This window comes from Paenibacillus sp. P4_E11, from assembly GCF_056401635.1.
In genome coordinates this window covers 115,344-218,414 of record NZ_JBFUIX010000002.1, presented here as the reverse complement: position 1 = coordinate 218,414, position 103,071 = coordinate 115,344, and the positions used below count along the sequence as shown (strand labels likewise).

Sequence of the window (103,071 nt, the reverse complement as noted above, 5' to 3'; positions counted from 1 at the left end):
GGATAATTACGCCGCGATCATGGCCGCTTACCAACAAGCGGTCGCAACAACCGGGGTGCTATTAATTCCACCTAAGAAATATTACATATCCCGTGGTCTGATATTTAATGGAAGCGTTTCCATCATGGGTACTGCAGGAAGATCCGTTATTTTTTCCGGTGACTTCACGACATCCGTTCTCATCTTGAAGAATAATATAGACTCTATCATACATGGTATTACTCTCAAAAGTAATGCTGCAACACGAGGTTGGCAATATGGTCTAGTTACGGAGAGTTGCGAAAATATAACAATCGATAACAACACGATCATAGGTATAGCCGGGGCCGCCTTTATGAACTATGGCTTAAGGAAATCTCGGATTGTAAACTGTACGGTAAAAAATAACTTGGCAGACGGTATTCATATAACCAACGTTAGCGAAGATGTCCTTGTTTCGGGAAACGTTCTKGATAACACCGGTGATGATGGGATTGCGGTGGTTTCTTATACCAAAAATGCAGCCCCGTGTAAACGTGTGCTCATTTTGAATAATATCGTTCGAAATTCAAAAGCGAGAGGCATTACCAATGTCGGGAGTACGTCCGTTACGATTCAGTCGAACTTGATTGACGGTACCGCATCGAGCGGCGTTCTTGTCGTGAGAGATAACAATGCCACATACCAAACATATGCTCCGTCCCAAACTATAATTGCTTCCAACCATGTGATCAATGTCGGTACGGTAATTCCGGTCATAGGGAATCAATTCGGCATCGAAATCCATGCTGACTCCGACGGTTGCTTGATCGAGGGAAACGCAGTCATGGACGGGACAAACCGCGGTCTATCCGTTTCCGGAAAAAACAATATCGTCAAACATAATCGGGTTATTAACAATCAAGGATCCAATGAATTCTCCCCTCAAGAAAACATTATCGTCGAGGGCAATACATTCGAATTGAACAAGACATACGGTATATATGCTCGAGGAATCACAGGCGGGATCTTCTGCAATAATATCTTCAAAAATAACAACACCGGAAATATTGCAGGGGTCGATAACGCACATTTCACGGCTTGTTCGAAATGTATCATTGCCTCGAATCTCTCCGTTGACAACAGAAGCACCCCTCTTATCGAGAGAACTTATCAGCTCGATAATTGCTCGGAAATCAAATTTTCAGCGAATATGGAAAATGCAATAGGAAAATCGATCGGTTACAGCGGAGCAAACGCAAATATTGTATATTCGGACGGATTAACCGGATCGATAGTTCCCGCCTATACGCAATTTAAAGCAGGCCAGCAGTATTTAAAGACTGATACCGGTGAATTGTACGTATATTGTGGAGCCCCTAGCAGCTATGCGTGGAAGAAGATAAGCGTTTGATTTGAAATGGCCGGTCGTCAACTCTCTTACATCGGGGCTTATCTAATAAGCCCCTCGTATTGAATGGAACAGCAATAGCGAATACATCCGTTCAACCGGATATGGAGACAACGAAGCGCATTTTGGACGCGGCCATAGAAGGTGCGTTAAGAGCTTTGACACCGCCTGTGCCTATGTGAACTCGGAAGAGGTGCTCAGGCGATAAACCGATTTATTAACAATAGGGGGGACAATATGGCGGCCATAGACGCCGAACATATGAAAGTTAGAGTGAATTGGAGGAGGACGACAATGTTTTTCTTTAGGGGAAGAGGGTCAATTGCAACGCTGCTTCTGATCGGGGTACTGACGGCTTGCTCAGGTGGGGGGACTCCATCCGAACATTCCAAAGCCGCTGCGGTCGAATCGACACTTAAGCCGGTCGGCAAGCCCGGAGAACCGGTCGAGCTGCTGTTCCTCGGTTCTACCGATAAGGAGCGTTTTTTCCGCGAGCACGGAAATGATTTACTGGCGAAGTTTCCAAACCTGAAAATCAATTATTATTTGCTTGGCAGTACCGATGACGAGGCCAAAGGCCAGATGTCGATTCAGGGGGCCCTCACCAAAGGCTTGGACATCGATATCATGCACGTCGGGACGGTCAATATCAATCCTTACCTGATGGAAACGAAATTGGCCTACGATATCGGGGATCTGATCAAAAAATATAAATACGACCTGAATATTAATTATCCGGAAGCGATCGATGTCCTTAGACTGATATCGGGAGGGCCGCTTTATGGGCTGCCGGTCAATTTCAGCAGCTATAAAGTGTATTACAACAAAGATATATTCGAAAAATTTGGCGTCGCGTATCCGAAAGACGGAATGACTTATGACGATTTTTATGAGCTGTCCAAAAAAATGACTCGCACCGACGGCAATGTGCAGTACCAGGGAGCGGTAATCAACATCAGCGGCATGATGCTGTTTAACCAATTGTCCGTGCCTTTCATCGATCTGACAACGAATAAGTCTGTTTTTTTGACCGACCCGAGATGGCAAAAATATGTGAACAACTTCGTTCGCTTCCTACAAATTCCCGGAAACGAGAAGCCTGCCGACACAAATCTGTTCATCACGCAAGGGACGGCAGCCATGATGCTAGCGGCCAACGACTTGAACTCGACCTGGAAAGTCAATTGGGATATCGCAAGGGCTCCGACATTTGCCGATCTTCCCGGAGTAGGCGGCGGCATTCAGGGAAGTATATATTCGCTCACCAGCACGAGCAAGTATAAGGAAGAAGCTTTCCAGGTTATCGCCTATTTGGCCTCCAAGGAGCATATGCTCGATTTGTCGAAGATGGGTGCGCTCACGGTACTGAACGATCCGGAAGCGAAAAAAATATACGGCAAAGAAATCCCGTGGCTGCAAGGCAAGTCGCTGAACTTGCAGGCGATGTTTCCAGATAAGTACGCCCCGCCTTATAAGGTGACCGCTTTTGACGTCTTGGCTCAGAGGGCGATTACGAAACAGCTGACTCTGGTCGCTCAGGGTAAAGGCTCCGATGTGAACACGATGCTCCGCGATGCAGCGGAAGAGACCGACAAGGCGATTGCCGAACAATTGGCCGCAAAGGGCAAATAGAAAGTCGGATTGACTTGCTCTCGGACTACTCCGGGAGCTTTTTGCCGTCGGAAACGGAGGCGGCTGTCGTTTTGCCCGGAACGAAAAGATCGGCGGCAGCGCCTTCATTTTGAGTCCGAATGAGGTAGAAGCGGCGATGAAGAAGCGGATTTGAAAGCTGATTTCAAAAAAAGCTATGTAAAATGAGAAGCGTTAAGCTGCCGCCGCAATCTCATTTAGCTACTCAACAAAATACATCTGCTGGTTCCGCTTCTTTTCTTCCAACAAGAGATCAATGATTTATGTAAATGATCATTGGGAGCATTATAGAATGCCCTACGCAACAGCTGCGGTGGGTGGCCACCTTGAAAGATTTCATACTTCGATCTGCACATATAGAAGGTATACTCTTGTCGTGAATTCACTTTTTTTCAGAGATTGTTAGTATTTTCTTGTCGCTATCCAGGGTATTTTCATGTCGTTGTACTCTGTTGCTGAAAAAACTCAAGCGACTCGAATATGCTCGCTTGTCTCGGCTGGAGACCAATAGGGATCGGATTGTCGAGGTAGAGCTTCGAATGCGAATGCACCTTATGGAAGTGATCAAGAGCCATCCGATCTATAAAGCGGCGATACATGGCCATGATGCTTATGAACGAGTCAAACTGTGCCGAATCACCTATCCGGTTGATTTTTTGGCCGGCGAGGTCGCTCCAGAGAGCAATTCGTTCGATCATAATGTGATATTAGGACTTGAGGATCAGTTCTTCTCTGAAGCACACGTATAACGTTCCTTTGGTCGGGGATATGCGTATTGAGATGAGCGGAGAGGAAGCTTTCGATTTCATCCACCGCAAAACGAAGGTGTTCGAGGCTTTTGTTCATTGGAAGGTGGCTGCCACTCTTCCTCATTCCGCCCTTCTTGTGATTTATAAGGTATGACGACCGCATGGAACTACGAGCGGCTTGAATCGATGCGCTGCATGATACTTTTGATGTTTTGGCTATGATGATGGTATACTCATCGTTACAGATAATTTATTAGTAGCAGTGGAAAAATAATGTACTGGGATTGTGATGAGGATATGGTTAAAACAGTCAAGATGACCTCCTAGAACGAAGAACGTAATAATTTTAGGAGGTTATAAAAATGATTTTCAATCCGATTGTCATGGATAACTGGAGTAGAAAACCCTATTTTGAACATTATTTAAACAATGTCAGATGCACCTACAGCATGACGGCAAACATTGACATTACCCAGTTGCTGGAAGGACTTAAGAATAAGGGGATTAAGCTGTACCCGGCATTGATCCACATGATAACTACAGTGGTAAACCGCCACAGTGAATTTCGCACATGTCTTGATTCTGAGGGTAGGTTAGGTTATTGGGATAGCATGTCTCCTAGCTTTACCATTTTCCATACTGAGGATAAGACTTTTTCAACCATCTGGACTTTGTACAGTGAAGATTTTAATGAGTTCTACATTCGTTATTTGGACGATATGGAAAAGTACGGAAGTGTTAAGCGATTTGCCGCTAAAACAAACGAGCCACCAAACACCTTTCCCATTTCTAGCATTCCGTGGGTCAGCTTCACGGGCTTTAACCTGAATGTCTATAATGAGGGAACTTATTTACTGCCCATCTTTACAATGGGGAAATATTTTCAGCAAGACGAAAAAATACTGCTGCCCTTATCGGCACAATTCCACCACGCCGTTTGCGACGGCTACCATGCTGGCGTGCTGTATAATGAGTTACAATTACGGGCTGATACCTGTAAGAAATGGTTGCCAAACAAATAATAGATACCACAAAAGGGCTGCCGAGAGGCAGCTCTTTGTTCCGCTAACAGGCAGAATAGCGTGGTGGAATGTACCTTTTTCGTACTCATTTGGGGGGCCGTGCATTCCGGTGGGCTTATTGTCAGCCAAGCATGGTTAACTACTGAGGCAAAAGAAGCTCCCGAATTCGGCAACAGCTTGTTTGTCTCATTTTCCAATCTTGGCATTACTGTAGGGACTTCTGTCGGGGGTTGGTTTATTTCTCACTTGGGCATGCATCAACTCATCTGGATCGGAATTCTGTTTAAACTGCTTGCTTTTTTATTGATCATGATAAAAATAAAAACTTCTCGTTCACGGTTGAGGGTGCGTGTGGATCCAAAGCTTAGGGGAGCAAATCGCTAACAATTATAAGGATGAATGATGAAGTACACGAAAAATTTCAGAAAGGCAAGGGCGATCACCTTATCAGCAGCTGGAATCGCGGCATATCCTGTTTCCAAGGCCTTATAATGCTCAATGAGGAGACTGGAAGCTGATGACCCGATACCATGTTGTGTGGAAAGGACCGATCCATCTCGCTAGCGGCCTTGGAATCGCAAGCAGGGAATATGTTCGGGCATTAAGAAGGCAAGGCGTACGAACGACGGCCGGAAGCGGGAAGAACTCGCGGCAGTCAGGCAAAGGAAAGAGCAGCTCCGTCTTGATTTATCATTATCCCCCCCACACGCTGAACGTCAGTAGAGAGAAGAAGCGGCACAAGCGCGTCATTCTGAACTCCGTATGGGAGACGACAAGAATTCCCGACCGTTGGGCGAGGGCAATCAACCGGTTCGATGCAGTGTTCGTGCCTTCTCGGCAAAATATACAAGCGATGCGCAACAGCGGTGTCAGGGTACCCATGTACATCGTTCCCCATGGGGTGAACGCTGCGACATTCAATCCGCGCAATCGTAAGCTGCAAATACCGAATACGAAGGGGAAATTCGTGTTCGTATCCGTATTCGGTTTCCAGCACCGCAAAAATCCAGAGGCATTGTTCAGAGCCTATTGGGAAGCCTTCTCCGCCTCGGACAATGTGCACCTAGTCGTCAAGACGAATGGCTACTCTTCCCGCGAGAACCAGCAGTGGATCCGAAACCGAGTCGCTGCTTATAAGAAGAAGTTAGGCATTCACAAGCGTACGGCCCCGGTTACGATTCTGGCACGGCATCTAACACAACGACAATTAAGAGGGATCTATACGCTTGGAAATGCGTTTGTTCTCCCCACTAGGGGCGAAGGCGTTGGCTTGCCTTTCCTGGAATCGATGGCGAGCGGCACACCTGTTATCGCTACCGGCTGGGGCGGTCACATGGACTTCTTGACGAGTCGGAACTCATTCTTCGTCAAATATAAGCTAACTCACCCCTTCACAGGCAAGAATCACGTCATCTCGCGGTCGTTCCGTTCCCTGTTCTCAGGTCGAGCACAGTTATGGGCGGAAGCGGATCTGGGCAGCTTGAAGCAACAGATGAGGTTAGCTTATCAGAACCGTGCCTTGTGCAGAAGGAAAGGGCAACAAGGCAGAAGGGATGCGCGGAGACTATCCTGGAACCGTGTCGGCATCATTATGAAGAATGCGGTAGATAAGGTCAGCAGGCGATAGGCTCCGGCCCCATACGGAAAAGCCCCCAGAATCGGGGGCTAACGATTGAGGCACACTCTTCAACGGGTCTGCCTCTTTCTTCGCATGCAATGAGTTTGTCTCAATCTGCGTTAGCATCCTGCTTATTGCGGTTGTCCGGAATGACGAATGACACGGTTGTTCCTTCATTGGGCCTACTGTGAATAGACAAGCCTTGGCCGTACAATTGGGTCAATCGTCGATTCGTATTGAAAAGTCCAATACCGCCCTTGCCCTTCATGGTTGGACTCAACAATTGAATCACCTTTTCTTGTTCCATACCCTTGCCATTATCTTTGACTTCAATAAGCGTGAAGCTGGTCTGGCGAGCAATTCGAATATGAACCGTACCGCCTTTGCTTTGACTAAGGATGCCGTGCTTGACCGCATTTTCAATCAACGGTTGTATCGTAAGCGGAGGAAGAAGCAAATTGATGTTGGGTTCCACTTCCCATACGACAGACAATCGTTTCTCAAACCGTACTTTTTCAATATACAAGTAGGCTTCGGCAAGCTCCAGTTCATGAGAAAGCTCGATCAGTTCTCCCGTATTGAGAAAATCATAGCTGATCCGCAAATATGACGCAAAAGCATGGCCCAGATATCGCATCTTTTCCGTATCGATCTTACTAAGTGCCATTATTGAATTAAGCGTATTGAGTAGAAAATGAGGATGAATTTGGGCCTGAAGGTAGGCGGCCTCCATACGTAAACGTTCATTGATGGATTGATTCAGCGTGATCAACGACCGGATTCGGTACTTCAGTTCAAGAGCGTCTACAGGCTTGGTCACGTAATCGTTAGCTCCCGATGAAAATCCGGTGTAGATGTCAGCTGGTTGACTGCGCGCTGTCAGTAGCAGAATAGGCAGCTCTGATACGGAGTAATGCTGCCTTACTATCTGGGTCAATTCGTAGCCGGACATGTGTGGCATCATGACATCGGCAATCAACAGATCCCATCGCCCGGTGCCTAGCAATTCCAATACTTCACGGGCCGAATTGGCTGTTGTGATGGTATACGGCTCCGTCGAAAGGATCCCCACAAGCACATTCAGGTTGACGGGGTCGTCATCAACGGCAAGAATATTCACCTTCCCGTCATTCAATAGCGGCGGGATAAGGACGGTAGCAGCCAATTCACCGATTCCGGTGTCCGGCATAATCAAACCAACTGGCCTATCTTTAGTTCCATCTGTGATCTGGCGAAGATGAATAGGGTCTTGGGGCAAGGAGACATTCGACACGTTCGCTAACGGTAGACTGAAACTGAAAACGGAGCCCTTACCCAACTCGGAGCGAACAGTCAGAGCACCACCGTGCAATTCTACCAACTGCTTGCAAATGCTTAAACCAAGTCCGATTCCTCGTCCATCACTTACTCCATAAGACCCTTGTACATAAGGGAGAAACACTTGCGCTTGTGTTTCCTCATTCATGCCGAACCCGGTGTCGGAGACATGGATGACGGCCTGCCCGTCCCGAATCTCAGCGGAAACGGAGATGGTTCCCTTTTCCGTGTATTTGAGGGCGTTATGCAACAGGTTATACAAAATTTGCACAAGTCTTTTCTCGTCGGCCATCACCAGCGGCATCGATTCCGCGATATCCATATTCAGTCGGATAGGCTTACCTTCTATCATAAATTTCAGCATACTGACTACGCCGGGAACGATGGATTGAATCTGCAGGGGTTCCTGCTGCAGCACAATGCGATGCTCCTTAAGACGCGCGACATCGAGAAGATCGCCAAGCATATGAGACATGCGGCGACTTATCGTTATAAGCAGCTCCATATCCTTCAGGCTGCTCTCATTCAGATTCTCTTTCTCTTTGGTGACGACGGTCTCTGCGATATTCATAATGCCATGCAGCGGCGTTCTCAGTTCGTGCGACGTGTTGGCGAGAAATTGGTCTTTCAGCTTGTCGGCCCTTTGCAACTGCTCGTTTAGCTTGGCGTTTTCCCTGGAATTACGGAAAAATTTCTTGAACCAATAAGCGGAAAATGCGATAATGGCCGCTATTATATCGATTGGATAGTATACGGTGGTAATTTCTATATCAGACTCGACTATGCTCCATATTATGTTGGATATTATGCCCGTAGCGGTTAGCAGCAAGAAGACGATGTCTTTGTCGTCCTGCTTCCTGAAAATCATGGTTCCTACGATATAAATAAACCAAACGAATGGAAATAAATAGAAGGCGAGAAAGATCTTTAAATCGATAATTCCATTAGCCCATGAAGCGGGTGCGGCGAGCAGGAGTCCTGTAAGGGAAACGAGTGCCGTGGTGTATATTCGCAGCCATACGCATCGTGGAGGAGCCGAAGCAATTCTTTTGAAAAGAAGAAGAATAAAAAAGTTTTGCCATAGGAGGGAGAGCAGTCTGATCTTGATCGCCCATGTATAATTGATCGGAAGCCATAACATGAGCACGTTATCATGACCGCTCAAAACGGCAATTCCGACCGTTAAGGTTAGTAGACCCGTAATGAACAAAGCCCGTTCTTGAGGATTGAATAAGTAAAGGATCCCCGTATACGAACCGTGAAGCAGCAAAATAAGAAACATACCTAGTTGAAATCCGATAGAGTACCAACGTACGTAGTCTACCGCGGCCTGAGAGCCGAAGCGAATGGAACGGACAATCCCACCGTAATAAGGCTCGTCGAAGTTGGCTGCGCGAATAAGCAATTCTATCTCCGTTGTCCCTTCGACCGAGTAGGAAGCGGTGTAAGAGACATTCTTGGGCGTGTATTCATTAGCATCCGCGGCAGGTTGGCCGAACCTGCCCGAGACAATCCCGTTTATTTCTACTTCCGATGAAGCTTGAATACTTGACAGCCAGAATGCGATAGGCTGTTTCAGCGGATCGATTAGAATGCGCAGCCGATACGTTCCATATCCATATGAGGAACCAGAATCCTTATTCAGCACGCTTCCCCAGTCTCCCGGAACCTGAATATTACGGAATTGGTTTTCCCCCGATTGTATGTCCTGACGTGAAATGAATTTATTAGGATAAAACTGCCATTCGCCGTCCAAATAAAAGGAGGAGGATTTCTCCAGATCCATACCGCGCATGTCGAGTACGCCATTAACGGGACGGGGGGGCTCCGATGTATAAAACAGTTCGGACCACGCCCATCGCAGGCAGAAGAGAGCGCTAAGAAATACTATTATTATGGCTATATATCTCAAGGGAGTTTTATTTATTATTCGCATCATACCAAGGGAGTTCGACATAATAGTGCATATCCCTTTATTTAATTGCTTTCCGAGAGAAGTCCCCTTCCTCTTCAGGAGTTTTCACATCAGGAGAGTACTTGCTTTTTATATTGACTGGGAGAGAGGCCGTAGCGGGATCGAAATAAACGATTAAAATGGATATAACTAGAAAATCCTGACAAATAGGCGATTTCCTCCAACGTAGTTCCTCCGATCAGAATAAACTCCTTGGCCATCATAAGCCTCATTTCAATCACATAATCCATAATCGATTGATTATAAGCGGATTTGAACAGCTGAGAGGCCCTCGATACGCTCATTCCTACGTGGGAAGAGATGTCCCGCAGCGTCAATTTGCTTGTTGCGCGCTTCTCGATAAAATCTTTGATTCGATTGGAGACAGAGCGGTCGTGGACCAAGGGGCCTTTGCCCTCAATAATCAAACGTCCCAAATGAAGAAAAAACGCACGGACCAGACAATTTACAATGTCTGCATTCGCGTTCTTCAAACGTCTTTTCTCGTAACGAATCAATTTCCACATAGAAATCAATTCATCGTCTAGGCCCAAATGGACTTTGTCGGCGGAATGAAACTGGTCCCACCATTCGCTCAACCACGACTCTCCCGGCAAGATCAATAAAAAATAATCGGAGCTTAGAAAGGCTCGATTGCTGTCTTGACCGATGATCAACTCATAGGAGTCGCCAGGCTTGCAAAGCAGCAGATCCCCAGGGCGGATCACATGCGTAACGTTGTTTACGATGGCATTACAGGAGCCGTCCGTTTGCAACCGAACGACATAATGCCTCAATCCGTCACGTTTATCGGTATACAGAGGCCTAGTGTGAATTGAATGTCCGATCGCAACGATTTCCATAAACAGTCCTCCGCTTGGAATGAAATAAAGGAGATTGGCCGACACCACTATTCTAAATACGATGCGCAGATACGTAAAGCGATATTTGCTTTTAAATTCATGTAGATTGACGAAACTGTCCGGATAAATCGTAAGATCCGTTAATAATTTGCTTCGATTGGATATGTTCTTTACCAGAGCACCCGCATTATAATAAAGCTAAATCTAAGTGGAAGCGATTACAGACGACTCATTGGGGGATGGACAAAAGATGGCTAATGTTGAAATCCATTATAATCGAAAGTGTAAACGCTTCCAGTTACAGATTTTCATTCATCGTGGGATCCTCCATGACATGGAATCCGAACCTGGTCTACATTCATTCTTTTGGAAGGGGATAACAATATGAAACGAAAAGGATCGGCCATTATGACCGCAATACTGGTCGGCACGTTATTGACAGGTTGCGCTTCCGGCGCATCCGGGGGAAAAGAGGCTCCGTCTAAAGGGGAGGAAGCCATCCAAGTCGATTTGAAAACGCCTGTGGAGCTGATCTTTTACGATGAGCACAATATGTCCGAGGACATGTTTAACGAACGATTTGCCAAACCGGTCAAAGACAAATTCCCGAACGTCACCTTTAAAGTCATCAAACCGGCAAAAGGAACCTACATCAGCGAGATCGCGGCCAGCGGCACACTGCCGGATATGTACTACACAACGTCCTGGAGCTTCCCACTGCAGATCGACGGGGGTTTGATTGCGAAATTGGATGATTGGGTCAAAAAAGACCGGATCGATTTGAACGGATATCAGCCGACGCTTATCGATACGATCAAAACCTTCAGCTCAAAGGGTGAACTGTACGCCCTTCCTTATTCTAACTACGCTTCGGTCCTTTATTATAACAAAGATATATTCGACAGGTTTGCCGTACCTTATCCGAAAGACGGCATGAGCTACGAAGAAGCCATCGCGCTCGGCAAAAAAATAACGAGGACGGAAGGCGGCGTCCAGTATGCCGGATTTTTCCCGGGAAATTACAGTTTCACGTACGCACTCTTCAAATCGGGTTTCGTCGATGTGGAAAATAAAAAAGTGAGCTTCAATAATCAGGAAATGAGACAGGCCTTCGAACTACTAAAGAATGGCTACAGCACGCAGGGTATCGAATATATGGATTATACCAAAGCACTCAATATGTTCTATAAAGACAAGACGCTGGCGATGATTCCCTATCATTTCGAACTGGTCCGGCTGGAAGGGGCGGTTAAATCGGGAGATTCATTCAACTGGGATTTCGCCCAAGCCCCAACCTTTAACGGATATAACCGTAACGGCGCCCCTACTCTGCTGTCGGTTTCATCGCAAACGAAGCATTCGGCGCTTGTCTTCAAGATCATTTCGTATTTGTCCGCTTCGACCGAGTATCAAACGTTTTTGGCTCAAAAAGGCGTGCTGCCTGTCATTAAAAACGACGAAATCATGAAATCGTTCGGAAGCAGTCTGGACTATTTGAAAGGAAAACATATCGGAGCGATCTTAAAAACGAAGCCGCAATCGATTGTGAAACCGACGCAATTCGACCGGGTGCCGGATAAATACCTTACGCAAGCGCTCAAAGATGTTATAACCGGGACAATCGATGTGAATACGGCGTTAAATAAGGTGGAGGAGCAGGCAAACAAAGATCTGGTTTCGCAATTCAAATAGAAAAGATGATTTTATTTAATAAGTCCAACATTTCTTATGGACGCAGGCCATAGCACCCTTCCGAATAAAATGCCAAGCAGACCGATCATTGCAATCACAATACCTAAATTCAGGAAGGTACGCGCGGGGCCGGCAACTTGTACCAGAAGTCCCCCAAGCAGTGGCGCTTCAATCATAACCATTCCTAGTACTGTGCTCTGAATCCCGAACACACGGCCGGTCATATGCGGAGGCGTTTCTTTTTGCAGACAATAGTTGAATGTAACCATGAACATGCCGTTGCCGATGCCCAGCACGAACCCCAGTACCAATATGGGAAGCACGGAAACCCCGGCAGGGAGCAAGCCCAGCCCTCCAACGGATACGCCGATCAGCGCATAACCGCTTCCAAACTTCCAGCCATAACCTGTTGTACGGTTCATTCGGTTCATCGTTACAATGCTGAGTATGGCACCTGCACCCGATGCCGCTACTAACCAGCCAAGCAAAGACTCCTGATCCGGTGCAACTACCCGGAAGAGACTGGTGAACTGAAAGTCGATCATCTGGATGGCGAGTGTCCCGGTTAACCCGAACAGCATGGTAGTCAGCAGCAGTCGGCTGTGCAGGATGAAGCCCCAGCCTTCTTTCCACATCGTAAGCAGCGGAACTCGTTCCTCCGGTGCAGGCACGGAGGGACGCTCGCTTACAACAGGATTCTTGACGGTGAGCAGCAGCAGATAAGAACCCAGCCTGAAGCAGGCACACAGCAAAATGCACCACTGCGGCGACAGGAGGGACAAGGCGAATCCGCCTAATAAAGGACCGGCGATTTTGGATCCCTGGTTCACAATTCCATTGAGTGAGGTAGCCTGAAGCAGCTGATCCTCTCTGACTATGCTGCGTGTCAACGACTGCTGCGCGGGCACATTCAACGTAGAGATAGCTGCACGCAGCATAAGCAGAGGGAGCAGCCATAACATATTCGGAGCCCATAGCACCAGCAAGGTCAGGACGGCGGTAAGCAGATCGCAAATACGCATCAGCCTCAGCTTGTTCAGCCGATCGGCCGCGACTCCTGCAACCGAACCGAGCAGGATACTGGGCAGAGCGTTGGCGACCGGAATCAGGGCAAGCATCAGCGGACCGGCCTGCCAGCGATACCCCACAAGCACCTGGATAGCCAACGTGTCGAACCAGTCGCCCAAGGTTGCTGCGGCAAAGGCGCTATATACGCGCATGTATACTTGGTTACGAAGCAGGCTTGCACCTGCTTGTTGTAAAGCTGTCATTACTCATTCCCCCAAATCACAGTAAGATCGTATCAGATACGATCTTACTGTAACGGAGAAATGTCAGAGCATGATCAGAAACGATTCAGCTCGTTCAGTATCGTGGCTTCCAGCGATCCTAACCACTTATTGAGGCCAATCCGCTCCTGTTCTTCTTCAAACCGTTCTGCGTATTTCTGCTGCAATTGTGTCTTCGGAGGAAACATGCCAGAGAAATGAATAATTCGGTGCAGGGCATACAGCCGCATCGGCACAAAACCAGACCTGTCCAGCACCTGAAGCCCCTCGTCCAGCAAATTCTCCGCTTCCCGCCATGCCTGACGCCGCAACATCCACATTCCCTTGACCACCTTGTAACTACCGATCTCACGTAGAAAAGGCTTGGTGGACAAAATCCCGACTTCAATAGATTCCGCCATCTTCTCTAGCTCGTGCTCCTCCGCCCCTGCAACCAGGTACACAAACATCTCCGTAATGGCCGTTTGCGGGATGAAATACTCATAGTCCGGTTCGGCGATCACGGTGTGACTCAGCTTTAAGCGTTCCAGCGCTTGATCAGGCTCTCCTGCCAGCGTATACAAATCAAGAATGTTGAGAATCTCCATTTCCCTGTGCTGCGCGGGAGACAACAATTTCTTCACAAGCACTTGCTCACAGACTGCCAGCTTCTGCTTCGGGTCCCCCGTGAACATATAAAACACCAGCAGCGAATAGAAGCGTTCATTCAGTGGAACCTCGTCCGTATTGAGCAGCCATTCCAGATCACCTTGTACAAACCGGACATAGATGGAATAGAACGGGTCCAGCTCATATCCAAGCACATCCTGTTGGCGTGCAAGGGTCAGCATGGAGCGGCCCTGGCCGTATTGGTGGTATTTCCCGAATATATCCCGCATCGTCTCATGCAGCTCTGGATCCCGGGTGGTGGGGTTCGCTTCCCCTATATTCTTTGAATTGTGCATAGCCAGGCTATAGCCGAATCCCCGGACCGTCTTAATCTCCAGCTCTGCAAAAGGGTCCAGCTTCTTACGCAACCTGTATATATGGTCATCCACCGTTCGCTCAACCGGGTATTCCAGCGGCCACACTTTATCCAGCAGCTGTTCCCGGCTGAATGTACGACCTCTGTTGCTATAGAGAAATTGCAACAGAGCGAACTCCTTGGGCAGCAGCTCAATCGTTATGCCTTCGGCCGTCACTTTATATTCACTTGCGTGTAATTCCAGATACATTCAGGTAACCCTTCTTTCCCATGGACCAGCTTCATGACCTTAGTATATCAGACGTTGAACGATTTACGGTTGCCACATTAAAGCTTCGGGCTGTAAGATAGATGAAATGCAAGCGGGAACAGGATCCGTTCTAGAAAATGACTAAGATCGTAGGGGGCTACGGTTTTCATGATAATGGTTAAAAAAGTTTCTTTCAAAAAGAAAGTAATTGCTTTTGCGCTCTTAATGAGCCTGGTTCCCGTCGTATTGCTAGGCTTTATATGCTCGTACCTGTTCTCCGAATCGCTTCAGGAAGAAGTCGATCTGCATCAGCAAAGCATTCTCAAGCACTTCGAAGCCCAGTTAAACACATATATGGCCAGGATCGACCAAATTTCCGTATCGCTTGCGTCGAACGCCATTGTGGAGAAGACGGTGGATGTGGGATTATCCATGAATACGCTGGAAAGTTCCCTTCAATTCATGGAGACACTCAAGAACCTCGTTGGGAATTCCGATCTTCCCATTGATATTTCCCTAATCCTTCCCAATCAGGACACGGTATACACCCAAACGTCGGGGATCATCCGACAAATTTACTACCCCTTCAGTGAAATTAATAAAATTGTCTGGTCCGGTGCGAATACTTCTTACAAAATCCCGCCCAATACGTATACGAATCAGAAGGATTTGCTCATTGTCCGTCCTATTCCGCTCAATTCGCCTGCGCCAAAAGGCATTCTGATCGTTCATTTGAAGACGAATTTGTTGATCAAGATGATGGAACAGATGGCTGCACCCTTTCAACGGATTTTATTAGTTTTTGATGATCAGAATCGCTTGGTTGTAAGCGGACAGACATGGCGGACTACAGAAAGCTCCGATCCAACCGAGCCGATATTGGGTATTATTGCCTCAACTAAAGTGCTTCCGGATCACATTCAGCTCAACGGAGAAACATATATCCTTACATCAACCCAATCCTCATCCAACGGGTGGAAATATGTAGCGGTAGCTTCCATCCATGATCTATCCCAGAAATCCAAAAATGTTCAATTGATTGCCTGGGGATTAGCAGGCTTGATTGCCTTGATCTGGGGAGCGGTAGCGGTCATCGGCTCCAACAGGTTGTACAGTCCTTTGCAGCGGCTGGTCACTAAATTCTCGGTAAAGGATGACAAGCATTCGGATGCTTACTCCATTCACTCCGATATCATTACAAATCTGGATCTTACTATGCAGAACCTGAAGGAAAAGAATGATCGCTTGATGGTTCGGCTGAACGATCAAATGCCGATTATGAAAGAATACGCCCTGCTTAATCTCCTTCACGGAAAGCTCGCTGACCCCAATGTGCCTGATCAAGCTTGGCAATCGGAGTTGGCCGTTCTGAAGGGCAACGTGTACTATGTAGGAATTGCTGAGATCGATCAATGGCTGGAGATGAAACAAACATACAGCGAAACTGATCGCTCCTTAATGATGTATGCTTTGAGGAAATGGATCGAGGAATTAGGAGAAGCTTACTACCCGATTCTCGGCATATCCCCCAAACAGGGCCAGCTTGTGTTTTTGATGGGTGTCGATGAACCAGGAACTCTTTCGGAAGACCGAATCAAGCAATTCGGTCAACAACTGTGCAACCAGATCGATCGTGTGTTTCCATTCACTCTTTCCGTCGCGATCGCGGGGCCTAGGGCAGGATATGACCAAATTCATATGTCGTTTGACGAAGCTCAATCCCTTATGGCCTATCGGATGGCCATGGGTCCCCAGGCTTTGATTCTGCGTGAGTCGGTTGGGGGGACGATGAACGCGTCGATCCGAAGACTCATTGTGTTTGAGCATGCGGTAGTGTCCAGCATGGCTCAGGGCCAGTACGACCAAGCCGATAGCAACCTGAACGCGTTGGTTCAGGAGGCCAGCCAATCCCTGCACAGTTCCGAGGCCATTCTAGGATTATTCACTCACCTGGTGGGAGAGCTCGATCATTTCCTTCAGACCTCCGAAGTGGAATTGTCCGATGTCATTGGTGGGGATGCGATGAAGGCTTTGTCCGAGATGAGCAGCCTTGCTCAACTTCATTCCTGGATCCGTGATACCGTCTTGCTAGCGATTAGGGAGCATCTGGAAAGTCTCCAAACTCCGAGACGCAAAAAGCTTGTGCAACAAGCTATTGCAGTATTGCTGGATCAACTGGAGCAGGATGTGTCACTGCAGCTCATGGCTTCCCAACTGCAGATATCCAGAGCGACGCTCAGCAAATGGTTCAAAGAGGAGACTGGCGACAACTTTGGCGACTATTTGATTCGAGCGAGGATGGACAAGGCCAAGGAGTGGCTTTCCACTTCGGACATGCCTATCAAAACCATTGCAGAACGATTGAGGTATACGTCGGTTACTAATTTCACGAGAATATTCAAACAGTCCACAGGCGCGACACCGGGCGCTTACCGAACTAATTTCAGAGCCTCGGATGAATGAGTTCATCTGCGATCTTCGAGGAAGATAAAGGCCTCTTCCCTTGCAGAAGAAGGCCTTATCTTTAAGTTGCATCTTCTTATCTATTCGTCGCCTGCCGGGAAGACCAAGTGACAATTGTATGGTCATTCCAACCGTGACAAGATGAATCTACCGGTAGGACTTCGCCGGAATCATACAAGTGGAGGATTTAGATGAAGACGCTACAACTATGGAAATACGGGGTCGCAGTATCGTTAGTCGGTTCATTGGTGTTGAGCGGGTGTTCGCAAAAAGACGGGGGTGCAGCAGGTAGTCCTACATCGTCTAGCCCGCAAGTAACCACAGCAGCAAGCGCAACGAAAAAAGAAAAGATGGTTCTAAATTGGTTCATTTCAGCTCCAGCGAACACTACRCTGCCTGATCCGAGCAAGGATGTCGTACTAAAGACGATTCAAGAGAAATTCAATGTCGATCTGAAAGTCGAATACATGACACCTGGAGCGGATTACAACACGAAGATCAATGCATTGCTAGCTTCTACTCCTCCTGACATGTGGAGAGATGCTAATGCCGATGGTGGCAACAAGCTTGCCATGGATGGGTTGCTTGCTACTTTAACTGATTTCGTCACGCCGCAGACGATGCCGAACTACTTCAAATACTGGGTTACCGAAACGGCATTGAAGCGTTATCAGGTTCAAGGCGGATTTTACCGGGCGCCGCTTCCTTATAACAAAAAGTTATTTCGCGCGTACTATATCCGCAAAGACTGGCTGGATGCGTTAAATCTTAAGATGCCGACAAATTACGACGAATATGTCAATATATTGAAAGCGTTCACATTCAATGATCCTGACGGCAATGGCAAGGCAGACACATATGGATTCTCGACTTCCGGCGGTGGTGCAAATGTGGGATATGACTGGCCAGAGCTGTTTAAAAACAAACTGTTATATCCGGCGTTTGTCGAGAATGGGAAATATGTTGGCAGCTTGCAATCTCCTAAGATGGAGTTTGTGTTGAATGACATCGCTAAAGTGATTGATATGAAGGTTGTCGATCCAGACTGGTATTTGAATAAAAACCCGCAGCATGTCGAGAAGGCGATTCAGGGCAGAATCGGTGTGGTTGTCGGCAATGTGAAAGACTTCGCTTTGGATAACAATGAACAAGGTATCCAATACCGGTCCAAGCAAATTAATCCGAAAGCCGACTGGCAACCATTCACCATATTTGGCGAGACTCCGATAATGGCTAACCTTAGTCCAAGCGGTCCATTCTTATTCGCGAAATCCGTTGCTGAGAAAAATCCTGRGAAGATACGCCGTTCTATTGAAATTCTGGATTGGTTGGCAAGCGAGGAAGGTTACCTGCTCACTCACTTCGGACAAGAAGGCAAGCACTACAGCAAAGATGGCAAGACGATTAAGCCGAATTTCGAAGCATACACGAATGATATAGTCAAGCAAGGCGACTATCTTCGAATTTGGTCCTTCTTTACACTAGAAACGATTCAACCCGAAGTGTTCGGGCTGACCCTTATTGACTCAAGACAAACTGATCACGACCGCGCTATTCTCAAATTCCTGAATGAACAGCCTACGCATATTTGGGCGGGTGGAGCATCCTTGATTGCACCAGCCGGTTTCGATCTGGCGGGAGCGGATAAAAGACTTAACGAGTTGTTGTCCAGGGCTTTATTCGATGATAAATCCGGGAAAAATTGGCCTACCTATTTGGATGAGTTGATGACCAAGTATAAGGTGAAGGAATTGCTAGAAAAGTACACACAGGATTTGAAGAATGCAGGGGTTATTCAGTAAGTAGGAGGGAAATCAAATGAGGTTCAAACCTTTTAAGCTGGCTATACTGTCACTCATCGTGATTGTGATTGCCATGAGCGGGTTCCCATACGAGGCTGTTGGCCAAGATGCACATATTGACCGATTTCGTGTCATGGATCAGAACTATAATTTTGGAAGGGGCTCATCGGATTCTGATCTAGGGAGCTCAATCGGCTGGAATGAATCCGTCTATATGGAAGGTTATATGAATATGTATGATTCGACCGGCAGCCCCTTCTGGCTTGATAAAATGGTCGATCAGACGGATCGGGTGATCTCGAATGCACGGGATACGAATGGAGATGGGTATAAAGGTTGGCCGGATTCCCGATATTCTCACATGCAGATCAAGAATGGAGCTTTCGCGTTCGAAGGAGCGCCTGCTGCATCTGTCGAGAAGGCCGTCTACGGCTCATTCGAATTAGATTCTGATTCGGATGGCGTGCCGGACGGTTGGAGCCGGCAAGGGAACGCCAGCGCAGTTTATCGTTCAACCACACTTGGGGATGCATTCGCAGGCTCGACTGGCATAGTAATTGAGAGTGATGGGACGAATGAAAACAGACTGGTCCAACCCCTGACTTATACTCCGGGCAGGTCGTATCAAGTCGAAGCCTATGCTAGTGTCGACACGGAACAGACCGAGGCCAGGGTAGAAATATTCAATGCCACAACGAATACGGTCCTTGCTTTTGAACGAGTGTACCATGTCGGCTTCGAGCGATACGTATTCACGTTCAAAGCGCCGAATATCGGCAATCTACAGATCAGGCTTGGCTTGGAAAATTATGCGCAGGCCGGGTATAAGGCCCGGTTCGACGCCATATCGGTGAAGGAGCTTGATCAAGCGGGCTCGGTTGAACATAATCCCCTGCAGAACGGAGGAATGGAGACACTAAATACCCTGGACGCCACGCTGCCCGATAAGTGGGTTCGCTTCAACTCCAATTCGTCCAATGCGTACGTGAGTAACGACTCGCACAGCGGAGCGCATTCCTTGGCGATCACAACAGACAACACATTATGGAGAATAGTAGAGCAAACGATTGATTATATACCTTCCCAACCGTATACCGTTACGTATTGGGGAAAAGTGTCCAGTACAGCAGCGTYGGCTCGCATTCTTGTCTCCAACGCTACCGATAACGTTACGATTGGAGACGGATATATAAGTACGACCTCGTGGAGCCAAGGTAGCTTAACCTTCACGGCACCTGCCGTGGCAGGCAAAACAGTGAAAATTCGTCTGTACCAGTCTGATTGGCGGCCGATAGGATTTACTAGCTACTTTGACGATGTGAGCATAACTCCTGCGCTGCCGCCGACGGAATTAATAGCCAACCGCGGGTTTGATGCCGTCAACAGCTCAGATCCTACACTTCCGCTTAACTGGACTCGAACGGCAGGAACGACCTCGTCAGATGCCTATCTAGTTGATGGAATCAACTATAATTATTCAGGGGCGAAGGGGCTTGCAGTCCGGGCAGCTGTCTATGGGGACAAATCTATAGAACAAGCGGTATCTTATACGCCGGGAGAGTCCTATATCCTCACATATTGGGGGCGTACCACCAACGCTTTGTTTCCTGGAGAGGTGAGTGTGTATAACGAGACAGACGGTGTCGAGCTGGGATCCAGCAGCTTCGCGGCAACGACTTGGTCGAAGCAAGCCATCCGTTTCACCGCACCGCCGATTGCCGGCAAAACGATTAAAGTCCGCGTCTCTCAGCCTGCCTCAGCCGGAGGTACGATCGGTTATACAGATTTGTTGTCTATGTCCAGGCTCAGGTTGACGGAGGCCGCTGGCTGGACGCGGGAAAGTACGCCCTTATCCGCAGCACACAGGACCAACGACTCTACGATCTTTGTCGATGACGATGCCGGACTCGAGCTAGTACATGATGGCGTGTCGACTCCCAGAATATCTCAGAACTTATGGAACTATAAGCCAAATGCAGAGTACGGGATGACGTTTTCAGGTCTCGTATCTGCAGGCGCCTCGGGAGAAGTCCGTGTGTACGACAGGACAACAAGCCAAGTACTCGGTAGTTGGAACTTCAACCATACAGATAAGCAACAGATCGTCTATTGCAGATTTCTGACTCCATCAGCCGGTCATAATATCGTTGTAGAAGTATCCGTGTCCTCTGGCTCTCCCGGGGATTCCATATGGGTCGATACATTTGCCGTAGGTGTGTTCTGGGAAGAACAGGTTCATGAAGCTGTCCTTGCCGCTCCTGTCMTCCGGTTTGTCAATGCGGTCTATGCCAACCCTTTGCTTCATTCCCGTTATAAGGCGAAAGCGGACATATACAGGGATTTCATAGCAGACGAATTGGACCACAAATGGGATAGCTGGTGGAGACAAATTAGCGGAACAGACGGATCGAACAATGGCACTGGAGTGTATCTTCACCCAACCGGAATCACTACAGAGGTGGCTCCTGGACGAAGCTTACCGCACAATCAGTACCTGGTTTTTGCGCGAATGTTGTATCTGCTGCACGATGCCACGGAAGGCGTATCCAAATATGCGGCCGATCGGCCGATGTACTGGAGTCGGGCGAATGACATGGAGAGAGCTTTTCAAAGCGTATTACGTGCTCACCCATTGAACGCATCACTCGGCACGGACGCCTACTTGTGGAATTATTGGGACAGGATGGTGCCAGGGGATATGGGCCATTATGCGTATTATGAGAATGAGGATATATCCCATGCAGCGAATACCACGATCGGACCCCTGGAAGCATTCAATCATGGGCAAATATATACGCAAGCGGATATGCAGAAAATCGCCAATACGTTCTCAGGCGTCATGTGGAATCAAAGTCTTATTGACCCTGTTGTGTCCGCCCAAAACTCTCGCGCTCCGAGAGTAACAGCTGACAAGCTCAACACGATGTTTATTCACTACTGGACAGATTTAGCCCAGATCGATCCGCTAGTCTGGGATATAGCCAACGCTGTGTGCGAGAGGGACACATGTAAATTGAATGTTGCTGCATCTCTTGCTAAATGGAACAGGAACAAGACGATCCATACCGGGTTCGAGATGGCCGATCCATTGGATGCAACGCTTCCGAAGAGCTGGAACCGCTGGCAATCCAACTCTACAACCGCTTATCTCAGCCAAGTTGATACCTATTCGAATTCATATTCGGCACGTGTGAAGACCAATGGAACCACATGGCAAGTGCTAGAGCAGAAGTTAGAGAACTACGAACCTAACACGCCGTATACGATCTCATTCATGGCTAAGAAATATGGTTCTGTAGATGGACGCGTGCAATTGTTCGATTATACAACGTCGACTGTCCTTGGCCAGATTTTTATAACGGAAACCAATTGGACCAGAAAGGTGTTTACCGCGGTAACTCCGGACTCCGGCCACGATGTGCGTATCCGGCTCTATCACACGAACTACCAACCGGCTGGACAGGAAATCGGCTTCGACAATGTGCTTGTCTTTCCAGAATTGGCCGCAGGAGAGCTGCCTAATGCGAGCTTTGAGAATTTTGACAGTCTGGATTCGACATTGCCGCTTTATTGGCAGCGGGGCGATCTGACTGTGGCAGGCAATGTGCTAATCGATGCAACCGATCGCACAGCTGGGCATAATTCCTTGAAGCTTGTTTCGACAGGGACTGGCGTCAACCAAGAGCTCTTGTATATGTGGAAAGGATATAAGCCAAGCGGCAGCTACAACATTTCCTTGAAAGGGAAAGCAACCGGAATTGCCGGAGGGAAGGTTCAAATTATCGATACCTCGACGAACACGGTTTTGGCCGCTACTACCATAAGCGCGTCAACCTGGACCGCGTCAACTGTGTCATTCACCGCCCCGGCAGCGCATGACCATACCCTGAAGGTGGTCATTACCCATAATAACCCTGGGGCTCCCGGAACGCTGTGGGTGGATGAAATAATGGTATCTTCGGATTGATTCTCTAACGGCGCAAAGTACGAGGAGGTTCACGAATGAAACGTATTATGGTTCCAACCAACTACTATCAACATTTTGATGCTGATCTTACACTGGATGTTCCCGGTGAAGGGTACGGCGGATGGAACAAGACCGATTTGCCGCTTAGTATGGAGCACACCGCTGTTGTGGTCATGCACGCTTGGGACATCGGTACGCCGGAACAGTACCCAGGCTGGCACCGAGCTGTTGAATACGTGCCTAGATCGTATGCTATTAGCAGAGATATCTTTCCGAATTTGTTGGGAGCCGTCCGTCAATCTGGACTCAAGCTCTTTCATGTTGTAGGCGGCCATGACTACTACACCCACTATCCTGGTTACATTGCCGCTGCTCAACTTGCAGGCGATGAACCCCCTTTACCTGAGCGGATAGAGGAAGATGCGGTGCATAAACAATTAAGGAGCTTCAGATCAGCGAACGTGTTCCCGGGTGCCCATAATCAAGCGGATATTGCCAAAGGTGCCCCTCATGTTCGTTTCCTGAAGGAATCTGAGCCGCAAAGCGATGAAGGAATAGCTGCCACTTCGAACCAACTCTTTGCCTTATGCAAGGAGCACTGCATCAACCATCTGATCTATACTGGCTTCGCGATCAATTGGTGTCTGCTGCTATCTCCTGGCGGAATGGCGGATATGACCAAATACGGGATCATCTGCTCCGCGATCCGTCAGGCGGTGACGGCCGTGGAGAACAAAGAAACCGCACGGCTGGAGCTTAACAAAGAGCTGGCTTTATGGCGAGTAGCGCTTGCTTTTGGGTTTGTGTATGATGTGGATGACTTGATCCATTCTATAAGCACYGAGTAACGATTGTATCTCGATTTGCGGCAGACAATCCCGATTTATCTGGTTATAAATAATAACAGATTGTTTACCAATCGCTCCATCTATCTGTATGATAGGGATGAATGTTAGACCGATACAGTTGAGAGGAGCGATGGACATGCACAGAACGATACTCACGTGGCCGGAGTTTCAGGAATCATGGGATGGCGTACTGAATTTCCTGATGGAGGGAGAGGTGGTTCCGTTCCGCTACAGCATGCCTGCGATTGAGCGAATCGTAGAGACGCTGCGTTTCGACCCGGACACACGGATTACCCCGGGTGTGAAAGGGAGCGCGCTGGAGCTGACGGATATCACAGCCTCCTTCCGCCAATTACCGCTAGAACAAGCGATTCAGGCCCCGTTTTCGTTGGCGCATTTCAAGCTGTCGAAGTTTTACGGGGAGGGTGGACTGCTGGAAGGCTTCGAAGAAGGAATAATGCAGCCATGGATGGAAGCGCTTCAAGCGGCAGGGTTTACTTGGACGCGATGTTATCCGATTATGTTCATCAGCGGCCCTAATTGTGCCACGAACTACCATCTGGACTACTCGCAGGTGATCGCTTGGCAGACCCATGGGACGAAGATTTTCTCCGGGTTGAAGGATCCGGATCGCTGGGCACCATTCGAGACCCGGCTACACTGTAAGGGGGTGCATCGTCCCGAAGGTATCCTGCCGGAGGATGAGCTTACTTACAGAATGACGCCTGGCACCGTGCTGTGGAACACGTTTTTGACTCCGCATTGGGTAGAGGCGTCCGAACGCATCGCGTGCAGCATCAACATCTCTCATGGGGGCTTGCGATATAAAGGGCAGCTGTGCCGCAACGAGCAAGAGTTGGTGCAGTGGCAGCTCGATCATCCGGACGAGGCGAAGGTACTGTTCTAAGGGTTTACTTCCTCCTACTTATGTAGGAGTATTTTTTTTGTGCCTAACTTTAAAGCGATTCCACGTGTTCATTTAGAGGCAACAATCTTGCTTTTTGTGATTTGTGTGGCAGTTGAGGAAGGATTTCCTTTTTTGTCCTAACGAGTGGCGTCTTTATCAGACAGAGGGATATTTAACGATATTGTAAATGGCATAATGTGACTGTCGCGTGCGACGATCTGGCTTATGGACCGATTCCACATGATCTACAATAACAGTGTCGACAGATCGCTACCAACCACATAGGCCAGATCAGAAACAACGCAACAACGTAACGACGCAATGATGCAATGTGGGGGAACGTTCAAGGCAGACCCACTTAATGACGAGGAGGAATGGAGCGTGTTTCAATCGAAAAAAACAGGGTTTACCTGCAGTGCCGTAATAGCGCTAGTCTTGATCTTGTCAGCGTGTTCAGGAAATGGTACGGGGAAACCGGATGAGGGGACAGCCGAGAAGACGGTCTCGAATCTGAACGAGAAGGGTTTTCCGATCGTCAAGCAGCCGATTCAATTGACGTTTTTCACCGGCAAAGCGGCAACCACTGCCAACAATTGGAATGAAACGGCCTTATGGAAAGAATATGCCAAAATGACGAACGTGAATGTGAATTTCCAGCTTGTTTCATTTGAAACGATGGCGGAAAAACGGAATTTGGCGCTGGCGAGCGGGGAATACCCGGATGCCTTCCATACGACCCGGCTTTCGACCGTCGATTTGATGAAATACGGCAGCCAGGGCACATTCGTCAAGCTCAACGATTTGATCGACAAGTATGCCCCCAATTTGAAGCAGCTGATGAACAAATATCCGTACGTCAAGCAGGGCATTACGATGCCCGACGGCAACATTTACTCATTTCCGCTTGTATACGAACCGGGTTTTGACGCGATTCTGATCAGCAACAAGCTGTGGATCCAGAAAGAATGGCTCAACAAGCTGAACATGCCTGAACCGCAGACTTTGGACGAATTTTACAACTTCCTCAAAGCGGTGAAGGGCAAAGACATGAACGGCAACGGGAAAAACGACGAAATCCCCTTCGGCGGGCTTGGGTACACAGGTCTCTTGGACAACTTGAAGGGTTCGTTTGGCCTCATGAATCGGGGCGTCAACCATAAAAACGTGGATGTCGATCCGAAGACGAACAAGCTTCGGTTTACGCCGGCCGACGACAACTACAAGCAGCTGCTGCAGTTTGTGAACAAGCTGCACAACGAAGGCTTGATCGACAAAGAGATCGTGACGATAAAGTCGAACCAATTTTATGCCAAGGGAGCCGAAGGAATCTATGGGGCGACCTCGCTGACCTGGCCTTCTACCTTGATGAACCAGAACGGCTATGTGGTCTCTCCCGCTTTGAAGGGGCCGAACGGAGACCGAATTTACAGCAACATCCAGTCCTCTCTCGTACAGGTCGGCTCCTTCGTCCTTACGGATAAAAACAAATATCCGGAAGCGACGGTTCGCTGGATCGATCATTTTTATGGTGAAGAGGGCAGCAAATTATTTTTTATGGGCATCAAAGATGTCAGCTACACGGAATCGGCGGACGGTAAAATCGACTATGTGGACGAAATCAAGAAAAATCCGCAAGGCCTTACGCTCGAGCAGGCTGCCGTTAAATATGTCACTTGGCCGGGAGGCAGCTATCCGGGAATCGTGACGCCGAAATATTTCAAAGCCGTCACCGAGGAGATGAACAAAGCGACCGACAAGCTGAAGCCCTACATGATCAAGGACATTTGGCCCGCCTTTACGTTTACGAACGAGGAGGCCGAGCAGCTGAATGTGCTGAATACGGATCTCAACACGTATGTCGATCAGATGACTTCCAAGTTCATTACGGGAGCAGTGCCTTTTTCGGAATGGGAAACCTACGTGAATACGTTGAAAAAAATGAAAATCGATGACTATTTGAAGGTTTATCAAGCCGCTTACGATAGGTACCAGAAAGCAAGCAAGTAGGCTTGACCCCAAAGAACGATGTCGGAGAAGAAATTGAGGGGGCATAATTCGTTGACAAAATCCATCCTGAGAACCGCAAAAAATAATTGGAGGCTGTACGTCCTCGTTTCTCCGGTAATCGCGTACTTTATCGTGTTCGAATACATGCCCATGTACGGCCTGCAAATCGCCTTCAAAAATTTTATCGCCACCAAAGGGATTTGGGGAAGCCCGTGGGTCGGGTTCAAGCACTTCGAGCGTTTTTTCGAGAGCTATTACTTTTGGGCGCTGATCAAAAACACACTTGGAATTAGCTTGCTATCGCTTATTTTCGGCTTTCCCGCTCCCATCATACTGGCATTGCTCATCAACGAGACTCGACACCGCCTGTTCAAAAGGTTCGTGCAGACGGTCACCTATGCGCCCCACTTCTTATCGACCGTCGTGCTCGTGGGCATGGTCATGATGTTTTTGTCGCCCAAGAACGGTCTGATCAATCAGATGATCGTATGGTTTGGCGGGGAGCCGATCTCGTTCATGACCGAGCCGTCTTGGTTCAAATCGATTTATGTAAGCTCTGGCATATGGCAGCAGATGGGGTGGAGTTCGATCATTTATTTGGCCGCATTGACCGGCATCGACCCCCAGCTCCATGATGCGGCCCGCGTGGACGGGGCTGGCCGTTTACAACGCATCTGGCACATAAACTTGCCGGGCATTATGCCGACCGTCGTCATCTTGCTAATCCTGAATGTAGGGTCGGTTATGAGTGTAGGCTTCGAGAAGGTGTTCCTGATGCAAAATTCGCTCAACATCGAGAGCTCCGACGTCATCTCGACCTACGTGTACCGAACTGGAATTATTGGCGCCCAGTATAGCTTCTCAGCGGCTGTCGGCCTGTTCAATTCCTTAATTAACTTCATGCTGCTCGTCCTGGTCAACTCCATCGCCAGGCGGATGAAGCAAACGAGCTTGTGGTAAGGAGGAAACGCCATGGTTGACCGCAGTCCCGGTGATCGTTTGTTCGATGCGCTCGTGTATGCCCTTCTGACTCTCGTTGTCCTTGTCGTGCTATATCCCCTCGTGTTCGTGCTGTCCGCATCGGTGAGCGATCCGGCCGCCGTCATGAAGGGGCAGGTGTGGCTGCTTCCAAAAGATTGGACGTGGGTCGGGTACAGCCGCATCTTTCAAAGCGGGGAAATTCTGACCGGCTATCGGAATACGATCGTATACACGGTCGTCGGCACGGCCATCAATCTGGCCATGACGATCTGCGCAGCCTATCCGCTGTCGCGCAAAGATTTTCACGGTCGCAACGCCATCATGGCGTTCGCCGTCTTCACGATGTTTTTTAGCGGCGGCTTGATCCCCAATTATTTGCTCGTCAAAAATTTGGGCATGCTCGACACGATATGGGCCCTTGTCATTCCGAATGCGGTGGCGGTTTGGAACATCGTGATTATGCGGACGTTTTTCCAGACGAGCATTCCTCACGAGGTTCAGGAGTCGGCTTCCATCGATGGATGCACGGACTTCCAGATCTTGTTCCGCATCGTCCTGCCGCTGTCGCTTCCGATTATCGCCGTTATGGTGTTGTTCTATAGCGTGTCCCACTGGAACGCCTTTTTCAACGCGCTCATTTATTTGAACGACCGGGATAACTACCCTCTGCAGTTGCTGCTCCGGGAAATATTGATCTTGGGTGAAATGCAGGAAATGGTCGATATGTCAGACGCATCTCTGGCCCAAAAGCTGTTGGAGGTCGAGGCGATCAAGTACGCGATGGTCGTCGTTGCGAACTTGCCGGTCTTGCTGCTTTATCCGTTTTTGCAAAAATATTTCGTGAAAGGCGTCATGATCGGTGCTATTAAGGGCTGATCCATACCGGCTGCTGGATGACGACAAGAGGTGAACGCATTGCTCGAAGACAGCATCACACTGAACATTATGACCTATAACATCCGTCATGGCCGGGGAATAGACGACCGGGTAGACCTGGATCGGATTGCCGGCGTCATAGCCCGATCCGGGGCCGATATTATCGGCATTCAGGAGGCGGATGACCATTGGAGTGAACGAAGCTTCTATGAGGACCAAACCCGATGGCTCGGGGAAAAGCTCGGCATGCATTACGTGTTCGGAGGCAGCATCGACTGGGACCCAACACCGGAATCGGGAGGCCGCAGGCGCAAGCACGGAACAGCGGTGCTGAGCAAATATTCGATTGCGGGAAGCAGGCAAAGGCTGTTCTCGACCTGCGTCGGCAACCATCGCGAACTGCTGGAGGCGAAGATCGATATCGGCGGACAGTTCGTGTCCTTCTACTCGACCCATTGGGGGTTGGACGACGAGGAACGGATGGTGCAAGCGAAGGAAACGATCCAGTGGATGAATGAGAGCCCTGGGGCGAGAATCGTCGTCGGCGACTTCAATGCGACCCCCGACTCACCGGAAATTCGCTATTTCGGTGCCCATTATCGGGATGCCGTCTCGAACGGCCATACAATGAACACGTTTCCGGCCGATCAACCGATCAAGCGGATCGACTATATTTTCGGAAGCGAGGAAGTCCGTTTAAGCGGTGGGGCCGTGATCCACACACTGGCTTCTGATCATTTGCCCTTCGTTTGCGAAGCGGCCATCCGTAGACGGGTTCCCGAATAAAACCAACCTTTAGGAGGCTCTATGATGAAACGCAAATGGCTGTTAATCGCCCTTATAATGACCCTTATGTGCACGGTTGTCCTGCAGAGTGCTGGAACTGTATCAGCATCCGGCAAGATCAAGCTGCGCATTATGGACTACAACATTCATTACGGTTTGGGGAGCGACGGTGTCGTCAATCTGGAGCGGATTGCTCAAGTCATTCAAGCTTCCGGGGCGGAAGTCATCGGATTGAACGAGGTAGACCGGTATTTTGATCCACGCAGCAACTACGAGGACCAAATCGGTTGGCTGGCTGAACGTCTAGGGATGTATTACGCGTACGGCCCCTCCACTTATAAAAAACCGATTCCCGCATCCGGAAACAATCGTAGGGAGCACGGCGCTGCCGTCTTGAGCAAGTATCCGATCGTTTCGGTAAGCAACCGGGTGCACACGGAATACGATACGCACTTTAGGGCGCTGCTGGAAACGAAGATCGATGCGAACGGCAAGTCGATTTATTTTTACGTCACCCATTGGGGCGTCGAAGCGGCGGACCGGCTTTCCCAGGCGGAAGAGGCGCTGAAGTGGACCGGAGAACGGCAGGGCCCCAAGCTGCTTGTTGGAGATTTGAACGCAGAGCCGAATGCGCCGGAGATCGAGACGATATTGACGGGATTTTCGGATGCCTTCGTCGATCTGCCGGATGCTTACACGTTCAAAACGACCAATCCAACCAAGCGGATCGATTATATTCTCGGAAATGATTACATCACATTTGACAACAGCAACGTGATCCAGTCTCAGGCATCGGACCATTTTCCGATCGTAAGTGACGTGACCATCGATACGAACTTTACGCCCGCCATGAAGGTCATGTCGTACCAGATCAACTACGGCATCGGAACCGACGGACTGCTCGACCTAGACCGGATTGCCGATGTAATCGAACAATCGGGTGCGGAAGTGATCGCACTACAGGGAGTTGACCGCCATTATTCGGAGCGGAGCGGTTATGAGGATCAGGCCAGCCGGATTGCCGCCCGACTCGGCATGTACTTCGCCTTCGGGGCATTCGAACAGCAGCCGGGCAATGCCGAATCCGGCAATAGACTGAGAGAAAGAGGAGCCGCCGTTATCAGCAAGTACCCGATCGCTCAGTCGAGCGTACATCTGCTGGACGGTGACGAAACGGAGCGAACCGGAGTAATGGAAGCCCAAATCGATATGAACGGCGAACGGGTAACCGTATTCAGTACAGAACTCAGCGCCGGACAATCCGACCGGCTGCAGCAGGTCAATCAAATCTCAGCTATTGCGGACGCGACGGAAGGCCGCAAGCTGCTCGCCATTGCCGCCCGCACAGAGCCGTCCAGTCCGGAAATGAAGGTCATCGGGAAGCAGTTCCGGGACGCGCTGTTCCCGGGTAAGGGGCCGGATACGTTTCCTGCCAACGCTCCAATCGAACGAACGGATCATATCTGGATCGACACAAGCCTTCTCGCAAGCGAAGGCGTCACGGTTGCATCTCAAGCCTCCACCCATTTGCCGGTTGCAGGACTGATCCAGCTAAAGCCCGGAGAAGGTCGAGGCCGCTGAGCGGGACGCTAATTCTCTAATTAGACGGGACTTCGGCTTTACCCTGCGTCTGCCGAGACGCTAACCGGAATCCGCTTGGCGTCATGTCAGTAAGTTCCTTGAACACGCGGGAAAAGGTCCGGAACGATTCGAATCCGACCTCGACGCATATTTGCTGAACCGTCATATCCGTAGCGACCAACAGACCGGTAGCGCGGCGAACGCGAAGGGCTAGCAAGTAGTTCCAGAAGCTCTGGCCTAGGCTTAGCTTGAACGTCCGGTGAACGGACGAGACGCTGACGTTGAACCGCTCGGCCAACGATTCGGCCGTCAACCGTCCGGCGTAATTCGAGTGGACGTACTGAATCATTTCCCAGTTTTTCTGCCGCGCCTCGGCATCCTTGCTTTTCCTGCGGTCCGTTTCCGTATTCGGGTGTGAGCGTATAAATAACAGCAGCGCCTCCGTCAGCTTGGATCGCAAATAGCTGTCTTTCCCGGGAAGATTGTCGTTGTACTCTTTGAGCATTTGCGCGCAGATGATCTTCATCTCCGAAGTTTTTTCCATGGGAAGGTCGGTATAGGAAGGGAGGCCTTCGCCCGTTTTAAGCAGCAGGTAGCCGATCTCAGCATCGATCTGTGGGCCGAGAAGCATGCTGATGTCGAACATGCAGCAATACAATTGGATCGGACTAGCCGGATCGCTGCACTGAATTTGATGGATATGGTGCGGGAGGAGGAATGTAACAGTACCAGGCTGCAAGAGGTGCGGCTTGCCGTTTATGATTTCCGTACCGTTACCTTCATAGACGAAAGCAAGCTCGACAAAATCGTGATGATGCAGCCGGACTTTGGTCATTATGGTAACCGTGCGAATAAAGAAAGGCAGCTTACCTTTGACCAAGTTGGCTATGGCCAGCGTATCTTGGTAGACGGGGAAAATGGTCATGATACCCTCCTTCGACAAACTTTATGGATCGATCATTATTTATAATTGTATGAGCCCCTACCGAAGCAGTCAATGGTCGCCAGCTTCAGCTTTTGCCGGTGGCGAGCCACGTTCTCGTAAGTGGAAACAAAAAAGCGTTTCATAAGGAGGCTCGCCATGCAATTCGCAACCTATACAAAAATGAGTCCGTTAAAGGAGGAGTGCGAGGACGCGCTTCTAGTCAATGAGCAAGCTTGCTTGTTCGGCGTATTCGACGGTGTGACGCCATTAACGGACTACAGGGATCATCAGGGACACAACGGGGCATATAGGGCCGCCAACTTGTTCCGGGAACATTTCGAACAACTTGAGCCGGGGGCGGATATTTATGTCCAACTGATCGAAGCGAATAGGCAGTTGCGCTGCAGAATGGAATCGTCGGGCATCGATCTGATCGCCCTTCATGAGCGCTGGTCCACCTGTGGGGCGGTCATCAGCGTGGGTCCGCGGGAAATTCGCTTTGTCCAGGTAGGCGACTGCATGATCGTAAGTGCGGATAAGGAGGTGAACGTCACCGTTCATACCCGCGATTACGTAGAGGGCGTTGCGGATCGAGCGGCACGGAAGAGGGCGGAGGACCGGCAACGCGGTATTTTCGTACCAGGCGAATCGTACTTTTCCGATCCTCGGAATAATGAGGAGTACTGCCGGTGGATGGCCAATACGCCGGAAGGCTATGCGGTTGCCAACGGGATGGAGGAAATGCGCGATTATGTGCAGTCCGGGACGATCAACCCAGACTCACTCCGATATTTGATGCTGTTGACCGACGGACTGCTTCTGCCTTCCAGGAGTCCCATAGATGTGCTGCCTCTCGCCATAGATAATGGAATCGCCGCCTATGCGGAGCTCGTAGAGCGTTCGGAACGGGAAGCCGGACTCAGGCCGGATGATAAGACTTGCGTACTGCTACGGTTTGACGGCTGAATGGGTTGCATAGAATCATCCTCCCCAATTCGCTGTTGATAATCGCTTGGCGGCATGCCCCGAGTAGCGAACGAACAACCGGGTCAAGATTTCCGTATTGCCGCCGACCAGTTCTGCGATCTCCTTGATTTTCCTCCTCGGCTGCTCTGGCCGTCGGGTTGGTGAACAATTTGTATTCTATTCGAGTCCATACAGAGGAATCAAGAATTAGGTATTTCAGACGCTTTCCTGTTATTATGGTGAAACGAGCCTACCAGGAATGATGCATACTGAAACCTAGGAGGAATTCCCTTGAAGAAGATCGTCACAACGCTAGTCCTGATTACTACAGCCACTACCCTAATGACAGGATGCGGCTCCAAATCGGCGCCCACACCAACGCCAACAGCTACACCCACAACAGCTCCAACTCTATCGCCAACACCTGCAGCGGCAACTCCAACACCAGTGGCAACCGCAACCGCTCCACCTGCAGTGTCTGCCTCGCCCACTCCGACTAAACCTCCGACAGGCTCATCCGGCAGTAAACCGGGGGATGCGGTGCAGGTCGTGGCCTCGCCGGAAAGTATAACCGCGTTGGTCAATAAGCAGTTCAAGCTACCCGATCAATACGAACCCAAGGATCTGGTATACCCGGACGTTGCTTTTATTTTTAGTGAGAAGACCGAGAAACGCAAAATGCGCAAGGAAGCCGCAACTGCACTCGAACAGATGTTCGCTGGAGCGATGAAGGATAAGATCGAGCTAGCCGGGGTTTCGGCCTATCGTTCTTATGCTACGCAAAAAAATCTTTTCGACAGTTATGTCAAACGGGATGGCGAAGCCAAAGCCCGGACCTATAGTGCGGTACCCGGCCATAGCGAGCATGAGACGGGGTTAGCGATTGACGTATCCGGAAGCGATGGTAAGTGCGCAGCACAAGACTGCTTTGCAGGGACCCCTGAAGCCAAGTGGCTGGCATCACATTCGGCCGAATACGGGTTCATCATTCGGTACCCGAAGGGTAAGGAAGCCATCACAGGCTACCAATATGAGCCTTGGCACATTCGCTATGTGGGCAGCAAGGTGGCCAAGGAGATATCATCACGAGGCATTACAATGGAAGAGTACTACAATGCTGTTCCGGTGAGCCAGTAATACCTTTTATGCTACAAAAAAACCTGCCCGGTATAATTACACTGGTCAGGTTTTTTCAGGTTAATGGTTGAAAAAGATAGCTTTGTCCTGGCCGCATTCGTACGAATCCTGCAAAAATACATCATTTATGATCCGTTTGCATCCGAAAGTTCAATAATGTTGCGAAAGTGCAGCTTTTTAGCTGTAATTCGGTCGAAATCAAGATCTTGTCAATAAAATCCTGCACATTTGCAGCAATCCATTTGCCATCTGTTACCAAATTCATGCAACCTTTCGTGAACAACGTGCGTCTGAGGCAGTGTCAAGAGTAATGGACAACACATCCTCGGATAATACGGAAGGAGCAAGACAACCATGCTCAAGAAGAAATTAGTTGTACTGGCCACGGTAGTGGGACTACTCGGCACGACAGCTGCAGTCGGAGCGAGCGAGATTCTGGAAAAAGTAACGGGTATCGTCCATAAAGATGTGAAAGTGGTGGTAAACGGAGCAAACACATCTCTCACGCCGGTATACATCGATGGAAAAGCGTACATCCCGGTCCGCGACGCTTCGGCCGATCTGGGCTACGAAGTGACATATGACGAAGCCAAGAAGGAAATTGGGCTGAATAAGATCAAAGAGGAAGCGGCGAACTATATGCGCGGCACCGGAGTAATCGTGGGTATCCAGCCGACGAAGGACGGACAGTACCGGATCGAGCTGCTCGGCAAAGGCTCTAATGCCTGGGTCATTCTGTACGCCGACGCCAAGACCGTAATCAAGGACAGATCCGGCAATGTCGTGTCTGCCGATACTCTGAAGGCCGGCACCCAAATCACCGCAGAATACGGTCCGGTCATGGCGATGAGTTTCCCAGGACAATCCCACGCCGCGAGCATCACCGTTGAGGCGGATCGCCTGGTGAAGGAAGACGTCATCCAAACCGTGAAGCAAACGAACGATGGCTGGCAAGTCCAGTTCGGCGAAACGAAGGACGGCACAGCTGTACCTAGCTTGACACTCAACGCAGGCAAGGAGACGAGTGTCATGACCGCTCAAGGCGAATCGGTCAAGTGGGAGGATCTGAAGGCTGGCACCCGAGTCCGCGCTTACTACGGACCGATCATGACCAGGAGCATTCCGCCGCAGAGCCCGCTGTACTACCTCGTGGTACTCGGTGATGCTCAAGCTCCGGCCGGCAAAATGTCGGCGGAAGCCGCGCAGGAATACCGCGACCTGGCATGGGCCAAAGTGACTGACGACGTGTCGCATATTAAGACCAAGCCGGACGAGGCTGTCGTTAAGATCGTCTCGGCCCAAGGTTCGGGTATCATGGCTTCCACAGACGAGGAAAAGAAACTGCTGGGTGAGCTCCAAGCTACGAACGGTGCTCTCGTGACGGTCACATACAACACCGATCTGGATGAGCTGCTCGGACCGTTGACCGTGGCCTTCGACCTCAAGACGAAAGCGTTCGTCGGCTTCATCCCTAGAGAGTAAAGGGCCTCAGGGTACTTGGGAGCATCGAAATAATTAGACTTTGTATGGATTGGCATACATGGGACTGTCCTGGAGGGGGTTTAACCCTTCGGGGCAGTCCTCTTTATTTTCCCCTTCTTCCTCCTACTCCTTCCGATATTGTCTCGGCGACTGCTGAGTGACCTTTTTGAATACTTTCCCGAAATGCGAGAAGTTCTCGAATCCCACCTGAATGGAGATATCCAAAATGGACATGTTCGTTTCCTTCAACAACCGCTGAGCCTGCCGAATTCGAACCGTCTGCACATATTCCGTTAATGTGAAGGCAGTGAGCTCTTTGAATGTATGGCTAAGGTAATAGGGACTCATATAGAACTTCTCCGCAAGCGAAGACAGACTCAGGTCTTCCGTGACATTCATGCGGATATATCGCGAGATTTCCGTTATTTTCTCATGAAGGAGCGATTGGAGCGGCAATAGGGTCGTTTCCAGTTTCGTAGTATGTCGAGCGGCTAGCAGCAGGAGGTCGATGAGGGTCATCTTCATCCGGATTTCGTAGCCTGCGGGTCGCGTTTGCAGTTCCACGAGCATGTTGTGGAGGAGACTTTCTACTTGGAGGAAATCCTTCCCCTTGAATCGATAAACCGGGTTATCTTCATGAAACGGTCTCAGCAGCAGAGGAACATGCTCCCTGTAGTGTTCGTGGATAAAAGACTCGAAAAAGTAGAAAACGACGCGCTCATGTTTAGGAATAGTGGCCTCGGACGTTCGATGCACCTCTTGGGATTTGATAAACACCAGGTCACCGCTCTGGATATGGTACGTATGGTCCCCTATGAAATAATAGCGTTCCCCGGAGAGCAAGTAGTAGATTTCATATTGGGGATGAAAATGCTCCAGCGGCATTGTGTAAGGCTCTGTCTTTCTCGCAAACTCAATGGAAAAGGGCGACGTTTCATGGGCATACCACAATACAGGGTCTTTGATGTGCAATCTCATTCACCTCACTCTCAATATAACAAGAAAAGCGGGGTATTGTGAAATAAAAGCAAAAAGGAAGGAGAAATATGACCAATATTGCGTTAGTATAAAACCCAGATGACGATTCTGAGGAGTGATGCTATATGACCAAAAAGAAATATGTCCTTGTTGGGACTGGAGGAAGGGCAGAGTTTTTTTACTCGGCTATTGCTAAGGATTATCGGGAAACTTCGGAGCTTGCTGCGTTTTGCGATGTCAATCAAACCAGGATGAATTATGCGAACCAGCTGCTGGAGCAGAAGTATGGATACCGTCCAGTAAATACATATCGGGCCGATCAATTCGATGAAATGATTAAGCTCGAGAAGCCGGATGCCGTAATCGTCACAAGTGTAGATCGGACCCATCATACGTATATCATTCGAGCGCTGGAGCTGGGCTGCGATGTCATTACGGAGAAACCTATGACCGTGGATGAGAACAAGTGTCAGGAAATACTTGATGCGGTTAAACGAACCGGGAAAAATGTGAGAGTCACATTTAATTATCGATATGCGCCCCACCATACGAAAGCTCGCGAGTTAATCATGAACGGCGTGATCGGGCAAGTCCATTCCGTTCACTTCGAATGGCTGCTGAATACGATGCACGGGGCCGATTACTTCCGTCGATGGCATAGGGACAAGCGCAACAGCGGCGGACTGCTCGTGCACAAATCAACGCATCACTTCGATCTGGTCAACTTCTGGATCGGCTCTCAACCAGAGGAAGTATTTGCTTTCGGGGACTTGTTGTTTTATGGCCGGGAAAACGCGGAGAAGCGCGATGAAACCAAGTTTTACGAACGCGCAACGGGGAATCCGCTCGCTAAGGACGATCCGTTCGCCCTGCACCTCGATAGCAATGTTCATCTGAAGGCGATGTATCTTGATGCCGAACACGAGGATGGCTATCGCCGCGATCAAAGTGTATTTGGTGACGGGATCAGTATCGAAGATACGATGGGCGTTCTAGTGAGGTATAAGAATAATGCGATTCTAACGTACTCCTTGAATGCCTATATGCCATGGGAAGGGTATCGCATCGCATTCAACGGCAGCAAGGGGCGGTTGGAGATGAACATTGTAGAGCAATCCTATGTGAACTCGGGTGGCGACAAAGCATTGGAAGGGGCCTTGAAAGATAAGACCATCACTGTCTATCCGATGTGGAAGCCGCCTTATGAAGTGGAAGTAGAAGAGGGTCAAGGCGGGCATGGCGGTGGCGATCCGGTCTTGTTGAACGACATCTTCGGGACGCCAGTGTCCGATAAGTTCAACCGTGCGGCGAACCACATTGACGGTGCTCGGTCCATTCTCACCGGCATTGCGGCGAACAAGGCGATCCGGACTGGACAGCCGGTGAAAGTGGATTCGTTATTGAATTTTTAAATAGGTATGTATGTAGGTCTCCCAATCTTCATATTGGATGTCCTGTGATTACGTGGGATCATCTAGGGACCGGTATCAGAAGATTCCACTCGGAAAAACCGGACGCGGAGCGTACGGAAAACGTAACTTGTTGAAGGAAAGAAGGACAAGAGAGGGCAGGCAGAGGGAGTGGAGAAGCGTCAGCGTTCGCCTTTGTACTTGAATGCTCACCACTACATCTAAGATCAAGGCATTCAAGTACAATAGCGGTCGTGACCCCTCTGCCTGCCTCCCCACGCGCCAAACTGAATGCAACGACCAAGGACCGTCCGGTGCGCTTCCGGACGGTTTTTCTTACTCTGCTACAACATTCTAACAGGCCAATCCCTGCAGATACTCGGATATGATTATGCACTCGCTCTGGATTGTCAGCCCCGGATCGTCAATCCCTTCGGTAATGATTGTAGACGGTAATGAGGCGATTCATTAGCATCAGTAGTGTCAGTCGAGGAGCTGAGGGGAACAAGAGAATGGAGGGGGAAAAGTGCATTACGAAAAATACGAGGATCGGGTTCAGATCGGGAAACAGACAGACCATCCTCGGCAGAACCGCTACTCGCCCTATTGCGATTTCATTTATTATCGCTCTTCCCGCCATCCTGAGCTTTTGCTAGCTATGCGGGTGCTGAAGCCCGGGAAGCCGTCGCGTCTGGTGGTGACGACACATGGCTGGCACATGAGCATCCCGCCATTCGAGGCCATGGACACACCGGCGGGGGAGGAATTGGTCCTCGAGGTCGATATGCGAGGACGTGCATTCTCCGACGGTTCGCCGGATTGCAACGGCTGGGAGCTGTTCGATGTGATGGACGCGATCAACTATGCACGGCAGCATTACCGCGACTGGATGGATGATCCCTCGCTCGTCTATTTCGAAGGTGGAAGCGGGGGCGGAGGGAACGCTTATGCGATCATCGCCAAGTTCCCGGACTTGTTCGCAGCGGCAACGGCGATGTGCGGCATAAGCGATTATGCCGTCTGGTACGAGCACGACGCGATAGGGGAATTCCAGGATGAGCTGGACATCTGGATCGGCCATCCGCCGCAAGCGAATCCGACCGCTTACGCCTCGCGAAGCGGGCTGGCACTGGCTTCCAACCTGCTGACACCGTTGTTGGTATACCATGGCGACACGGATATCCGTGTCCCTGTGGAACAAGCCCGGATGTACAAGGAGCGGTTGGAAAGGCTTCAGAAGAGCGAACGACTGGAGTACTGGGAGCTGGAAGGGGTCGGTACCCGCGAGCATTGGGGACATGCGACGGCACAGCAGCTGGATGAGATGCGCTATCGGAGCGAGCAGCATCGGATTAGACATGCCAAGCCGATCGATATTCCAGAGCGAGGCCGGTTCACGATAGGCGGCTATTTGTTCACGAAGCGCTTCTCCATCGTACTCGATTCGCTGGATCAGGTGGCCGAGGTGGAATACGACCTGAGCGGCAGCCAGTTTCTCGTAACAACACCAGAAGGCGGCCCGTGCAAGTATACGTTGGAATTATTCGAAGATGTACAACGCGCGGGCTACGCGCAACCCTTCTAACTGGCTCGGTCCCATCTGGGGAATCTCGAATTACATGACCTTCCGCGGACTTATGGATTACGGCTTCGAGAACGATGCGAAGGAATTGGTGGAGAAGATGGTGCTCCTATTCGGCCGGGATATCGAGCGCTTCGGCGGCCTTCATGAATATTACCAGCCGGACAATGGCGAGCCGATGCTGAACAAGGGCTTTCGGAACTGGAACTATTTGGTGATGCAAATGATTGCTTGGCTAGAAGGTCGGCCGGTGATCAAGGAATTCTAGAAAGGTTAGACAGAAGGAGGACGAGCATCTTGCTCGCACAACATAAAGCTGTACCCGACACGACATCGCGATCCGCGACGGTTGGTAGGAGACGAATTGGCAAGCTGCTCATTCGCGACCAATGGCTCTACTACATGCTGCTGCCTGGCATTATCTATTTTATTCTGTTCAAATATTTGCCCATGTGGGGCGTATTGATCTCGTTTCAGAATTACCAGCCCTTTCTCGGATTTTGGCATAGCGACTGGGTGGGACTCAAGCACTTCACTCGTTTTTTCGGGGAGCCGACGTTCTGGATGCTGCTTCGCAACACGATCGTGCTGGCGATTTACAACCTTGTATTCTTCTTCCCGCTGCCGATCATTATCGCCCTGCTGCTGAATGAGGTACGTCATGAACGATTCAAACGATTCATCCAGACGATGATCTACATTCCGCATTTTTTCTCCTGGGTGGTTGTGGTCGGGATGGCCTATATGTTGCTTACGGTGGAGGGCGGCTTGGTGAACGAGCTGATTGCCATGGCAGGCGGCGAGAAAGTCAATTTCCTGATCAGCAGCGAATGGTTCCGCACGCTCATTCTGTCGGAGGTCATCTGGAAGGAAACGGGATGGGGCACGATCATCTTCCTCGCGGCACTCGCCGGGGTCGATCCGCAGCTGTATGAGGCATCTAAGATCGATGGGGCTAACCGTTGGCGCCAGCTGTGGCATATTACGCTGCCTGCGATTCGAAGCACGATCGTGATTTTGTTCATTTTGCGGCTCGGGCATTTCCTGGATACCGGCTTCGAGCAAATTATTCTGATGCTGAACGCGTTGAACCGCGACGTAGGCGAAGTATTCGACACTTATGTGTATTCCGTGGGGATTAACCAGTCTCAGTTCAGCTACAGTACGGCGGTGGGGTTGTTCAAATCGCTCGTTGGGCTAGTGCTGGTGCTCGCATCCAACGCGCTGGCCAAAAAATTCGGGGAAGAGGGCATTTATTAATGCCGAGAGGAGGATTCTATGTTAGGCCGAAATTCAGGCAGTCGACTGTTCGATAGTTTCAACTACGCCTTCTTGCTATTGCTCGGCTTGCTGGCGGTCGTACCGTTCCTGTATATGGTGCTCGGCTCGTTCGCCGCACCGGAGGAATATGCGAAGCAAGGCATCGTCCTCATTCCGACGCAATTCTCGTTGTCTGCCTATGCTTACATTTTTTCGACCGATACGATCGTGCGCAGTCTTGTGAATACGATTATCATTACGATATCAGGTACATGCATTAATATTTTCTTCACCGCTCTGATGGCTTACCCCTTATCGCGCAAGGAGCTGCTTGGACGCCGGCCTGTCATGTTGATGATCATTTTCTCCATGTTATTCAGCGGAGGGATGATCCCGACTTTCCTGATCGTCAAGACGCTGGGGCTCACGAATACGCTCTGGTCGCTGTTGATCCCTGGTGCGATCAGCGCATTCAATCTCATTATCCTCAAAAACTTTTTCCAGCAAATGCCGGAGGGCATCGAGGAATCAGCCAAGATAGACGGCTGCAATGACATGATGATATTGTTTAGAATCATACTCCCCTTGTCCATGCCCGCGATCGCCACGTTCTCGCTGTTCTACGCGGTCGGTCATTGGAACTCGTTCTTCTCGGCCATCTTGTACATCAATGATACGTCGAAATGGCCGATTCAGGTGCTGCTGCGGCAGGTGGTCATTATGTCCGAAGGGGGCATCGGGGACTCGAGCCAGGTGAACGAAGCCGTCGCGATTCCGCGGCAATCGATCAAAATGGCCGTGATCACCGTTTCGACGCTGCCGATTCTGATTGTTTATCCGTTTTTGCAGAAACACTTCGCCAAAGGCGTCTTGTTAGGTTCGGTTAAAGGATGAAGGTATTCACTATTAGGGAGGCTGGAATTACGATGAATAGAACAAAGAACTGGAAACAACTTCGGGTACTCGGAGTCGTATCTGTCGCACTTACGACGCTAATCGCGGGCTGCGGAGGCCAAGAGCCTGCTCCATCCGATAAGACGCCGACTGCGGTCGGCGAGAAGGAGGTCCCGAAGGAGCCGCTCAAGCTGTCTATGATGAATATGTACTACACGCCGGAGCCGCCTAAGGCGGACAACGAGGCGGTCAAGCTGATCGAGGCCCACACGAACACGAAGCTAGACATCACATGGGTGCCCAATTCAGCTTACAACGACAAGATCAACGCCACCATCGCGGGGGGCGAGCTGCCCAAAATCATGATGATCGCGAGCAATAAATCATCCGGGATCGTGAATGCCGTGAAATCCGGGATGTTCTGGGAAGTAGGCCCTTATCTGAAGGACTATCCGAATCTGAGCAAGCTGAATCCGCTTGTGCTGAACAATATCTCGATTGACGGGAAAATTTACGGGATCTACCGGAGTCGCCCTGTCGCCCGCGAAGGGATCATTTACCGCAAGGATTGGCTGGATGCGGTCGGTCTTAGCGAGCCGAAGACGATTGACGATTTTTATAATATGGTCAAGGCGTTCGCGACGAAGGATCCGGACAAGAACGGCAAGGACGACACGTTCGGCATGTATGAAGGACGGGGCATGAACGGCTTCCAGACCATCTTGGCCTGGAATGGCGGGCCGAATCTATACGGCCTTCAAGACGGAAAGGTGGTGCCGGACTTCATGACGAAGGAGTACATCGACGCGCTCAAGCTGTATAAGCGGATGTACGACGAGAAGCTGATCAACCAGGATTTTGCTGTCGTACCCGGCACCAAACGCCAGGAGACGGTCAATCAGGGAAAAGCGGGACTCATTATCAGCACGCTGGACGATGTGAACGCAGGCTTCAATGATCTGGTCAAAGCGAACCCTAGCGCGGTGCTCGACGTAGCAAGCCGGATTAAGGGACCGAAGGGCGAACGGCTCATGCTATACAACGGGGGCTATGTGGGCGTGTATATGTTCCCGAAGACGAGCATCAAGACGGAGCAGGAACTGAAGCAAATTCTCGGATTCCTGGATAAGCTCGGGGACAAAAAGCTGCAAAACTTGTTCGAATGGGGCGTTGAAGGCAAGCATTTCAAGGTCGAGAACGGCAAGCCTACGCGTACGGACGGGAAGGCATACGAAACCGACATCAACTCGATCTACCAGCTCCGCTATGATGACGGCAGCCAGACGGATGCAGGTGAGGATGCGCCGATCGTTAAGAAATACAAGCAAATGTTCCAGAAGAACACGGAAATCGCTATCGCCAATCCGGCGGAATCATTCGAGTCGGCTACGCTCGCGGAGAAGGGCTCGGAGCTGACGAAGATCGTCCAAGATGCGCGCGTCAAGTACATCATGGGTACGATCGACGAAGCCGGCTGGAACCAGGCGGTGGACCAATGGCGTAAAAGCGGCGGAGACAAAGTGATCGAAGAATACACCGCTCAGTATAACAAGCAGAAAAAATAGGTGAACGTGAATCGCGAGACGAGATAGAATCATTTGCGTTACAATGGAAGCACTGTCTCTCGACGAAGGTAGCTTTACCTAGCCTAGCATGTTAACAACAAGTAGCTGTTTTGTGGAGGTTGTAAGTTTATGAAAATCCGCTCCCCCCGTTTCTTAATGAGGCTGTTCCTGTTCAGTCTGGCTCTGGGCACCCTGCCTGTCTCCGTATTGGGCGTGTTGTCGTACCACAAGTCATCCGCGATGATCGAGGATAAGGTGGCGAAGGGGAATCAACTGAACATGCAGCAAACGCAGCAACGGGTGGAGCAAATTCTTCGGGCTGCGGATACAACGGCTACGCATTTTATTAACTCGGCGTTGGTAGTCAGTGCGATCAATATGAAGCTGGTCCCGGAGCAGTTCCAGACGGTTAACGGCTTACTGCTAGGGCTGCATCAATTGCAAAGCTTCGAGTTGGGGATCGACGACATCGTGCTGGTCAGCTTCAATCAAGGGTGGGTGCTCGATAATAGCACCGAGGTATTGCGGCTGTCGGACTATCGCGAGGCTGAGCAGTTGGATCGATACAAGCAAGCGGGTAAATCGACCTTCTGGGCCTCGACAGCGAACGGCGATCAAGTCCATCTAGTGAAGAAGCTGCCCCTGAATTCGCTGAATCCCTCCGGATTGCTTGTTGTTAAATTCCAGAGCGAGGAGCTCGCCCGCCTGCTAGCGGGCAGCAGCGAGCTGGGCGAGGTGATGATCGTCAGCGAAGCCGGGGGGGTGCTCGCGCATAGCGACCCCTCGCCGGGCTGGCGAGCAGCCGGGTATGAGGAGGCTTTGCGCCTTGTACTTGCAAGCGAGAATCCGGTCGGAAGCTTCCGGACGAAGGGCGATGACCAGGCGGCGGTGGTGTATCGGAAATCCGCCTATACCGGGTGGGCTTATGTATCCATTGGCTCCGTCGAGCTGATCACCCAGGATTCCCAAGTGATCAAGTGGTACACCTATACGATTTGCTTCATTATTCTCGGCGTCACCTTAACCTTGTCCTGGCTCGGCTCGAGAAGAATGTACCGTCCGATCAACAGGCTGTACCGCGACTTGCAGGCCGAGCCGGATCTCAGACCGATCGGCAATGCCGATGAGATCGGGTATATCGGCCACCAGGTGCGGGATATTCTCGGCGCACAGACGAACCTGAAGAATATGGTGGCACGACAAAGGTTCCAATTAGAAGAGCTGTTCATGATCAAGCTGTACGAGGGCGAGCTGTCCCCGCGCGAAGTCGGCGAGAAGCTGGCCGCCTTCAATTGGGATCGGCAGTGGACGCATGTGTGTGTCATAGCGGTGCAAATCGATACATTGCGCGAGACCCGGTACGAGGAAATAGACGAGGATTTATTGCTGTTCTCCATCAACAATATAGCGGAAGAGCTGATCCCGCTGCCGCGAAGGCTGAAGCCGGTAGTCATGCACCGCAAGCAGGTCAATCTGATGGGGTGCGCGGCGGGCGAGGAAGAGCGGTTTAAGCAGATGATCAATGAGCTATGTGCGGAGCTGAAGCTGAAGGTGGCGCAATTCCTGGAGCTGAGCGTGACGTTCGGCGTCAGCCGATCGTATGGGACGATCAGCGAAGCGCGACTGGCTTATGAGGATGCGAATGAAGCGTTGAAATATGCGATTCGCATGGAGCCGGGCTCTGTGATCTATATCGAAGATGCGGAACCGGAGGGAACCCAGCTGGCTCGCTTGCCCGTGACGATGGAGCGGGAGCTGCTCGATGCCGTCAAGCTGGCCGATGAGGAGCTAGCTCGAGAGCGGTTAGCCGCCTACTTGCACGGGATCTTCCAAGAGAAGGTCAGCCATCGTGAATATTTCGTGCCGTTAACATCGTTGCTGCTCGCGCTTGTCCGTCTGCAGCAGACGCTGGGTGACGAGAGAGAAGCTGATATCAAGGGGGAGAAGTCGCTCATTGACGAGCTATACAACCTGAAGACGGTCAAGGAGCTGGAGCTGTGGTTCTGGCATGTGCTGATTCACCCCCTGATTAATCGGTTGGAAGGGTTGCGGAAAAAGCAATATGCCCGTATTTCCGATCAGATGCTCGCCATTATTCAAAGCGAGGCGGACACCGAGCTGTCTCTCGAGGACTGCGCATCCAGGCTGGGTTATCATCCTGACTACATCCGCGGCGTATTCCGCAAGGAGGTCGGCGTCAGCTTCAGCGATTATGTGTCCACGTATCGGCTGAAAAAGGCCAAGGACCTGCTGACCGATACGGATATGAAAATCACGGACATTGCCGAAAAGCTGCATTACACGAACCCCCAAAATTTCATACGGTATTTCCGCAAGCAGGAGGGCATGACGCCTGGACAATACCGCGAATTGCAAAGGAAAAAAGAGTGAATGGATGCTCTGTACGACGCAGCCAGCTTGCTGAAGTGGGAGACTTCCGACTACCTGTACCATGGAGAATCATTAAGATTGTGGCTGAGAAGGGCTAACCCTCAAGTAGATCATCTACTTGAGGGGCGGCTTTCTTTGTACATGAGTGCGTTTGAAACTCAAGGGCTGTCGCGTAAAGAAATGTAACGGGGTAAGAAAAAGAATCTTGTTCGTAACCTTTAGGCCACCTATACTAGTATTGACAATGTGTATTATGGACGAGGAGTCCTCATCATAATCCCTCTCTATATGGTTACCCTCCTACTACGTTCAACAAGTCGTGTGCGAACTTATTAAGCAACACCGCAGGATTATAGGGAGATATGAGCGATCATTCCGAATCGCTATCGTCTTCACGCTCAGGTCGCAAAGCCAGCCAATCCTCCAATTGGGCAACGCGCTTGGGATACTTCTGGCTTCTCGCCAGGAAGCCGATACCGTGCTGCAGCATCGGATCTTGATCGGTCGGTTGGTAGCGCAGATCGACACTCCAACGCACGCCGTTCGAATTGTTCGGTGTCGACATGTGCAGCAAGCGGTCGTTGAACAAGATTGCGGTACCCGCCTTTACAGGCAAGGGCAATGTTTCCCCATGCGCAGCAAGCTGCTCTTCGTGTAAGGCCGTATACCCTGTGCCTGTAAGGGTTTCCCGATGCCAATCGAGAAGCTGCTCCTCATGCGATCCGGGCTTCAGGTGCAAGCAGCCGTTCAATAACGTAGCATCAACAAACGAAATCCATACCGTAATAACGGGATTGGCATTGGCATTCGGCCAATAAGATTTATCTTGATGCCAAGGGACAGCCCCTGCTGCGACGCGTGGTACCTTCGGGCGGACGTTATATACCGGACTGGCAAAAATCTCACTGCCGATGATGGATTCAACAGCGTCCAAGATCTTGGGATTGCTGATCAAGTGGAAGTATCCGGGTAACCGATCCCGCCATCCGCGTCCAAACTTCAGGAAATCTTGATCGGTTAGTCCACTGAAGAGGGCCGCCAGTCGGGTTTCGAATGGGTAATGCTCAAGCTTATCCGTAACGAGACCCGCGTTGAATATTTCGTCAGCAATCCACGACACTTTTTCTTGCATGGCCTGCCTGGGGGCCAGCATGTCTTCAGCAGATAACAAATCGGAAAGTACCAGATAGCCCTCGGTATGGTATTGGGCCAATTGTTCTTGCGATAACGAACCGCCGTATTCGGTATTTGCTTGCATCTAGTCATCCGACCTTCCTAGGTAAACTCTGTGCTGCCTCCTAGTTTATCATCCACTTTAAAGCGCTGTATTTGGCTTATGCTACGCTGATTTGCATATTCATACGCTAACCGTGGAGGTCATGATGAGACAATTGTCAGAGCTGGATCCGATGATTCGTTTGGCGCGATATTACTATTTTCGCAAGTCTATTGGCGAACGCCAAAGAATCGGTTACTGTTACGGGTTTCACTTATTTACAGGCGGCAATGGCTATATGATCGTGGATCGGGAAAAGTTCCCTGTGGAGAATGGAACGCTCATGTTCATCCGGCCCGGCATCCGTCATTCGTTCCATATCGTGGAACCGCCGCTGCAATCCTACAATATTTATTGTGATCTATGGTTGAAGGAACCGCCGCCATCTTTACTTCCGCAATTCGCTTTTGCCGGGGAGGCCTTTCAAGCTGAACGGGCAACACCGAGCTTTCCGTGTCCAGAGTTGGATCAGATGCCGGTGCGAAGCTCCCTGCTGCCTTATCCGCAACTGGTCGATTTGATCCGCTTAATCGATAAACTATTCGGCCAATTGCAGCATTACCGGACAGAAGCGGTGAATAGCGTATTCTATTCTTGGCTGCTGCAGTGGCACAATGTGCTGCATGATTCCTGTCCAACGGACAAACGCATTATCCGATTGCTCCGCGAGATGGAACTGCATCCTGAACTTCGCTTGAGCAACGAAGAATGGAGCAGCAAATGCGGCCTCCAGCCTTCTTTCTTCTACAGCTTATTCAAACGAGAGACCGGCATGTCTCCGAACGATTACCAGATTCAACTCCGGATGAAGAAGGCGACTACGCTGCTGCAAGAAACCAACCGTTCGATTACATCGATTGCCGAGGAGCTCGGGTTCAGCAGTATGCACTATTTCACCCGACAATTCACGGAGCAGTATGGGGTATCACCCAGTCGATATCGGATCGAAGGCACTCCATTCTGAAGTAAACTGTTCATCTTTTACTCAAACCATCCTTTTCTGTGGAACCAGGTGAACATCCCGAAGCCGATGCCGAACATAATGCCGAGCACCGCAAAATAGCCCCATCGCCAGTTGAGTTCGGGCATATAATTGAAATTCATCCCGTATATGCCTGCAATAAATGTCAGGGGCATAAAGATGGTCGTAATCACGGTCAAAGTTTTCATGATGGTGTTCATCCGATTGGAGCTGAGTGATACATAATTGTCTCGCATATCGGCCGTCATATCTCGGTTCGAGTCGATCATCTCAGACAACTTCAATAGGTGATCGTAGATATCTGTAAAATAAACGCGGTGCTCTCTAAACTCATCGATCCGGTCCGAATTGATCAATCGATACAGCAGATCGCGCATAGGGATGATCGTCTTTCTCAGTTTCAACAATTTGGACCGGATTTCAAATACATCGTTCATCAAGGAATGGCTGCTAAGGCGACGGTCAACCGTCTCGATTTCTAGCAATTGATCTTCAATCAGATAGACGGCAGGGAAGTATTCATCCACTAGTTTGTCGACAACCATGTACATGGCGAATAGATGCCCTTTGGCCCAGAGGCTGCTCTGGGTCGTAATCCGTTGCCACGCGTCATCCAGCTCCCTAAGCTTCTGATTGTGATAGGTCACAAGAAACTTGTGACCGAGGAATAGATCGACTTCATGCGCGGATAAGTTCTTCTGATCCAATGCATGCAGAACGAAGAAGTGAGTGTCCTCATAATGGTCGACCTTGGGTCGTTGCAGCAGATGAAAGCAATCTTCTATGGCAAGGGGATGGAAGTGGAAGTGTCGCTCCAATAGTTGCGCTTCCTCTTCTGTCGGAGCGTCGAAATCCACCCAATACCAGGCGATATCTTCGCGGGTAAGGTCCTTCAACGGCACATCCTGCAGAAATTGAAGCCCTTGGGTGACAGCGAATGTTCGGATCAAGTTGATTTCCTCGCTTATGGGTTTTCCAATAGTATACCTTTACTCCTTGTTTTCACCAAAGTCGTTTTCCATAGTGAGATTATTCGTCATTTCTCCGCTGAATAAGGATGGTCAGACTGACCAAAGTCACGAATATAGTAGCCCCCATATCGGACAGAATGGCGATCCATAAGGTCAGCAACCCTGGAATCGTAAGAAGAAGAGCGATCAATTTCAATCCGAGCGACACGGTGATGTTGAACAGAATGACCCGACTGACGCGCTTGGCCACGCTCACTGCTTCTGGCAGTTTGCCCAGATGGTCTTGCATCAGCACAATATCCGCTGTCTCAATCGCACTGTCCGTTCCCTTACCCATGGCAATTCCTAGCTGAGCAGTTGCGAGTGCAGGAGCGTCGTTAATGCCGTCTCCGATCATAGCGACCTTACCGTGTTGCGACAGTTCCTTGATCTTATTCACTTTATCTTCGGGAAGCAAGTTCCCATAGAAGTGGTTACCCCGACTTGGGAGGCTAAAGTATAAGTTTTCGGGGTGGAACTGGAGGTTCCCTCTCTTAACTGCTAGAGCAAGGTTCATAAGGTGATTTCATCACTCTACTTTTCTGGATTGGAGTTCGTTATAGACGAGCGGTGTACCGGTTCCCACGGACTTGAATTCCACCGTCGTGTATCATCTGGCGGGTCTCGTCCAGTTATAAACCGAGCTCATCATCCCCTTTCTCTTCGCTAGCTTTCTACCGGCCACAGTATAAAACATGAGGTAACGTTATTTTCAAGTCTATATTTCGAATTAAGGTCCTAAGCGCATCGACGGTGAAAGGTTTCAGTTCGTTCGACTGTCCACTCCGAATTTTCATGGCCCATGCCGGGTCAGCCTTTCGATCTCAAGACGAGAGCCAAAGCTTTCGTCTTTTTCTTTCCACAATTTGTTGACTCTAAAAAATGGATCGTAATATAATGAAGTCGAATTTAGTAATCGATTACTAAAAACTTTATCGTACCGATTTATCAGAACGAAACGGAAAGGATGTTGAAGAGATGGAAACGGCGAAGATGGAATACCGATGCGCTTACGTGTCCGATCCGGTTATCCGCTGGGAGCAGATCGAACCGAACCCGGGCATTATTGGGCTTGATCGAGGACCGATCGGGTCGATTACCACATGCCCGAGAAGTTCGGAACCGTCCTATTCGTTTAAGAAGAGAGGATGAAAGGCAATGGGAGTCCAGGATCTCGAATCATTCAACTTATCCATCTACGACGTGAAAGACCAATTCAAGCGATGGGTATATGATCGCTCCAAAGCTGCGTTCGACGAAGGAGACCGTGCCCGCGACAAGATCCGGACCGTCGAAGATTTGGAAGCGCACTCATCGTTCATGCGCGAAAAGCTGATTGAGTCGATCGGGGGATTGCCTTCCTTCGATCATCCGCTTCAAGCTGAAATTACCGGCAAGCTTCAAGCAGATGGCTACAAAATCGACAAGCTGATTTTTCAGTCCCGTCCGTCCACCTACGTCACCTGCAACCTATATGTGCCGGATGGGCTTGAAGGTCCGTCCGCAGCAGTCTTGTTTCTGTGCGGTCACGCGGATAATGCGAAACAATATGACCGCTACCAATCCGTATGCCAGCGGCTCGTTGGCGAAGGATTGATAGTACTTGCCATGGATCCGGTTGGACAAGGAGAGAGACTCAGCTATTACGAGCCTGACAAAGGCGAAGCAGCCGTTCGCCCCGGAACGAAAGAGCACGATCATGCAGGCAGCCAATGTTTGCCGCTTGGCGACGGAATTGCCCGCTATTTTCTTCATGATGCGATGCGGGCCATCGATTATTTGTGCAGTTTGCCCGAAGTCGATCCGAAGCGAATCGGCGTGACGGGCAACTCGGGAGGCGGATTGCAGACGGGCATGGTCATGTTGTGCGATACCCGAATTGCCGCTGCGGCGCCCGGCACCTTTATCATGAACCGGGAAACGTACATGTACGCCGGCCAAGCGCAGGATGCGGAGCAAATATGGCGCGGGATGACCAAATGGGGCTTGGACCATGAAGACTTGGTGCTCGCCATGGCGCCGCGTCCGGTCATGATTCTCGCGGTCACCTCCGATTTTTTTCCGATTGAGGGCACGAGGCGTACGGTCGCTCGGACGAAACGATTCTGGGAGATGTACGGTATACCGGATATGCCGGCGGCCGCGGAAGACCGATCCGTGCATCAATATAGCCCTCCGCTTGCCAACAAGGCAGCTGCATTTTTTGCCGAACATTTGCTTGGACGGAAAGAAACGAAGTCGGATGGTTTGGGTATTGTTCCGTTTAGTCCCGAACTTCTAAATTGCACCCCGAGCGGTCAAGTGCGGGCCCATTTCCAGGACGCCCGCGCCGTTTACGACGAAAATTTGGACCGATTGCGCCTAATCGAAAGCAAGCTGGAGTTGATTCCCGATGACCTTTGCAAGCAGCAAGCTTTCGATTGGTTAAAAGAGCGCGTGTATGGCGGTCGTATCGTTCCCGATTTGAACCCCCGGCATTTGAAACTTTCGCCAGCGGAAGGGTTGTCGGTAGAAAGCTACATATGGTGGAGCCAGGAAGGCATTTTCAATCATGCGTTTGTTTTTCGAGATCCTGCTTATGACGGCGAAAGGCTGCCGGTTACGATCGGCTTGTGGGATCGCGGCACAAAACAGCTTCAAGACAAGTTCGAGTGGATCCGCCATACATGTTCGCAGCGTAGAATCGTACTCGTATTGGATGTGACCGCCGACGGGGTTTGCACCCCGCATCCGATCAACCCGCTTCCGCTCTGGCAATTGTTTGGAACGCTGCATAAGCTGACGACCGACTTGTTCTGGCTGGACGACAGCTTGGCCGCCGTACGCGTTTTCGACGTTACGCGTGCAGTGGATCTGATCGGGTTGCTGCCGTATAGCACAACGGAACACACGCATATGTTCGCGCGGGGACGATTTCATCTATATGCCGAAATCGCAGCGGCTCTCGATGACCGGATCTCTTCGCTTGAAATCGAGGAAGCCTCGGACAGCGTCGCTTCTTGGGTCCGAACGCGTTATTATGAGGCAAACGATACCGTCAGCACGATTTTGCCCGGTATGCTATCCTATTTCGATTTGCCCGACTTGCGACGATGGAGCCGATCGTAAACCTTTTTCGAATCGCTATTTCGTCCCGAAGGTGGATGAGATAGCGATTTTTCTGGGCAAAGTAGGTTAAGCCCCTTTTGATGCACCACATATAGACATAACGAACCGCGTAAATCGCGGTTTTTTGTTGTTAACTCAAAGCGCCTTCACCGTCGAACCTTCATAAAAGCCTCCCTGTAGCAAAATATGCTCGTAAGGCAGATGCGGATTCGCCATTCGCCATAGCATTCGCTCGGCGGCGCGGATTCCGGATTCTCGGATCATGAGCATCGGCCGCGATAGCTCGGGTACAAAAAGATTCTCGGCATGCGCCAGACTGACCAGGGAAATATCGTCGGGGATACGTTTGCCGAACGGCAATCAGCTGTTGTTCGGCACGACCCTCCCCGATTCAAGCGGCATCAAAGATTTGGGTACCGAAACCTCGATCCAAAACAATGTCGCCTTCATGACAGTGTAGGATTATTAAATGGAAACACACATCAGATAAGCTTTATACAACCGATGAATTTCCGGCTTGGCAATCTCGTATAATCCGACTCACATTTCATAGTCGGAGCGGGCCATGAGCAATTCGTCCCAAAATAGCTCCAACCACGGATCGGGTGATTTGATTTCTGCTGCTGAGGATTGCACAGCTCGGACGCTCTGTCGATCCACACTTTCATGGCTTGAACGTCTTCATGACCAAGGTCGTTTTCTCCAAAAAAATCAAAGCTTCGAATTGGAAAATTACATTTACTCCTTGCTTTCACCAAAGTGTATTCCACGCGATCTCCGCTGAACAAGGATGGTCAGACTGACCAACGTCACGAATACAGTAGCTCCCATATCGGACAGAATGGCGATCCATAAGGTCAGTAGCCCTGGGATCGTAAGAAGTAGAGCGATCAATTTCAATCCGAGCGACACGGTGATGTTGAACAGAATGACCCGATTGACGCGCTTGGCCACGCTCACTGCTTCTGGCAGTTTGCCCAGATGGTCTTGCATCAGCACAATATCCGCTGTCTCAATCGCACTGTCCGTTCCCTTACCCATGGCAATTCCTAGCTGTGCAGTTGCGAGTGCAGGAGCATCGTTAATGCCGTCTCCGATCATGGCTACCTTGCCGTGTTGCGACAGTTCCTTGATCTTATTCACTTTATCTTCGGGAAGCAAGTTCCCATAGAAGCTGGTTACCCCGACTTGTGACGCTACTTTCTCAGCTGTCTGATGATGATCGCCCGTCAGCATAACGGTATTCCGGATACCGCTCCGATGGAGGGCTGCAATGACGCTTCGGCTCTCTGAACGGATTTCGTCTGCGATGCCGAACATACCGAGAACGTGTTCGTGATCTGCGACAATGACTAACGTTAAGCCGCTATGTTTAAGTTGATCGATATCCGCCTGAACAGAAGGGGGGATGGACATATACTCCATGTTCTTCTCGTTGCCAAGCCAATATTTCATCCCATTTACGGTTGCAACAATTCCACGTCCGGAGACCGTTTCGACTTCATCCGCATCCGGTACGGTCTGCTGATGGTTCTCGATTTCTTTCATAATCGCCTTAGCCAGCGGGTGGGAGGAGGCTTTCTCAATCGCTCCAGCTACCAGATGGAATCTCTCTTCGTCATACACAATGGACTGTTCAACATGAGGCTCCCCTTTTGTCAACGTACCGGTCTTATCAAAGGCAAGTGTATCAATCTTCCCGAGCTGTTCCAGGAATACACCACCCTTAATCAAGATACCATTGCGGGCATTCCGAGTAATGCCGGCCACAATCGCGATGGGGGAAGATAGTATTAATGCGCAAGGACAGCCGACGATCAGAACGGCCAAACCTTGGTACAGCCACTTGGACCAGTCACCACCTAAGAGCAGAGGAGGAATCAGGATCACAAGTGCAGACACGATCATGATGATCGGGGTATAGTACTTTGCGAATTTGTTAATAAACAGTTCTGTTGGTGTTTTCGTTTCTTGGGCTTCCTCCACAAGATGAAGGATTCTGGCTAATGAAGAGTCCTTGTAGGCTTTATCGATGCGGACACGGAGCACGCCCTCATTGTTAATGCTGCCTCCGAATACGGGTTCTCCAGCTGCTTTCTCCACGGGAAGAGATTCGCCTGTAATAGCAGCTTCATTAACGGAACTTCTCCCCTCTTGTACGGTTCCGTCTGAGGGGATTTTCTCACCAGACTTTACAAGCACAATGTCACCGATCTGTAAGGTTGCGATGGGGACAATGACTTCTTGCCCGTTGTCTAGTCGTACGGCTTCTTTCGGTGCCACTTGAAGTAACGTCTCCATAGAGCGTCGGGCCTTCTCCATGCCTAACCCTTCGAGAAGTTCGTTCAAGCCGAACAGTATGGCAACAAGGGTAGCTTCCTTCCACTCGCCAATAGCTATGGCCCCGACCAGTGCTATGGTCATTAACGTATCGATATTGAACTTGAGGCGGAACAAATTTTTGAGCCCGCGCATAAACGTGGTGTATCCACTAAGTGCTGTGGCAACCAAATACATGCCAATGACGCTTGAAGCGCTCAACTGACCTGATAACAGGATGGCCGCGAAATAGATGACTGCGGAAACGACCAGCAACTTCAGGATACGAGAGTTCCCGTCCCCGTGCGAGTGATCATGATCATGGTCATGACTGACCTTATGCTCCTGTTTGTGATCGTGGTTATGATTGTGGTTATGATTGTGGTTATGATCATGATTATGAGAATGGGCCGCTTGCTCTTGTTCAATATAAGCCCCATCGGATTTCAAAATTTTCTCAACACTTGCAAGAGAAACTCGGGGATCCAAGCTCAATTTGCCTGAATTAAAGCTTAACTTGGAATGTTCGCCATGCTCCAGCTGCTTGATTTGGTTCTCCATTCCTTGGGCGCAATGGCCGCAAGTCAATCCCTTCACACGATACTCAACCATAGGGCAACCATCCTTCAACTCCAAATATGAATATATATTCATATGATATTCCGACATGTTATTTTTGTCAAAGGATTGTTAGAACGAATTTCAACCAACCCAGAACATAAGAGCTACGTAACCCGTCAATACGAACATAAGACCGAGTCCAACTGCGCTCCAGGCTGAGATTCGTCTATACGCTTTGATGATGACGAATAGTATCACCAATCCGGCCAATGTAAACACAACTGCAGGCCAACTCCAGTTCAATGAGATGAATTGATACTTGAGAATGTCCGGATAGAACTGCTGGAATAATGGGGAAGAGGCGATAGGCTCAGTCGTACCTTCACCCTCGTGCGGCGGTGTTTGTACGCCCATAAATGCGGTAATTGCGAAGATCAGAACAGCGAATAAGCTTTCCCCCTTCAGCCACGATCTAGGGTCGAAGTTGGATTGCGTGAGAAGTCTTCTATTCATCAAAAACCCGTTTAAGTATCCGAAAACAAGCAGCGGTATAAAAAGTAAATGCTTGATAAGTAACGCTTGTCCATAAGTAATAATCCACGAACTAACGTAGTCGGGGACAATGTAGAACATGAGTGTAAGCCCGGCAGCAATGACAACAAGCACGCATCCGATCGAGAGCGGACTGAACCAGCGAATAAATGATGACCAGTTATCGCTGCCTCTCGCAAACCAACCCACGATAATAATAATCCCTATCCATAAGCTAATCGCTATTAAATGCAAGGACTCGGCCAGGAATCCGAACGATTGGGATTGACCGGCAGCATGACTAGCCCACCCATAGGAGAACATGATTCCGACTAGTAATAGCGCCACAATGCCATTGAGCAACACATTTTTCTGGATGTCTTTCATGGCCATAATGAATAGGATAATCGTACTTTGGATAAGGATCCACACCCAGGCACGGCCTAATTCCAAGTCTGCCAACACATCGGGAAGAACATTCCAGAATGGGAACTCTTCATCTGTAAAAAATAGTGTGCCCCGAATAACAGGAACGAACGATAACAGTGCGATTGCTATGAATAAATTGAACAAGAGAGTAGGTGAGATCCGAATATCCGGCTTCTTATGTACGGGAATGAAATTCAGGAATACAGCACCCGCAACGAGGCAAAAGCAAACATATAATAGTGTTTCTGAGAAATAAATATACAGGGTTCCCACTCCTTGTGTGTTATGAATTGAGATGGCAGTACCATACTCACTACTGTCCTATCATACCACAGCTCCAATATCTGAACAGTTGCTCATATTGACAAATGTTCGAAAATTTGTTGCTTATCTGATGAGATCCGCTACTACTGATTTGTTATAATCAAATTCGGATATGCTGCATGATACGATGAAGGAGAGGCTGGAAGCTATGTTCAAAAAGTCACTTGCATTACTGCTGCTGTTGCTGCTGGTTGTTCCTGTAACTGCTTTTGCCCATACGGGATTGAAGTCATCCGTTCCAACAACGGACGAGACGGTAGTCAAACCAATAACAGAAATAACGATGGAATTCAATACGGATATAGAGTCTCTAAGTACAGTTGAGGTCGTCAATACTAAGGGCGACAAGGTCAAGCTTAACGATGTTAAGGTTACGAGCCCAAGTATGACAGCGAAGTTCGAATCGGAGTTACCGAATGGGACGTATACGGCCAACTGGAAAATCGTCGGAAAAGATGGTCACCCTGTAACCGGGAAATACTCTTTTACTATCCAGTTACCCCAGTCGGCGACATCAACACCAGCACCAACTGCAACTCCAACCGCAACACCTACTGCAACGCCATCGGTAACAGCAACACCATCACCAACCGCAACACCTGAACCCGCGACTGGTAAATCGTCCCAGGGTAGTTCTTATGTACAGCCTATTGTGATTGGACTTGTTGCGGTGGGGATTGTTGCACTTCTCCGGCGTATGATCAAGAGAAACAAGAAATCAGAATAGTTGTGATTGCCGTCACCGTTTTTGCTATAATGGAATTATTACGAATAAGCATAAGGCGGTGTAGGATTGGACAAGTTACTTCACGATTCTTGTGACGATACATGTGTAGGTACGGATCCAGACTTGCATGTATTGAAATCTCAAATGATCAATGATGCAATGGCCAGCCAGATGGCAGATGTGTTCAAAGCCCTTGGGGATCCTACAAGAACAAAGCTCATTTATGCCATGTTGCAAAAAGAACTATGCGTTCACGATCTATCCGTCTTGTTAGAGATGGGGCAATCCGCCATATCTCACCAGCTTCGCTATCTCCGCAATCTCCGCATTGTGAAGCGACGTAAAGCAGGGAAGACGGTGTTCTACTCTCTGGACGATGACCATATTGAACAAATTTTCGTGCAGACGCTTCAGCATATGAAACACCATTAAATTCTGAAACCATCCAATAAGGTGGTTTTGGATAAGGAGGTATCAATCGCAAATGGAATTACTTGTGTTCACTACGGTAGTTGTGGTTGTTATGTGTGTGTTGGCCTTTGTAGTGGTTAGACAATACAAGAGCGGCAACAAGCATAATAAGTAGCCTAGGAAATATCCAGGGAGTGATCGGCATGGAAGTGAATATAGAGGCAAAAGGACCTATATTAATTGTCGGAATGGCCATTAGTACATTGCTGAAGGATGTAGGTACTGCTGGCCCGGCTTTACATGCAGAATTCGAGCAACGGAAAAAGGAGATAACGAACCGGATTAACCCTTCTCTTGCATATGCGGTGTCTATTGATCCGCCCAATTATGATGACGACAGGGACGAGTTCAGATTAGTTCTTGGGGTTGAAGTCGATAACTTGGATCATGTTCCTTCTGGGATGGAATCCATGGAAATACCGTCAAGTACGTATGCAAGCGTCATCAAAACCGGTCATTCGACGTTTGGATCCTTAATGAAGTGGATCCGTGAATCGGATTATGAATTAACGGATACGTATAGCATTGAAGTGGAAGATGCTACGAAGGAATCCGTGGAATTAATGTTTCCGATTCAACGAAAGAAGTAAGGTTTTCATTGAGCCATCGATATAGTACATAGGTGCCAAAGGTCCCTCAGACTTAGTCTGAGGGACCTTTCTTTGATTATAGAATAGCCAGAAAGTATAAGTTTTTGGGGTTCTGGGGGAGTCGGAGGCTGTCCCCTTAATTACTTGTCTTGAAGGGTGCAGTAAAGCTCGAATTAGTCGCATATATGGGGTTCAGTCGAGATTCGCGAGGTTGGTACTCGGCAGTAAGCGATTGTTGTGAGCTCATTCGTACGAATCCTGCAAAAATGCAGGATTTTTGATCCGTTTGTATCCGAATGTACCATATTGCTGCGATAGCTCCTGCTTTTTTGCTATAGTTCGGACGAAAATCGAGATCTTGTCGATAAAATACTGCACATTTTGCAACAATTCATTAGCCATAGACGGGCATGGGGAGAAGATCCTGCACTTTTACAACATTCTGGAATTAGTACATGACACTTGGAGGGAACGCACACAACTTAACTCAACTACCAAGGACCCGGCCGCTGGCGGGGTTTCTTATTCCTCTCGCGGTTGGCAGCCTTTGTCGACAGCAGACTCAAGTGCTATCCCGTTGTATAGAAACTGTAGAGGTCGCTCCGTTATCATGATAGAGGCAAGATAGTCAGGCTAACTAGACGGATGAGAAAAATCAAATGGATTGAGAGTGGAGGATAAGTACGTGGTCAACTTATTTACAAGATTGTGGAGAAAGCAATGGATAGCAGCAGCAATGGCGCTGTTGCTTGTCATCAGCCCGCTGATCCCAGCCGCCGGAACGGTGGAGGCGGCGACAGTGACGCCAGGGGCTACATATTACCAGCCGGTTGACACTTGGATTCCGGCGGCGGATGCGGCAGCGGATGCAACAGACGGCGCGGATTTCGGGGTCGGCAAGAAAATCGGGAACGAAGGAGCGGTGTTTCCGAGCGGGAGCAACACACCAGCAGATGTTCTCTATCCCATCGAATACAAGATTCCGAGCCTGGCCCAAGCTCCGCAGAAGAGCGCATATTTACTGGTGCGGGCATACGATGTAGACGAGCATGAGATCGACGCCTTGGGAAAAACCGTTGCAAACACCGGGGAATGGGACCGAGTCTACATGTCGAACGATCCCAGTCACATCGTGCTCGGTACATATCCAGGCGGTACGAACTGGAGTACCACGAAAGTCAGCGGCAAGAGCGCTGAATACAAGAAGGAGTTCAACAGCGACTACTACGTAGGCGCGCTCTCCGGAAATAACGATACATGGAATACGACTGTCATGAAGCTGGATGCGAATGCCATCAGTCGATTGGGTACTGTCTCGAATGGGAAAGAGAATTACTTTGGGATCTCGACCCATCACCATAAGTCCGCGACTACAAATGCCAGTAACTGGGTCGTCGAGGTAGACTGGGCCCAACTCGTCATCGACGGCGGAGTCCGGCAGACCGGTGAAATCACGAATGCGATCATTACCCTCGCAGATGGCCAGGTGACGGTCGACCCTACGTTTATCCCTAAGATGGATGGAAACTTCTCCATGGAGATTAATGTAATTGAGACCAAAAATGGCGAAGATCTGAATCTGGCTACGGAGCGGCTAGAGTTCCCGAACTCGATTGCAGGGCAACCAAGGTCTCCCGATGGTCTTCCAGGTGGTATGGCTATTCCTGTTCTAAGCGACCCTTCCATTAAAGCTAACAAGGAATATACCATCAACATCATCTTGTTCAACAATAAGGATAACACTACATTCAATCCTAGCGAGGTACAGCACATCTACTCGCTCTCTACGTTCGACCCTAAAGTGGCGGATATCGCCAAGTCGGGACTGCAGTACGAAGAGATCAAGTTCACGCAAAACGATTTCGAAAGCAAATTCTCTCGCATTAGCGGCGCGACAGACAACACACTTAACAAAGTAATGATCGTTACTTTGCCGAATGCGAGCGCAGGCAAGCTCTTGAAGGGACCAAACGTAACGGATGTCGTCTATGCAGGCGATGAGATCTTGGCAGCCGATTTGGATAAACTGCGCTTTGTACCCGATCCGAATGGCGGGTTCAACCAGCCGGTAACTTTCAGGTGGAACGGTTACGATGCAGGGAAGGCGACATATGCTCAGTTCGACGCAAATGTAACCTTGACGCCGAATTTGGCGCCTGTCGTTAGCGCGGTTAACAAAACCGGCAACGAAGGCGATCTTTCGGTACCGTTCACAGCAGGAGACTTTACAGGCAGCAGCTATCAGGATACCACGGCTCTAGGCAAGGTAAAGATCGTTACTTTACCGACCGCAGGTACTTTGCAGCTTAATAATGTGAACGTTACGGCTGGTCAAGAAATTCCGGCTGGCAGCCTTGGACAACTGAAATTCATTCCAGACCCGGGTCAGACCGGTACGGTGACTTTTACATGGAACGGCTGGGATGGGGCTCAATATGCCCTGAATCCAGCACCAGTTGCAATCAAGATTAATACGGCTCCTGTCGTGAACAACTTGGCAAAGCCAGGTCTCGAGGGTCAGCCGGTCATCATACCGAAGAGCGAGCTTACCTACACGGATGCAGACGGTGACACGCTGAGTCAGATCAAGATTACGTTACCGAACGGATTCAGTACTCTAGGAACTCTAAAATCTGTCACTGGAGCGGTGTACACTCCAATCAGCAGTGGAGATGTGATCAACTTCCAGACGCTAGATCGACTGGTGTTCACACCAGCTCAGGGTATGCCGGTGCTCACACCGGTTGTATTCCAGTGGAGCGGCACCGACGGTAAGCAATACGCTAATACGCCTGCTACAATCACGATCACGTATGATGGTAAGCCAGTTGCTCAACCGAAGATTGTAGAGGCGGAGGAAGGGGCAACTTCGATTCCAATCGAGCTGCTCGGCACCGATGCGGAGCCGTCCATCCTGGAATACGCGATAACGAACGGGCCAGGCCGCGGATCGCTGGTACCAGATGGATCGAATACAGGAAACCACTGGATATATACACCAACCGCTCCATTTAAGTGGGGCAAGGATACGTTCTCCTTCACGGTAACCGATGATGTGTATCGCCAGGTTAGTAACCCAGCTGCAGTGACGGTTCAGATCAACCGTGCCCTCGATGGCTGGGTAGGCAACAAAGCGCAGGGAGATCCTTCGCTCGTGTACGGATTGCCCTCACAGCCACTGAAGCTGTCGGCAGTCAGCTCGCTGAAGGCCACCCAAGTGATCGCGACAATCAATGGCGTCGAGGTCCCACTTACTTGGACGAATTCGGCCACATCTGCAACGGATGAATACAAGCAATGGAGCGTGAACTACCCATTACCGGCCAATATGGCACCCGGCGACTATACGGTAACCTTCATCGCGAAGAACGGGAATACCTTATTGCCAACCGAACCAACTACCCGTCTTATCGACAATCCATTCCGCGTAATGGCGACCGGACTGAAGCTGACGGCTGATCCGGAGAAAATTCTTGGGGACGGCAATTCGACTACGAAGTTAACAGGGCTACTCACCGATGGTGAAGGGAATCCAATCTCAGGGGTCAAGGTCGTATTCTCGGCTCCGACAGACAAGGGCTCCTTCGAAGGACCGGACTGGGCCATCACGGATAATGAAGGCAAAGCGGTCGTCACGTTCAAGTCCGCGAAGATTACAGGCGTGAGCGAACAGTTCGTCCCCGTATCCGCTACGGTGAACGATTCGGTGCGCGGCCTGTACGGGCAAGATCAGATCACGATCACCTTTATGCCGGCTACCGTAGCGGGGATCATCACATCTGGAGCTTCGAACACGCCTGTCGCTAACGCCACCGTGCGGGTCACGCTTGATCTGAACGGCAATGGGATTATCGAGCCGGGCATCGACTTCGACGAGACGACAACGACCGATGCGAACGGTGCCTACTCCGTCATCGTGCCTCGCGGCAACGTTGTGTATGATATGGATGTAACGCAGAACATCATGGTGGGCGGGGTGTCTACGCCTGTCACATATAAACAAAAAGCTAGCGTTGGCGAAGTGACCGGCGGCGGAAGCGAGCAGTTCGACTCCGAGAAGACCGTAACAGGCGTCGTGCTCATGAAGAAGCCGGATGGCCAGACAAGCATGATCAGCAGCGACTTGTCCTCCAGTCTGAAAGTGTACCTCAAAGACAGCGCAGGCAACTATATCATGGACGGCGCTTCTCCGAAGGCGTTCGAGTTGAAGAATGGCGTATTCAGTGCCAATGGTCTAACCGTAGGCGAATATACTCTTGAGATCCGGTATGATTTCGGCGACGGACAACAATTAACCATTAGCAAGAGTAAGGTAAAAGTGAACGCAGACGGTGAGATGAATATTACTCAAGAGCTGGTCGATCCGTATGGAACGATCAGAGATGATGTCACGGGTCAAGTGATCCAAGGCGCTACCGTTGAATTGAAGTATGCCGATTCGACAAGGAACCGTAACAAGGGCAGAACCCCGAATACCGGCGTTGTACTGCCGGCGCTTGTGGGCTTCGAGCCGAACAACAATGCCAGCCCGACCCAATCGAGTGACAAGAATGGTTTCTATGCGTACATGGTGTATCCAGAGGCAGACTATTATTTGGTCGTTACGAAGCCTGGCTACCAGACATATACGAGTCCTACACTTTCGGTCGAGTTCGATATCGTCAAGCATGACCTTAGGCTTAAGCCGCAACCTAGTGGTGGAGGCGGAGGTGGCTTCTATGTCGCGCCGCAGCCTAGTGTTACATTGAATTTATCCGTGGATAAAGGTTTGGTAGAGGAAGGAGCTTCTACAGTCGTTACCGTCGATTACAAGAATACTTCGCTCACTACGCTTACAACCGGAGACATTCGGGTTACCCTGCCGGAAGGTGCGGTCGTTGTAGACGCGAATGGGGGGCATGTCGACGGAAGAACCGTGACATGGACAGTGAAGGATTTAGTTGGAGGCAATACGGGCAGCTTCAAGCTAGTCGTCAAGTGGCCGCAGTTGACTTCGCCGGATGCTTCCTATGATTTGCCGGGTGAATTCCTCCTGGGCGGTACAGGAAGTCAGTCGGTGAAGGCGCAATCGGCAGTGAAAGTTAAAGTATTCTCCAAACGATTCGAGAACCTACAGCATCAACGCTACATTCTGGGATATCCAGACGGACTGTTCAAGCCGGACCGCTCGCTCACCCGTGCGGAACTGGCAGCGATCGTTGCGCGCTTGACCGAGAATGTGAATTTGCAGGATTCGCTTCACTACTCGGATGTATCGGCGGACCACTGGGCAGCCAACTACATTCGAATCGTTACGAAGCACGGCTACTTCAGCGGCTTCGAGGATGGAACGTTCCGTCCTGATGTAGCGGTCACAAGAGCGGAGCTTGCTTCGGTCATGATTCGCTTCCTGAAGATGGAGAGCAGCGAGCCAGGAAGTCTGCACTTCAATGATATTGAAGGGCATTGGGCAGCGTCGGCGATCGAGCAGCTGTTCCGCGGCAAGTTCGTCTCCGGTTATCCGGATGGCTCGTTCAAGCCGCAGAACGACATTATTCGTTCCGAGGCAGTTACCCTGATCAATCGGATGCTATATCGCGGACCTCTGCAAGGACTTACCCCGTTGTTCCCGGATATCCAGTCTAGTCACTGGGCGTTCGGAGACGTGCAGGAAGCGACACAGTCCCACGAATCGATCCGTAACACGGATGGCAGCGAAGCGTGGAAACGCACGATCGGAGACAAAGTTCAGTAATCATTGAATTATTAATAACCCAAATAAAACCAACTGTCGCATTCAAGCGCACAGTTGGTTTTTTATATGGGAGATCGGAAAGATCACGAATCCATTATGCTCACTGCCTACTAACCAGCAACTGAATTAACTGCTCCGGCACGTCCGTGATGATGCTGGTCACACCGTAGTTCAGCATTCGCTCCATCACGGCTTTGTCGTTCACCGTCCAGGCGTACACTTCCTTGTGATATTGAGCAGCAGTGCGCATGAACGTCTCATCGATCAGGGAGAAGGCGATGCTAATCACATCGAACGATTCATTCCGGAAGACTGAGGCGATGTCGGTTTTCTTCTCGCTGACGAGCAAGCCGGTCTTGATGTTCTTGTTCAATCGCTTGACCGTTTCCAGCATGGCAGGGTCGAAGGAGGTGACGGTGCACCCCTGAACGAAGTCCATCTGCTCCAGCAGCTCGACGGTGCTCTCAGCAAGACGCTTCTGATGTCCGTTGTTTTTCAACTCGATATTCAACAGCATCTTACCTTTGACAGCGGCAATGACTTGCTCGAGCGTCGGTACTAACTCGTTGGCATACACTGGGCTGAACCAACTACCAGCGCTGGCATTCAGCAACTCCTTGGATTGTAGCTCCCAGATGTTCTTGTTAATACCGGTCGTCCGCTTGGCGCTATGGTCATGCATCAGGACGAGCACGCCATCGGCGGTTTCCTGAACATCAAGCTCGCTATATCCAGCTCCAGATTGAAACGCTTTCAACATGGCGCTAAGCGTATTCTCCGGCGCGACGGTGGAGTTGCCGCGATGCGCGGTCACTTGGAGATGGCCGTCTGTGTAGGCCGCTGGAGGCCCGGACAGGTCGGTGGCAGATGAACTGCCAGTGGCCAGACTCCCGGTCAGGAGTAGGGAGAATACGAGAAGTAATTTGTGCATGAGCATGACCCCCAGTCTGGATGTTATAACAGAGAATATCAGATAAATGGCCAAATTGCTACTATTCAAATAGGGAGCGGATGGATCCGATTGGGGCTCGGCATCGTTGGCCAAATTGCTGCTCAGACTGCGCATGCCGCAGGTTACCTAACACGAAGACACACTGGTTGATCGATCAGGTGCTTAACTGGATTTTCGATAGGGAAGACCGTCGTCGTTGGCGACAATTAGGTCGTGGAGCGATTTCTCTGCTTCTCCGATTTTCAGAACCTGTTAGTCACGTCTTGTCGACATGGATCATCGAATGGCGGTTGTTGATTGGGGAGCCGACAAATTTCCCGGGAAATATTGGTTTCGACAGCGACTGTCGTTGGGGAATGCGACCATGCGGAGGAAGTCGAATCATTAGCCGATCCTGTCGTGGAAAAAAGGATAGGCTGTCGGCTCTTATCGAGTATAATAGGCGTATACTCAATGATTGAGGTGATGTCGATGAAGTCCGATACGAACCAAGCTGATCATTCAGGTGTGAGCTCACTAACATTGGATGATTACGCTTCAAATACCCAAACCTTGAACTTTCGACATATGTGCGGAAGCAAGGTTTTTTGTCGTAAAGCTGATGTTGTTCCTATCATTCAATTTCATAGAAGGCAGGGATAGTTCATGGGTGTTAAGAGAAAGAGCACGTACTATACACCGGAGAAAGTAGCGGCCGTACAGCGTAATGTACGTGTCTACGACTGGGCGAAGCCTTATCTGGAGGAGGCGGTGAAGCAAGCGGATGTTTATGTGGGTCTGGGTTGGGAATGGCTCTGGCATGTTCCTGCCCCACAGACTGTTCCACGCAGCTACGCCGTGAATCAGCAGTTGGGCTGCCCGGTGTGCGGAACGGCGCACCATGCTTATGGACGCTGGCCGTGGCTCGCTAATCTACTGGAACAGCCATGGAAGCTGGTGTGTCCAAGCTGTGAGTCTGTCTTCCCTTCCAATGACTTCGCTTCCTATTATGAGAGCGGCAAGGATCAGCATGGCGTGTTTCATCGCGAGTTGGCGGACAATCGCTATTTGCGCAACGAACTATACCCGGAGCAGGCGGATGACTGGGGGGTGGATGACGGCTATGGCTGGAGAGATGGGAACGGGGATAACTGGACGTTTGTAGCATTCTATAGCCATTGGAAAATATGGTGTCGAATGATCGACGCTGGCGGTAATGTGTTCCCTTCGACGGATGCTCCGTGGGAGCATGGAGGAATCGTTGAGGCTGCACTCTTACAGCTGCGCGACGCTTACTTGTATACCGGGGAGCTCCAATATGCCCAAGCCGGCATCGTATTGTTAGACCGCGTAGCTGACTTATATCCTGCGATGGATTGCGGTGTGTTTGATTGGCAATACGGATTTCTCAATTCCCATGGGAGTACGGGACAAGGAAAAGTTATCGGATGTATTTGGGAAACGGGACTTGTCCGTTCATTCATAAGCGCCTACGATGCCTTCTTCCCTGCTATGGTGGAGGAACAGACTGAGGTGTTGGCGTTTCTCGCGGAGAAGGCTGCCTATTATAAGTTGCCCCATTCGAAGCGTACGATGGATGACATTCGGACGAACATCGAGGACGGAATCCTTCGTCAAGTGTACCCAGGTGTGAAGAAGGTACAGATCAAAGGTAACAATGGCATGCATCAGAGTGCACTCGCGTTGGCTGCAATCGTATTGGATGAGCCGGGTACGACTGAGGAATGGCTGGATTTCGTCCTGCAAGAAGGTAAGATGCTGAGGCCGGAGGAAGGCGGTTGGGCGGTTACCGGCGGGAACATGCTGCATTCGCTCGTTCACGATGTGGACCGCGATGGCTTTGGCGATGAGGCGGCGCCGCTATACAACAACATCTGGGTGGATTCATTCAAGATGGTCGCAGATATCCTGCACGGTTATGATCGGTACCCGCGTGGGGATTTGTACAGCAACCCCAAGTTCCGGCAAATGCTGCGCGCTCATGCAGGACTTCTTATGCTCGACCGCTACATGCCGCAGATCGGGGACAGCGACTCGGCCGGGAATCCCAATACGCTGTACAAGTTGGAAATGGTCGTAGATGTGTTTGAACGAACCGGCGAGCCAATGTTCGCCCAGCTAGCGGTATTGGTGAACGGGAATTCGACGGACGGTTTGCGGGGTGGCTTGTTCTCGTCAGACCCGGAGCGGGTGCTTAAGGACATTAAGCAAGTCGTGGCTGTTCATGGGCCGTTCCGTCTGGAAAGCTTGAATTATAGCGGGTATGGCTTCACCGCTTTGCGGGACGGAATAGGACATTCCGGACGTGCAGTATGGCTATATCACGGCCGGAATATGGGGCATGGTCACAAGGATTCTTTGAACATAGGTCTATACGGATTCGGACTGGACTTGGCGCCTGAGCTTGGTTATCCCGAGAAGTGTGACAACAGTCACCAGAAGACCCACCATTGGGATCGCGGTACAGTTGCCCATAATACCGTCACTGTCGATCGCAGCAAGCAAGAAGGTAGTGTTGTCGGGTCGACGCGGCTGTTCGTGGGAACGGGAGAGGTTCAGGTTGTGGAGGCGGAGAAGCCTTCGGTGTATGAGCAGACTTCCGTGTATCGCCGCTGCGTGATCATGGTGCGACTAGACGAAGCGCATTCCTACGCAGTCGATATGTTTCAAGTGGAGGGTGGAGACGAACACCTGTATTCGTTCCACGGGGCGGAAGGTCCCGTCCTCACGGAGGGTCTGGCGCTCGTTCGCCAGAAGGGCGGAACGTATGCCGGTCCCGATGTCGAGTTCGGGCAGCCCTATGACGCCGACCCAGCCTTGCCGCTGCAGGGTTATAAGGGCAGCGGGTTCCATTACTTGACCGATGTGGAGCGAGATGTGGCACCACGGGACATATTCGCCGTGGATTGGGTGGTCCGCGATACATGGGGGGTCCTGGGCGAGCAAGATTCGCGAATAGCGACAACGGCAGCGACAGATGCGCAGGAGATCCACCTGCGGCTGACGATGTTGACTGATGTCAACGAGGTGGCGCTAGCCGACGGCCACCCGTCAACGAATCGACCGGGGAACCCGGAGCGGCTGCGCTACTTGCTGGCCAAGCGGCGTCCGGCCGACCACAAGAGCTGCTTCGTAGCTCTGCTCGAGCCGTACAAGGGAGAGCGACAGCTGCGAGGCGTTACCCGCGTGAAGGCCGAAGCGCGCGATGGGAGCCGCGCAGGGGCGGTCGTTGCGCTGCGGATTGAGCGCAAGGACGGTCGGGTCGACTACGTCATACACGCCAACGACCCGACTGTAGATTACTTAATCGACGGTACGATTGCGTTCCGCGGGGCCGTGGGCTTATATGCCGAGCGTGACGGCGAGCCGGTCTACGCGTTCTTGGTGAACGGCAGTCGGATCGGACCGACCTCCAACCCCGTCATCGACGGGACATGCCCGTCACTCACAGGAACTGTAATTGGCTTCTCGCAGGAGTTGAGTGAAACGAACTGGATGGAGGTTCGTTTCACGCCCCCATTACCTGCGGGAGTTGACTTGACCGGCAAGCATATCTATGTAGATGGGGAAGGCCGTAACCCTGTATTCCGCATCTGTAATTGGGAATATGGCAGCACAGGCGATCATTCGGTTCGGTTGGATCTAGGCAGTGTTACGCTGATCGAAGACTGGGCGAACGTCGAATCAGCGGATGGTAACCCGCCGACATACCGCTATGCTGTGGCTGGTGGTGACGGGATCTCCATTCCATTGTCAGTAGAGTGGAAGAGGTAGACACAAGGTGACCCTGAATGAGATTGAAATGTTCCACGGACTCTCGAATGTAGAGTTGGCTAAAATTGTAGGTCGATTGGAAAAACTCCAATTCCAAGCGGGAGAAGTGTTATTCGAGCAAGGCGATTCAGGCGACAGCATGTACATCATTCAGCAGGGGCACATCGAGCTGTTCGCAGTTACACCGGAAGGAAGCCGACAAGCTCTGGCCGTTCTGACTGACGGAGACACGCTTGGGGAGATGGCGCTGCTGACGGAGGAACCACGTTCTGCAACAGCTGTTACCGTATTGGACAGCGTCTTGTACAAGATGGACCAGGAGACGTTCCAGAAGCTGATTGAAGAGCAGCCGATCATCTCAGCGTACTTCATCCGTTCCCTCTCGCAGAGATTGATTCAGACGAATGTCCGGTTGCAAGCTTCGAAGGAAGACAAGTCGAAATGGCTGCAGCTCGAGCTAGCGCAGCTACCAGAGTCGTTAGTAGAGTGCATACTGGCTAGCGCTCTGCTGCCATCGGCCAGCCTGGGATTACTTCAGTCCGCTTCAAGATTAGATTTGCCTCAGAACTTCTCATGGAGTGAGGAGCTGGAGCGGTTCCCGGTGTTGAGGAAATTCGTGCAGATCGACTCGATGAACGAAGAGTGGTTTTGCGTGGTGTCTGCTGTCCGAACCGGATTGGCCGAGCTTTTCGTCTTGAAGTATGGACATGCTGTCAAGCAGCAATGGATCAAGGAAGCAGCGACGTACTGGTTGTCGCGTGCGGAGCGGGTTCCTGCTTTTCAGTTATATACGATGTACGAGGAATGGGATGCGCTGCTGGAGGCCATGTCTGAACACAAGGAGCCCCTGGACTCCAATGATCCCAACAATTCCAAAGATCCGTTGGAACTGTTGGATCGTTGCCCCCAAGACCGATTGTTCGCCCACTTCTCTGTGTTCGAACGGTATATCCAGATGTGTGGCGAGCAGGGAAGAGAAGCGGGATTCGCAAGCCTAGAGAAAGCGCTGGAGCATAATCAAACTTATTTCACGATGCAGCAAACTATAACGCTATACGAGCGTGGAGCCGAGTTGTGCCGGAAGCTGGAATGGAAGCAGAAGGCGCTGGAGTATTTGCAGATGGCCGACACCCTGACATTATCCATCCGACATACGGCAGCCGGCGTCACGATCGAGCACGAAGACCGCAAGTATCAACTCGCCAAGCAGAAGTTAGACGGTCACCGAAGCAAGCTATTGGCTGATCGTGCTGGAGGTTTATTGAAGCGGACACGACTGTCAGCCGCATTTGCCGTAGTTTTCGCCCTGACCAGCTTGCTATATTTTCACTATACCGCCCCCTTCGCCGGACTCGACCGCAACGGGATGGAGTTCATCGGCATAGGAATCGCGGCTGTGGCGCTATGGATCGTGAACATCGTGCCGGATTACTTGGTAGCCTTGTTCATGGCGATGTTCTGGGTCGTAGGGGGGCTGGTTGAGCCAGAGGTGGCGTTATCTGGATTCGCATCGTCTACGTGGCTGTACATGCTGTTCATTCTGGCGCTCGGTGCTGTCATTACGAAGTCCGGTATTCTGTATCGCCTATCTCTGCACGCACTCAAGAAGTTTCCCGCGCACTACCGAGGCCAGCTGTGGGGCATCGTAGCAGGCGGGGCTGCACTGAATCCGCTCATCCCCTCGTCCTCGGCGAAGGTGGCACTGGGCGTTCCGATCGCACAAACGTTGTCGGAATCGATGGGATTCCCCGACAAGAGTCACGGTGCGGCAGGACTTGGGCTTGCGGCTATGGTATTCTACGGCTTCACGGCGCCGTTCGTTATGACCGGGTCCTATACGAACGTGATGGCTTATGGCCTAGTTCCAGGCGGAGAGTCGGTCACATGGTTCCAATGGTTTCTTTATGCGTTGCCAGCCTTTCTAATATTCTCAGCGGTTATACTAGTGTATCTGTTGGTACGGTTCAAGAAAGTGACGCCAGGCAAGGTTATCTCGCCCAAGGTGCTGGATGACCAGCTTCGCCTGCTTGGCAAATGGACGAGAGAAGAACGGATCACGGTATATACCGTGCTGGGCTGCATCGGACTGATGATCGCCCAACCTCTGCACGAACTGGACAATACATGGATCATGCTGATTGGCTTTGCGGTGCTCGTTATGAGCGGCGTACTGGACACGCAAACGTTGAAATCCGGGATCGATTGGCCATTTCTACTGTTCATCGGGATCGCCTTCAGCTTCGCCCAAGCCGCCGAGCAGTTGGGAATCGTCGAAGCGATGTCAGCAGCGCTCAGTCAACCGATGTCGATGTTCCTGTCGTCGCCAACCTTATTCCTGCTGGCCGTCATCGTCCTTTCCTTCCTGGTTACACTCGTTGTCCGGGATGACCCGGCCGTCATCCTACTTGTGATCTCCATGCTGCCTCTGGCGGAGCAGGCGGGTATTCATCCGTGGGTGCTCGTATTCATCATCTTGCTGTCGACCGATCCGTTCTTCTTCGCCTATCAATCGCCTACATACTTAACCGCTTACTATAGTGCAGAAGGCAAGCCGTTCAGTCATCGCCAAGGGCAGATGGTCGCGATCGGATATGGACTGGCGGTTGTCGCGGTAGCCGTGGTGTGTACCCCGTATTGGCAATGGATTGGATTGATTCGTACAGGACCATGAGTTTGGAATCGCCTATATAACAAAATGACAGTCTGTAACGTGGGAATAACGTTCTGGACTGTCATTATTTTTTAACAGGACGTCGTCAGTTAGTTTACAATTGCGGTTGAAATCGGTGATGAGTCGCTTGTTCAAAACCGAATGCAATCTTAATTAATAGAGGTTCACTGTAAGCTCTTCCTGAGAAGACTACACCAAAGGGGCCCTTTGTCTGTTCGCCACGGGAGTTGATGCTTCCTTTCGCTACGTATCCTGCCGGAATGGAAAGCAACGGATAGCCTAATCTAGCTGCTATATACATCCCATCCACATTTCCTGGTAACATCAACGCATGTAGATTGTGTTTGTCCAGTACATAATCTATTCCTTGACTTATAGCCTTTTGTGAGTACTGTTGTTTCTTTTGAAGATAGGTGTGTTCCGTGAGTGTTGTTTCATTGGATCGGATTAACGTGTCTTGCCCGTATTTCAAAGCAACCTCTGTATGGGTATTGTTATACTCGATTAATTGTGTTAAAGAGTGGATCGGAACCGAGTCAGCTAGTTGTGATAAGTAATGATTGAGTCCTTTCTTGAATTCATAAGTGATCACATCATTATTCCAATTATTCTCTTCGATGTGAAGAGAGACGGGATCTATAATGGTGGCCCCTTCGTTTCTTAAAGTCTTAATCGCCGCTTCCATAATCGCTAGTCTTTCCTCGTCCAAATCTTTATAGTAATGTCTAGGAATGCCGATTCTTGCATGTTGGATGAATTGAGCATCTAAAAATGGCGTGTAGTCTAGATAAGAACGGCCTTTGCTTGAAAATGTAACTGAATCCTTCTCGTCAACTCCGGTTAAAGCACCTAATAAAATAGCGGCATCGGATACCGTTTTGGTTATGGGGCCTGGTGTATCCTGGCTACTGGATATCGGGATTATACCAGCACGACTGATTAGTCCAACTGTAGGTTTAAGGCCTACAAGATAGTTTTGACTAGCAGGACCAACTATAGAGCCAGCTGTTTCCGTCCCGATCGCAGCTGCGGCTAGGTTGGCAGCTACAGCTGCCGCAGATCCGGAGCTAGATCCGCTAATGAATAGATCTCCTGGACCATAGGGATTCAGGACATGTCCACCTCGAGAGCTGTAACCCGCTGCCATTGTGCTAGACATGAAATTAGACCATTCGGTCATGTTCGTTTTCCCAAGCAAGACAGCACCTGCCCGACGGAGCTGTTGCGCTACATAAGAATCTGCCGCCGCGAAGGATTCAGCCAAGGCCACCGATCCGGCACTCGTATGCATCCGATCATGGGTATCCATATTGTCCTTCAATAATAGGGGAATGCCGTGCAACCGCCCCCGACTCCCCGTTTCACTTCGTTCCTTGTCCAAGGCTCTGGCAATATCGATAGCATCCGGATTGATTTCCAAGATGGAATTGATCTTCGAATCATGTTCCTGGATGTGGTCAAGGTATAGTCTCACAAGATCCTCAGAACGAATCGTACCTGCCTCCATAGCTGCCTGCATACTTATAATATCCGCTTCCATAATCCATTCCTTCTGATTAATCACCTTAACAACCCCTTGCCTTCAAGTAGAGTATTCATTCGCTCGTCAATGTCGTATTTACCATACAAAAAAGGCCTGCAGGCGTTAGCTCACAAACCTTTTACACTTGAATAGATATAGTGGTTTTTGTTGAAAACATACGCTTCTTTTTCTCGTGTAAACCCAATTTTCTCGGCCACACGAATGGATGCGATGTTGCGCGGATCAATAATACTTATTAGCTTATTCAGACTTAACGTGTGGAATCCATATGCCTTGCAAGCTTGTGCTGCTTCCGTTGCGAAGCCCTTCGACCAAAGTTTCTTATGAACATGGTATCCAACCTCAACCTCTGTACTTCCGTCTATTTGTTGCGTAACAAGGCCACAATCACCAATGAATTCATTAGTAGATTTCAAGCATAGAGCCCATAATCCGTAACCATCATTTTGGTATCTGGCATGATTTCGCTTGATCCAATCTTGTGTTTGCTGAATCGTGAAGGGAGCGGGATAATGCGCCATGGTTTCGGCGTCTGATAAGATATCGTGAAGAGATGCAAGATCTGTTTCCGTGAAAGTTCTGATGATTAACCTTTCCGTTTCTGCGATTATGATTGTGCTCAACTCTCCTCTCGACAACTTAGTTGACGTCTCGGTATAGAAGCATGATGACGGTCTGTAGTTTGCGCTTGTATAGCGCGGTTTTTCCGCGCTATTTGCCTCTTGCGGCACCGACTGGACAGCTGCAACGCGGTTTTTTCGCGCTATTTGCCTCCTGCGGCACCGACGGAATATCCCCAGATTCGCTAACCTTCATCTACTCCAGTATGACACTTAATTGGTGCGCTTCAGCTCAACATCCAGATTGTCCAAAATATAATTTGCCCCGTGCCTGCGATCGAAGTATAGATTTTACCTTCTGATGAATCTCGAATGATCTCCCGTCCGCCTACGTGAAAGTCGAACTCTTCCGATAGAATGTTCGTTCATGATTCAGACCTCTATTAATTCGATTATTCCGGATGCTCGTCAAGATATTGGCCAAGCTGATCGAGATTTGCATTCCAGGTCGCCTGCTTCTCGGCAAAAAACTTCTCATGACTCATTCGCATCGTTCCCAAAAGCTTAGTAAAATCTTCAACGGTCAAAGGTTCTTTCTTCACCATCAAGCTGGATATATGCTCTAATTCTCCTAGAAGCTTCTGTTGCATGATCAGATTTTTTTTGATTCGGGTGATCTGAAGGGATACGATATCGAACAGGCTGAAATGATCACCGGCCAGAACAGTTTTGATCTCATCCAGCGACAAGCCGAGCTCCTTCAATGACAAAATTTGTTGCAGCCGTGTAATGTCCGATTCGGTATAAAGCCTGTGTCCGGAATTAGAATGACCCGATGGAGAATACAAGCCGATCTGATCATAGTATCGTAGCGTTCGAATCGTTAATCCCGCTAACTGTGCAAGTTCTCCTACCTTCCACGTTTGTTTCATGATCATCCCCTTTTTCTATGCTAGCTTTCTTATCGGTAACCCCAGTATAAAACATTACGTGACGTCATATTCAAGTCTTTATTTAGTGAATCTGAACGTTTGGAGGGGATATGCCAACTTAGTTGACGTCTCCTGTATAAAAGCATGTGGGTGGTTTGTCATTTGCGTAATCTATGATGTACGGAACCAACGATTGAGGGAAAAACCTGTATTCCCTAATTCGCTCAAGAGGGATCCATACGATGCTGATCTGATCTTCATCAGGAGCCATTCCTAATCCAAGATGATGTTCATCTATCAACTCACATAGGAAGATATGGTCTACTACGTGCGTGTTTGGATCAATCAGGCTATTCCCATGATGATTCTTACCGATRTACTCCCTGAGCAACGCGAATTGCTTAACCTCAATCTGACATCCAACCTCTTCAAGCATTTCTCTTTTCAAGGCTTCAACTAGAGTCTCGCCATGTTCTTGTCCGCCACCTGGCAGCGTGTAGTCAGCCCCGAATGTGTCGTCATGCTTCTTGATCGTTAATACCTTATGATCCTTCACAACAAGCCCTTTAACCCCGCTTCGTACTTTCATTGATCACGGCTCCATTCTTAGCACACAAACTACATTTTCTCCTTGTTCACCATGCTGAAGTAACACACGTCAAAATCATCCGGATTTCCATGGAGTTCACCCCATGATTGCTTTCCCCGTTCTATCATTTCTTTATATCCGGTAAGATGCTCTTTGTAATAATATTTCATAGGCTTAACCTCCATTTGATTAAGGATCAAAACTAAAACCAGATCACGACCATACGAACGGACACCAGTGACGCTATTTGCTGTATACGCCTTTTTTGCTCGATCCTTACGGACTCAGCCGCCCTTATTTCACATGATTCCATACGTTTGGGCTCGATTATAGGCAAATAAGGGATCCTTGGTCCGATAAAAAGCAATTCGACCCTAAAATTCACAAATAAGGTTTACAGGGTCCGATAGTTGAACGCCTATACCCTACATCCCTATATGTCCTTCTTCAAATAATAGTGCGTATGCGTTCCAGCATTGTGAATCGTTCCGAATACTTCGAAGCCTTGTTTTATGTAAAAATCTAAAGCTTGAAAGCTTAACGTATCCAGTTTTACAAAATCACATTTTTTCTCTTTTGCTATTTTCTCAGCTTCAGCTAGTAGTTTCTTCCCGTACCCTAAGTTACGAAGGGCCTCGTCTATAAATAAATAGTGTACCTCCAACCAGTTCCAGCATATTTCGCTGACGATTCCGCCATAAATTTGACCATCCTTATTTTTTAAATACAAGTTGACCTCTTGATACCTGCCCTTCAAGTCATCGGGGAAATGCTTCAAATTAAACGCGATCATTTGGTCCCTTACAACTAGTTTGTCAGAACGACTCGACTCTTCCGAAATGTATAACTCCATCCATACTTCCACTCCCATTGTCAAATACATGCCACCCGAACCCAAGGTTCTATACTTGAACTTACCATATCATTCCGGAGTGTAGACAATACTAAATGCTTATACCTAAATATTACTTGGTTCCTCACTTTCCTCGGGACACTCGGGTTTTTCGCTTCCCTTTACATGATCCAAGCAAATAAAGGAAATACTACCCCCTATCAAATCCCCAAGCGTATAGACAGGATGATCCCATGGACAGATCAAATCCCAAAATCAGTTTCTTTCAGATGTGCATGATCCTCATGCTGATGAACGGCCTGATGAACCACGTCATTGTCAATCCAATGCTCCTGGATGCAGCAGGCAGAGATGCTTGGATATCGATTATCTTCACTGCTGTGTTGTTTCTCCCCTGGTGTGCTCTGTTAGTCGTGTTCATGAGAAAGTCAGGAAATCACAAGCTGCAGCCCTGGCTAGCACAGCATACGAAACCATGGATCTCATGGATGCTCGTCATCCCGCTTTGTGTGCAACTGTACATGATCGGGGGCATGACGGTGGTGCATACATCGACATGGACCATTACCAACTATTTGCCCGCTACGCCCAAACTAGCCTTAGTTATCCCCTTGTTACTTGTATGTTTCGTATTCGCCAAATCCGGCATACGGTCCATTGCGATCAGTGCAGGGTTCTTGCTTCCCGTAGTCATTATACTGGGATATTTCGTAGCGATTGCCAATACTCCGCACAAAGATTTCGGCCAACTGAAGCCAATGTTCGAGAACGGCCTAACTCCTGCTATAAACGGCATGGTGTATGCAGGGGGCGGATTCGTGGAATTAATCGTCATTCTGGGCTTACAGCACCGGTTGAAGTCGAAAGTAAAGGTATGGCAGCTTCTTGTGCTGGGCGCCATCATGGTCTATATCACGATAGGGCCGACGATTGGCGCGATTACCGAATTCGGTCCATCCGAGGCGGCGAAGCAGACAGAGTCGCCTTACGAGCAGTGGAGGTTAGTTCGAATTGGAGATTATATTGAGCATGTCGATTTCTTATCGATCTATCAATGGTTGTCAGGTGCTTGTATCCGGATCGGGTTGGTCTTATATATACTTGCCGATATACTGCCCCTTGGAAGTTCGAAGAAGCGGATCTGGTTTCTCGTGATTGTCTCATTCAGCTATCTCGTCATGGCCATGTTCCCAGTTAGCGAGTACAGGCTGTATTTGTGGATGTACCATATCTATATCCCGATTGCCCTCGTAGGAGCTATTGTGCTGTCCGGACTGTGGGTCACAATATCTCTATTCGCCAAGCCGACAAAGGAGGCAAGCCACACATGAAGAAACGTCCCATTGCAGTAAAAGAAGGGTGGACGGAAGACCGTCTTCGTGATACATTCCGTGGTTCGGCCGACGTCCAGATCATGGCTGTCCAGTTAGACGAATCAGCATCCTCCAGAATTATATTGGCCTTCGGAGAAGGACTATGCGACTCCGAACAAATTGGCAAAACGGTGCTTCCTGAGCTGAAACAAGTGTACTACTCCGTGGGTTTCGGTGTATATCAGAACAAACAAGTATATGGGACATTACCCTTGACTCCCCTGGAAGGACAAGACTCTCCAGAGCAATTAGCAGAATGGCTGTTCCAGGGAGATCTGCTTATCTTGTTCCCGAGTATCCACGCCCTGTACAAATTGAATATTGGCAACCGTCCACAGCGGAGTCCGGAAGAATCCAGCACGGAAATTTCCATTAAGGGGCCTAAGGACGGTTTTGTGGAAGATCTGGTCGTCAATGTGGCTCTGATTCGCAAACGAATCCGAAGCAACTCCTTGTGTTATGAAACGTCTACGCTCGGCAGGAGGACGAAATCGAGTGTAGGGTTGCTGTATATTGATGACCTGATTGCTCCTCATATATTGGCCGAAGTGAGGCAACGATTGAAGAAGATCGATGTCGATGGCATCTTCAGTATCGGCCAGCTTGAGGAGATGCTCTCTGACAGCAAGTATTCCTTGCTACCGCTGCTGGATTCTTCAGGACGCCCGGACTATATTGTGAACTGTTTATTGGGCGGCAGATTCGCTATTATTCTGGACGGCAATCCGATGGTGCTTGTTGGTCCGGCAACCTTATCTCTATTGATGAAATCACCGGAAGACAGCTACTTCAACTATTACTACGTATCTTTATCTCGCTTAATCCGGTTTTTCAGCTTCTTCCTCTCGCTCTTACTGCCTGGTGTTTGGGTAGCGTTGTCGGGGTTTCATCAGGATCAGATCCCGTTCCGCTTAATGGCGACGATTGTCACGGCAAGACTAGGGCTGCCTTTCTCCGCGCAGATGGAACTGTTCCTGTTGTTGGTGCTTCTTGAGATATTCCGGGAAGCCGGCTTACGTCTGCCCAGCACCATCGGGCAGACACTCACCGTCGTTGGGGGACTAATTATTGGGGACGCCTCCATTCGAGCAGGGTTAGTCTCTCCCTCAGTGGTGGTCGTCGGCGCGATTACAGCGGTAGCTGGGACGACGTTGGTCAATCAATCACTAAGCTCGGCTGTCAGTGTGCTGCGCATCTGCCTGTTTTTAATTGCATCACTGCTCGGCATGTATGGACTGCTGCTTGGCATTATCTTACTGGTCGCTTACATGTCCCGGCTTAGCTCGTTCGGTGTTCCTTTCTTGTCACCCTTCTCTCCACCGATCTTCAAGGATATAATTAAATCGTTTTTGCGCGTTCCTTGGATGAAGATGAAGACGAGACCGCAATTGCTGCATTCCCCCGATCCGATCAAACAAGGGGATGATAAACAGTGAGAGTGATTCGAGTTATTGGTGCGACTCTGGTTATGCTCCTGTGTACCACGGGCTGTTGGAATTCCAAGGACATTCAAAATTTAGCTTATGTGACGGCTATAGGCCTGGATTACGAGAACGGCCACTACATCGCTTATACTCAAATTCTGAATTTCTCGAACGTGGCCAAGAATGAGAATGTAAATCTTGGGAAGCCAGTGCCCATCTGGATTGGGAAGGGAGAGGGGAAGACGATAACGGAGTCGTTTTCTTCCATTTAMGCAACCTCGCAACTGAGACTATTCTGGGGGCATGTCAAGGTCATCAWTTGCAGTGAGAGGATGCTTAAGAGGGGGATTAGCGAAGCGTATGATATGATGAACCGATATAGGGAAATCCGCTATAACACCTTACTCTATGGCACGAAGGAGAAGCTAACCGATTTGTTAGCGCAAAAATCGTTATTCAATATGTCGCCGCTCGAAACGGTGGCCTATACACCTGAGCAAATTTACTCTCAACGCTCTTTCATTCTGCCTGTATATGGCTATAAGGTGATGGAGAAGCTGAACGAGCCGTCCCAACCTGTGCTGTTGCCCTCCCTTGCGCTTAATAAGGAAACCTGGCGAGAGGATAAGACGAAGAAGCCAATGTTCCAGGTCGATGGAGCCTTTTACTTCAAGAACGGTGCGGTGTCGGGGTGGCTTTCGGAGGACGATCTCCGGGGCGCAAGGTGGCTGCAAAAGAAGTTGCAGCGAAGCCCTATCAATATTCCAGACAACAACAAGCCGTCTGCGGCCTTGATTATGGGCCAACCGAAGCATCGTATTAAACCCGTAATCAATAACGGGAAGGTGCAATATAATATTACTTTGTCCATGAAGGGGTATGTGGACGAGATGGGAGATGATATATCTGAAGACAAAATGGAGGAGGAAGCAGCCAAAGTGATACAGAAGGAGGTTCGAGACACGTATAACAAAGGGGTAGCACAGAAGTCGGATGTATTGCATTTGGAAGATACTCTGTATCGGAATCACCATAAGGAGTGGCGAACCTATGTAAAGGACAAACCATTTGCTCTGACAGAGGATACTTTAGGCGAGATCGATGTGAAGGTCAAGGTCGTCCACACCGGGAAGTACAAAGGCAGAGCACACTGAGCGCAACCGACCAACCCAATTACTTCCCCTGGGACTGTCTGTTTTCTTGATGCAGTCAGCTCAGGGGAAGTTGTTGATTAGAAGAAAAACCGGATCCATCCACGGAAATTCGGTTTTCGTAAAAGCTATGTGCTTAAAGTGAGCGTTCTGCTTGTTTCACTTGATTCGTTTGATTCAATAAGCCAGATTTTTGTCTTTTATGATAATAAACATAGGAACCTGCGATGATAATATAGCCGATAAGGAAACTCAACCCGGCCGAAATGCCGTCCTCAGCGATATTTGAATACATAGCTCCCGTCAAATCAAAGACCAATCCGGCATACGCCCATTCCTTGATTCGAGGAAAGCGTGGGATAAGGATTGCTACAATCCCTAATAACTTGGCAATTCCGAGAAAGGGAAGAAGATAATCGGGGTAACCCAAATGCTTGAAGAGTTCAACCGCATCAGGTGCAGATACGGTATCGGTAATCGCGCCAACACCCATAAATACCACCACTAGCCCGGTAAAAATCCAGTAAGGAATCGTAATTTTTTTCATTGAATTTCAGCCTCCTTAGGTTTACATCAATTGTTTTTCAAAGACGGTCAAGCGTCGATTGGTTCCTCGATCGCGCCGTACTCCTTAACCACCTTTTCCAGTACCTCTTGGACTACACATTCCTGCAGGATTACTGCTTAAGGCCATTGTTCACTTCCTTTCTTTGTAATTCCTGCGATAAAATCCTGATCGTGTGATTGAAGCCAAGACGATCGGCTACTTCCCCTACAGAAAGGGAGYCTTGACGCAGCAGTTCAACAATACGGAGCCGATTTGGTTCAGCCAGAGCACTCCAAGTCGAATTCATGCGTTGAATATACCTGATTCGGAATATACCAGTCAAGGAATATTTAAATGTTTTTTTTTGCTCCCTTTGTTACTCACATATATCGACGAAACGTAAAGCGAAGAAACTGGCCAAGTTTCTTACTGAGGAACGGCCAGACGCAAAGCGTTGAATTACGAGCCTTAATATTCCTTGACAGGAATATTCCTGATTTAGTATATTCTACTCAGTGGGATGAAAGTTATCCTGAATACAGGAGATGATTAAACAAGAAACCATTAGATACAGAGGTGAAGCACCATGTCATGAAAAGGTCCGGAATGGACATAATTACGCTGAGCGCTTTAGCAGAAACAAATCGTATGAATATCGTTCAACTGTTGCGCGACGGTCCTCTGGCCGTGGGAGAATCTCCGATCGGCTGGGGCTTTGCCAACCACAAGCGTCTAAGCATTTGAAAGTGCTTAGCGAAGGCGGGATTGTGGAAGTACGAATAGATGCGAACCGTCGAATCTACGCACTTCGGTCTGAGCCTTTTCAAGCGATGGATTTCTGACTGCAGTCCTTTCGGCACATTATGGAAGATCGTTTTAATAACTTGGACAATTACTTGCATGAAGTGCAAAACAAAGAAAAGCCATAACGTCATTTGTTTAGGGAGATCCCGGTTTGTACCATCGATTTTCGTCCAGGCGGTGTGTGGCACTACTGCATGAAGTGCGTTGATCAGAATCAAGGTCAATTTTATGGCACGGAATCATGGGGAAAAGACGTCTATAAGGAAATTGTCGAGCCGGAGACAATCATCTACAACGATTACTTCTCGGATGCCGAAGGCAAGATAAATGAGTCAATGCCAGCGCCCCTAATCACGATGGAATTTATCGATCTGGGCGGCAGGACCAAGTTGATAAACCGTTCTGAATATGCTTCGGGAGAGGCCCTTAAAACTGTCATGGACATAGGCATGCTGCAAGGAATCACCGAAACATGGAATCGCTTGGGTGAGTTGTTGGAGTCACTTAAGTAAAGTTTCGTTGGAAAGAAAAGCTTCGGGCTTGACCCGTAAACTAATCCATATGAGGAGTGTTTAAATTATGATTAACAAAATTGGCCAAGTTATGTTGTATGTGAATAATCAAGACGATTCCAAAGATTTTTGGACAGAAAAACTAGGATTCGAGGTCATTACGGAAGAGACCAATGGTCCGATGAGATGGATCGAAGTTGCTCCTAAGGGTGCAGCAACTAGCATTGTTCTTCATAGTAAAGAGTTCGTTGCCAAAATGAGCCCTGAAATGAATCTCGGAACACCATCCATCATGTATTACACGGAGAAGTTTGATGAGTTGTATAGCGATCTGAAGAACAAAAACATCACGGTTGGAGAAATTATGGAACTTCCCTCCGGCCGAGTCTTTAACTTCGCAGATAATGAAGAAAATTACTTTGCTGTATCGGAAAAGAAATAAGATAGTTGAATAAGTTACGACAGCAGCTAATCAAACTGATCAGCTGCTTTTTTATTACCGTTCAGGCAATATTGGTGTTTTAAAGAATGGAATTGGTGTAATTGGCTGCTTAAGTAGAATTTCGCATCATATATCGTATGCCGCGATCGATCGCGTGGATGGAGGGATATTGAAAAAATATAGGGATATTCTGTTTACAAAAGCTTTAGAAGGATTTAGGAGATTGGAATAGAATATACATATGAGATTTTGATTACAGAGGAGGGTTCCAAAAGATGAGAGGCAATCGAGTGTTTTTAATGGTTTTTGTTGTGGGAATGATGGCAATGATGTTGTTTTTATCCCCTACCAGTAGGGTGAGCGCTAGCGATGACTGCGGGTGCGGCCAAGTGGTGGGTGCCGAGAAGAACAAGATCGTGGCGGACCTGTTGAAAAGCGATGCTTTCAAAGCGAAGAAGCATGAATTGCTGAAGCAAGGTTACAAGTGGAACGGGGTTGACGGTGCGGAAGTAGATAAAAATGGGAACAACGAAATCTTGATTGCCATACCTTTGTTGAATGCGGACCGCGAAGAAGTTTTTTTGATTTATGTATATGGGCAATTTTTTGTCGTGGCAAAGCCGAATTGAGCTCATGTTAAAATGAATGTCGAAAAACAGGGGCGTCCCTCAGGTCTTGCCTGACATTTTGGGACAGCCCCTAATCTTCATGCGGGAAGGGGCGTTCTCCCAAAAAGAACCCCCTTGCTATAGAACTTTCGCCAAAAAATCCTTCGTGCGGGCATTAGATGGGTTTCCGAACACTTGCTCTGGCGTCCCTTCCTCCACGATCACGCCTTTGTCCATAAACACAATCCTGTCGCCTACTTCACGGGCAAATCCCATCTCATGGGTCACGATAATCATGGTCATACCGCCTTTAGCCAGCTTCTTCATGACATCCAGCACCTCTCCAACCATTTCCGGATCAAGCGCTGAGGTCGGCTCGTCAAATAGCATTACATGCGGCTGCATCGCCAAGGCGCGTGCAATGGCAATCCGCTGCTTTTGCCCGCCGGAGAGTTGGGACGGGTAGAGATCCTTCTTGTCTGCCAGCCCAACAGTGTGCAGCAGCTCCATCGCGGTTTTCACCGCTTCAGCGGTTGACAAGCCTTTCACCTTGGCAGGTGCCAGTGTCAGATTTTGCAGAATGGTCTTATGCGGAAACAGGTTGAAATGCTGGAACACCATGCCCATTTTCTCCCGGGTGGCGTTAATGTTGTGTCCGCGGGCTGTAATGGACTTGTTCTCAAACATGATTTCGCCACCGCTGGGCTGCTCCAGCAGGTTGATACAACGTAGAAAGGTGCTTTTTCCCGAGCCGCTCGGCCCGATCACAACGACGACCTCTCCGCTTGCAATGCTCATATCGATTCCTTTGAGAATTTCTGTTTTTCCATACGATTTGCGCAAATTTTTAACGGTGATCACTTGCTCCCATCCTCCGTTCCCATACGCCAAGCAGCTTGGACAGCATGAAGGTCAATACAAAATAAATGGCTGCTGCAATAATGAACGGGCTTAGTCCCTTGTACGTGATATTCTTTACGATTCCCGCCTGGTACATGATATCTGCCATCCCGATCACGGATATAATGGATGATTCTTTGATAATCGTAATAAACTCGTTTCCGATCGCGGGAAGAACAGACTTGAACGCCTGGGGCAAAATAATATGGCGCATCGCCAGCCCCCTGCTCATTCCAAGCGAACGGGCTGCTTCCATCTGCCCACGGTCCACACCTTGAATGCCCGCACGGAAAATTTCCGCTAAATAGGCCGAACTGTTCAGGGATAGCGTAATAATACCCGACTGAAGCGGTGTAAAGTTGATGCCCAGGGTTAGCGCGAGCCCATAGTGGATAATCATGAGCTGCACCAGCATCGGCGTTCCGCGCAATATCTCGACATACGCTGTACCCAACCAGGTTATCGCCCGGATACTCGACATCCGAAGCAGACTGATGATCAGGCCGATCATGAAGCCGAATAGGACGCCAAGAGCCGACAGCAGCAGGGTATAGCCGAGGCCTAGCGCATAATAGCTGCGGTATTCCCAGAATGTTGCGAATATATTGCCAGGCGACGGTTGCTTTTCAACAGACATCTGGCTCGCTTGCTTAACCATCTCTGCAATACTGTTCTCGCTTTTCAGCCGGGTGATTGTCGAATTGACTTTGGCTAACAGTTCTGCGTTGCCTTTGCGGATGCCAATGGCCGCCTGGACAGGTGCATCGTCTGGAACGGCTTCCGAAAGTGTAAGCCCTCTGTCCTGAAGGTAACCGATCGCAACGGTGTCTTCCAAGATGACGGCATTTACCCGTTTTGTCTGCAATTGCAGAACAAGGTCCGGTATACGGTCCAGGGATGTAACTACGGCATTGGGAATGGATTGCGCAATCTCCTCCTGAATGGAGCCTTTTTGCGCACCGATCTTATCCCCCTTGAGGCTGTCTATCGTCTTATAGCGTTCCTCGTCTTCGATACGAACCATTAATACCTGCTTGGATTGGTAATAGTTGTTCGAGAAGTCGATGCTTTGCCTGCGTTCATCCGTTGGTGTCATGCCTGATATGACTAGATCAACTCGGCCGCTCTGCAAGGCGGGCAGCAGGGCATCGAAGCTCATATCCTCAATAACAAGCTTTGCACCCATATCCTTGGCGATCTCACGCGCAATATCAATATCGAAGCCTACAATTTGATCTTTCCCATTGATCGTTTTATGAAATTCATACGGCGCAAACTCGGCGCTGGTACCCAATACAAGAGTGTTCTCTGACTGGCTGCCAGCCCCGTTAGCGGTCAGAACGGGAAGACCAGCCAGCAGCACCACCAGCATCGAAAGCATAAGAACCGTACAACGGCAAATCTTTTTCAACCTGTTTCTCTCCTAACTTGTAATATGAACATGAACCCTGAGTAATTATAAAGGAGTAAGAATGATTATGCAATTTCCGAAATATGGAATATGTCCTACAAGGGGAGAGGAGGGGGAAACATATTGTTACGCTCTAACGGATAACGATAGTAGAGCAAATGTAACAAGAATGAAATATTATTTTCATATAGCTTTAATGATTCTAGCCTATAATAAAACTCGACCCCCTTTATTATATATAAAATTCAGACCCATAGCCCGTTGCTGTGGGTCGCTTTTTTAGCTTAAACGGAAAGAGGATGAAAAATGAAACATAAGATAGGTAGAAAACCTCGTATCGCGAAGTGTTGATAAGTTAATAATATAATAAGAAAATTGAAATCATTGAAGCTAGAAAGGACTAAGTTCAAATGGATTGTTGCACACCATCAAATAGCACAGAAGATGTTAGAACAAACTGCCCTTCATGCAAGAATAAAGGCAAGAACGTGCAACTGATAACTCTAAAGTCGCTACTCAAGGCTTCAGCTCTGGAAACCATTATACCCGACACCTCTTACTTCTTCTGTCCGACCCGATCTTGCTCTACTGTCTACTTCAATGAAACCCATTTGCAAACATTCACTGAGGACAACATAAAAGTGCCTGTGTACCAAAAGAACCCGAGTGTAGATGTCCCCGTCTGCTACTGCTTTGATTGGACGAGGGAACGACTAATTCAAGCTGTTGGCTATAAGCAACAACCTATCGTCCAAATCAAGGCTCATGTTCAGGCGGGACGTTGCGGATGCGAGGTTAACAATCCACAGGGGGCTTGTTGCTTAGGCAACGTAAGCACATTTATGCAGAGTATCAACCAAGAGTAATCATGTTATAGGAGTGTATGATTACGGAACGATAGCTCAATGGTGCAGACCGCTACGGCTGTCTGCTTTTTCATTGATGGGCAGGATAGTTTATTTACTTCGCGAATAACTCAACTATGGAATAATTTGCGAAGTTCGGAAGTTCGTAAATAAGACGTTATGTGAAATCAACCAAGAGACATATTATTAAAATCTAGTTTTGAGGGAGTTGTTCAAGAAGCGATATGATTCGAGAAGCGGAAAACAAAGATGCTCAGGTACTAGAAGATCTTTATAAGATACTCGTTCCGACAAGTCAGAATATCAAGGTTTTACCCGAAAGAGTAGAAGAAATTAAGAGAGATCCTAATAACTATTTATTTGTACTTGAAGAAGAGAATAAAGTACAAGGTTCAATTTTTATAACACTATGTCTTGACCCCATGTACCAGTTTAGACCATATGCTGTTATTGAAAATTTGATAATTGCAGAAGAATTCAGAGGGCAAGGATTAGGAAGAGAATTATTAAACCATGTTGAACAATTTTGTATGAATAGAAATTGCACAAAGATGATGTTAATGAGTAGTACGAAGAGAATAGAAGCACACAATTTTTTTGAGAAGCTGGGATACAATGGAACAATAAGTAAAGGATTTAAGAAATATATAAGAATACAGTAATAGTAGGTATTTCTAAGAAGCGGCTGACATCACATAACACCGTATTCACGCGGTGGACCGGCTACGCCGATCCTTGGTCTGCCTGATGCATTTCATGGAAGCGAATTCAGCAGACAACCCTGCACTGGCTAACCGCGTCGCGGCCGGCCTTCGGCCTTTAGCCAGTGAGGATTCGTGAATACAAAAACGTTATAAGAAATCGGCGTAATATTATAAAACATTAGTGAGGCTAGTCAATGAAGAAAAGAGTATTAGAAAAACTATTAACATCTATTATTTCAAGCATTATAATGGCTGCTGGTTGTGTTTTTATCTTTTTTGGACTTGATGATTTCTGGTCCATGAGTCTATTTGGTGCAACAATATTTGTAATTATTTATTCAGTGATCGGAGTGCCGGTAGCAATAATAATTGATATGTTTTTCTCTAAGATAAAAATGATAAGTAAGTTTAAGAGAACATTATTGCTGGTTTTCTTATATATTTTAGGTGGAGTAGTATCAACAGTTATTTTCTATGCCATATCTGAAAGAGAACTCTATAATAGACTTTTTGATAAAGAGATGATCATGTTTTATGAAATTGGGATAGTAGGTTCATTATTATTTTTAATTATAGAAAGAGCTATAAGAAGACTTCGTTAGTATTTCAGGAAGACGCCAACAGCCAATAACACCGTATTCACGCTGCGGCTCCTGACGGACCCTTGGTCTGCCCGAGGCATTTCGGGGAAGCGGTTTCAGGCAGACAACCCTGCACTGGCTAACCGCGTCGCGACCGGCCTTTGGCCTTAAGCCAGTGAGGGTTCGGGAATGCAAGAACGTTAGAAGAAATTGCTGAAACCCTATGAAATAATAAAAAATCTATCCTATGAGAGGATAGACATTATAGCTAAGACTTATAAACATCGCCGCGCGAACCTATAATATATCGATGCTACTGATGCAATTAATATGCCATTGGAGCCATTGAAATATTACTAGCAATACAAAATAGACCAAGTAATGAAATAAAAGAAAATGAAGAATTAGAAGAATGGGTAAACGAACATAAAGGAATTTTCAGAGGTGTCGAGTCAGATGTTTGCAGCCAGCTGGAAATATCGACGGGAACGGTGCGAGGGCGCTTAATCAATCGGAGAACATTGGAACGTTGGATGAAGTCAAAATGCATGGGGGCTGTGAAGCAAATAGGGGATATGAGTGCATTCATATCCCACTGTGATCATCATGCCATTTACTACCTCAATCAACCTTTTTTATAGGATGTAATTCGACGATACATCGTTTTATCCTTCAGCTTACGGAAATGGGACCTGGCCGGATAAAGATTCGCTTCAATAATCCAAATTCGTCCATGTCGATCCGGTCCGATGTCCAGTCCGTACATACGGTGTCCCGGAAAAAATGCGCTCAATCTCTTAGCGGATAGGATAGCAACTCGATTAATCTTGGCCTCCAACATTTTGGCTGACAAGTGTCTGATGGACGATCGTCGGATACCGGCACGAAAGTGAAGCAATGATCCTTTACTTCTAGTGTTATTGGAAACGATGTAACCTTTGCCGGCAACTTTGATTATCTTCCCCGTGACAACCCACCTCGATGAGTTTCTTCGGCGTTGGATTATCACTCTCATATCAAAAGGACGGCTTTTGACGGTAGGGCGGGCTACTCTGTATTGAACCATATAGGGGGTAGAACCAATTTTTTGATCAATGTACCGATAAGTATTCGCTTTACCATGAAACGTAGTTCTACTATTCTCATAGTGCAGCGAATACCTGTTGTTTCCCATCGCAGAGACTTGAATAACGCCCCGCCCGCGACTGCCCCATACAGGTTTAAGGATGACATGCCCAGAGTGTGCGAGCATCGCCCAGAGAGCATGTTGCGTCATGAGATACGTTCGTGGAACGTTTGATGCTAAAGGTTTGTAATTTTTCAAGAGCCGATATTTATACCATTTATCTTTGGTTAATGATGCCACGGGTATCGCCTCCTCCTATAAAACCGATCTTGCTTAGATACCGTTCAAGCAATCCTAAAAACGTTTCTATGTCCTTGAACGTAATATCGCCTATATTGGCAACCCTGAACGTTTGTTGTCCACCCAGTTTGCCGGGATAAATCATAATGTCATGGTTGTAAAAATAATCATGCATGTCTTGAAAATCATAACCGGCGCAGTCAGGTTCAATAATGGATGTAATGATTTTGGAGTGATGCTTCTCAGGGACGATGTAGGTTAAACCCAACCGGGTTATTCCCCGTATTAACGATGTCCAKGATGTCGCGTATCTTTCGTATCTGGTTTCCAACCCTTCTTGCTTTAATTCCACGATCGCTTGTTTTAGTGCATATAAAGTTTGAACGGGAGGCGTAAACCGCATTTGCCGGTGTTCCACAAAAAAATTATACTGAGCGTACAAATTCAAATAATAATTCCTCGGCTTCATGCTCTTCAAAGTTTCCAATTTGCTCTTCTGGGCTATAACAAAACAAATGCCGGCCATTCCCTGCAGGTTTTTGTTGGAGCTGGAGGCCAAATAAGCTATATTCATTTCCTTCATTCGAATCGGAACGGCCGCAAATGAACTCATGGCATCCACGATCATATCGATTTGATGCCTATTGCATATTTCCCCGATCGCTTTAACATCATTTAATAGGCCGGTTGTAGTCTCATGATGGACGATAGCGAGATGAGAGACGGGACGGGGAGAGGTTTGGATCGTCCTTTCCAAAGCATTCACATCGATGGCCTGATCAGGCGCGCTTGTGAATTCGATGTAGTTCAGCCCATAGACCTCTGCAATTTCACACATCCGTTTGCCGTAAGCGCCGTTGTTGACGATAATCACGGCATCGTGATCCGGGATCGAGCTGAGCATGGATTCAACCGCCGCTGTTCCGGATCCGCCGAACAAAATGGCCGCATAATGAATCGGATCGGCAATCAATTGGGTAAGTTCCGTTGAAACATACTCCATTAATCGGCCGAATTCTTCTTCACGAGGGCACATGTCCGGTACCACTTGCGCATATTTCACGCTGTCGGAAGTTGTGGCCGGACCGGGAGTAAGTAAAATCGTTCTCTTGACAGATGAACTCATCTATCACTCACTTCCTTACTCCCTAGGGGATGCTTACCGATAAAACGCTGTAGGCGTTCTTTTACCTCGTGGGGCTTCGTATGAGGGCGGCCAAGCTGCTCGTTGGAGTTTTTAGCTATTTTCATATAAAGGAACGTAAGCCCTTTAGTCGTTTTCCATTCTTTCAAGGATGTTCTGAGTTCTTCCAGGTCGTGTACATAGATCGACTTTGTATACCCGCAAGAAGCAGCGATGTCGACGAAATCGATGTTATGGGACACTGTGCCTTGTCCCCCAGTCGATTCGTGGGCGTTATTGTCCAACAGAATATGAATCATATTCGCCGGGTTATAATAACCGGCTGTCGCTAGGCTACCCATACGCATTAATAAAGAGCCGTCCCCATCGATCACGACGATATCCTTATTGGATTGGGTCAGTGCCATACCTAGTCCTAAGGAGCCGATGCATCCCATGGATCCTACCATGTACAGATTGTTGTCCGCATCTTCGATTTCATACAATTCCCGTCCGGTTTTGCCCGTTGTGGCGAGCTGCACGGTATCACAGTCTTTCAAAGTATTGATCCTCGTCAACGCATCAAAACGAGTAGGCATCTCATTCTGTGCATTACGCTGCCGTTTGATTTGATTCAAATGGACGTTTGTTTGTTGTTTGCGCAATCCTTCATTATCAAGAACGCCTTTTCTGACGACAAAGAAAAAGGGCTGGTTGTTAGCGATATGCCGGTCCGCCTGAACCAGTTGGCACTTTACCTCTTTCCAATCGTCAGAGAGATACTGCCACTCTACCTGCATCAAATCAAGCAGCTTAGTCGTAATCGTGCCCATCAGTTCATGCTGAGGCTCGTCGGGAATCCCAGGTTCCCCCCGGAGACTGACGAATCCAAGCAGAGGGATCTTAAACGGATAAGTTAGAGAGGTCAATGGCGAAACGGCGTTGGTCAGACCCGAATTTTGCATAAGAACAACCGGTTTCTTTCCTCCTATATAGGCCCCGGATGCAATAGCGACCGCATCTCCTTCGTTAGCGGCAGCGACGTAATCACATTCATTAATGGCATAGTTGATTAAGCTTTTTAAATAGGAGCACGGTACACCACTGTAAAATGTAAACCCTAACTTCTGAAGTTCTTCACCTAACATCCTCGTTTGGATCATACTGATTCATCCGAATCTGCTTCCCGTACCGGAAGATATTTTTGTTCCGCATACTGAAGCTCTGCTGCCCCTTGAAGTCGGAATACTTCATCAAGAGGGGTGACGTCCCTTTCGACATGAGCAAGGCTTTCTTCGCGGAAAATACGTCCGGATACGTGTTTCATGGCCTCAATGGAAGCCCTTAAGTTGTGGTTCGCCCATATCGCCAGGCTGATTCCCAGCTCCTGAAATCGGTTCGTGGGAGTCGTGTAATATTTGGTGGGAACAATTACGACCGGCAATCTTCCAGCCCATTCTTTCATAAACATTTCAATTTCTGAGACATCCGGCCTCTTACTGTGTATTAGAACGGCGTCAGCCCCTGCCTGCCGATAAGCCTCTGCCCGCCGCAAAGCCTCCTTTAGTCCCCACCCGGTAATAAACGCCTCCACTCTGGCGACGACCACAAAATCTTCGTCAGTCTGCGTATCTTTCATCGCTTTAATTTTGCCGCAAAACTCCTCGATCTCGGCCAAAGGTTGTGTTTGAGCGTTAATGAAAGAGTTGGTCTTCGGAAACAGCTTATCCTCAATGCAAACCCCAGAGATATTGCGTTGCTCCAACTTTGTCACAAGCCGTCTTGCATTATTGAAATTTCCATAACCCGTATCCCCATCCAGCAAAATCGGAATGGTCGTTGCGTCGCTCATAAACTCCATAACATCCAGAACCTGCGTCCATGAAGCTTCATTGTTATCTCTTACACCCATGGCTGCAGAAATGGATAACCCGCTGCCCCAAATCCCTTTAAATCCAGCCTCTTCAACGATTTTAGCCGATAGCCCGTTATGGGCCTCCATAATAAACTCCAGCTTGTTCGAGGCGATTAAATGTCTAAGTTGCTTTGTTTTTTTCATCGTAGCTCTCCTCTTTTTCGCCAAAATACAATTATGAGTTCGAATTCCGAATCAGACGCTTGTTTCTCATGATGGTATTCAGCATAGTCTTGCTGGGGAGCTGAGTAAACAGCATATGACCGGGTTTCGAATTGGCTTCAATGATCCATATGCGGCCGTCTTTTTCTATGGCAAGATCTATCCCCAGTTCTCGAATCGCATGGTGTTTATTTACGGTTTTGGCGATGCTAACAGATAATGCGCGGATTTGTCGGAGTTTGGAGTTTACTTTTGTTTGGTTGTTCGCGAATAGTGCTGCAAGTACTTTATGCAGAGGTTTTGCATATCCGCCTTTATGAAAGTTGGTCACATATTTATTAGGAGCTGCCACACGGGCGGCCATGCCCGCAATGATCCATGTTGATTCCGGTTTCTGCAAATAAATCCTGGCATCAAAAATAGTGCCTTTATACTTAGCTAATTTAAGGCCTCTCTGCACCAGATATCGGTGTTTCGTTTTCATGAAGGAGCGAATGGCTTTCAAGACGGAGCCGGAACGAACAATCTTGCGGCGTGCATCGCAACGAACCTCATATCCGTTTCGCTGTCGTTTGGCTCGTATAATACCGCTGCCCCCGCTGCCATGATTAGGTTTGATGAAGACGGATGAATAGGTCCTCAGCATTCGTAAAGTCCTTGAACCCGTAATCCAATGTGTTTCAGGCAAATACGAACGCAGAAAGGGATGCTGCAGCATCTCTTTGTGCTTGATCATTTTTCCGATGGACACCAATATCCCACTTTTCTTTTTTGAGATTTTGTAAATAATACATGCATATGCTTCGCCATTCAGGTTGGGATGGACTGATATTCCTGATAAAGGGTACAAATTCATTCAATCAGCACTTATCATCGGAGTATATCTGCCGCATTTGTACATTTGACGAGTACTAATCTTCCTTCGCTCTATCCTTCTGGTTGCGCCTATTCTACAAAAGAAACAAAGGAAGAGGCTGCCGGCATTGATCGGCAGCCTCTTCGATGTAAGGGCAGAATATTTTATTAGTACCAAGTCACAATACCTTTGTATTATAATAATGGGTTAAAATACCATTATTGGGTGGAGGGCTTGATCTAAAAGCTGGGTCAATCTAACACTTATTTTAGGAAGCCATCCCAGTCTAGTACTTTATTTTCCTTGAACAGTTGTCTTAGGGGTCTACAGGTTAGTGAGCCGCACCCTTCACCGGGAAGTACCAAGCAGGCTCTAATCGGTGCACGCCCTGTGGCCGATAGCCGAGTGCGGGCGCGATCCCGCATGCATCCGCCAGCAGATACACGATGCTGAGCCACATCTCGGTGCCTTGCAGGCCTGGTGCGTGTACCGTCTCCAGCTCGAAGCTGAAGCCGCGGTCTCGCTGCCAGCGAGTAATCGCGCGCTCCAGCTGCTGGCGTGACCAGGCGACGATGTCCGCTCGACGGTAGTCGCTTTGCTTCATGCATAGCCAGAGCGGGTGAATGACGTCCAGTACGTTGCAGGCGTTGCCGCGGTCGTCACGGAAAAACTGCAGATTGCGCGTATGCGCGAGCACTGTGTCTATGGTGGCATTCGGATAAGGCAGCGGCAGACCGAATTGCGCATAAGTGGAGCGGGTCAGCCGATAGAAGCCGTTCACCGGCTGCAAGAGGCCCTGCTCTGCGGTAGGGTTGCCCCACAAGCCGGTCGATGGATCCGCGTGGGTGTGAAGCCAGCCGAATAGATCGTCAGGGCGCTTCGCCCATCCGAAGTGTTTGGCGTTTATATAGAGGCCCGTCGCATAACTGTCGATCCAGTTACCGGCACTCCAGGCATTCGTTTGCCATGGCAGCTGATCGAGGCTTCGGAATAGCGATTCCGAGCTTCTTCTCTCAATAACGTGAACGGGGTGCTCCACGTGGGAGCCAAGCACTTCCAGCGCATAGCCTACAGCCAGCAAATAATACCCGGATAGCGTATTCGGGAGGAAGTCAGGCGCGTCGCTTATAGGATCAGGTGCGGCCCATGGATCAGGTATAAGCCCGGTGTACGGGTCCTGATAGCTGCGCAGCTTCGTAATAAGCTGCTCTCGGGTGAACCCGGGCGGCAATTGGCCGAACATGCCAGCTGTCTCAGCGGCATCGCAATACGCTCTGACCGTGCGGGTATGCCCGGGCTTGTCGATGTAGTACGGCTCGTCGCCATCACCGTGCACAAGGTAGGACGTGAGCACGTCCTGCAGTTGCTCCCGTACTTGACGGCCGAATGCTTCTAGCCGCTGCTCAAGCGGCGGGGGGGTGGCAGCGACAAGTCCAGCCGTTGCTGGCGCGTGTGCTGGATTGGCGACGCCGCCGGCTTGCGTCGCAGGAGCGTGGGCTGGTTCGGTGCCACCGCCGAGCTGTACCGCTGGAGAGTGCGCCGGTTCGGCGGCAACGTGGGCGCTGCCCGCCTCGGCTCCGTCCGAGACAGCTTGCCCTTCCGCTTCGGCAACGGCCGAGCCGGCCTCCGCGAGTCGGCTGCGGATGACGCGTGCCGGGCTTCCACCTGCGATGCTGTACGCAGGCACATCCTTCGTGACGACGGCGCCGGCTCCGATAATGGAGTGTGCGCCGATGCTCACGCCGTCGACAATGACCGCGTTCGCCCCGATCCATACATCGTCCCCAATCTCAATCCCCTTGGACGTAATAGGCTGGCGGAAGATCGGAACGTCGGTCGATTCGTAACCGTGATTGAACCCATATATACTAGCGAGCGAAGCGATACGTACCCCGTCGCCCATCGTCACCTTGCCGGTCACGATAGCGTACGAATTAATCGTGCAGTCTGCCCCTATCACGAGCGATGTATTGCGAACGATCGCACCGGCAGCAATATAGCTGCGGTCTCCCATCTGCAGCGTGCTCGGGAACATGGCGGCTTGAGGGGAGACGAAGCAATTGATGCCGAAGCTGCAGTTGTGCTCCTGCTCAAGACGCTGCTGTACAGCACTCTGTTCCTCACGTTCCTTCTCATTGTTTCTCATCCAAGGCATGTAGTCTACATCGCGAATTCGGGTTGACATGGGCAACAAGTCCTTTCGGTAACAAGTCGTATTATTAATTAGTTTAGCATTCGGAGACGACGAGAAACATGGTGATAAAGCTTCTGATTCTTGTCAAAAACGCCGCTGACTATTATGCTAAATGTACGAGTTATTGTATGGCGGCGGAGTGAGCTGTAAGACGGAAAAGTCGTCTTACAGCGCGGTTTTCGCTTGCGGAGTGAGCTGTAAGACGGAAAAATCGTCTTACAGCTCGAGCACGAAGCATGCAAACAGAAAGAAAGGAGCTGAGCCGAATGGGCGACCTACCCAACAACTTATGGATGGACATACAATGGATGGACGACAAGCGGACAGAAGCGGGATGGACGGACATTCGACAAAACCGAAAAGTCCACAGTTTTTACTGGATTCGGGCGGGTAAGGGGACATTTGTAACGGACTCGGATAAGGTAATAGCCGTCAGGCCGGGGATGTTATTCTACTTGAAGCCGGGATTGGAAATGTCGATGGCGTCGGAAGCCGTAGAGCCGCTGCGAATTACGATGGTGCTGCTGAAGCTGCTGTCGATTCATGCGAATGAAGATCAGCATGCTGCCCCTGCATCCGCCCCGGCTGCCACAACCGCATCCGCCCCGGCTGCCACAACCGCATCCGCCCCGGCTGCCACAACCGCATCCGCCCCCGCATCCGTCCATGCATCCACGCCTGCCGCCGCCCCCGCAGTCGCTGCGTCTGCGGTCGGATCTGCGATGCCTGTTCCAGCGTTGGACCTGCCGTTTCTAACGATTGTGGAGGGCGAGCAACAGCACCACATCGACAAACTATTCTCGAGTCTTACTTCCGGATGGGTACCCGGACAACCAGCTGGTGAGCTCAAGACGAAGGCCATCCTGTACCAGCTGCTATTCGACATCGTACAACTGCAATATGTAAGTCCATCGGCTGACGAAGGATCGGTTATTTTCAAGAAAATCAAAGAAGAGCTAGAGACCGGGTTCCCCCAAGAGATTCGGCTCAAGACCGTTGCCGCTACCCACGGCATCTCCGTATCTTACTTGCGCGAAATGTTTCACCGGTATTTGGGCACAAGCCCTAAGAGCTACTTGGATCAGGTGCGCAACGAGCACGCCAAGAAGCGATTGATCTATACGGACCTGCCGGTGAGAGAGATAGGGGAGAGCTGTGGCTACACAGACGAATACCATTTCAGCAAACGCTTCAAGCAGGCGAACGGCGTACCCCCGCTAGTGTTCCGCAAGATGAATCGACAGTAAGCTCACTCTATGATTGCTCCGCGTTATATCGCATAATAACCCCAACTAATGGAATACTATGTGGCAAACGGATGGAAAGGACTCCCACGCCATGAAGAAGTCATCCACGCCTACACCTCCTGACCAAATCCCGTCTAAAATGGTGGATGCCCGCAAGCAAATCGAGGACATATTCGCCGATTGTCATGATTTGACGGTGAAAGAGTGGAGCTACGGCCCTGAACTGGAATATTCCGCGTGCGCCTTCCTGCTCGATACGTTGTCGCAAAACTACAGAACCACATACATGCATGCGATCATTCGGGATTTGTCACCCATTCAGGGCGCATTGGGCGCTGATCTGACGCCTGACAAAATCGCTCGTTTTTTTGATTCCAACGGGGTTTCCACCCATTCGCCCCACATCATATCCACGATGGATCAAGTCGTTCAGAATTTGACCGACGGGAACATTATTATAGTGATCGACGGCTGGGAGCATGTGATCAGCTGCGAGATACCTGGTGTCCAGACGAGAAGCGTGTCCGAGCCCACGATGGAGCCGGTTGTGTTCGGGCCTCACAACAGTACGATCGAGGATTTGAAGACAAACATAGGTCTGCTGCGAGCGCTGATCAAAACCCCGAAGCTGAAGTTCAAGCTGCTTCACGCCGGAACGAACTGCCGCAGGGATGTCGTTTACGGCTATTTGAGTGATGTGGTGAACCCGGACGATCTATTGCTGTTCGAAGAAAGAGTGGCGCAGGTCAAGGACAAGGAAATACTGGACACGACCTTCCTAGAGGAGTGGGTGGAGCATTCTGTCTATACGCCTTTTCCTCAAGTCCGGTATACGGAACGCCCAGATGTGGCGACTTCGGCTCTTCTGAGAGGAAAGATCATCGCGCTCGTCCAAGGCTCTCCTACGATCATGATATGCCCGGGCTTATTCATCGAGTTCTTCACCACGAGCGAGGATTATTACCAACGAACGGTATACTCTACGCTAATCCGCTGGCTTAGAATCATCGCGTTCGTAATGGCGATCACGCTGCCCAGTCTATATATTGCACTGACCACGTTTCATTCGGAATTAATCCCTACGGTGCTGTTGTTGGCTATTCTGGATACGAGGGAGAAAATCCCGTTCCCAGCGTTTGTCGAGGCGCTCCTGATGGAATTCTTCTTCGAGCTGCTGCGGGAAGCCGGTATTCGGCTGCCGCGTCCGATCGGATCGGCGGTCAGCATCGTAGGCGCACTCGTCATCGGACAAGCAGCGATTCAAGCCAAGATCGCCTCGCCTATCATGGTCATCGTCGTGGCGTTAACAGGCATTGCTTCCTTCGCGATGCCTCAGTACAATCTGGCTATCTCCTTGCGGGTGCTGCGATTTCCGCTGATGATTCTGGCCGCCACACTGGGCGGTTTCGGTCTTATGATCGGATATATCATTATTTTGTTACATTTAACCCAATTGAAGTGTCTTTCCCAGCCTTACTTATCTGGATTAGCTCCGCTCGACATGCGCCGGATGATGAGAGACTTATTAGCTCGCCAGCCATTGAAAGTTCTACTTAAGAAGTCCCGACATAGGCCTTCATCCTGACTGGAACCCATCTTCGCTAGTCACTAACGGAAGATGGGGGCGAAGCAGCTGAGAACACTCCGAGGGAGGGATTTGATGAACAGATTACCTCGCATCGCCATATGTTTCTTGGCCCTTCTTATGCTGACGGGCTGTTGGAACAAATTCGAATTGACGGAATGGGGTTTTGTGCAGGCCGTAGCTATCGACCAAGCAGACAATAATCGCATTCATCTGACGACACATTTCTACAAGCCAGGTGGGGGGGTGGAAGGGCCGCAGAGGTCTTCAGAAGGCTTTAGCGTACGTTCGAAAGGGGACAATATGTCCCAAGCCATAGCGAACATCACCAATTCAATGGGTCGAGTGCCACAGTGGAGCCATATGCGCATGGTTCTGATCAGCGAGGAAATGGCCAAGGATCAGCAACTGAAGGGCATCATCGATTATTTCATGAGAGACCATGAAACTAGAGATACGTTACTGATATTGATTACGAAGGGGCAGGCAAGCGACTATCTGAAGCAAAAACCTTATATTGAAAGCACAATCGGTCAACAGCTCCGCGAGATGAATCAGTCGTCCAACCGATTTACCGGGAATACCAATATAGTGAATATGCTGCAAGCCGCTATTCAATTGAAGAGCCAGTCCGGCGTTATGATTCTGCCCTACTTGACCTCGGGCGAAGAAGAGGACCAATTGTCAATGAGTGGACTTGCCATTATCCGCAACTATTCGATCGTCGAACCGCCCCTGTCTCCGACAAGTACCCAATTTTTACTCATGCTTAGGAATGAATATGAGCATGGTGTTCTGAGCTTCCCTTGCGAGGGAGATAAGTTGAAGCGGAAGGACACATTCGAACATGTAACTGTACACAGTTCAACCAAGGTAGAGCCGAGAGGAGAAACGGTAGCGGTCAAGATCAACCTGGCCTTGCAGGGCAGCTATGGGGAGCTGCGATGTACAACGGTATTGAAACCAAGTGACGAAGATCAGGTTGCGGAAGAAATCCGTAAGATGCTGGAGCGTGGGTTCCGCAAGACGTTTACCCTCATGCAGAGCAAGCAGCTTGATCTGTTGAATATCGGCGATGCCTTGTACCGCAAACACCCCGCTTTGTGGCGGAAGTGGAAAAGCAACTGGGGGGAAAGGCTGTCCCAAGCATCCTTCGAGCTTAATATCGACATTAAGATGACCAACACAGGGCTCACGAGGCCGAAGCCTTATGGCCAATAGGGGGGACGAAGATGGGGTTGAGGTTGACCGTCTGTTTGATTGTGTTCGCCTTTGTTCTAAGTATGGACTGGAAGCGAATGAGGCATAGCTCTATCAAGGCTCGGACGATCTATATTTTGTTACTGATCTATGCGGTCTATTCAGCGGTTGGCTTCGTCGCCATCAATCCGCTTCCCAACTTGAATGACGGTGTCTCCCTTCTGTTTCGCCAGCCCGCAGGGGTCATTGATACCGCCTTAAAAGCACCTCCAACCTGAAAAAAATTCCGACACGAAGGCGGGGAAACCAAATGGGAACGAAAGAAACAATTTCTCCTCTGCAAATGTCGACCCTGTTGCTCGTGTACACGACGGGTTCTACGATCATATTCATCCCATCCTCCCTGCTGGCGCAATCGGGCAATGCCTTTTGGCTGGCGTGGCTGGTCGCTGGCCTGTACGGTGCTCTGTTGTTAAGCTGTATGTTGTATTTGCGGCGGCGGTATCCGGGCGATACTTTGGTAGAGGGAGGAATCCGGACGGTAGGCTATCCCCTAACCATTATAATCATGATTCCATTCCTCCTCTTCATGATTCTGTTGTCCGCTTACATCTATTTCTCGATCGGAGCCTTCTTTACGACTACGATGATGAGGGATACTCCGGCGTTCGTGTTTAACGGGCTCATCGCGCTTGTCTCCGCCTTAACGGTACGGGCTGGCATTCTCGTCATGGCGCGCATGTTCACGCTCTTGAACATCCTCCTGATTGGAATCATCGTCCTTGTGATGCTGCTCAATCTGGAGAACTACCATCCGAACTATTTACTGCCTGTTATGCCCAATGGGATCAAGCCCGTATTTCACAGCGTTTATCAAATCGGCGGCTTCCTGTATGGAGATTTCCTTGTATTTTCCATCGTGTTCGCCTACATGCGTCCGAAGCAGGGCGACACCGGGAACAAACCGATCGCCATCGCTTTCCTGTTCAATTGGTTCCTTTTGGTATTGGTTTGCTTGTGTGTCATTATGGGTCTGGGGCCGATGACAAATGAATACCAATATCCCTTGTACACCCTATCCCGGGTAATCAGCATTCAAGAAATCATCGAACGAGCCGAGTCCATCATCGGAATGTCTATGATAGCGGGCTCCTACATGAAGTCTGCGATCATGCTGTTCGCCTTGAATGCGGCACTGACCCGGCTGTTGAGGCTGAAGGATGACGTCCTGCTTGTATTCCCACTCGCTTTGGTCGGTTATATGCTATCGCTGGTCATCGTGGAGAACGAGGCCGATTTTGGCGAGGTGCTGATGACCTGGCCGATGGTGACGTTTACGGCCAGCTTGCCTATATACCTCGTGGTGCTGATTTCGCTCTTGAAGAAACGGTCACGCGCCTAGTCATGGGTCCGCTACACTACAAAATAGGAGAGAGCAGGTTGGAGATGGATTCCATCAGCCGGTGCCAGAGCGAGCGGTTGTCGTATTCTTCCTTCGTTAATTCAATGGAATCTTCTATATCTTGTTGGAAAATCGCTTGCAACGCTTGTGAAGTTTCCGCATGATAGAGAACCGCATTCGCTTCAAAATTCAGCTTCAGACTGCGTTGGTCGAAGTTGGCTGTTCCTACCGTGGTCATGATACCGTCAACGATGATCATCTTCGCGTGCAGAAACCCTTTTTTGTACAAATAACATTTCACACCTACTTGCAGCAAATCACCGAGATAATACAACGATGCCCAATGGACGAACATGTGGTCGGAGTCGTACGGAATCATGATCTTCACTTCGATGCCGGACAGAGCTGCGATGCGCAAGGCGTTATGCAAGCTCTCATCGGGTATGAAATAAGGCGTCTGCAAATAAATGCTGTGGCGGGCCGCATGAATCATCTTAATGTACATATTCTCGATGTGGCTCCACTTCTGGTTCGGTCCGCTTGCAATGATCTGCAGGGGCACTTGCCCTTCTCCCAAGTTGTCGACAGAAGGGAAGTAGCTGGGAGCATAGTCGACAGGCGTTGACGAGGCCAGATTCCAATCGCGGATGAACAACCCTTGCAGCGAATGTACGCTGCTGCCTCTCAACTGAAGGTGCGTATCGCGCCAGAAACCGAACTTCCGACTCTTCCCGATATATTCATTGCCTATATTGAAGCCCCCGATATATCCGATCTCGCCGTCGATCACAACAATCTTGCGATGATTCCGGTAGTTGACCCGTAGGTTCAGGTAAGGAATTCTAGATGGGAAGAAAGCAGCCCGTTCACCGCCTGCCGCCGTGAATGCCTTGAAGAAGCGGTCATTCAGCTTCCTTGAGCCGATATCGTCATACAAGATTCGTACATACACGCCTTCCTTTGCCTTTTCGGTCAGCGCAGCTACAACCTTTTTGGCCAACTCATCATTATTGATAATGTAAGATTGAAGATGGATGTGATGCTTTGCAGCAGCTATGCTACGCAGCAACCCGTCGAATAGAGCATTGCCTTCGGTGAACAGCTCGACCTCGTTATTTTGCGTCAAGAGCGCCTTATTCGCCCGCACATTCATGTAGATCGTATCCTTGTACTGTTCGATCTCTGGATCTTTGTAGTCCATATGGCCTTCATGAATACGTCTGGCTTGTGCTTGCGTCAGTGTTCTCATAATCTCAACTTCCCGTTGGTTCAAGCGGTATAGCTTGCGGCGGCTTAAATTTTGCCCCAGGATGATGTAGAGGACGAACCCCAAGACAGGGATAAACAGGAGTACCATGAGCCACGACCATGTTGCGGCTACATTGCGACGTTCCAGGAACACGACAGCTAGTGCCAGTAAGATATTAACGGCCAGAATATAAGCGGAGAAACCTTGAGTGAGCCATGTCATGTAAGAGACACCCCGAGATCATTTATGTAGGAACAGACTAATTGTACACTTGTTAGAAGCTGGGTGAAAGTTTCTTCGATATAATTCCTGTTTTCATGATGGAAAATGATGCTAAACTCCGCTATGATGGATTCGGAAACCTCATTAAAGGAGCGTGTAGACCATGCAATTGGAGCTACTCATCGTTCGCCACGGTCAATCGACGGCGGATCTGGAAGATCGGCACGAAGGCAGAGCCGACTTCGAGCTGACGCCGCTCGGGGCTCTGCAGGCGGAGCGGGTCGCCGCGTGGATCGCCGAGCATGTGCGGCCGGACCGGATCATCAGCAGCACGCTGAAGCGGGCGCGCGCCACGGCGGAGCGGATCGGGGAGCGATGCGGGCTGACAGTGCAGTTCGATCCGGAGCTGATGGAGTGGAACAACGGCCGGTTGGCAGGTCTGCTCCACAGCGAAGCTGCAGCTCGTTATCCTGATCCGCCTGGCGGGCGGAAGCCGCACGATACATACGCGGACACGGAGTCGTACATCGCCTTCCGCGCCAGGGCAGAGGCTGTCCTGTCCAAGCTGCTGCATGAGGCTGAGAGCGACGGGGCTGGAGGCCGGATGTGTCTGGTCGCCCATGGCGGGATGATCAACATGCTGTTCCGCAGTTTCCTGAAGCTGCCCTTGACCCGGGAGCAGGCGATCTCCACGGGCGATACGGGGATTCATCTGTGGAAGGTAGACGGCGATATGCGGCGGATCGAATTCGCCAACTCGCTTGAGCATTTGCGCGGACTGTAGGGTGCTCGGGCTTTGCTGCATTAGTGTCATAAAGCTAGTTTATCAGTATAAAAGATATTCTAATTTTACTTTATACGTATAATGAGGTAAGTTTGAATGTATAGTCTAAAGCTTAGGAGATTGATGACGATGCCAACTCAACTCAGCGTGCAACGCGCACAGCAGCTTAAAGCGAAACCGGATTTTACCAAACTCGGCTTCGGCCAATATTACACGGATCACATGTTTATTCTGGATTATACGGAAGGTCAAGGCTGGCATGACGCTAGAATCGTGCCGTATGGCCCGGTATCGTTGGATCCGGCTGCAATGGTGTTCCATTACGGACAAGCTGTTTTCGAAGGGATGAAGGCGTTCCGTACGGCTGACAACCAAATCCTCTTGTTCCGTCCAGAGAAGAACATGGAGCGGTTGAACCGGTCCAATGACAGACTGAGCATTCCTCCGATTGACGGTGATTTCGTCATTCATGCCATTAAGGAATTGGTTAACTTGGAGCAGGACTGGGTTCCGACTGAACCGGGTACTTCCCTCTATATTCGTCCGTTCATTATCGCAACAGAGCCTTGTCTAGGTGTACGGGCCTCTTATAATTACATGTTCATGGTCATTCTCTCGCCAGTCGGGGCTTATTATTCGGAAGGCATCAAGCCGGTCAAGATCAACGTCGAGAGCCAATACGTCCGTGCCGTCCGCGGTGGGACAGGCGATGCCAAGACTGCAGGTAATTACGCCTCCAGCATCAAGGCGCAGGAAGAAGCCAAAGAAGGCGGATTCGCGCAAGTACTGTGGCTCGACGGTGTCGAGAAGAAGTACATCGAAGAAGTGGGCAGCATGAATGTCTTCTTCAAGGTGAACGGAGAAGTGGTGACACCTGAGCTGAATGGCAGCATTTTGCAAGGCGTAACGCGGGATTCGGTCCTTCGGGTGCTGAAGAGTTGGAACATTCCAGTTGCCGAGCGC

79 protein-coding genes and 5 pseudogenes (1 of these 84 cut by a window edge) are annotated in these 103,071 nt (G+C 49.5%); 54 read left to right on the top strand and 30 right to left on the bottom strand.

Going from position 1 to position 103,071, the window contains the following annotated elements; genetic code table 11:
* The 6 genes and pseudogenes from AC1DWB_RS01890 to AC1DWB_RS01865 form a co-directional block, all read left to right on the top strand.
* The coding region (locus tag AC1DWB_RS01890; protein WP_477539319.1) for a right-handed parallel beta-helix repeat-containing protein at positions 1 to 1,372 on the top strand (1,372 nt) is incomplete at its 5' end.
* 291 nt (positions 1,373 to 1,663) lie between these two features.
* A complete protein-coding gene (locus AC1DWB_RS01885; protein WP_477539318.1) occupies positions 1,664 to 3,001 on the top strand; it encodes an ABC transporter substrate-binding protein in 1,338 nt (445 codons plus the stop codon).
* Between the two features lie 557 nt (positions 3,002 to 3,558).
* Positions 3,559 to 3,768 carry a hypothetical protein gene (locus tag AC1DWB_RS01880; protein ID WP_477539317.1) on the top strand — a complete coding sequence of 70 codons (210 nt, stop codon included), beginning with the start codon at positions 3,559 to 3,561 and terminating at the stop codon, positions 3,766 to 3,768.
* A gap of 362 nt (positions 3,769 to 4,130) precedes the next feature.
* On the top strand, positions 4,131 to 4,790 hold the full coding sequence (gene catA, locus AC1DWB_RS01875) for a type A chloramphenicol O-acetyltransferase (RefSeq protein ID WP_477539316.1): 660 nt from the start codon (positions 4,131 to 4,133) through the stop codon (positions 4,788 to 4,790).
* A gap of 75 nt (positions 4,791 to 4,865) precedes the next feature.
* Positions 4,866 to 5,174 (top strand): annotated as a pseudogene (locus AC1DWB_RS01870) (hypothetical protein); the annotation flags it as partial.
* A gap of 133 nt (positions 5,175 to 5,307) precedes the next feature.
* The gene (locus tag AC1DWB_RS01865) at positions 5,308 to 6,417 is read left to right on the top strand and encodes a glycosyltransferase (protein WP_477539315.1); all 1,110 of its coding nucleotides are present in this window, start codon (positions 5,308 to 5,310) and stop codon (positions 6,415 to 6,417) included.
* A 100-nt stretch (positions 6,418 to 6,517) separates the two neighbouring features.
* Here AC1DWB_RS01865 and AC1DWB_RS01860 read toward each other — a convergent pair whose 3' ends face one another.
* On the bottom strand, positions 6,518 to 9,682 hold the full coding sequence (locus AC1DWB_RS01860) for a hybrid sensor histidine kinase/response regulator (protein WP_477539314.1): 3,165 nt from the start codon (positions 9,680 to 9,682) through the stop codon (positions 6,518 to 6,520).
* Between the two features lie 68 nt (positions 9,683 to 9,750).
* A complete protein-coding gene (locus AC1DWB_RS01855) occupies positions 9,751 to 10,542 on the bottom strand; it encodes an AraC family transcriptional regulator (RefSeq protein WP_477539313.1) in 792 nt (263 codons plus the stop codon).
* Positions 10,543 to 10,926: 384 nt separating this feature from the next.
* Between AC1DWB_RS01855 and AC1DWB_RS01850 the strand changes: the two genes are divergently transcribed.
* Positions 10,927 to 12,234, top strand: a complete 1,308-nt coding sequence (locus AC1DWB_RS01850; protein WP_477539312.1) for an ABC transporter substrate-binding protein — start codon at positions 10,927 to 10,929, stop codon at positions 12,232 to 12,234.
* 11 nt (positions 12,235 to 12,245) lie between these two features.
* On the opposite strand, the gene AC1DWB_RS01845 is transcribed toward AC1DWB_RS01850, so the two are convergent.
* Complete coding sequence (locus AC1DWB_RS01845; protein ID WP_477539311.1) at positions 12,246 to 13,505, bottom strand: MFS transporter; 1,260 nt, start codon at positions 13,503 to 13,505, stop codon at positions 12,246 to 12,248.
* Positions 13,506 to 13,579: 74 nt separating this feature from the next.
* Positions 13,580 to 14,737 (bottom strand): winged helix-turn-helix domain-containing protein, encoded by a 1,158-nt coding sequence (locus tag AC1DWB_RS01840; protein ID WP_477539310.1) that lies wholly within the window; start codon positions 14,735 to 14,737, stop codon positions 13,580 to 13,582.
* Positions 14,738 to 14,905: 168 nt separating this feature from the next.
* Between AC1DWB_RS01840 and AC1DWB_RS01835 the strand changes: the two genes are divergently transcribed.
* The 10 genes from AC1DWB_RS01835 to AC1DWB_RS01790 all read left to right on the top strand — a co-directional run bounded on the left by AC1DWB_RS01835 (position 14,906) and on the right by AC1DWB_RS01790 (position 30,955).
* Complete coding sequence (locus AC1DWB_RS01835) at positions 14,906 to 17,200, top strand: helix-turn-helix domain-containing protein (RefSeq protein ID WP_477539309.1); 2,295 nt, start codon at positions 14,906 to 14,908, stop codon at positions 17,198 to 17,200.
* A 191-nt stretch (positions 17,201 to 17,391) separates the two neighbouring features.
* Entirely contained in the window at positions 17,392 to 19,002 is a 1,611-nt protein-coding gene (locus AC1DWB_RS01830; protein WP_477539308.1) for a type 2 periplasmic-binding domain-containing protein, read from the top strand.
* A gap of 16 nt (positions 19,003 to 19,018) precedes the next feature.
* Positions 19,019 to 22,969, top strand: a complete 3,951-nt coding sequence (locus AC1DWB_RS01825; protein WP_477539307.1) for a carbohydrate binding domain-containing protein — start codon at positions 19,019 to 19,021, stop codon at positions 22,967 to 22,969.
* Between the two features lie 35 nt (positions 22,970 to 23,004).
* Positions 23,005 to 23,817 carry a hypothetical protein gene (locus AC1DWB_RS01820; RefSeq protein ID WP_477539306.1) on the top strand — a complete coding sequence of 271 codons (813 nt, stop codon included), beginning with the start codon at positions 23,005 to 23,007 and terminating at the stop codon, positions 23,815 to 23,817.
* A gap of 136 nt (positions 23,818 to 23,953) precedes the next feature.
* Positions 23,954 to 24,724: a hypothetical protein gene (locus AC1DWB_RS01815; protein ID WP_477539305.1), complete on the top strand. Its 771-nt coding sequence runs from the start codon at positions 23,954 to 23,956 to the stop codon at positions 24,722 to 24,724.
* 381 nt (positions 24,725 to 25,105) lie between these two features.
* Entirely contained in the window at positions 25,106 to 26,731 is a 1,626-nt protein-coding gene (locus AC1DWB_RS01810) for an extracellular solute-binding protein (protein ID WP_477539304.1), read from the top strand.
* 18 nt (positions 26,732 to 26,749) lie between these two features.
* Entirely contained in the window at positions 26,750 to 27,691 is a 942-nt protein-coding gene (locus AC1DWB_RS01805; RefSeq protein ID WP_477539303.1) for an ABC transporter permease, read from the top strand.
* Positions 27,692 to 27,703: 12 nt separating this feature from the next.
* Positions 27,704 to 28,588, top strand: a complete 885-nt coding sequence (locus tag AC1DWB_RS01800) for a carbohydrate ABC transporter permease (protein WP_477539302.1) — start codon at positions 27,704 to 27,706, stop codon at positions 28,586 to 28,588.
* Between the two features lie 30 nt (positions 28,589 to 28,618).
* Positions 28,619 to 29,374 (top strand): endonuclease/exonuclease/phosphatase family protein, encoded by a 756-nt coding sequence (locus tag AC1DWB_RS01795; RefSeq protein ID WP_477539301.1) that lies wholly within the window; start codon positions 28,619 to 28,621, stop codon positions 29,372 to 29,374.
* Between the two features lie 21 nt (positions 29,375 to 29,395).
* Positions 29,396 to 30,955, top strand: a complete 1,560-nt coding sequence (locus AC1DWB_RS01790) for an endonuclease/exonuclease/phosphatase family protein (protein WP_477539300.1) — start codon at positions 29,396 to 29,398, stop codon at positions 30,953 to 30,955.
* Between the two features lie 16 nt (positions 30,956 to 30,971).
* On the opposite strand, the gene AC1DWB_RS01785 is transcribed toward AC1DWB_RS01790, so the two are convergent.
* Complete coding sequence (locus AC1DWB_RS01785; RefSeq protein WP_477539299.1) at positions 30,972 to 31,880, bottom strand: helix-turn-helix domain-containing protein; 909 nt, start codon at positions 31,878 to 31,880, stop codon at positions 30,972 to 30,974.
* 156 nt (positions 31,881 to 32,036) lie between these two features.
* Here AC1DWB_RS01785 and AC1DWB_RS01780 point away from each other — a divergent pair, with 156 nt between their 5' ends.
* The 3 genes from AC1DWB_RS01780 to AC1DWB_RS01770 all read left to right on the top strand — a co-directional run bounded on the left by AC1DWB_RS01780 (position 32,037) and on the right by AC1DWB_RS01770 (position 35,465).
* Positions 32,037 to 32,846 (top strand): protein phosphatase 2C domain-containing protein, encoded by an 810-nt coding sequence (locus AC1DWB_RS01780; RefSeq protein WP_477539298.1) that lies wholly within the window; start codon positions 32,037 to 32,039, stop codon positions 32,844 to 32,846.
* Positions 32,847 to 33,188: 342 nt separating this feature from the next.
* Entirely contained in the window at positions 33,189 to 33,983 is a 795-nt protein-coding gene (locus AC1DWB_RS01775) for a M15 family metallopeptidase (RefSeq protein WP_477539326.1), read from the top strand.
* Positions 33,984 to 34,337: 354 nt separating this feature from the next.
* Positions 34,338 to 35,465 carry a stalk domain-containing protein gene (locus tag AC1DWB_RS01770; protein ID WP_477539297.1) on the top strand — a complete coding sequence of 376 codons (1,128 nt, stop codon included), beginning with the start codon at positions 34,338 to 34,340 and terminating at the stop codon, positions 35,463 to 35,465.
* Positions 35,466 to 35,588: 123 nt separating this feature from the next.
* On the opposite strand, the gene AC1DWB_RS01765 is transcribed toward AC1DWB_RS01770, so the two are convergent.
* Entirely contained in the window at positions 35,589 to 36,443 is an 855-nt protein-coding gene (locus tag AC1DWB_RS01765; protein WP_477539296.1) for a helix-turn-helix domain-containing protein, read from the bottom strand.
* A gap of 125 nt (positions 36,444 to 36,568) precedes the next feature.
* Here AC1DWB_RS01765 and AC1DWB_RS01760 point away from each other — a divergent pair, with 125 nt between their 5' ends.
* The 7 genes from AC1DWB_RS01760 to AC1DWB_RS01730 all read left to right on the top strand — a co-directional run bounded on the left by AC1DWB_RS01760 (position 36,569) and on the right by AC1DWB_RS01730 (position 45,544).
* On the top strand, positions 36,569 to 37,855 hold the full coding sequence (locus AC1DWB_RS01760) for a Gfo/Idh/MocA family oxidoreductase (protein ID WP_477539295.1): 1,287 nt from the start codon (positions 36,569 to 36,571) through the stop codon (positions 37,853 to 37,855).
* Between the two features lie 523 nt (positions 37,856 to 38,378).
* The gene (locus AC1DWB_RS01755) at positions 38,379 to 39,437 is read left to right on the top strand and encodes an alpha/beta hydrolase family protein (protein WP_477539294.1); all 1,059 of its coding nucleotides are present in this window, start codon (positions 38,379 to 38,381) and stop codon (positions 39,435 to 39,437) included.
* Positions 39,403 to 39,702 (top strand): MGH1-like glycoside hydrolase domain-containing protein, encoded by a 300-nt coding sequence (locus AC1DWB_RS01750; protein WP_477539293.1) that lies wholly within the window; start codon positions 39,403 to 39,405, stop codon positions 39,700 to 39,702. Before AC1DWB_RS01755 ends, AC1DWB_RS01750 begins: the two co-directional genes overlap by 35 nt.
* Before the next feature lie 134 nt (positions 39,703 to 39,836).
* The gene (locus AC1DWB_RS01745) at positions 39,837 to 40,694 is read left to right on the top strand and encodes an ABC transporter permease (RefSeq protein WP_477539325.1); all 858 of its coding nucleotides are present in this window, start codon (positions 39,837 to 39,839) and stop codon (positions 40,692 to 40,694) included.
* 18 nt (positions 40,695 to 40,712) lie between these two features.
* Positions 40,713 to 41,588: a carbohydrate ABC transporter permease gene (locus tag AC1DWB_RS01740; protein ID WP_477539292.1), complete on the top strand. Its 876-nt coding sequence runs from the start codon at positions 40,713 to 40,715 to the stop codon at positions 41,586 to 41,588.
* Between the two features lie 32 nt (positions 41,589 to 41,620).
* Complete coding sequence (locus AC1DWB_RS01735; RefSeq protein ID WP_477539291.1) at positions 41,621 to 43,153, top strand: extracellular solute-binding protein; 1,533 nt, start codon at positions 41,621 to 41,623, stop codon at positions 43,151 to 43,153.
* Positions 43,154 to 43,282: 129 nt separating this feature from the next.
* Positions 43,283 to 45,544 (top strand): helix-turn-helix domain-containing protein, encoded by a 2,262-nt coding sequence (locus tag AC1DWB_RS01730; RefSeq protein WP_477539290.1) that lies wholly within the window; start codon positions 43,283 to 43,285, stop codon positions 45,542 to 45,544.
* A gap of 370 nt (positions 45,545 to 45,914) precedes the next feature.
* Here AC1DWB_RS01730 and AC1DWB_RS01725 read toward each other — a convergent pair whose 3' ends face one another.
* Entirely contained in the window at positions 45,915 to 46,802 is an 888-nt protein-coding gene (locus tag AC1DWB_RS01725; protein ID WP_477539289.1) for a phytanoyl-CoA dioxygenase family protein, read from the bottom strand.
* Positions 46,803 to 46,923: 121 nt separating this feature from the next.
* Here AC1DWB_RS01725 and AC1DWB_RS01720 point away from each other — a divergent pair, with 121 nt between their 5' ends.
* On the top strand, positions 46,924 to 47,784 hold the full coding sequence (locus AC1DWB_RS01720; protein WP_477539288.1) for a helix-turn-helix domain-containing protein: 861 nt from the start codon (positions 46,924 to 46,926) through the stop codon (positions 47,782 to 47,784).
* Between the two features lie 17 nt (positions 47,785 to 47,801).
* Here AC1DWB_RS01720 and corA read toward each other — a convergent pair whose 3' ends face one another.
* The gene (gene corA / locus AC1DWB_RS01715) at positions 47,802 to 48,752 is read right to left on the bottom strand and encodes a magnesium/cobalt transporter CorA (RefSeq protein ID WP_477539287.1); all 951 of its coding nucleotides are present in this window, start codon (positions 48,750 to 48,752) and stop codon (positions 47,802 to 47,804) included.
* Between the two features lie 79 nt (positions 48,753 to 48,831).
* A pseudogene (locus tag AC1DWB_RS01710) lies at positions 48,832 to 49,242 on the bottom strand (HAD-IC family P-type ATPase); the annotation flags it as partial.
* A 548-nt stretch (positions 49,243 to 49,790) separates the two neighbouring features.
* Between AC1DWB_RS01710 and AC1DWB_RS01705 the strand changes: the two are divergent.
* Together AC1DWB_RS01705 and AC1DWB_RS01700 are read left to right on the top strand one after the other, a co-directional pair.
* Positions 49,791 to 49,964, top strand: coding sequence for a hypothetical protein (locus tag AC1DWB_RS01705; protein WP_477539286.1), 174 nt, complete (start codon positions 49,791 to 49,793; stop codon positions 49,962 to 49,964).
* Positions 49,965 to 49,970: 6 nt separating this feature from the next.
* On the top strand, positions 49,971 to 51,920 hold the full coding sequence (locus AC1DWB_RS01700) for an alpha/beta hydrolase family protein (RefSeq protein ID WP_477539285.1): 1,950 nt from the start codon (positions 49,971 to 49,973) through the stop codon (positions 51,918 to 51,920).
* Between the two features lie 135 nt (positions 51,921 to 52,055).
* On the opposite strand, the gene AC1DWB_RS01695 is transcribed toward AC1DWB_RS01700, so the two are convergent.
* Positions 52,056 to 52,235: a hypothetical protein gene (locus AC1DWB_RS01695; RefSeq protein WP_477539324.1), complete on the bottom strand. Its 180-nt coding sequence runs from the start codon at positions 52,233 to 52,235 to the stop codon at positions 52,056 to 52,058.
* On the opposite strand from AC1DWB_RS01695, the gene AC1DWB_RS01690 reads away from it, so the two are divergent.
* Positions 52,183 to 52,380, top strand: a complete 198-nt coding sequence (locus AC1DWB_RS01690) for a hypothetical protein (protein ID WP_477539327.1) — start codon at positions 52,183 to 52,185, stop codon at positions 52,378 to 52,380. The genes AC1DWB_RS01695 and AC1DWB_RS01690 overlap by 53 nt on opposite strands.
* Positions 52,381 to 52,658: 278 nt before the next feature.
* Here the strand turns inward: AC1DWB_RS01690 and AC1DWB_RS01685 are convergent, their stop codons facing one another.
* A complete protein-coding gene (locus AC1DWB_RS01685; RefSeq protein ID WP_477539284.1) occupies positions 52,659 to 54,851 on the bottom strand; it encodes a heavy metal translocating P-type ATPase in 2,193 nt (730 codons plus the stop codon).
* A gap of 90 nt (positions 54,852 to 54,941) precedes the next feature.
* Positions 54,942 to 55,904 carry a copper resistance D family protein gene (locus tag AC1DWB_RS01680; protein WP_477539283.1) on the bottom strand — a complete coding sequence of 321 codons (963 nt, stop codon included), beginning with the start codon at positions 55,902 to 55,904 and terminating at the stop codon, positions 54,942 to 54,944.
* 328 nt (positions 55,905 to 56,232) lie between these two features.
* Here AC1DWB_RS01680 and AC1DWB_RS01675 point away from each other — a divergent pair, with 328 nt between their 5' ends.
* The 4 genes from AC1DWB_RS01675 to AC1DWB_RS01660 all read left to right on the top strand — a co-directional run bounded on the left by AC1DWB_RS01675 (position 56,233) and on the right by AC1DWB_RS01660 (position 63,606).
* Positions 56,233 to 56,811, top strand: a complete 579-nt coding sequence (locus tag AC1DWB_RS01675; RefSeq protein ID WP_477539282.1) for a copper resistance CopC family protein — start codon at positions 56,233 to 56,235, stop codon at positions 56,809 to 56,811.
* Positions 56,812 to 56,877: 66 nt separating this feature from the next.
* The gene (locus AC1DWB_RS01670; protein WP_477539281.1) at positions 56,878 to 57,243 is read left to right on the top strand and encodes an ArsR/SmtB family transcription factor; all 366 of its coding nucleotides are present in this window, start codon (positions 56,878 to 56,880) and stop codon (positions 57,241 to 57,243) included.
* Between the two features lie 182 nt (positions 57,244 to 57,425).
* Positions 57,426 to 57,872 (top strand): GyrI-like domain-containing protein, encoded by a 447-nt coding sequence (locus tag AC1DWB_RS01665; protein WP_477539280.1) that lies wholly within the window; start codon positions 57,426 to 57,428, stop codon positions 57,870 to 57,872.
* A 685-nt stretch (positions 57,873 to 58,557) separates the two neighbouring features.
* Positions 58,558 to 63,606 (top strand): S-layer homology domain-containing protein, encoded by a 5,049-nt coding sequence (locus AC1DWB_RS01660; RefSeq protein WP_477539279.1) that lies wholly within the window; start codon positions 58,558 to 58,560, stop codon positions 63,604 to 63,606.
* A 100-nt stretch (positions 63,607 to 63,706) separates the two neighbouring features.
* Here the strand turns inward: AC1DWB_RS01660 and AC1DWB_RS01655 are convergent, their stop codons facing one another.
* A complete protein-coding gene (locus AC1DWB_RS01655; RefSeq protein WP_477539278.1) occupies positions 63,707 to 64,537 on the bottom strand; it encodes a glycerophosphodiester phosphodiesterase in 831 nt (276 codons plus the stop codon).
* A gap of 666 nt (positions 64,538 to 65,203) precedes the next feature.
* Here AC1DWB_RS01655 and AC1DWB_RS01650 point away from each other — a divergent pair.
* Both AC1DWB_RS01650 and AC1DWB_RS01645 read left to right on the top strand, forming a co-directional pair.
* Positions 65,204 to 68,332, top strand: a complete 3,129-nt coding sequence (locus AC1DWB_RS01650) for a heparinase II/III domain-containing protein (protein WP_477539277.1) — start codon at positions 65,204 to 65,206, stop codon at positions 68,330 to 68,332.
* Positions 68,333 to 68,339: 7 nt separating this feature from the next.
* Positions 68,340 to 71,003 carry an SLC13 family permease gene (locus tag AC1DWB_RS01645; protein ID WP_477539276.1) on the top strand — a complete coding sequence of 888 codons (2,664 nt, stop codon included), beginning with the start codon at positions 68,340 to 68,342 and terminating at the stop codon, positions 71,001 to 71,003.
* Between the two features lie 94 nt (positions 71,004 to 71,097).
* Here the strand turns inward: AC1DWB_RS01645 and AC1DWB_RS01640 are convergent, their stop codons facing one another.
* The 6 genes from AC1DWB_RS01640 to AC1DWB_RS01615 all read right to left on the bottom strand — a co-directional run bounded on the left by AC1DWB_RS01640 (position 71,098) and on the right by AC1DWB_RS01615 (position 75,480).
* Positions 71,098 to 72,543, bottom strand: a complete 1,446-nt coding sequence (locus AC1DWB_RS01640; RefSeq protein WP_477539323.1) for an amidase family protein — start codon at positions 72,541 to 72,543, stop codon at positions 71,098 to 71,100.
* A gap of 110 nt (positions 72,544 to 72,653) precedes the next feature.
* The gene (locus tag AC1DWB_RS01635; RefSeq protein ID WP_477539322.1) at positions 72,654 to 73,160 is read right to left on the bottom strand and encodes a GNAT family N-acetyltransferase; all 507 of its coding nucleotides are present in this window, start codon (positions 73,158 to 73,160) and stop codon (positions 72,654 to 72,656) included.
* Between the two features lie 398 nt (positions 73,161 to 73,558).
* The gene (locus tag AC1DWB_RS01630) at positions 73,559 to 74,038 is read right to left on the bottom strand and encodes a MerR family transcriptional regulator (RefSeq protein ID WP_477539275.1); all 480 of its coding nucleotides are present in this window, start codon (positions 74,036 to 74,038) and stop codon (positions 73,559 to 73,561) included.
* Positions 74,039 to 74,156: 118 nt separating this feature from the next.
* Entirely contained in the window at positions 74,157 to 74,627 is a 471-nt protein-coding gene (locus AC1DWB_RS01625; RefSeq protein WP_477539274.1) for an NUDIX domain-containing protein, read from the bottom strand.
* Between the two features lie 29 nt (positions 74,628 to 74,656).
* Positions 74,657 to 74,797, bottom strand: coding sequence for a hypothetical protein (locus tag AC1DWB_RS01620; protein WP_477539273.1), 141 nt, complete (start codon positions 74,795 to 74,797; stop codon positions 74,657 to 74,659).
* 263 nt (positions 74,798 to 75,060) lie between these two features.
* On the bottom strand, positions 75,061 to 75,480 hold the full coding sequence (locus tag AC1DWB_RS01615) for a GNAT family N-acetyltransferase (RefSeq protein WP_477539272.1): 420 nt from the start codon (positions 75,478 to 75,480) through the stop codon (positions 75,061 to 75,063).
* Between the two features lie 233 nt (positions 75,481 to 75,713).
* Here AC1DWB_RS01615 and AC1DWB_RS01610 point away from each other — a divergent pair, with 233 nt between their 5' ends.
* Genes AC1DWB_RS01610 through AC1DWB_RS01600 form a run of 3 tightly spaced genes read left to right on the top strand, consistent with a single transcriptional unit; the run spans position 75,714 to position 79,431 of the window.
* Positions 75,714 to 76,811: a GerAB/ArcD/ProY family transporter gene (locus AC1DWB_RS01610; protein WP_477539271.1), complete on the top strand. Its 1,098-nt coding sequence runs from the start codon at positions 75,714 to 75,716 to the stop codon at positions 76,809 to 76,811.
* Positions 76,808 to 78,289, top strand: a complete 1,482-nt coding sequence (locus AC1DWB_RS01605) for a spore germination protein (RefSeq protein WP_477539270.1) — start codon at positions 76,808 to 76,810, stop codon at positions 78,287 to 78,289. The genes AC1DWB_RS01610 and AC1DWB_RS01605 overlap by 4 nt, the downstream gene beginning before the upstream one ends.
* Entirely contained in the window at positions 78,286 to 79,431 is a 1,146-nt protein-coding gene (locus AC1DWB_RS01600; protein ID WP_477539269.1) for a Ger(x)C family spore germination protein, read from the top strand. Before AC1DWB_RS01605 ends, AC1DWB_RS01600 begins: the two co-directional genes overlap by 4 nt.
* A gap of 133 nt (positions 79,432 to 79,564) precedes the next feature.
* Here AC1DWB_RS01600 and AC1DWB_RS01595 read toward each other — a convergent pair whose 3' ends face one another.
* Both AC1DWB_RS01595 and AC1DWB_RS01590 read right to left on the bottom strand, forming a co-directional pair.
* Entirely contained in the window at positions 79,565 to 79,975 is a 411-nt protein-coding gene (locus tag AC1DWB_RS01595; RefSeq protein WP_477539268.1) for a DoxX family protein, read from the bottom strand.
* 202 nt (positions 79,976 to 80,177) lie between these two features.
* Positions 80,178 to 80,282: pseudogene (locus AC1DWB_RS01590) on the bottom strand (ArsR/SmtB family transcription factor); the annotation flags it as partial.
* Positions 80,283 to 80,566: 284 nt separating this feature from the next.
* Between AC1DWB_RS01590 and AC1DWB_RS01585 the strand changes: the two are divergent.
* From AC1DWB_RS01585 to AC1DWB_RS01570, 4 genes and pseudogenes are all read left to right on the top strand, one after another.
* Positions 80,567 to 80,904: pseudogene (locus AC1DWB_RS01585) on the top strand (ArsR/SmtB family transcription factor).
* Positions 80,905 to 80,919: 15 nt separating this feature from the next.
* Positions 80,920 to 81,291, top strand: a pseudogene (locus tag AC1DWB_RS01580) (SRPBCC domain-containing protein); the annotation flags it as partial.
* Between the two features lie 67 nt (positions 81,292 to 81,358).
* Positions 81,359 to 81,733 (top strand): VOC family protein, encoded by a 375-nt coding sequence (locus AC1DWB_RS01575; RefSeq protein WP_477539267.1) that lies wholly within the window; start codon positions 81,359 to 81,361, stop codon positions 81,731 to 81,733.
* Between the two features lie 275 nt (positions 81,734 to 82,008).
* Complete coding sequence (locus AC1DWB_RS01570) at positions 82,009 to 82,362, top strand: hypothetical protein (RefSeq protein ID WP_477539266.1); 354 nt, start codon at positions 82,009 to 82,011, stop codon at positions 82,360 to 82,362.
* Positions 82,363 to 82,479: 117 nt separating this feature from the next.
* On the opposite strand, the gene AC1DWB_RS01565 is transcribed toward AC1DWB_RS01570, so the two are convergent.
* Together AC1DWB_RS01565 and AC1DWB_RS01560 are read right to left on the bottom strand one after the other, a co-directional pair.
* A complete protein-coding gene (locus AC1DWB_RS01565; protein ID WP_477539265.1) occupies positions 82,480 to 83,202 on the bottom strand; it encodes an amino acid ABC transporter ATP-binding protein in 723 nt (240 codons plus the stop codon).
* Positions 83,189 to 84,652, bottom strand: coding sequence for an ABC transporter substrate-binding protein/permease (locus AC1DWB_RS01560; RefSeq protein WP_477539264.1), 1,464 nt, complete (start codon positions 84,650 to 84,652; stop codon positions 83,189 to 83,191). Before AC1DWB_RS01560 ends, AC1DWB_RS01565 begins: the two co-directional genes overlap by 14 nt.
* Positions 84,653 to 85,062: 410 nt before the next feature.
* Here AC1DWB_RS01560 and AC1DWB_RS01555 point away from each other — a divergent pair, with 410 nt between their 5' ends.
* The 3 genes from AC1DWB_RS01555 (at position 85,063) to AC1DWB_RS01545 (ending at position 86,824) form a co-directional block, all read left to right on the top strand.
* Positions 85,063 to 85,518, top strand: a complete 456-nt coding sequence (locus AC1DWB_RS01555; RefSeq protein ID WP_477539263.1) for a putative iron-sulfur cluster-binding metallochaperone — start codon at positions 85,063 to 85,065, stop codon at positions 85,516 to 85,518.
* A gap of 224 nt (positions 85,519 to 85,742) precedes the next feature.
* Positions 85,743 to 86,180, top strand: coding sequence for a GNAT family N-acetyltransferase (locus AC1DWB_RS01550; RefSeq protein ID WP_477539262.1), 438 nt, complete (start codon positions 85,743 to 85,745; stop codon positions 86,178 to 86,180).
* Positions 86,181 to 86,416: 236 nt separating this feature from the next.
* A complete protein-coding gene (locus AC1DWB_RS01545; protein WP_477539261.1) occupies positions 86,417 to 86,824 on the top strand; it encodes a hypothetical protein in 408 nt (135 codons plus the stop codon).
* Positions 86,825 to 87,428: 604 nt separating this feature from the next.
* On the opposite strand, the gene AC1DWB_RS01540 is transcribed toward AC1DWB_RS01545, so the two are convergent.
* From AC1DWB_RS01540 to AC1DWB_RS01515, 6 genes are all read right to left on the bottom strand, one after another.
* Complete coding sequence (locus tag AC1DWB_RS01540; RefSeq protein ID WP_477539260.1) at positions 87,429 to 88,169, bottom strand: YheC/YheD family protein; 741 nt, start codon at positions 88,167 to 88,169, stop codon at positions 87,429 to 87,431.
* Complete coding sequence (locus tag AC1DWB_RS01535; RefSeq protein WP_477539259.1) at positions 88,147 to 89,295, bottom strand: 2-aminoethylphosphonate aminotransferase; 1,149 nt, start codon at positions 89,293 to 89,295, stop codon at positions 88,147 to 88,149. Before AC1DWB_RS01535 ends, AC1DWB_RS01540 begins: the two co-directional genes overlap by 23 nt.
* Entirely contained in the window at positions 89,292 to 90,455 is a 1,164-nt protein-coding gene (gene aepY / locus AC1DWB_RS01530; protein WP_477539258.1) for a phosphonopyruvate decarboxylase, read from the bottom strand. Before aepY ends, AC1DWB_RS01535 begins: the two co-directional genes overlap by 4 nt.
* Positions 90,452 to 91,351: a phosphoenolpyruvate mutase gene (gene aepX, locus AC1DWB_RS01525; RefSeq protein WP_477539257.1), complete on the bottom strand. Its 900-nt coding sequence runs from the start codon at positions 91,349 to 91,351 to the stop codon at positions 90,452 to 90,454. The genes aepY and aepX overlap by 4 nt, the downstream gene beginning before the upstream one ends.
* A 31-nt stretch (positions 91,352 to 91,382) precedes the next feature.
* Positions 91,383 to 92,120, bottom strand: coding sequence for a YheC/YheD family protein (locus tag AC1DWB_RS01520; protein WP_477539321.1), 738 nt, complete (start codon positions 92,118 to 92,120; stop codon positions 91,383 to 91,385).
* A 436-nt stretch (positions 92,121 to 92,556) separates the two neighbouring features.
* Positions 92,557 to 94,410 carry an acyltransferase gene (locus tag AC1DWB_RS01515; RefSeq protein ID WP_477539256.1) on the bottom strand — a complete coding sequence of 618 codons (1,854 nt, stop codon included), beginning with the start codon at positions 94,408 to 94,410 and terminating at the stop codon, positions 92,557 to 92,559.
* A 275-nt stretch (positions 94,411 to 94,685) separates the two neighbouring features.
* Between AC1DWB_RS01515 and AC1DWB_RS01510 the strand changes: the two genes are divergently transcribed.
* The 5 genes from AC1DWB_RS01510 to AC1DWB_RS01490 all read left to right on the top strand — a co-directional run bounded on the left by AC1DWB_RS01510 (position 94,686) and on the right by AC1DWB_RS01490 (position 99,853).
* Complete coding sequence (locus AC1DWB_RS01510; protein WP_477539255.1) at positions 94,686 to 95,666, top strand: AraC family transcriptional regulator; 981 nt, start codon at positions 94,686 to 94,688, stop codon at positions 95,664 to 95,666.
* 91 nt (positions 95,667 to 95,757) lie between these two features.
* On the top strand, positions 95,758 to 97,251 hold the full coding sequence (locus AC1DWB_RS01505; RefSeq protein WP_477539254.1) for a spore germination protein: 1,494 nt from the start codon (positions 95,758 to 95,760) through the stop codon (positions 97,249 to 97,251).
* 75 nt (positions 97,252 to 97,326) lie between these two features.
* Positions 97,327 to 98,472, top strand: coding sequence for a Ger(x)C family spore germination protein (locus AC1DWB_RS01500; protein WP_477539253.1), 1,146 nt, complete (start codon positions 97,327 to 97,329; stop codon positions 98,470 to 98,472).
* Between the two features lie 11 nt (positions 98,473 to 98,483).
* A complete protein-coding gene (locus AC1DWB_RS01495; RefSeq protein WP_477539252.1) occupies positions 98,484 to 98,729 on the top strand; it encodes a hypothetical protein in 246 nt (81 codons plus the stop codon).
* 32 nt (positions 98,730 to 98,761) lie between these two features.
* Positions 98,762 to 99,853, top strand: coding sequence for a GerAB/ArcD/ProY family transporter (locus tag AC1DWB_RS01490; RefSeq protein WP_477539251.1), 1,092 nt, complete (start codon positions 98,762 to 98,764; stop codon positions 99,851 to 99,853).
* 16 nt (positions 99,854 to 99,869) lie between these two features.
* Here the strand turns inward: AC1DWB_RS01490 and cls are convergent, their stop codons facing one another.
* Positions 99,870 to 101,324 (bottom strand): cardiolipin synthase, encoded by a 1,455-nt coding sequence (gene cls / locus AC1DWB_RS01485; RefSeq protein ID WP_477539250.1) that lies wholly within the window; start codon positions 101,322 to 101,324, stop codon positions 99,870 to 99,872.
* A 163-nt stretch (positions 101,325 to 101,487) separates the two neighbouring features.
* On the opposite strand from cls, the gene AC1DWB_RS01480 reads away from it, so the two are divergent.
* Together AC1DWB_RS01480 and AC1DWB_RS01475 are read left to right on the top strand one after the other, a co-directional pair.
* Complete coding sequence (locus tag AC1DWB_RS01480; RefSeq protein ID WP_477539249.1) at positions 101,488 to 102,108, top strand: histidine phosphatase family protein; 621 nt, start codon at positions 101,488 to 101,490, stop codon at positions 102,106 to 102,108.
* Between the two features lie 129 nt (positions 102,109 to 102,237).
* Positions 102,238 to 103,071: the 5' portion of a branched-chain amino acid aminotransferase gene (locus AC1DWB_RS01475; RefSeq protein WP_477539248.1), read on the top strand. Its footprint extends 249 nt past the window's final position; only the first 834 of its 1,083 coding nucleotides appear in the window; the start codon lies at positions 102,238 to 102,240; its stop codon lies beyond the right edge, outside the window.

Bases quoted from the DNA above. Each gene is read 5' to 3' on its own strand.
- AC1DWB_RS01855 (WP_477539313.1), bottom strand. From the start codon at position 10,542: ATGGAAATCGTTGCGATCGGACATTCAATTCACACTAGGCCTCTGTAT.
- AC1DWB_RS01785 (WP_477539299.1), bottom strand. From the start codon at position 31,880: ATGACCATTTTCCCCGTCTACCAAGATACGCTGGCCATAGCCAACTTG.
- aepY (WP_477539258.1), bottom strand. From the start codon at position 90,455: ATGATCCAAACGAGGATGTTAGGTGAAGAACTTCAGAAGTTAGGGTTT.
- AC1DWB_RS01650 (WP_477539277.1), top strand. From the start codon at position 65,204: ATGGGTGTTAAGAGAAAGAGCACGTACTATACACCGGAGAAAGTAGCG.
- AC1DWB_RS01770 (WP_477539297.1), top strand. From the start codon at position 34,338: ATGCTCAAGAAGAAATTAGTTGTACTGGCCACGGTAGTGGGACTACTC.
- AC1DWB_RS01750 (WP_477539293.1), top strand. From the start codon at position 39,403: ATGTACAACGCGCGGGCTACGCGCAACCCTTCTAACTGGCTCGGTCCC.
- AC1DWB_RS01620 (WP_477539273.1), bottom strand. From the start codon at position 74,797: ATGAAATATTATTACAAAGAGCATCTTACCGGATATAAAGAAATGATA.
- AC1DWB_RS01490 (WP_477539251.1), top strand. From the start codon at position 98,762: ATGGGAACGAAAGAAACAATTTCTCCTCTGCAAATGTCGACCCTGTTG.
- AC1DWB_RS01740 (WP_477539292.1), top strand. From the start codon at position 40,713: ATGTTAGGCCGAAATTCAGGCAGTCGACTGTTCGATAGTTTCAACTAC.
- AC1DWB_RS01665 (WP_477539280.1), top strand. From the start codon at position 57,426: ATGGAAGTGAATATAGAGGCAAAAGGACCTATATTAATTGTCGGAATG.
- AC1DWB_RS01765 (WP_477539296.1), bottom strand. From the start codon at position 36,443: ATGAGATTGCACATCAAAGACCCTGTATTGTGGTATGCCCATGAAACG.
- AC1DWB_RS01505 (WP_477539254.1), top strand. From the start codon at position 95,758: ATGAAGAAGTCATCCACGCCTACACCTCCTGACCAAATCCCGTCTAAA.
- aepX (WP_477539257.1), bottom strand. From the start codon at position 91,351: ATGAAAAAAACAAAGCAACTTAGACATTTAATCGCCTCGAACAAGCTG.
- AC1DWB_RS01725 (WP_477539289.1), bottom strand. From the start codon at position 46,802: ATGCAAGCAAATACCGAATACGGCGGTTCGTTATCGCAAGAACAATTG.
- AC1DWB_RS01640 (WP_477539323.1), bottom strand. From the start codon at position 72,543: ATGGAAGCGGATATTATAAGTATGCAGGCAGCTATGGAGGCAGGTACG.
- AC1DWB_RS01605 (WP_477539270.1), top strand. From the start codon at position 76,808: ATGAAGAAACGTCCCATTGCAGTAAAAGAAGGGTGGACGGAAGACCGT.
- AC1DWB_RS01745 (WP_477539325.1), top strand. From the start codon at position 39,837: ATGCTGCTGCCTGGCATTATCTATTTTATTCTGTTCAAATATTTGCCC.
- AC1DWB_RS01835 (WP_477539309.1), top strand. From the start codon at position 14,906: ATGATAATGGTTAAAAAAGTTTCTTTCAAAAAGAAAGTAATTGCTTTT.
- AC1DWB_RS01880 (WP_477539317.1), top strand. From the start codon at position 3,559: ATGCGAATGCACCTTATGGAAGTGATCAAGAGCCATCCGATCTATAAA.
- AC1DWB_RS01545 (WP_477539261.1), top strand. From the start codon at position 86,417: ATGAAGAAAAGAGTATTAGAAAAACTATTAACATCTATTATTTCAAGC.
- AC1DWB_RS01805 (WP_477539303.1), top strand. From the start codon at position 26,750: ATGTCGGAGAAGAAATTGAGGGGGCATAATTCGTTGACAAAATCCATC.
- AC1DWB_RS01800 (WP_477539302.1), top strand. From the start codon at position 27,704: ATGGTTGACCGCAGTCCCGGTGATCGTTTGTTCGATGCGCTCGTGTAT.
- AC1DWB_RS01720 (WP_477539288.1), top strand. From the start codon at position 46,924: ATGATGAGACAATTGTCAGAGCTGGATCCGATGATTCGTTTGGCGCGA.
- AC1DWB_RS01595 (WP_477539268.1), bottom strand. From the start codon at position 79,975: ATGAAAAAAATTACGATTCCTTACTGGATTTTTACCGGGCTAGTGGTG.
- AC1DWB_RS01555 (WP_477539263.1), top strand. From the start codon at position 85,063: ATGGATTGTTGCACACCATCAAATAGCACAGAAGATGTTAGAACAAAC.
- AC1DWB_RS01735 (WP_477539291.1), top strand. From the start codon at position 41,621: ATGAATAGAACAAAGAACTGGAAACAACTTCGGGTACTCGGAGTCGTA.
- AC1DWB_RS01515 (WP_477539256.1), bottom strand. From the start codon at position 94,410: ATGTCAACCCGAATTCGCGATGTAGACTACATGCCTTGGATGAGAAAC.
- AC1DWB_RS01860 (WP_477539314.1), bottom strand. From the start codon at position 9,682: ATGTCGAACTCCCTTGGTATGATGCGAATAATAAATAAAACTCCCTTG.
- AC1DWB_RS01845 (WP_477539311.1), bottom strand. From the start codon at position 13,505: ATGACAGCTTTACAACAAGCAGGTGCAAGCCTGCTTCGTAACCAAGTA.
- AC1DWB_RS01510 (WP_477539255.1), top strand. From the start codon at position 94,686: ATGGGCGACCTACCCAACAACTTATGGATGGACATACAATGGATGGAC.
- AC1DWB_RS01850 (WP_477539312.1), top strand. From the start codon at position 10,927: ATGAAACGAAAAGGATCGGCCATTATGACCGCAATACTGGTCGGCACG.
- AC1DWB_RS01630 (WP_477539275.1), bottom strand. From the start codon at position 74,038: ATGAAACAAACGTGGAAGGTAGGAGAACTTGCACAGTTAGCGGGATTA.
- AC1DWB_RS01610 (WP_477539271.1), top strand. From the start codon at position 75,714: ATGGACAGATCAAATCCCAAAATCAGTTTCTTTCAGATGTGCATGATC.
- AC1DWB_RS01775 (WP_477539326.1), top strand. From the start codon at position 33,189: ATGACAGGATGCGGCTCCAAATCGGCGCCCACACCAACGCCAACAGCT.
- AC1DWB_RS01780 (WP_477539298.1), top strand. From the start codon at position 32,037: ATGCAATTCGCAACCTATACAAAAATGAGTCCGTTAAAGGAGGAGTGC.
- AC1DWB_RS01500 (WP_477539253.1), top strand. From the start codon at position 97,327: ATGAACAGATTACCTCGCATCGCCATATGTTTCTTGGCCCTTCTTATG.
- AC1DWB_RS01480 (WP_477539249.1), top strand. From the start codon at position 101,488: ATGCAATTGGAGCTACTCATCGTTCGCCACGGTCAATCGACGGCGGAT.
- AC1DWB_RS01615 (WP_477539272.1), bottom strand. From the start codon at position 75,480: ATGGAGTTATACATTTCGGAAGAGTCGAGTCGTTCTGACAAACTAGTT.
- AC1DWB_RS01690 (WP_477539327.1), top strand. From the start codon at position 52,183: ATGAGCATCGGCCGCGATAGCTCGGGTACAAAAAGATTCTCGGCATGC.
- AC1DWB_RS01570 (WP_477539266.1), top strand. From the start codon at position 82,009: ATGAGAGGCAATCGAGTGTTTTTAATGGTTTTTGTTGTGGGAATGATG.
- AC1DWB_RS01815 (WP_477539305.1), top strand. From the start codon at position 23,954: ATGCACAGAACGATACTCACGTGGCCGGAGTTTCAGGAATCATGGGAT.
- catA (WP_477539316.1), top strand. From the start codon at position 4,131: ATGATTTTCAATCCGATTGTCATGGATAACTGGAGTAGAAAACCCTAT.
- AC1DWB_RS01685 (WP_477539284.1), bottom strand. From the start codon at position 54,851: ATGGTTGAGTATCGTGTGAAGGGATTGACTTGCGGCCATTGCGCCCAA.
- AC1DWB_RS01575 (WP_477539267.1), top strand. From the start codon at position 81,359: ATGATTAACAAAATTGGCCAAGTTATGTTGTATGTGAATAATCAAGAC.
- AC1DWB_RS01655 (WP_477539278.1), bottom strand. From the start codon at position 64,537: ATGCACAAATTACTTCTCGTATTCTCCCTACTCCTGACCGGGAGTCTG.
- AC1DWB_RS01730 (WP_477539290.1), top strand. From the start codon at position 43,283: ATGAAAATCCGCTCCCCCCGTTTCTTAATGAGGCTGTTCCTGTTCAGT.
- AC1DWB_RS01495 (WP_477539252.1), top strand. From the start codon at position 98,484: ATGGGGTTGAGGTTGACCGTCTGTTTGATTGTGTTCGCCTTTGTTCTA.
- AC1DWB_RS01760 (WP_477539295.1), top strand. From the start codon at position 36,569: ATGACCAAAAAGAAATATGTCCTTGTTGGGACTGGAGGAAGGGCAGAG.
- AC1DWB_RS01550 (WP_477539262.1), top strand. From the start codon at position 85,743: ATGATTCGAGAAGCGGAAAACAAAGATGCTCAGGTACTAGAAGATCTT.
- AC1DWB_RS01675 (WP_477539282.1), top strand. From the start codon at position 56,233: ATGTTCAAAAAGTCACTTGCATTACTGCTGCTGTTGCTGCTGGTTGTT.
- AC1DWB_RS01700 (WP_477539285.1), top strand. From the start codon at position 49,971: ATGGGAGTCCAGGATCTCGAATCATTCAACTTATCCATCTACGACGTG.
- AC1DWB_RS01885 (WP_477539318.1), top strand. From the start codon at position 1,664: ATGTTTTTCTTTAGGGGAAGAGGGTCAATTGCAACGCTGCTTCTGATC.
- AC1DWB_RS01705 (WP_477539286.1), top strand. From the start codon at position 49,791: ATGGAAACGGCGAAGATGGAATACCGATGCGCTTACGTGTCCGATCCG.
- cls (WP_477539250.1), bottom strand. From the start codon at position 101,324: ATGACATGGCTCACTCAAGGTTTCTCCGCTTATATTCTGGCCGTTAAT.
- AC1DWB_RS01840 (WP_477539310.1), bottom strand. From the start codon at position 14,737: ATGTATCTGGAATTACACGCAAGTGAATATAAAGTGACGGCCGAAGGC.
- AC1DWB_RS01790 (WP_477539300.1), top strand. From the start codon at position 29,396: ATGATGAAACGCAAATGGCTGTTAATCGCCCTTATAATGACCCTTATG.
- AC1DWB_RS01865 (WP_477539315.1), top strand. From the start codon at position 5,308: ATGACCCGATACCATGTTGTGTGGAAAGGACCGATCCATCTCGCTAGC.